Source organism: Janthinobacterium sp. EB271-G4-7A (assembly GCF_020858075.1).
Taxonomy (GTDB): domain Bacteria; phylum Pseudomonadota; class Gammaproteobacteria; order Burkholderiales; family Burkholderiaceae_D; genus Janthinobacterium; species Janthinobacterium lividum.
Genome location: NZ_JACYMI010000003.1, coordinates 167,933 through 281,295, shown reverse-complemented (window position 1 = coordinate 281,295; position 113,363 = coordinate 167,933). Strand labels below are relative to the sequence as shown.

Sequence of the window (113,363 nt, the reverse complement as noted above, 5' to 3'; positions counted from 1 at the left end):
GGCGTCGTCACGCAAGCCGTCATCTACGACCCGGTGCGCAACGACCTGTTCACGGCCACCAAGGGCGCCGGCGCCTACCTGAACGAAAAACGCATCCGCGTCACCAAACTGGACCGCATCTCGAACGCCCTGCTGGGCACCGGCTACGTGGCCGGCAGCGCCCGCGCGCTGGACGAATACCTGAAGATGTACGCGATCATGGGCGAACGCAGCCAGGGCGTACGCCGCGCCGGCTCGGCCGCGTTGGACCTGGCCTACGTCGCCTGCGGCCGCCTGGACGGCTTCTACGAAAAAGGCTTGAAGCCTTGGGATATCGCCGCCGGCGCCCTGATGATCACGGAATCGGGCGGCATCGTCGGTGAATTTTCCGGCGAATCGGACTACCTGTACAAGGGCGACGTCATCGCCGCCAGCCCGAAGATCTTTGGCCAGATGATCACCCTGCTGACGCCATTCGCCTGATTGCCAGGCGCGGTCTGACGTAAAAAAGCTGCCGGAGGCGACTCCGGCAGCTTTTTTTTCGGCCCGGCCAGCCCTCAGCTGCCCCGCATGGCCGGCAGCAGCACGCGGTAAATCTGCAGGAACGCCGGTCCCATCAGCACCACCATCAGCGATGGGAAGATAAAAAAGATCAGCGGAAACAGCAGCTTGAGGGCGATCCTGGCCGCCGTTTCCTCGGCCCGCTGGCGCCGCTTGGTGCGCAGCTGGTCGGATTGCACGCGCAGCGACGCGGCGATGCTCGTGCCGAAGCGCTCGGCCTGGATCAGCAGGGTCACCAGCGCGTCCACATCCTCCACTCCCGTGCGCAAGGCCAGATTGCGCAAGGCCTTGTCCTTGGCGCTGCCGGCGCGCAGCTCCAAGGTCACCAGTTGCAGCTCTTCGGCCAGGACGGCGCTCTTCAGGCCGATTTCCTGCGCCACGCGCGCCAGTGCCGCATCCATCGCCAGCCCCGCTTCGACGCACACCGTCATCAGGTCCAGCGCATCGGGAAAGGTCTCGAACACTTCGCGCTGACGCTGTTTCAGGCAGTGCGACAGCCAGGCATTGGGCAGGTAATAACCGAGGGCGGCCGCCGCGACCAGCCACAACAGCATATTGTGTCCGCCCTGGCGCAGCAGAAAATACGCCAGCAGCGGCAAGCCCACGAACAAGCCTGTCTTGGCCGCATAAAACAGCGCGGGCGCGGCCTGGCTGCGCCAGCCGGCATGGACGAAACGGCTGCGGATGGGCGAACTTTCCCAGCCCTCTTCCGGCAGCGACAGCCTGGCCAGCGGGCGCGTCAGGCTGACGGCGTGCGCTAGCCAGCGCCGCCTGGCATGGCGCCCGCTGTCGCCGCCGGCGCCGGCATCGCCCAGCGCCTGCAGCCGCTCCTGCACGGCACTGCCAGTGAGCAGGCGCAACACCAGCAAGGCCAGCGCGAAGACAATCAGGAACAGCAGGCCCAGCAAAGCCAGCTGCGCCGCACTCATCGTGCTCATCGTGTCTTTTCTTTCATCTTATACCCGGATATTGATAATTTTTCTGATGCAGATCACGCCCAGCATCAGCAAGCCCAGCGATACGCCGACCATCTTGCGCCCGCCCCCATCCGTGTACAGCACGGCAATAAACTGCGGATTCATCAAATGCATCATCAGCGCCGCGCCGAACGGCAGCAAGCCCAGGACCCAGGCCGACATGCGCCCTTCGGCCGACAGCACGCGCACCTGGCCCAGCAATTTCAGGCGGTCGCGGATGATGGCGCTGATGCTGCTCAGCAATTCAGTCAGGTTGCCGCCCGTTTCACGCTGGATCAGCACGGCGATGACGAAATAGCGCAAGTCCGTGCTGGGCACGCGCGCGGCCAGGTTGCCCAGCGCATCGGCCATGGCGACGCCGAAACTGACTTCGTCGAACACGGCGCGGAACTCGTCGGCCAGCGGTCCCGTCATTTCCTCGCCCACCATTTTCAGCGCGGTGGGAAAGGCGTGGCCGGCGCGCATGGCGCGGCTCATCAGGTCGAGCGCGTCCGGCAATTGCTGCTCGATGCGCACCAGCCGCTTGCTCCTGGCGCGGCGCACCAGCAGATACGGCAGTGCGGTGCCGCCCGCGCCCAGCCCCAGGCGCACATACCATGGCAGCGGCAGCGCGCCGGCCAGCAGCAGACCGGCCGTCCCGCCAAGTGCGCAATAGCCCAGAAAAGTGGCCACCAGCCAGCGCATGCCCGCCTGCAGCAGCAGCCGATCGAGGCGCCGCGCGCCGGGCAAGCCTTCCAGCACGCCGTGCAGCAAGGAATGGGCGCTCAGCGGGCGCTGCTTGGTGATCGACAGCGCCTGTTCGCCATCGCTGGCCGTGTACATGCCCTGCAGGCGCCGCGCCACCCGCGCCGCGCCCGCCCCCCGCGCCGCTTGCCACGCCAGCCAGGCGCCAGCCACCAGCAGCAGCACGGCCAGGAAGAGGAACAGATAGACCAGATAGGAAAGCATGATGGATCAGCGCCCCGCCGCAGTGGGTTCGAACAGGGCGGCCGACACGCCGATGCCAAAGCTGTTCAGGCGATCGAGGAAGCGCGGGCGGATGCCGCTGGCCGAGAAATGCCCGACCACCGCGCCGCCCTCGGCCACGCCCGTCTGCCGGAAACTGAAGATTTCCTGCATCGTGATGACCTCCCCTTCCATGCCCGTGATTTCCTGGATCGACGTGACCTTGCGCTTGCCGTCGATCAGGCGCGACACTTGCACCACCACCGACACGGCCGAGCTGATCTGCTGCCGGATGGCCTTGCTGGGCAGGTTGGCGGCCGCCATGCTGATCATGTTTTCCAGCCGCGTGATGGCGTCGCGCGGCGTATTGGCGTGGATGGTTGCCATCGAGCCTTCATGGCCCGTGTTCATCGCGCCCAGCATATCGAGCGCCTCGGCGCCGCGCACCTCGCCCAGGATGATGCGGTCGGGGCGCATGCGCAGCGCATTGCGCACCAGCGCCCGTTGCGTCACTTCGCCCTTGCCTTCGATATTCGCGGGCCGCGTTTCCAGCCGTACCACGTGCGGCTGCTGCAATTGCAGCTCGGCCGCGTCTTCCACCGTGACGATGCGTTCCGTCTGGCCGATAAAGCCGGAAATCACGTTGAGCATGGTGGTCTTGCCGCTGCCCGTGCCGCCGGAAATGAGGATATTCATCTTTGCCTTGCCCAGGCCCTGCAGCACTTCGGCCATCTCGGCCGTCATGCTGTGGTAGGCGACCAGGTCGGCCAGGCGCAGCGGATCGACGGAGAAGCGCCGGATCGACATCACGGGGCCGTCGATGGCCAGCGGCGGGATGATGGCGTTGACGCGCGACCCGTCGGGCAGGCGCGCATCGACCATGGGGCTCGATTCGTCGATGCGCCGTCCCACGCGCGAGACGATCTTGTCGATGATCTTCATCAGGTGGGCGTCATCGTCGAAGCTGACGTCGGTCAGCTCCAGGCGGCCGCCGCGCTCCACATACACCTGCCTGTGGCCATTGACGAGGATGTCCGACACGCTGGCATCCGAGAGCAGCGTTTCGAGCGGCCCGAAGCCCAGCATCTCGTGCTGGATGTCGCGCGTCAGGCTCTTGCGCTCGGCGTCGTTGATGACCACCGCCTCTTCCTCCAGCAAGCGCTCGACCAGGCCGCGCAATTCTTCGCGGATGCGCTCCTGCGACAGGCGCTGCATGCTTTCCAGGTCGACCCGTTCGAGCAGCAGCCCATGGATGCGCAGCTTGAGGTCGCGGTAGCCGTGGTTGTCGATGGCGGCCATGCGTAGCGGCGCGAGCGCGGCGATCTTGGCGCTGCCGAGCCGTTCGCGGATGGACAAGGCGGCGATGGGGGAACTAGCCATGAAATGCTCCTGTTCTGGGATGGGGATCAGCGCGTGGATCAAGCGCGCCGCAGGACGCGGCCAAGCCAGCCCTGGCGCGCCGTGCTGGCCGCGCCGCCGGCCAGGCTGGCGGCGAACTCCTGCAGCGAGCGGGTGATCGGGCTGGCTTTGTCGAGCTGCAGGATAGGCACGCCCTGGTTGACCGAGGCGGCCGCCGAGGCGTAGTGATTCGGCACGGTGCGGTAGACCGCCGTGCCGTACGCCGCTTCCAGGTCGCGCAGGCGGATTTCACCGCCCTTGTCGTGGCGGTTGACGATGATGTGCACCTTCTCCTTCGCGTATTCGAGCGAGCGGAACATGCCCAGCAGGCGCTTGCCATCGCGGATGTACGGCAAGGTCGCCTGCAGGACGGGGAAGATCATGTCGGCGTGGTCCAGCGCGCGCACGCTGACGGCGTCGAGGTTGCGGCCCACGTCGAGCACGATGAAATCGTACTGGCGCCTGGCTTGCCGGATGATGGCGTCGATGTGCTCGGGCGCCACTTCGCTGGCGTGGGCCGGATCCTCGGGCGCGGCCAGCACGCTGTAGTTGGGCGTGATGTGCAGCATGCTCGATGCCAGGAACGAGGCGTCGAGCCGGTGGATGTCGCGCGTGACGTCGGACAGCGTGGCCAGCGGCTTGTTCTCGGACACGAAGAGCGAGGCGTCGCCAAAATGCAGGTTCATGTCGATCAGGGCAACGCGCTGCTGGCCGCCGGCGGCCAGCGCATAACCGAGGTTGCTGGCGATGAAGGTGGCGCCGCTGCCGCCTTTGCAGGAGATGAAGGCCAGCACCTTGCCGTTGCCATGTTCGCGCCGCTCCAGCTTTTCCTCGATGCGTTCGAGCGCCGCATACAGGCTGGCCGGCGCGGCGGGAAACGGCAGCACGTCGCGCACGCCTGCACGCATGGCCTGCAGCAGGAATTCAGGCGCCTGCTGGTGGCACAGCACGATGAAGGCCATGCGCGGATGCTGGTTGCTGAGGCGCTCGATGGCGGCCAGGTCGGCGCCGTCGTTCGACGGGCGGTCGAAGATCAGCACGTCGGGCAGCGATTGCGCCGCCTGCAGCGGTTCCAGCGCTTCGCCGCCCGCGTTGATCTCGTCGAGCCGGTTGCGGCTGCGCAGCAGCAGGCCCAGTTCGGACAGCGTTTTTTGATCAGTGGAATGGATGGCGATTTTCACGATATGCCTTGCTGGTTCTGTGGTGACGATGCCAGGCTCACTGGCGCGCCCCGACGCCAATGGTCAAGGCGGCCCCTTGCGGTGCGGGCGCGGCAAAGCTTTTCTGGTACGCCGCGTAGGCGGCCTGGGCGGCCTTGCCATCCATGCCGGCCACGGGGTCGCGGTTCGCGCCCGCCTGCGGCGACAGCACTTGCCGCAGGCGCAGTTGCTGAACGCTGGCGCCGAACTGGCGGTCCAGGTTCGGCGTGGCGGCGCAGCCGCTGGCGGCCAGGGCGGCCAGCAGCACAGAGAGGGAAAGGGAATGCTGCATGCTGTGCTCCTAGTGAATGTCCGGACTGGCTGGCGGTGTCTGCCTGGCCGCTTCCTGCCGTGGCCGTGGCGCGCTAGCGCCTTCCATTTTTCCTTGCAAGAAGAACTCGCCACGGCTGGGCGCCACATAGGCATCGGTGGGCAACACGATATCGCCGTCAAGCGTGCCGTCGAGCGGCTTGACCAAATGCGGTGTAATGATGAACACCAGTTCCGTGCGGTCGGTCTGGAAATCGCTGCTGCGGAACAGCGCACCCAGCACGGGAATCTCGCCCAGAAAGGGCAATGCCTTGATATTGGTCGTCACATTGTTCTTGATCAAGCCGCCAACGGCAAAACTCTGGCCATCGAACAGCTGCACCGTGGTGGTGGTGCGCCGCGTGGTAAATGCCGGCAGCACGGCATTGGCGGCGGCGCCCCCGCCGGTGGTGATGCCGATGCCTTCGCGGTTCAGCTCCGACACTTCCGGCGCCACCTTCAAGTTGATGCGTCCACCCTCCAGCACGGTGGGCGTGAACTTGACGGCAATGCCGAATTCCTTTTCCTCCAGCGTGATCTTGTTGGTGGTGCTGTCTTGCGCGACCGGAATGAAAATCTTGCCGCCCGCCAGGAAACTAGCTTCCTGGCCACTGATGGCCATGATATTCGGTTCGGCCAGCACCTTGACCAGGCCGTCGCGCTTTTGCGCATCGAGCGTCAGCCCGTTGCCATTCTTGCCGTGCACGGCGCCCAGCTGGCTGGGGTTGCCGCTGAGCAGGTTCGACAGCAGGCCATACGTCCAGTTGCCGCGCGTGCCACTGATGCCCACGCTGGCGCCCAGCTGGTCGACCAGGGTCTTCGACACTTCGGCGATTTTCACTTCCAGCATGACCTGTTGCGGCGCCGCGATCGACAGCATATTGATGACCTTGACGCTGCCGGCCGCACTGGCCGCGCCGTCGGCCGGCGCAGCCGCTTCGCCGGCGCCGCGCTGCGCATAGGCCTGCGCCATCTCCAGGATCTGGCTGGCCTTGACGCTGTCGCTCACCTGCCCCGACAGCACGATGCTGCCGCCGGCCGCGCCGGCCTTGACGGCGCGCTCGCCGGGGAAGACATAGGCCAGCTGCGCCTGCAAGCCTTCGACATCGATCTCGACTTCGATATCGACGATCACGGGGCGCTGCTGCCGGTCCCACAGGATCAGGTTGGTGCTGCCCGGGGCCAGGCCCCAGACGAACAGCTGGCTGGACGAGCCCAGCATCCTGGCGCCGGCCACCCGGGGATCGTTGACGGCGATCTGCGACACCGGCAGGCTCAGCTTGCGCAAGGTGGACTTGCCCACGGCGATGCGCACGGGCGCGCCCAGGCGGGCGATATCGGCGCCCAGCGACATGGCCGGCGCCGCGACGGGCGACATGACGGCTTGCCTGGCCGGCGCCGCCGCGCTGGCGCTGACCGGCCAGGCCATGCCTGCCGCCGCGCTGCCCAGCATCAGGGCCAGGCGCATGCCCGCACCCGCAGCGTGCTTACGAAATTTGTTCATCGATCATCCTTGCTTGCCTGCTGATTTTTTAAAATTGCTGGACGCTCGTATCCATGCCCTTGATGACGGTGATGCTGTCGCGCGCGGGAGCGCGTGCCGGGGCCGCCTGGCGCCGCGGTGCGCGCACCGGCGCGGCCGCCGGCGCCTTCAGTTCCAGCAGCGACTCCTTGGTGGCGCCGCCCGTGGTGACGGGCGCCGGATCGACCTGGTTGCGCAGCACCAGCGACAAGCTGCCCACGCTGCGCGCCAGGTCCAGCTTTTCCACCTGCTCCGGCGTCAGCTCCAGGGTCACGGCATTGACCACCTTGGGCTTGTTGTCGTCGCGGCCGGACTCTTGCGCCACGGCCAGCACCAGGATGCGTTCCAGCACGATCTTGGAAATGGCCAGCGGCCCGCCGCCCGCCGGCCTGGCCCGGTCATCCTGCGTATGCACGAGAATGTCGACGAAATTGCCCGGCAGGGCAAAGCCGGCCACGCCCACCACGTCATTGACGCGCACGGTCATGGCGCGCTTGCCGGCAGCCACGATGGCCGACAGGCCGCCCGTGGCGCCGGGCGGCGCAAGCTTGCTTTCCAGCACAGGCTCGCCCCTGCTGACGGCGGTGCGCGTGATGCGCCCGTCCAGCGCGCCGGCCTCGCCAAACGCCCCCGGCGGCATGGCGCCCGCCGGCCAGTCCATGCCGCGCAGCATGGCCGGCGTCACCTTCGCGCCCACGCCGATATCGACCAGCGCGACCATCACCGTCTGGCTGGCCGGCGCGCCTTGTCCCGACATCCAGCGCGCCGCCGCCAGCACGGCGCCCCCCGCCATCAGCAGCGCCAGCAGCAGCACGATCGCAACGCGGCTATTTCTCATGATTTTTCCTCTTGGTAAAACTTGGGTTTCCGGACGGGCATGTCATGTATGGCCGCCGGCCGCCAGGCCCAGCCAGATGGCGGTGCCGGCGGCAATGGCGATCGCGTACGGCAATTTGCCGCCCGGCACGGCGGGCGCATCGACCCGCGGCACCTCGCCTGCGGCGGCACGCAGCCAGCCTTGCAGCAGCAATTGCCGGGCATTCGCCATCGCCTGGCGCAGCGTGCCCTGGCACAGGGCGACGGCCAGCGCCAGCACGCCGCCAGCGAGCAGGCTGCACAGCACGGCAAACACAGCGGGACCGGGACCAAGAAAAGCCCCCACCATCGCCATCAGCTTGACGTCGCCCGCGCCCAGCGCCTTCATCGCATACATGGGCAGCAGCAAGCCCAGGCCGACGGCCAGACCGCCCAGCGCCAGCCACGGCCCGGCCGGCGTCACCCCGGGCAAGGCCAGGCTGTTGAGCAGCACGCCGAGCAAGGCGCCGGAAAACACCAGCCGGTTGGGAATGCGCCGGCGGCGCACGTCATGCCAAACAGCCGCGGCAAGCAGCCCCCACAAGACCATGGCGGGGCTGAACGTCCAGAAAGAATGAGGGTCCATCGTGTACCTGATGCAAGCCGATGGCATGACGGCATGCGCATCGTTGGGCGGGAAGTCGACAGGCCGGTGCGCAAGGGCAGCCGGCCTGCCGGGGTGCAGCGCGGTGGGCAGGCGCCTTAGATCGCCGCGCCCGTCAGCTTGGTGCCGATCGCCTTGAAGGCGCCATCGAGGCCGGTGGTGAAATAGCCGACGGCCGTGACCAGCGCCGCAGCCACCAGCGCAGCGATCAGCGCATATTCGATGGCAGTCACGCCATCTTCTTCGGCGATAAAGTTTTTAATGAAATTCATATTATTCCCTTTCAGGTCAAGTTTTAAACATGATAAAAACTGAAAATACAGTCTGAAAATAAAAACATTATCCTTGTTTTTATTTTCCATTTTCTGATGCGTGTATTTTATATAAACAAACATTAAATCGAATCAGAGAAAAGTCATTTTATGCCCAGTACAAACCATCTTAATTTTTTGTCTATAATCAGGACATATGTACTGTCATTCCGCATGGACGGGTTCGGCCAGGCGGTTGCGGGTGGCGTACACATATAATTCCAGGCGGTTGGTGACATCGAGCTTGCTGTAGATCGATGTCAGATGATTACGCAAGGTTTGCTCCGAGATAAAAGCGCGCTGGGCTATCGCACGGTTCAGCGCGCCATTTCCTTCCACCATCATGGCCACGATCTTGCGCTCCTTCAGCGTCAGCCTGGCGATCCGCTGCTCTTCCGGGTCGGGCGCCGCTTCCGGCTTGTTCAGCACGCCCAGCATGCTGTCGAGCAGCGCCGGATCCAGGCACAATTCGCCTCGATGCAGGCGGGCGATGGCGTCGATCAGTTGCTTGACGGACGTTTCCTTGCCCAGCACCGCGCGCGCGCCGCTGCGCACGGCCCGCCCGCACTCTGCCTGGTCCTGCGTGCCGCTGAACAGCAGCACCCGCGAGACGCCATTGCCCAGCAGCTGCGGCAGATAATCGATGGCGCAGGCGCCGCCGCAGCCAAGATCGGCGTCGAGCACGATGACGTCGGGACACAGGGTGCGCGCCAGCAGCAGCGCGCTGTCGATCTCGGTGGAGCTCGCCACCACCTGCATCGCGGGCTGGGCGCCGGCGAGCAGCTGCTCCAGGCCCCACAGCCAGGTCTTGTGGTCCGACACCAGCATGACGCGTATGACATTGTTTGTTGACATGCTTTACCTCTTTACTTGTAGCCCACTCCCTTCAAGGGAAGGTGGTTGATCCGAATCGGGTTGCCTGCCTCATCCGCGCGCGCCTTCTGCTGCCGCGCACGGGGGAAAGAAGTCATGGGGGCACGAAGGAAGAGGCCTTGGGCCGGCACGCGCAAACGCGGTGCGTGCCCCACGGCAGCGGTCGCCGCATGCCGGGCGTGTGCCGATGGATGGGCAGCGTGGCCAGGGCGGACGCGCCGCTGGCGCGCCATCGCTGCTGCCACCGCTGCTGTTGCTTACATTGCAGCATTTTTGTTGCATCACCTTGCAAAACAAGTCCTTGCCTGCACGCAGGACAATCCTGACACCAGGCCTGTTTTCATACCCGAGCATATTACTCCCGGCCCTGTAGCGACGGGGCCGGCACGTTTGAAATAACGCAGTTAATTGCGATTATCTTGACCTGTAATAATTTAAATGGCGGACACGCCCTTGAAAATCGATATAGAATAATTGCCAGTCAAATGGCGCAATGCCATCCGCCCGACATTCGTCATCGCGGAACTTAACCGGATTATTCCCATGCGCTTAAAACAGGCCGATTCCCGCATATTCCACAAGCACAGCGGACAGGCTGGCGCCACCCTGGTCGAATTGGCCCTGATAACACCGGTCTTTCTCATGCTGATAATCGGCATCATTGAATTGAGCATGGCTTATTTTGCCAATATGACCATGCAGCATGCGGTCCGCGAAGGGGCGCGCTATGCTGTCACGGGGGCCAAGGACCTCGACCCCGACAGTGCCAACCAGCAGCGCTACCACGCCGTCATGCAAAAGATACGCGACAGTTCCATGGGCATGTATGACAAGGTCAGCCCCGTGATCTCCGTCAACGGCAGCGATGCGGTGGGCGCCGCCATGTTCGGCCAGGCCGGCGATATCGTCGTCATTTCCGTCGATTGCCGCTGGGCGTTTGCCACGCCTATGATCCGTGCCCTGTTCCGCGACGGCCAGGCGCATTTCGTGGTGGCGGCCACCATGCGCAATGAAAGCTTTGGCGGCCTGTGATACGCGCGCCAACCCTCCGTTTTCCGCGCCGCGCCGCGCGTGGCATCGCCGCCATCGAATTTGCCATCGTGCTGCCCTTGCTGGCCTTGCTGCTGTTCATGCTGGCCGACCTGTCGCGCGCCATCCAGGCCAAGACCATCCTGCTCAATATCAGCCGCGAAGGCGCCAACCTGTCCGCGCGCGCCACGTCCGACCTGAGCGGCTCGAGCCAGGGCATCATGAATGCGCTGGCCGCCAGCACGCCGCCGCTGGACATGCACGGGCGCGGCATGATCTACATCACCAAGATCATGGGCTACACGGCGCAGAGCGGCTTGCGCAATATCGTGCTGGAACAGTACCGCTGGGACGCCGGCGCAAAGGCCAGCGGCTACCTGCCCGCCAGCCAGGTGTGGCAATGCGGCAGCTGGCGCGATGGCACGTGCACCGGCATCGCCAAGGATGAATACGCCCCCGCGGTGTCATTGATGCAGAGCCAGCTGGCCGATGGCGAACTGATTTACGCCGTGGAAACTTTCTACAATTTCGACATGCTGTTCGGCACATTGAAATTTGGCAACAGCACGACGCCCGTGCTGGCGCCCAACCTGACTTCGATGACGGTATTCTGATGCGCATTCCACACCAGCGGCAAGGCGGGCAAGTACTGGTCATGGTGGCGCTGTCGGCCGTCGTCCTGATCGCCTCCGTGGGCCTGGCCATCGATTCGGCCCTCGGCTACTTCGTCAAGGCCAAGCTCAATGCGGCCGTCGACGCGGCCAGCCTGGCGGCGGCGCGCGGCGTCACTGCGGGCAACTCGGAAGAAGAACAGCGGACCAGGGCGCGCCAGTCGGCAAGGGATTTTTTTGACGTCAATTATCCGGACCACTTCCTGCTGTCGACGCCGACCCTCCATCCCGTCGATGTCACGTTCGACAAGGGCACCGTCACCATCGACGTCTCCGCCAGCGCCTCGCTGCCCGTCTCGCTGATGGGCGTACTCGGCTTCAAGACCCTGGAGGTGGCAGCCAGCGCGCAAACCATCCGCAAGGACCTGGACATGGTGCTGGTGATGGATACGTCGGGGTCGCTGAAAAACAATGCGGACGCCGTGCGGGCAGCGGGCAAGTCCTTCCTGAACAAGTTCAACGCCACGGTCGACCGGGTCGGCTTGCTGCACTTCGCCTCGGAAGCGCAAATCGACGTCCCGATCAGGCAGATCGAGCGCGGCTTCGACCGCGGCGGCATGACCATGAAAGGTGGAAAGATCGATCAATTCGCCTTTGTCGGCGGCACCAACTCTTCCGCCGGCATGTTCCAGGCGCGCAAACAGCTGAACGACATCGAGCAGGTCAACCGCTCCAGCCTGCGCGTCATCGTGTTTTTCTCCGATGGCTCGCCAGCGGCATTTTCCTCGTACTTTCCCAACAAGGACAACAAATGCAAGGACGCAGGCGGGCTCGCCACCTTTCCGAAACTGCAAAACCCGGCGTTGGCAGGCCTGTACCGGATGAAAGTGAGCGACACGCTCCAGTACGGCGATTGCGCCGCCAATCAGATCACCGCGCTTCCCGCATGGTATAACGCGACGAATGACCCCGCCCACGCCAACGACGCGGCGCTGCGCGAGTTTCCCATCGTCACCAACTCGCCACGCGTCGTGACCGCGTCCACCGCGACGGCGCAGGCACAATGGACGAATGTGCACCGCGCCTCGCGCAACCTGGTCGAAGCGATGGCGGCCAAGGCGCGCCAGGAAGGCATTTTCGTCTTTACCCTGGGCATGGGCGCATCGCTGAAAACCAAGGAAGGGCCGGACAACGAGCTGGGCGAAGACTTGCTGCGCTGCCTGGCCAATACCACCGATGCGAAAGCGGCTTGCCGCAAGCCGGCCGAACCCGTGGGCCTGTATTGCTATGCAGCCAGCGACAGCGACCTGAGTCCCTGTTTCACCCGGCTCGCCTCGGCCATCCTGCGCATTTCCAAATAACGCCTGGCCAGCCGCTAAAAGGCGAAACAGCTGCAGCCCAAAGTGCCCCAGAAACCGGAAAAATCGCTGACCGGCACGGCCGATGCGCGCGCCCGGTCGTGGGCATGCGCATGCACGCCGCAGGCGCCCGCGCACTGGTGCGGCAGCATGGCTTGCGCCTGCGCCGGCCTGGCCACGGGACGGTAGTGTCCCGGCACTGTGCGCACGGGCGACCATTCAGGCAGCACGGGAATCAAGGGCGGCGCAAGATGGGTAAATTCCGCCTGGCCGTAGACGATCTTGCCGCCCACCATGGTCAGCACGGATTCGATGGACTTGATCCCCTCTTCCGGCACGGCGAAATAATCGGCCGACAGCACGCTCAAATCGGCCAGCATGCCCTCGCGGATGCGCCCCTTCTTGCCTTGCTCGCTCGAGAACCAGGAGCTGCCCGCCGTCCACAGTTCCAGCGCCGTATCGCGCGACAATCTGCCCGCCGCATCCGTCAGGGCCAGGCCGCCCACGGTGCGCCCCGATACCAGCCAGTACAGCGCCGTCCACGGGTTGTAGCTGGCCACCCGCGTGGCATCCGTGCCGCCGCCCACGGGCACGCCCGCGTCCAGCATGCGCTGTACGGGCGGCGTGGCCTTGGCTGCATCGGCACCATAGCGCTCGACAAAATATTCGCCCTGGAACGCCATGCGGTGCTGGATGGCCAGGCCGCCGCCCAGCGCCCTGACCCGGTCGATATTACGGGGGCTGATGGTTTCCGCGTGGTCGAACAGCCAGTGCAGGCCGCCGAACGGCGTGTCGCGGTTGACCTTTTCAAACACGTCGAGCATGCGGCTGATCGATTCGTCATAGGTGGCGTGCAGGCGGAACGGCCAGCGCTGCTCGACCAGGTGGCGCACGACCTTTTCCAGCTCGTCTTCCATGCCGGCCGCCAGCTCGGGACGCGGCTCGAGGAAATCCTCGAAGTCGGCGGCGGAAAACACCAGCATTTCGCCGGCACCGTTATGCCGGTAAAAGTCCGTGCCGTCGCCCGGCTTGATCATGCCGGTCCACTTCTGGAAGTCCTGCAATTCCGCGCCCTTGTTTTGCGTAAACAGGTTGTAGGCGATGCGGATGGTCAGTTGCTCTTTTTGCGCCAGTTCGTCGACGACGGCGTAATCCTCGGGATAATTCTGGAAGCCGCCGCCCGCGTCGATGGCGCTTGTCAGGCCGAGGCGATTGAGTTCGCGCATGAACTGGCGCGTGGAATTCACCTGCAATTCGAGCGGCAGCTTCGGGCCTTGCGCCAGCGTCGCATACAGGATCATGGCGTTCGGGCGGGCGATCAGCAAGCCGGTGGGGTTGCCGGCCCCGTCGCGCACGATTTCGCCGCCGGGCGGGTTCGGGGTGTTCCTGTCGTAGCCGACGGCGCGCAGGGCGGCGCGGTTCAGCAGGGCGCGGTCATACAGGTGCAGGATGAAGACGGGCGTGTCCGGCGCGGCCGCGTTGATTTCATCAAGCGTGGGCATGCGCTTTTCCGCGAACTGGAATTCCGTCCAGCCGCCCACCACGCGCACCCATTGCGGGTTCGGCGTGCGCAGCGCCTGTTCTTTCAACATGCGCAAGGCGTCGGCCAGCGAGGGCACGCCTTCCCAGCGCAACTCCAGGTTGTAGTTCAAGCCGCCGCGGATCAGGTGCAGGTGCGAGTCGTTCAGGCCGGGAATCACCGTGCGGCCAGCCAGGTCGATCACCTGCGTGGCGGGGCCGCGATGGCGCATCACGTCTTCAACGTCGCCCACGGCGAGAAATTTGCCATCGGCGATGGCGACGGCGGACGCCAGCGGCTGCGTCCTGTCGACCGTATGGAAACGGCCATTGAGCAAGATCGTGTTTGCGTGCATGGGAACTCCCGAATCAGGTGAAAACACGGTCCCGCCGGCAGGCGGCGGAACCGGGCTCAGTGAATAATCAATGGCCTTCGCTGGCGTTGAACATGGATTTGGCGTAGATCAGGCCCAGGCCATAGCCACCGCCGTGCGCCACGGCTGTCGCCACCGTCTCGTTGTAGGTCTCGCCACGGACCCAGTCGCGCTGCAGTTCCAGCAAGTATTGCACGGACGTCATCGGTTGCGCACCCGCCTGCAGCATGCGCTGCATGGCCATCGCATGCGCTTCGTCGGAGACGTCGCCGCTGGCGTCGGCGATCACGTAGACCTCGAAGCCCTGCTCCAGCGCCGACAGGGCTGGTCCCACGATGCAGACGGAGGTCCACAGGCCGGCCAGCACGATCTTGCCCTTGCCGTAGCCATTCACCTTGTCGGCGATGCGCGCATCTTCCCAGGTATTCATGCTGGTGCGGTCGATCGGCGCCTGTTCCGGGAAGACGGACTGGATTTCGTCAAAAATAGGGCCGGAGAACGATTTGGCTGCCACCGTCGTCAGGATCGTCGGCACCTTGAATTCCGCCGCCGCCTTGGCCACCAGGGCTGCATTGTTACGCAGCAGGGCCAGGTCGATGGAACGGGTGGCGAACGCCATCTGTGACTGGTGGTCGATCATGATCAGGGTATGATCGTTAGGGGCCAGCAGTTTTTGTGCGGCTTGGGCGGTGGCGATAGGCATGATGTTTTCCTTAGTGAAAATAATTGAACATGAAAAAAGATGTCGTTGCATGGTGTTTCTGCTCATGCCCTTGCGTCATGCTGTGTGTGCCGGGCCAGTGCTATGCAGTATGGACGAGATACTTTGAAAACAAAAACGGAAAGAATGCGAAGTTATATTCGATTTTTTCGATGATGAAAAATAACCGCGGCGGCAGCCCGCGCATCCAGGAGAAAACATGGGATTTGAATTCAGGGTCACGGCCAGCCTGACGCCGGAACAGCGCCAGCACATCGCACCGCTGCTGGCGGCGCTGCCGCCGGCGTCAGGCGCCATGCCGGACACGGATGCCCGGCTGACGGACGCCGGCCTGTATATATGCCAGCACCTGCGCCCGGACCCGTGGCACGGCCTGGACGCCCTGCGCGCCTGGCTCGATGCGCAGGGCGTGCGCTACACCGTCGACGAGATCGACGACTAGGCGCCCTTTTCTTTACTTGCGGCATTGCAAAGCTGAAACAAAACAGGCGCGTTTTTGCCAGGCTGTTATACTTCGCGTGTGCGGCACATATGACCAGTCCCCTTGCCGCTGTCTTTCGACCCCTAATCTGATTGCCTGCGACTGGCGCCCCACGATGGCGACAGGCCGATCTCACAATAAAGTTACCATGTCCTTTTCCTCCCTCGGATTGTCCGACGCTATCGTACGTGCCGTTACCGAACACGGCTACACCGTGCCGACCCCGATCCAGTCGCAGGCGATTCCCGCCGTGCTGGCTGGCGGCGACTTGCTGGCCGGTGCACAAACCGGTACCGGCAAGACGGCCGGCTTTACCCTGCCCGTGCTGCACCGCCTGTCGACGGACGCCAATGGCGCGTCCATCACCAGCAACACCTCGACGCGCCCGATCCGCGCCCTGATCCTGGCCCCGACGCGCGAACTCGCCGCGCAGGTCGAGGAAAGCGTGCGCGCCTACAGCAAGTACACCAAATTGAACTCGACCGTGATCTTCGGCGGCGTCGGCATCAACCCGCAAATCAAGCAGCTCAAGCATGGCGTCGACATCCTCGTCGCCACGCCGGGCCGTTTGCTGGACCATATGGGCCAGGGCACCGTCGACCTGTCGAAAGTGGAAATCCTGATCCTGGACGAAGCCGACCGCATGCTGGACATGGGCTTCATCCGCGACATCAAGAAAGTGCTGGCCGTACTGCCGCCAAAACGCCAGAACCTGCTGTTCTCGGCCACGTTCTCGGAAGAGATCAAGGCCCTGGCCGACGGCTTGCTGAACAAGCCGGCCATGATCGAAGTGGCACGCCGCAATTCGACCGTCGAAGTGATCAAGCAAAAGATCCATCCGGTCGACCGCGACAAGAAGCACCCGATGCTGTCCTACCTGATCAAGTCGAACAACTGGACGCAAGTGCTGGTATTTACGCGCACCAAGCATGGCGCCAATAAACTGGTCGAGCAACTGGGCGCGGACGGCATCGGCGCCCTGGCCATCCACGGCAACAAGAGCCAGTCGGCACGCACGCGCGCGCTGTCCGAGTTCAAGGATGGCACCTTGCAAGTGCTGGTCGCCACCGACATCGCCGCGCGCGGCATCGATATCGACCAGTTGCCGCACGTCGTCAACTACGACTTGCCGAACATTCCGGAAGACTATGTGCACCGTATCGGCCGCACGGGCCGTGCCGGCGCCAAGGGCGAAGCCGTGTCGCTGGTCTGCGTGGATGAGCACGAAATGTTGAAAGACATCGAAAAGCTGATCAAGCAAACCCTGCCGCGCGAAGTCATCCCGGGCTTCGAGCCCGACCTGAACGCCCGCGCCCAGCCTGTGCAATTGCGCAGCGGCACCGGCGGCCACCGCAACAACAGCCGCGCGCCAGCCGGCGCCGTCGTGCGTGTGAAAACGGGCGGCAGCGGCGCCAAGCCACGCAGCGCCGGCCCATCGGGCGGCGGTGGCGGTGGCAACCGTTCAGGCAATGCGCCGCGTTCGGCAGCGAACCACCGTTCCGGCGGCCGCGGCCGCTAAAACGCGGCCTGAAAGCTACTGCGCGGGGCGCTATTGCGTTTGCGTTGCTCGCCGTACTCTTGTACGGCTGCGCGACTCGACGCAATATCACTCCCGCTCGCTACGCTTTCGGGCAGCGTTTGTCTTTATCAAAAAGACGATAAAAACCGTTCCAGGACTTGCTTCTGGAACGGTTTTTTTATGCACGCCACCATTTGCCGATTTGGGCTAGGATAGTATCCATCGTCCTCACCTGCGTGCTGCCATGCCGAACTTCGCTGCCAACCTCAGCATGATGTTTACCGAACTGCCCTTCCTCGACCGCTTTGCCGCCGCCAGGGAAGCGGGCTTCGATGCCGTCGAATTCCTGTTCCCCTATGCCGTCGAGGCGCGGCAGATCGCCATGCGGCTGGAACGCCACCAGCTGCAGCTGGCCGTCTTCAACTTCCCGCCCGGCGACTGGGAGCACGGCGAGCGGGGCATTGCCTGCGATCCGCGCCGGGGCGAGGAATTTCGCGGCAACGTGCAACTGGCGCTCAACTATGCGCTGGCGCTCGGGGCAAAACAGTTGCACTGCATGGCCGGCATCGTGCCGCCCGGCATGAGCCTGGAGCGGGCGCGGCAAAGCCTGATCGGCAACCTGCAATTTGCGGCCGACGCCTGCCGTCCGCATGGCATCAACGTGCTGATCGAGCCCATCAACCGCTACGACATGCCCGGTTACTTTCTGAACCATAGCCAGCAGGCGGCCGACATCATCGCCGACTGCCAGCGCAGCAACATCTTCCTGCAATACGACATTTATCACATGCAGCGCATGGAGGGCGAGCTGAGCAACACCATCCGCGCCATGCTGCCCCTGATCCGCCACATCCAGATCGCCGACACGCCGGGCCGCCACGAACCGGGCACGGGCGAGATCAACTACCGCCATCTGTTCAAGCTGCTCGACCAGGTCGGCTACGCAGGCTGGGTCGGCTGCGAATACCGCCCCGCCAGCGATACCGTCGCGGGACTGGGCTGGCGCGAGCAATTGACGGGCACAGCGGGCACGCTGGGCGCCTGATCGCAGCACGCTTGCGCCCGCACAAGGCGGACGGCGCAGGCCGGCACGACAATACCTTTCCATACAGTATTTCCTGTCGAGAGGTGCCGTGTCAAACCTGCCCGCCCGCCATCGCCGCGCCCTTTCCCTGAAGCTGTACCTGAGCCTCTTCCTGGCTGCCGTGCTGTGCGGCTGCACCACTGCGCGCCCCGAGCTGGCGCAAGTGCGCGCCCTGGCCGCCGGCACCGATGCCCTGACCGCCTTCAGCGAGCTGTCGCAGCGCCACGTGGACAGTTACCAGCGCGCCCGCCCCTATCTGTCGCCCGCCGAAGACGCACGCGAACGCCTGCTCGACGTGCAGCGCCGCGCCGCGCAGGCCGATGTCGCGCGCCTGGCGCAGGCCGTGCGCCTGTACCTGCAGGCGCTGGGCCGGCTGGCCAATGCCGATGCGTATGACGTGCAGTCCGAACTGGCTGGCGCCGGCGCCGCCATCCGCGCCTGGCCAGGCAGCGGCATCGACGACCGCCATGTCAGCGCCTATACCTTGCTGCTGCAGCAACTGTCGCGCCTGGGCGGCGCGGCCAGCCAGCAGGCGCACCTGGCGCAAGTGCTGCACGAGGGCGACGCGCCGCTGCAAGCCCTGCTGGCCGCGCTCGACAGCTTGCTGGCGCTGTACGACAAAAGCGGCGATAACGAGCGCGACATGGTGCTCGGCTTGCTCGACGTGGAAATCGCCTATGCGGACACGCCGCAGCAGCGCCTGCTGGCCGTGCTGGCGAAAAACATGCAGCAAAGCAAAACCGAGGAATACCGCCTGGTTGGCCTGCGCCATACCCTGGCGCGCCGGCAACTGGCGGCACTGGGTCGCGAACACGCGCAGCTCGCTGCCACCCTCACCACCACGGAGGCAAGATGGACGGATCGGTAGGCAGCAGCAGCGAACGCCGCGAAGCGGCTCTCAGCAGCGCCATGCGCGTCGAGCAACTGGCCGACAGCCTGTCGCAGGCGGCCGTCACCTTGCACGGCGCCGTCATGCGCGCCATCCGCAAGCGCGCCAGCCAGGGCGCCAATGGCATCAGCCACAGCCAGGCACAAGCCGTCTTCGCCCTGGAAGTGGCCTTGCGCCAGCAAGCCAACCAGCTGTATGCCGATGCCGCAGGACACACCGTGGCGGGCCTGGAAACGGCGCAGCGCCAGCTCAGCGGCCTGCTCGACACGGTGCGCCTGCGCATCGCCCGCAACGACGACGTGCGGCACTGGATCAGCCTGGCGACGAGTTTGTTGCACCTGGGCAGCGCCGTCCTCGCCGGCAATCCCGAGCGCATCCTGGGCTCCCTGGGCAAGGTGCGTGAGCGGCTGCAAGAGATGGCGCCGGACTGATTGAATTTAGCCGGCAAGCGCCTATACTGGGACGTCCCCGCCTGGCAATCGTGCCTGCGGGACGATGACCAGAGGAGACCAACATGCGTATCGAACCGTATTTGCAATTCAATGGCAATTGCGCGCAAGCGCTGGAATACTACCGCCAGCACCTGCATGGCACGGACCTGTGCCTGATGCCGTATCGCGGCTCGCCGGGCCAGGAACAAGTCAAGGAAGACTGGTACGACAAGATCATGCACGGCTCCATACAGCTGGGGGCCACCATGCTGATGGGCTCGGACGGCGGCTGCACCGAAGATGGCGCCAAGGGCATGAGTGGCTGCTCCGTCTGCCTGACCGTCGATACGCCGGAAGAGGCGGAACGGGTCTTCGACGCGCTGGCGCGTGACGGCAACATCCAGATGCCCCTGGAAGAAACGTTCTGGGCCAAACGCTTCGGCATGCTGAAAGACCAGTTCGGCGTGGCCTGGATGGTCAACTGCCTCAAGGAACCAGCATAGAACGGCCGCTGCCAGCCTGCGCCGCGTCAAACGCGGCGCGGGTGGTAGCGCAAGCAGAGCTGCCAATCTTGGACTACCATGAGGGGAGTAACCTCTACCGGGTGATGGCCATGAATGGATTGCCGCAAGACCAGCTGCAGCGCCTGCAGGGCGTGCTGGAGCAACGCAAGCTGGCGTTGCTGGAACAGATCGAGAATGAAACGGCGGAAGCGGATGCGCGCGCCTCGCTGCTCAATGAAATCGAAGCCTCGCCGGCCGACAACGCCAGCGTGCGCACCTTGAACGCCCTCGTCAGCGAAGCGGCCGAACACAACCTGGCGCAGCTGGCCATCATCAAGCACGCGCTGGCCAAGTTTGCCGATGGCAGCTACGGCCTGTGCGACAACTGCGGCGAAGCCATCGGCCTGTCGCGCCTGAACGCGCGCCCCGAAGCGCGCCTGTGCATCGATTGCCAGACGCGGCTGGAAAAAGCCCAGCGCTGAGTAGCGTGACAGTGCCATGACGGCTGCGCCACGACAAAGGGCAAGGCATCGCTGCCCTGCCCCCTGTTTTCCAGCGTGACGACCATGCTGCCAGCCGCCCCCGCCAGCGTCTGTGCGCCGGCTGGATGGACGGGTCTCCTCTACTGCCATTGCCCTGCTTCAAGTCTCCAGCTGCACGCGGGATCAACTCATGTGCTGTCCGCCATTGATGGCGATATTCGCGCCCGTGACGAAGGCCGCCTCGTCGGACGCCAGATAAGCGACCAGGGCCGCCACCTCGTCCGGTTCGCCCAATCGGCCCAGGGGAATCTGCGGCAGGATCTTCGTTTCCAGGATCTCGGCCGGCACGGCCGTCACCATCTGCGTGCGCAGATAGCCGGGCGACACCGTGTTGACGGTGATGCCGTGGCGCGCCACTTCCAGCGCCAGCGCCTTGCTGAAGCCATGCACGCCCGCCTTGGCCGCCGCGTAGTTGCACTGGCCAAACGCGCCCTTCTGGCCATTGACGGACGAGATATTGATGATGCGGCCCCAACGGTTAGCCAGCATCGGCTCGAGCACCTGCTTGCTCATGTTGAACAGGCTGTCGAGATTGGTGCGCATGACCTCGGCCCAGTGCGGCAATTCCATCTTGCGCATGCTCTGGTCGCGCGTGATGCCGGCGTTATTGACCAGCACGTCAATGCGGCCGAACTGCGCCAGCACGCTTGCCACGGCGTCGCTGCAGGCATCGAAATCGCCCACGTCGATGGCCAGCGGATGAAAATAATAACCTTGCCCATGCTGTTCGCCGAGCCAGCTTTCCACGCGGGCATTGCCCGGCGTATGCGACGCCACGACGGCAAAGCCCGCCGCATGCAGGCGGCGGCACAAGGCCGTGCCCAGGCCGCCCATGCCACCCGTGACCAGCGCTACTTTTTGCTCATTCATTGCTGTCTCTCCCGCTTGTTATGGTTGTTCTGCGTGGGATCAAGTGTAAGTGGCACTTTTGAAAGCGGCATTGCGCCATATCAAAGGCTGAGCCCGCATATAGCAGCGTCTGCCTGCGCTGCATCCATGCATGAAAAATTGTCAAAATTATACTCAGCCGTGAGGTGATGGCACCTCGGCAGGCAAGCCGTGCAGACTTTGCTTGAAGGTAAGACTCACATGGAGAACGCGATGGAAATCCAGGACGACACAGAAGCATTGAGGGACTTGTTCAACGACATCAATCCCGGCACGAGCGACGTGGAATCGGTGCATCAGGCGGAGCTCGATCCACAGCATGCGCTGGCCCTGATGGCCAATCCGAAAGCGGCGCTGAAAGCCATGGGCATCCCCGTCAGCGACGCCTCGCAAGTGCAGGTGACGATGAAGAACCGCGCCAGCCGCGCCATGCCGGAGGTGGCGCAAAAGGCGGCGCAATTGCGGCGCATCATCGTCATCGTGATTCACTACCGTAACTGCGACGCCGACATCATCATCATCGCCATGAGCTGAGGCGGCAAGCGCCGGCCGCAGTCGTGCGCGGCCGGCCCCCCGGACTGTGCCAGAATGATCCCTACTGCACAGCGAGAGGACAGGCCATGACATACAAGACCGTATTGCTCCACATCGACGACAGCGCCGGGCGCGCCGCCCGCATCGAGGCGGCGGCCAGCATCGCCCAGGCCTGTGGCGGCCACCTGACGGGCGTGGCGCTGACGGGCGTGTCGCGCCTGCTGTACCAGAACCAGCCCGACCTCGATGCGGATCCGAACCTGAGCTTGCATTTGAATTTCCTGCGGGAACGGGCGACGCGCGCCCTCGACGGTTTCGAGGCGCAGGTGCGCGCGGCCGGCGTCGCCTCGTTCGAGCAGCGCGTGCTCGACGACGAGGCGGCGGGCGGCATCAGCCTGCTGGCCCGCTATGCGGACCTGGTCGTCATCAGCCAATACAATGCCAAGGATAAATCGCCGTCCGTGATGCGCGACTTTCCCGCCTATGTGCTGCTGCATTCGGGCCGTCCCGTGCTGATCGTGCCGTATGCGCCGCCGCTGCCCCTGCTGGCGCCGCCGGCAGCGGCGCGCAATGTGCTCATTTCCTGGAACGCCAGCAAGGAAGCGAGCCGCGCCGTGAGCGCCGCCCTGCCCCTGCTGCAACGCGCCGGACAAGTCCACGTGGCCATCTTCGATGCCCAGGTGCACGCGGCCGAACATGGCGAACAGCCGGGCGCGGAACTGACGCATTACCTGGCGCGACACGGCGTGGAAGCGCGGCTGCATTTGCTCGATGGCGGGGGCGTGCGGCGCGGCGATATCGGCGAAGCGCTGCTGTCGAAGGCGGGGGACCTGTCGGCCGACTTGCTGGTGATGGGGGCGTACGGCCATTCGCGCCTGCGCGAAACCATCCTCGGCGGCGTCACGCGCACGATTCTGCAAAGCATGACGATCCCCGTGCTGATGGCGCACTAGACCTTTGGAAAGACGGCGGGCTAGCCGCCCTGCCATGGCAGGCTGCGGATCTTCGCCACCTGGCGCTGCGCCAGCCACTGCCACAGCTGCAGGGCGTCGCCCTGCGGCAGGGCCGACATGTGGCGCGGACTGGCGAGGGCGATTTCGCAATCGCGGTCCGACCATTCCTCGAAAGTGACTTCGCCTCCGCTAGCGACTTCGACCTGATACATCAAGCCATCGTCGTAGCCAAAGCGCAACAGGACGGCGGCCGGGCTGCCGTCCGGCGCGACGCCGCCACCGCGGTAGACCTCGGCCAGCGCATCGGCCAACTGTGCCGGCGAGGGCGCACAGATGTCGCGCCCATCGGCCCGTGTCAGAATGAACCATGCCTGTGTCATGACGCGACCTCCTATCCATACTCGTTAGCATGCGAGGCAAGTACTAAAGGCAGTCACCTTGGTCCAGTGTCACTTCGGGCGCGCGGAAACTATCCCTGTCGGCATTGTTTACCAATAATTACGAATACTAACAAGGATCATACCTAAATTTCATGCAGCGCGGCATTTATGCATATTGCACGGCTGGCGCGCCGATTCACGCCACCAGCACGGGAATGCTGAGCGGATCGAAATCATGCCAGTCGCCATTGGCGATCGTGCCTTCCGCTTCCTCGATATGCTCGGCGCCGAGCCGGTGCAGCGCCTCGAGCGCCCGTTCGCGCTCGTCGAGGCCGCCCAGTGCCACGGCGATCAGCATGCCCGGATGCCGCGGCTGGCGGCGGTTTTCGCCATTGCTTTCGCCATTCTTTTCGGCTTCGCCCGCGTCTTTCATCTTATTGAAACTGTAGAGCGAACCCACGTGGGCGCCCACCAGCGCCCCCACCACCGGGCCCAGCGGCCCCGTCGCCAGGGTGGTGACCGCGCCGATGCCCGCGCCCACTGCGGCCCCGACAGCCACGCCTTCCACCACGCCCTCCGGCGTTTCCTTCGCCCCCGGCGACATGTCGCGGTCGCCGCCAAGCGCATGCAGATCATGCTGCCCCGGCTGGTTGACAAAAAAGGCGCTGATGCGGCTGTCGGAAAAGCCCGCCTGGTTCAGGGCGGCGCGCGCGACGTCGATCTGCTCCTGCAACTGAAAATGACCTGCGATGATGCGTGACATGATACGGCCCTCCTCGTCGGCTGCTGGCGCACCATGCGCCGCCTCGATAGCGTGCGCCAGACAACGCCAAGTTACCGTTCGCTTACGCACACAGCCGCTTACTCCCATGCCCAATCATATGCTCACTCAAGCAGACGCGCTGAAGGGGCTGCGGATATCAGACAGGAATTGCTGTGCGCGCGCATGTTGCGGCCGCGCAAAGAATTCGCCGGGCGTGGCCCGTTCCAGCACTTGCCCATGGTCCATGAACCAGACCCGGTCCGCCACTTCGCGCGCGAAACCCATCTCGTGCGTCACGCACACCATCGTCATGCCGCCCTGCGCCAGGTCGCGCATCACTTGCAGCACCTCGCCCACCATTTCCGGGTCCAGCGCGCTGGTCGGTTCATCGAACAGCATCAGCGGCGGCTGCATGGCCAGCGCGCGGGCGATGGCCACCCGCTGCTGCTGCCCGCCCGACAGGGCTGACGGCATGGCGCGCGCCTTGTGCGCCAGGCCCACGCGTTCCAGCAGGGCCAGCGCCCGCTCTTCCGCTTCGCGCCGGGTCAGGCCGCGCAAGCGCTGCGGCGCCAGCGCGCAATTGTCCAGCACGGAAAGATGGGGAAACAGGTTGAATTGCTGGAAAACAAATCCGATATGCGAACGGAAGGCATTCACGTCCAGCCCCGGCGCATAAATGTCCTGGCCCGCCACCGTGATGCGGCCCGAAGCGATCGGTTCCAGGCGGTTGATGGTGCGGATCAGGGTCGACTTGCCGGAGCCGGACGGCCCGCACACGACCAGCACCTCGCCCTTGGCGACGTGCTCATTGATGCCGCTCAAGGCGTGATAGTCGCCATAGTATTTGTTGACGTTGTCAAAGGTGATCATGCAGCCGCTTTCAAGAGACGCGCCTGGCGCCGCTCGAGCCAGAAGGCGGCGCGCGACAGGCTGAAACACAAGACAAAATAGGTCATGCCCAGCAAGAAATACACTTGCACGGGTTTCGTCAGCACCAGGCCGTTCACTTGCGAAGCGATGAACGACACTTCGGCCAGGCCGATGATGTATCCCAGCGAGGTTTCCTTGATGGTCGAGACGAACTGGTTGACCAATGACGGCAGCATGTGGCGCAGCGCCTGCGGCAGGACGACCTGGCGCATGCTGTCCAGGTACGTCAAGCCCAGGGAACGGGCCGCCTCCACTTGCCCCTTGGGTACGGCTTGCACGCCGGCGCGCACGATTTCCGCCAGATAAATGCCGTCAAAGATGACGAGGGCCGCCAGCATGGTGCCGAACTGCCCGCTTTCGTGACCCGTGATGCTGGGCAGGAAGAAATACGCCCAGAAGATCACCAGCAGCAAGGGAATGCCCCGCACCACGTGGATCAGCGCGGCGACGGGCCAGCGCAGCAGGCGCCAGGGACTCAGGCGCGCCAGCCCCAGCAGCAAGCCAACGGGCAGGCTGAGTACCAGCGCCAGGCTGGCCAGCAGCACCGTCAGCGCGAGGCCACCCAGCGGCCCTTCGGGATAGCGGCCGACGAGAAAATACAGCCAGTAATCGTGAATGAGTTCCAGCATCAGGACACCTTCTTTTGCAGCAAGGCCGCCAGGCCCGCGATCACCAGCGAAACGGCAAGATACGCCGCGCTGGCGAAGACGAACGCTTCCACGCTGCGGAACGAGGCCGCTTCCACGCGCTGCGTCTGGTACATCAGCTCGGCCACGCCGATGACGGTGGCGATGCTGGTGTTTTGCCACAGGTTCAGGGTTTGCGACAACAGCGGCGGTGCGGCCAGCCGCAGCGCCTGCGGCACGATGCACAGGCGCATGGTGGCGAGAAAACTGAAACCCAGCGCCCTGCCCGCCTCGAATTGCTGGGCGGATATGGCGCGGATGCCGCTGCGGATGTCTTCCGCCATGTAGGCGACCGTGTACAAGGTCAGGGCCGTGACGGCGCTGACGGCTTCGATATTGCCGGCATACAAGCGCTCCTTCCAGGAGTCCGGCAACAATTCGGGCGCGCCGAAATACCAGAACAGGAAGTGGGCCAGCAAGGGCACATTGCGGATCAGCTCGACATACGCGGCGCCCAGCCCGTTGAGCAGGCGCGACGGCGCCAGGCGCAACATGGCCACGCCGCACGCCAGCGGCAGGGAAAAGAGCAAGGTAATGCCCAACAGTTGCAATGACAACAGCAGGCCGGACAGCAACCAGTCGCGATAGTCGCCGGCCAGCAAAAAGTTCAGATCAAACATGCGGAAGAGTCAGGCAAGGTTCAGGCGTCGATCTTGTCCGATTCAATTTTAAATGTGCGTTTCTGGAATTTCACATTGCTCGTCGGGCCATACCATTTGAAAAACAGCTTTTCTGCCTCGCCCGACTTTTCCAGGCCGCGCAGCACCTGGTCGACGGCTGTTTTCACCCCCGTCTCGCCCTTGCGGATGCCGAAGGCAAACACTTCCTGGCTGATGTTTTGCGGCAGCACAATGTAATCCTTTTGCGCGGCGCCCAGCTTGGCGTAGTTATTCAGCAAGGAGACTTCATCGTCGACATAGCCGACGCCCTTGCCCTGCTGCAAGCCCAAATAAGCCTGGCCCGCCGTCTCGAACGTCACCACATCCACACCAGGCACGGCCTTGCGGATATTCGGTTCCTGCGTGCCGCCCTTGACGGTCAGCACTTTCTTGCCGGCCAGGCCAGCAACCGTCGTGATATTGCTGCTTTTTTTGACCAGCACGCGCTGGCCCGTGTAAAACGTCGACAGGGAAAAATCGATCAGCGCCTCGCGTTCCTTATTGTGCGTCAGCGATGCCGTCAGGATATCGATGCGGCCCTGCTGCAATTCGGGAATGCGGGCGGCCACGGCCAGCTGCTTGATCACCGGTTTGACGCCCAGGCCCTGGGCGATGGCGCGGCACAGGTCCACTTCATAGCCGACCAGCTGGCGCGATTTGGCGTCGATAAAACTGTTCGGTTCATCCGTGCCCAGAGTGCCGCAGACCAGCTCTCCCTTCGCCTTGATACTGGCCAGCTGGTCCGCTTGCGCCACCTGGGTGAAGGCGATTGAGGTGAAAAGAAGCGCGGCGAAATGAAGACGGGTCTGCATGGAATTCCTCTGGTGAATAATGAATGCCGCCATTAGACCGCGGCACGCTTATTTCCAAAAAGGAATCTTTTCACCCATGTTTATGCAGAATTCATCTAAGGCATCAGCGAAGACATCAACTAAGGCGCCAGCGCCTTCGTCTCGCCGCCCAAGCGAATGATCGCCGCTTTTGCCCCCACGGCGCCCGGATAGCGGGGGTCGAGCTGCAGCGCCTGGCGATAGGCGGCCACCGCCTGCGGGCGCAAGCCCTGCTCCACATAAAACTCGGCCAGGCTGTCCTGCAGATTCGCGTCGCGCGGATGCAGACTGACGGCCGCCTGCAGCACGGCCATGCCTTGCGCCACGGCGCCGCTACCTTTCAAACGGTAGGCTTCCAGGTTCAGCGCCGCAGGACTGGCCGCGCCCAGCGGGTCGCGGTCCAGCGCCAGGCGCAGGGCGGCGAGGGCAGGCTCCCACTTGCCGGCGCGCAGCAGGGTCAAGCCTTGCAGCACATGCGCACGGTCGCTGAGCGGATACAGCTCCACGGCCAGGCGGCTGGCCGCCAGCGACGTATCCGTCTCGCCGCGCGCGGACGACGCTTGCGCCAGTTCCTGCAGTTCGGGCACGAAATCGGGATAGGCGCGCTGGCCGCGGAAGGCCGCGCGCAGCTGGCTATCCAGGGCGGCGATGGATGCCGAGGCGGGTGCGGCCGGCCAGGCGATGGCGGCCGTGCGGTCCCAGCTGCTCGCCAGGGCCACGATGGCCTGTTCGAAGGCGGGGTCGAAGCGCGGCAAGGCACCGGCCTTTGTACCTTGCGACAACAGGATATAGTCGCGCGCAAATGCCAGCGCGCCGCCGCGCGAGTATTGATTCAGGTCGATGCCCGCCTCGCGCAGCTGCCTGGCCATGCTGGCGCCAGCCGTGAGAAACACGCGGCCGCCTGCGGGATGGCGGGCCGCATCGATATAAGCGCGCGCCGCCTTGGCGTCAGGCGCCAGGGCCTGGCGGTTGATTTGCGTAAATGCCTCGCGCGTGGCGGCCGCATCGGCATATGCTTGATCCGTGCGCTCGGCATGCGCCCTGCCCTCCTCGAACAGGCCTTGGGCCACCCGGTAAGCGCGCTGCGCACCCGCATCGGCGATATACGTGCTCAGCTGCCACGGTTCGCCCGTGACTACTTCGAACAGGCGCTGCACGAAGGCCTCGGGATTGACGCGCTCGAGATTGGCGGCGACGGCGATGGTGAGCTTGCGCGAAGGAAAGCTGTACAGGTAGGTGACGGTTTCCGGCTGCTGGCCGCTGTGGGCGATGGCGTAGCGCCCGCCCGTCGGCAGGATTTCCCAGCCCATGCCGTAATTCGTCAAGCGGCCCGCACGCGTGGCCATCGGCTGCACCATGGCGGCCACGCTGGCCGCCGACAGGATCTTGCCGTCGTGGACGCCCCGGCCGAAGGCCAGCATGTCGGGCACGCTGGCGCGCGTGCCGCCGGCGGAAAAGCGGCTGCTGATGTCGACGAATTCGGAATTCTTCAACTCCTTGCCGGCCAGCCGGTAGCCGCGCACGCGGTGCGCGATCACGGCGTCCGGGTCATCCAGCACGGTGGCGTCCATGCCCAGCGGCCCCCACACGTGGCGCCGCATGTAGCCGCCATAGCTTTCGCCCGAAGCGCCCTCGATGACGGCGCCCAGCAAGTTGTAGCCATAGCTGGTGTAGCGGAAGCGCGTGCCCGGTTCGGCGATCAGGTCGAACTGTTCGAAGACGGCGATGGACTGGCGCGTGTCCTTGTGTTCCTTGAAATGCTGTTCCACTTTGCTGTCGCGGTAGGCGTCGATGCCGCCCAGGTGGCCCAGCAGCTGGCGCACCGTCACGGGAAACGGCTTGACGGGGAAATACGGCACATAGGTTTGCACGGGTACATCCAGGTCGATCTTGCCCTGTTCCACCAGTTGCAAGATGGCCACCGCCGTCATGGGCTTGGTGACGGACGCCAGCCGGTAGCTGGACTGGGCCGTGGCCGGCACGCGGTTTTCCAGGTCGGCATAACCGTAACCCTTCACCCATTCCACGTCGCCCTGGCTGAAACCGACGGTCACGCCCGGAATGCGTTCCGCGCCCATGCGCCGGGCCGCCCAGCCATCGAAATCCGCCAGGCGCGCGGCCAGCCCGGCGGAGGGAGCGGAGGCGGCTTGCGCCATGCCGCAGAACAGCGCCAGCGCGCCGGCGAAACCGTAGTATTTGCTGCTTTGCATAGTCATGATTCCATGGTGAGGGCCGTGTGCACAGCACGGCGCTGATGCATGGTAAATGTCTTTCACACACCGTTGGCGGGCCGTGCACGAAATGCACGCAGCCCGCACGAACGGCACCGGCGTTGATGAAAATGTTGCAAAGGGGTAGCAACGGGGTAGCACATGAGCAGCTACAATGCCCGCCATGCCCTCCCTCTTCCGCTCCCTGCTGCGGTACTGCCTTGCTTGCTGCCTGGCCGTGCCCTCTTTCGCCTGCGCCATGCATCCGCTCTGGCTGGACGAAGGCTGGCGCACCTGCGGCAACACCCCGTCCGCACCCGCCTCGCTGCAGCAGCTGGTCCAACCGGGCCTGTTGCTGTGCGTGGAGCGCGAGGTCACCCTGGCCGCCACGCCGTCGTCGACGCAGTTGCTGGTGCTGTCGGCGCTGGCTTCCAGCGAACTGTGGCTCGATGGCGACTTGATCGGCAGCAATGGCCAGCCGGCCCGCCAGGCCAGCGGGGAACGCGCGGGCGACATCGATTTCGCCATCCACCTGACGCCACAACAATTGGCCATGGGCAAGCACCACCTGCGCCTGCTGCTGTCGACGCAGCACGTGCCGGCCCACCTGGCATCGCCATTTTATGCGCTGTACCTGGTCGACCGGCAAGACTACCGCGCGGGCCTGGCCTGGTACCGGCTGCCGCCACTGCTCCTGGCCGGGGCGCTGGGCGCCGTCACAGCGCTCTTCCTGGCCCTCACGGCGCTGTACCAGCGGCAGCGTCACTGGGCCATGTTTGCCGCGCTGTGCCTGGTGGCGGCGCTGCTGCTGGTGGTGGAACTCTGGCGCAGCTTGACCGGCTACACCTATCCCTGGCACATGCCGCGCCTGTATGCCGTCAGCGCCCTGACGTGGCTGTTTTCCGCCTTGCTGCCCCTGTATTTCTATACGGCTTACCGCCTGCCGCGCTGGCCGCTGGCGGCGGCAGTGCTGCTGGCGGGCATCGCGCTGGCCGGCGCGCTGCACGTGCATTTCGACGCGCGCTGCTGGCTGATGTTTCTGACGGGCCTGGCAGCGAGCTTGGCGCTCAACCTGGGCGCCCTGTGGCGCCGCCTGCCGGGCAGCCGCGGCGGCACCTTGATCGCGCTGGCCTCGTGCGCGCTGTTCCTGCTGACGGGCAGCCAGTTTGCCGAAGGCGGCTTCGCCCTCGTCGTGTGCTTCCTGCTGCTGCCTTTATGCGCGCAATTGCTGGCGCAGCTATTGCGCGAACGCAGCAAGGCGGCGCGTGCCCAGCAGCTGGAAAACCAGCTCCTGCGTAAAAGCATGCAACCGCATTTCCTGATGAATTCCCTCAGCCTGATCAGCGAACTCAACGCACAATCGCCGCAGTCAGCCGAAACCTTCATCGAGGCGCTGGGCGCCGAGCTGCGCATGCTCAACGAATTCGCGCAGCAGCCCAGCATTGCCCTGACGCAGGAACTGGCCCTGTGCGAGAATTACCTGAGCATCATGGGCACGCGGCTGCAACAGCCGTGCAGCCTGCAACTCGATGGCGAGGCGGCGGGCATCACCGTGCCGCCCGCCATCGTGCTGACGGCACTGGAAAATGCGTTCAGCCACAACCGCTACCGCCACGGTGCGGCCTTTGTCCTGCGCATCGCACAACATGCGCAAACGCAGGTGCTTACCCTGCTCCTGCCCGCAGGCGAGCCACGCCCGCATGCGGGCGGCGGCGTGGGCGAACAGTACATCCGCGCCAGCCTGCACGCCGTGTTCGGCGATGCGGCCCGCTATGCGAGCGAACAGCATCAGGCTGGCTGGCGCCTCACCTTTACCTTGCCGGCGGCGCCATGAATGTCTTGATACTGGAAGATGAACCGCTGATCGCGCAGGGCCTCGAACGCGAGGTGCGCGCGCATTTCGGCGCGCGCCTGACGGCGCTGGCGCTGCATGACAATGTGCCGCAAGCCTTGGCCGCCCTGGCGCAAGAGCAGGGGCAGGACCAGATCGACTTGCTGCTGCTGGACTTGAACCTGCATGGCGCGGACGGCTATGACCTGCTGCGCCTGGCCCAAAATGCTTCGTTCCAGACCATCATCGTCTCGGCCCACGCGGAACGCTCGATCACGGCGTTCGAATTTGGCGTGCTCGACTTCGTCGCCAAGCCTTTCAGCCGCGAACGCCTGCACAAGGCGCTGCAACGCTATACGGGAAGGCACACGGAGGCGGCCTCGCTGGCCGTCAAGAAGCGCGGTTCCCTGGAATGGATCGCCATGGCCGACATCGACCACGTGCAAGCCGACGGCCACTACAGCAATATCGTGCTGCGCAACGGCGAACAGTGTTTTCATGACTTGCCTATCGACAAGCTCATGGCCCTGCTGCCGCCCCACTTCCTGCGCGTGCACCGCTCCTACATCGTCAACAGCCTGGGTTTCAAGCGGCTGCAGATCGCGGCAGGCGGCAAGTACGCGCTCGACACGCAGACCAGCACGGGTATCCCCGTGTCGCGCAGCAGCTATCCCGCGCTGAAACAGCGGCTGCTGGGCTGATATTGTTGAGTTAAAGCCAAACTTACCAGTGCGGCGCGTAGTTGGGGAACGGCGGGGCCATGTGCTCGGCTTCCACGGGCGGCGCCATCCAGTCGCGCGGGTCGACCTTGTAGTACTGCAAGAATTGCGCGTACAGCTCCTCGTGGTGCTCGGCCATCTGGTACGGCTTTTCAAAGAAGGTTTCCGTCGCCACGGCAAAGAATTCGGCGGGATTGGTGGCGCCGTAATGGTCCATCACGCTTTGCTGCTGGATCATGGCGTCGTGGCGCAGGTTATCGAAGTCGCGCGACAGCACGGTGGCCCAGCTGCGGTAGCTCGACACGCTCGGCAGGTAGGGCGCGCCATTCGCGGCGCCCGATTCGCTGTCAAGCTGATGCGCAAATTCATGCAGCACGACATTGTGGCCATCGCTCCAGTCGGCAGCGCCCCGCTGCACGTGGTCCCAGGCCAGCACCACGCGGCCATCGCCCCAGGATTCGCCCAGCAAGCCATTCGCCGATGGCGTCACCACGCCGCCCGGCCCCACTTCATCGCGCGTGACGATAAATTCCGTGGGATACACGAGGATGGTGTCGAGTTCCGGATACACCTGCGTCTGGCGGTTCAGCAGCAGCAAGCAAGCCTGGCCGGCAATCGTATAGCGCATCTCGTCCGTGATCTCCAGGCCGCCGCAACCGACGAATTTCTTTTGATACAGGAATTGCACGACGAGACGGCGCAATTGCTCCTGCAGCGGCGCCGGCATATGCCGGTAGACGGGAATATTATTTTCCAGCACAGCCAAGCCTTCTGCCGACAAGGGTTTCGCCAGGGCCCGCTTCAAGCGCCAGCGGGGAAACCACAGCGACAGCACGATGGCGGCCGTGACGAGGGCGATCCACAGCAGCGGATTCATGCGGCGGCCCGTTTCAGGCAAGGCAGGGGCGGACACGGTAACAAGGCGGCGTAGGCAGACAAGGACAAGCTCCTTCGAATGAACCCCGCATCGGGACGGGCGGGCAGTCCAGCCCACATGGGGTTGATTAACATCTTTTCAATCCGCCAAGATCGAAGGGCCGGCTCCAACGCCAAAAGCCGGGTTGCAACCCGGCTTTCGACATGCATATGAGAATCAAAACCACAAGCATTACGCCCGCCAGCCGCCAGACGGCCGTTCAGGCGCAATATTGTTTACTCCGCAGCCTTTTGCTGTGGCGCACCAAACAGGGCGGCAACCAGGGGATCGCGCGTCACGGGACCGCGGTTGACGCGGATGGCGTAATGCGTGTCATCGGCCAGGATGTGGAAGTGACGGCCGCTGCCTGCCATGCTTTGCTCGCGCAGGCCTGGACGGTCCTTGCGCGGTGGCGCGCCTTCGCGTTTTGGCTGAACGATGGCGGCCAGGAAGGCGCGCACGCGCTCAGGATCCGGCGTCAGCTGGTACACTGCCTTGCCCAGGTAGGTGGCGGTGCCTTCGATATAGCGGGCCAGTTCGATCACGCCCGCTTCGCGCAGGTCGCGGATGTATTTGCGGGCGCCCGATGGCGAAAACTTGAGGAACCATGCGATTTCGTCGGCCAGCATCTCGTGCAGCGACAATTCGCCGATCAGCTTTTGCATGTTTTCAATGCGGCGCAGGGTGGCCGACGTCGAACGCACGCGCTCGATCGGTGCCATGGAAATGGGATTCATGCGTTCCGGGGGGATGGGTGCTGCGCGTTCTACCATTTGCGAGCCTTTTTCGGGGCTACGAAGTTCCTGGTGCGCTGCCTTTAATTCGCTCTTCACGTGAGACTGAGTCATTGCATGCATTTGAATACTCCTTTTAAACGATTGCCGGTAGCCCGGATTGTTAAGTTCTTGGCAATTTTTATACCAGAACACCACGAATCCTGAGCGTCTGGACACAGAATGCCTGTGCCGGCGGCTACGGTCTGTGCGTTAACGAACATTAGAAGCAAGAAAGTGAAAAATATTGCCCTACTGAATTCTTTCTCTCATAGCATCTCAAAAAAACATCTAAAAACTCGGCACTCCCGCTCTGTGCTCCCATTCATGGCACAAAGTGAAATAGCGAACAGAAGCGGAAACGCCATTGCAATAAATTCAAGCTTCGCACGCGGCGCCCGCCGCCCGCATCGCGCACCTTCGACTCTTGCAAAGGAAATATCATGAAAATACCTGCCCTGTTGGCCGCCGCCTTGCTTGTCAGCCTGTCCGCCTGTAAAAAACCGGCCGAGCCGCCCCTGCCCGAAACGGCACCCAATCCCGCTTCCACCCCGCAAGTGATGCCGGCACCTGTCATGCCAGCCACGCCGGAGACAGGTCCAGGCAGCACGACGCCGCCTGCGCCGCTGACCGACCCGGCCACCGCGCCCGCGCTGCCGCCCGCCACGGCGCCGAAGTAAAGCCTGAAGACGAGGCCGCCGGACGGCGATCGATCAGGCGCCCGCGCGGCGCCGCCCCTACTCCACGGGGGAGTTACGCGTTGCCAGCCTGTCTGCAACGCGTTTTTTTACGATTGGAGTCGGCTACGCCATGAAGGTTCACCTGCAATGAACCCGCAAGCGGACATCGGACCCGTCCGCCAAAAATGCGGCAATCCGCACAGCCTTTCCCCTCCCCGTGCGGAAAGGCGGAATATCGCCATTTCCCATTTTCAATAGATCCAAATTAAACCTTTATAAACAATCACTTGCAATAAACGTCAAAATGCGCTCCACTGGCACGGAAGATGCTTTTATATTTTCATAACCGCCATCAGAGCGGCAGCCTGACCCACTATATAAAACCATCTACCTTTTGGAGACAACAGCATGGCACGCACCTTCCGCATCGCATCCTTCCTGAACACCAAGGCACTGGCCGTCGCCGTCGCACTGGCCGCGCAATTCCCGCTGGCCGTCCACGCAGCCGATACCGTACGCCTGGGCAACCTGAAATTCGCCCATTACGGCGCCGTCGCCTACATGAAGGAAATCGCGCCGAAATACGACCTGAAAATTGAAGAACGCATCTTCGCCAAGGGCCTCGACATCGTGCCGGCCATGATCGCCGGCGAAATCGACGTGTCCGCCAGCGCGCTGGAAGCGGCCATCACGGGCCGCGCCACCGGCTTGCCCGTGTACCTGGTGGGCGGCTTCGCCAAGGGCGGCGTGCAGATCGTCGGCCGTCCCGACCTGAACATCAAGGGCATCGCCGACCTGAAAGGCAAGAAAGTCGGCGTCACCCGCGGCGGCCCGCAGGAAATCCTGCTGTTTGCCGAACTGACCAAGGCCAAGCTGACCTGGTCCGACAAGCCGGGCAAGGACGTGCAGATCCTGTACATGGGCTACCCTGACTTGAACCAGGCGCTCTTGACCAAGGATATCGACGTCATGAGCCAGTCCGAGCCGTACTCGACCCAGGCGATCCACAAGAAATACGGCGCGGCCATCCTCAAGCCTTACGACACGCCGCTGGGCGAGCCCGTGCGCGCGCTGGTGATGACGGAAAAAATGTACAAGGAAAAGCCGGCCGTGGCCCAGCGCTTCATGGATTGCTTCGTCGCTGCCACGCGCGCCTTCCTGGCCGACCCGAAACTGGCGGAAAAATACGTGCGCGAATCGATGTTCAAGAACCAGATCACCACCGAGGATTACCGCGATGCCATCGACAATGCCATCTTCACGGAAGACATCACGCAAAGCCACGTGCAGCTGACCACCGACTACATGGTGAAATTCGGCGTGGGCCGCATGGCCAAAGCGCCTGTCGCCAAGGATTGGGTCAAGCTGGACCTGCTGGAAAAAGCCAAGAAGTCCCATGTACCACGCTAACCACGACCTCGCCAATCTGAAAGTATCACGATGAATATTCAAATGATGAAACGCTTCGCGCACGGCGCCGCCGTGCCCGTCGCCGTGCTGCTGTTGTGGCAAGCCATGTCGACGTTTGGCTGGATCAACCCGCAGATCCTGCCGTCGCCCGTCGCCGTGGTGGTGAAATGGTATGAATACCTGATCCCCATGGAAGCCTACACGCCCGAAGCGGGCAATTACCTGGTGTGGATGTTCTCCGGCGAACTGCCGCACGACGCCTGGGCCAGCCTGTCGCGCGTGCTGGGCGGCTTTGCCATCGGCGCCGGCCTGGCTTTGCCGCTGGGCCTGCTGATGGGCACCAACAAGGCCATCTATAAACTGTTCGACCCGCTGGTGCAGGTGCTGCGCCCGATTCCGCCGATCGCCTACATTCCGCTGGCGATCCTGTGGTTCGGCCTGGGCAACCCGCCCGCCTTCTTCCTGATCAGCATCGGTTCCTTCTTCCCCGTGCTGATGAATACCATCGCAGGCGTGCGCCAGGTCGACGGCATCTACATCCGTGCCGCGCGCAACCTCGGCGCCAGCCAGATGACCATGTTCCGTCGCGTCATCCTGCCGGCGGCCACGCCGTATATCCTGGCCGGCGCGCGCATCGGCATGGGCACGGCCTTCATCGTCGTGATCGTGGCCGAGATGATCGCCGTGAATAGCGGCCTCGGCTTCCGCATCCTGGAAGCGCGCGAGTACTTCTGGTCCGACAAGATTATCGCCGGCATGTTCACCATCGGCCTGTTCGGCCTGGCCATCGATATCGCCATGAATGCCCTGAATAATCATTTGCTGCAGTGGCACCGCGGCCTGGAACACTGAGAGGAACGGCCATGACCACGATCAATATCAATGCAGTCAATAAAATCTTCACCACGGGCGGCGCGGACGTCATCGCCCTGAAGGATATCAACCTGGAGATCGCCAGCGGCGAGTTCATCTGCCTGCTGGGCCCCTCCGGCTGCGGCAAGTCGACACTGTTGAACGCCATCGCCGGCTTTTCGCAGCCGACCTCGGGCCAGATCCTGGCCGGCGGCAAGCTGATCACCGAACCCGGTCCCGACCGCGGCATGGTGTTCCAGGAATACGCGCTGTTCCCATGGATGACCATCGAGAGCAATATCGCTTTCGGCCTGGAAATCGCCGGCAAGACGCCGGCCGAGATCAAGGAACGGGTCGACATGCTGCTGAGCATGCTGGGCTTGACGGAATTCCGTGCCCGCTACCCGAAAGACTTGTCGGGCGGCATGCGCCAGCGCGTGGCCATCGCCCGCGTGCTGGCGCTCGATTCGCCGATCATGCTGATGGATGAACCGTTCGGCGCGCTGGATGCCTTGACGCGGCGCAACCTGCAAGATGAATTGCTGAAAATCTGGAAAGTCTTCGGCACCACCATCGTGTTCGTCACGCACTCGATCGAGGAATCGATCTACCTGGCCGACCGCACCATCGTCATGACCTACCGTCCCGGCACCATCAAGCGCGACGTGGCCATCGACCTGCCCCGCCCGCGCGACCCGAGCGACCCCGAGTTCAACCGTCTGAAACGCATGCTGGGCGAGATGGTGATGGAAGAGCAGCAAAGGCACCATAACGCCGAGACCATGGCAAGTACTGCAGACTGATAGTATGTCTGATTAGTTAGCACCGGGGCAGTGCCGTCTGGCCTGCCCCATCAACCCGACACACGGAGCACCATGGCATTCGGCAAATGGCCCCTGAGACCCGCGCTCGCCCCCCTGCTGGCCGTGGGCTCGCTGGTCGTGCTGACGTGGGCGTCGTATGCCTGGGTCAAGCAGCGCCAGCTCGATGAATTGCACCGCACCCTCGATTCGCGCGCGGAACTGTATGCGGCGTCCATCGGCGGCGCCCTCAACAAGTACGAATTCCTGCCCCTGGCCGTGGCCCAGAGCGATGCCGTGGCGCAATTGCTGGAACAGCCCAGCGCCGACAAGGTCACGCAGATCAACGCCTACCTGGTCGACATGAACCGCCGCGCGGGCGCCTTTGCCGTCTACGTGCTCGACGACAAGGGCACGACCCTGGCGTCAAGCAACTGGCAAGACCGCAGCTCGTATGTGGGCGTCAACTACGGTTTCCGGCCCTACTTCAAGGATGCGTTCGCGGGCGGCATCGGCCGCTTCTACGGCATCGGCTTTTCCACCTTCGAGGCCGGCTATTTCATTTCGCAGCCCGTGCAGCGCAACGGGCGCATCATCGGCATCGTCGCCGCCAAGGTCAACCTGGACTGGATCGAGCAATCGTGGCGCACGCCCGGCGCGGGCGAACAGATCTGGGTCAAGGATGCGAATGGCGTGCTGATCCTGGCGACCACACCCGCGTTCAAGTTCAAGACCCTGGCCCCGCTGTCGGCGGACGCCAAGAAAGACATCAGCGAACAGCGCCAGTTCCTGCAAGAAAACCTGCCCATCCTGCCGCACCGCGTGCGGCGCCAGTTTGCCGATGGCGCCAGCGTGATGACATTGGAGCGTCCGCAGACGGGCGACACGCCAGCCCTGTCCGGCAGCGCAGACTACCTGGCCGTGAACCGCGCCCTGGGTCCGCTGCAATGGCAGATCACCGTGCTGGCCGAGCTCGACCAGGTCAACGAGGCGGCGCGCAACGCAGCCATCGCCGCCGCGCTGGGCTGGGCCTTGCTGCTGCTGGCCCTGATGTATGCGCGCCAGCGCCGGCGCCGCATCGCCGACAAGCTCAATGCGCAGCAAACCCTGGCGCGCGCCTATGAACAGCTGGAAATCAAGGTCGAGCAGCGCACGGCCGACCTCGTGCATGCGAATGGCCGCCTGCAGGCCGAAGTGGCCGAGCGCGAACGGGCCGAGCAGACCCTGCGCTATGCCCAGGCGGAACTGGTGCAAAGCGGCAAGCTGGCGGCCATCGGCCAGATGGCGGCCGGCGTCACGCACGAGCTGAACCAGCCGCTGGCCGCCCTTCAAACGTTTTCCGACAATGCCAAGGTGTTCCTGGCGCGCGGGCGCATCGACGATGCGCTCGATAACCTGTCGACCATTTCCGACCTCGTCAAGCGTCTCGGCTACGTCACGTCGCAACTGAAAGGCTTTGCGCGGCGCAGCGACGATGCGCGCAAGCCCGTCAGCGTGCGCCAGGCATTTGCGCAAACCATGCTGCAAATCCGCACGCGCAAGCATTCGCAGCGCCTGACCCTGCATGAAAGCTGGCTGGAGGACGACATCATCGTGCTGTGCAACGCCATCGGCCTGGAACAGGTGTTTACCAACCTGATCACGAACGCCATGGATGCCGTGCCGGAAAACGAGCCCGTGCACATCTGGTTCCAGGTGCGCCGCGAAGGCGACCTCGCCGTGCTGCATATCACCGATAATGGTCCCGGCATCCCGCTCGCTTCGCTCGACAAGATCTTCGACCCCTTCTATACCACCAAGGAACACGGGCTGGGCTTGGGATTATCGATCAGCGCAGGCATACTGCGCGCGGCCGGCAGCGCCCTGGCCGTGCGCAACCGCAGCGCGCAGGAAGGGGGCGGCGCACAATTTACCATCACCCTGAGCTGCGCCCCGGGGGAGAATAAGATAGAGACGAAGGAATAGGGAATGCACGAGAATAATTTTGAAGGCATGCAAGTGCTGCTGGTGGAAGACGATGCCGTCGTGCGCAAGGGTGCCCGGCAATCGCTGGAGCTGGCGGGCTTGCAAGTGACGGCCGTCGCCACGGCCGAGGAAGCGCTGCCCTACCTGGTGCCCGAATTTGCCGGCATTTTATTGAGCGATATCAAGCTGCCCGGCATGGATGGCTTGAAACTGCTCGATATCGCCGTGGCGCAGGATGCCAGCCTGCCCGTCATCCTCGTCACGGGCCACGGGGACGTGTCGATGGCCGTGGGCGCCATGCGCCGTGGCGCCTACGATTTCATCGAAAAACCGTTTTCCGCCGACTTGCTGGTGGAAGTATGCCGTCGCGCGCTCGACAAGCGCCACCTGGTGCTGGAAAACATGAACTTGCGCCGCCAGCTCGAGCAGCGCGTGGGCATCGAGGCGCGCATCGTGGGCCGCAGCGCGGCCATGGCCAAGGTGCGCCAGCTGGTGCTGAACCTGGCGCCGAAATCGGCCGACATCATCATCCTCGGCGAAACGGGCACCGGCAAGGAACTGATCGCCCGCTGCCTGCACGACTTCAGCGAACGGCGCGACCATCCGTTCGTCGCCATCAACTGCGGCGCCCTGCCCGAATCGATCTTCGAATCGGAACTGTTCGGCCACGAGGAAGGGGCGTTTACGGGCGCGCAGCGCCAGCGCATCGGCAAGATCGAATATGCGAACGGCGGCACCCTGTTTCTCGATGAAATCGAAAGCATGCCGCTGGCCCTGCAAGTGAAACTGCTGCGCGTGCTGCAGGAGCGGCAAGTCGAGCGGCTCGGTTCCAATAAACTCATTTCCGTCAATTTCCGCGTGATCGCCGCCGCCAAGGAGGATTTGAATGTCCTGGCGGAACAAGGGAAATTCCGTCCCGACCTGTATTACCGCCTGAACGTGGCCAGCCTGACCCTGCCCGCCCTGCGCAACCGGCGCGAGGATATCCCGCTGCTGTTCGAGTTTTTCGTGCTGCAGGCAGCCCTGCGCTACGGCCAGCCGGCCGCCCTCGTCAGCGGCGAACTGATCGCTTCCTTGATGGCGCAGCGCTGGGCCGGCAATGTGCGCGAGCTGCACAATGTGGCGGACCGCTTCGTGCTGGGCTTGCTGGACGACACCCTGAGCCCGGCCGGCTGCCGCGAAGCCTCGCTGGCCGAGCAAGTCGACACGTTCGAGATTTCCATCATCGAAGAAGCCTTGCGCCGCCACAACGGCAACGTCATCGACGCGGCTGCCAGCCTGAATATTCCAAAGAAAACCCTGTACGACAAGCTCAAGCGCTTCGATATCTCGACGGAACAATTCCGATAATCAGTAGCAAGTAGCCGACACAGCCATGAGGCGGCGTCCTACCCGTGCCGCCGGTATCCTGTGTGAGAATGCAAGCTCTTCCTCATTTCTGCACAGGACACTGCCATGAAAACCGCCGCTCTCTTGCTGGCCGCCACCCTGATGACCGTCGGCGGCGCCTGGGTGCAAGCCCAGTCGACGACGAATCTGAACCAGACGGGCAACCACACCAACAATCCCAACGATCCGGGCCAGAAATCGGACCAGTCCGACAAGCTCGATAATAAAGGCAAGCTGGTTCACGACGCCAAGCCCGCCAAGACGCGCACGGACAAGCGCACGCGGCGCGGCAAGCCCGTAGCCACGCCGGACACCCCGGCCGCCAGCGGACCGGCCACCGCGCCGCCAGCGACGCCAGTCGCGCCGGCCCGCTAAGTCTGCCTCCAGCGCTGCGCCACATTGCTCCAAGGCACGTTATGATCGCGCCTTTGCAATATATTCAGGATGACAATGAAAGCAGCATGGTGTGGAATAGTGGCGGCCAGCGTATTCGCGGCCGCGAGCGTGCAGGCGGCGCCCACGGTGGGCGAATGCATGGAGCTGACGACAGGCATCAAGTTCAGCAAGAACAATGGCGATGCGCAAGTCAACGTCGAGGAAACCTTCGAAGGCAAGAAACAGAAAGGCACGCAGCTGATCCTCGACGGCGGCGTCTTGCTGGCCACGTCTTACCAGGACATCCGCGACGGCCAGGTCTTCCTGACGGGCGCCATCCACTACAACGAAGACGGCACCGTGCGCAGCAAGAACGTCTACACGCCGCAGTCCGCCATCCCCGCCAACATGCGCCCCGGCCAGGAAGTGCGCGTGCAGTTCACGGACACGCGAACGGACACCCACTATCCCCTGGCGGGCCTGTCCGATAAGATCACCACCTCCACGCGCACCGACAAACGCGATTTCTCCATCACCTTCCTGGGCTGGGAGCGCCTGGAACTGGGCGGCCGCCGCTTCCCCGATGCCTGCAAGTTCGAACTGCGCGACGTCGGTGGCAAGAGCAAAGGCAAGAGCGGCGAATACGTGTGGTACGCGCAAGGCTACGGTGTGATCATGACGGACAAGCTGGACAAGGATGGCGACGTGCAGCCCGCGTATCGCATCGCGCTGACGAAGATCATCAGTGCGCCGTAAGGCCCCCTTCTTTTCCGCAATGCTTGCGTAAACGCAATTAATCCGCCATCCCGCCCCTCTACACTGGCCTGTCTGGTCAGCATGGAGCGGCGATGGCCTATCCCAAACTTCCCTACACCTGCGGCAAGAACACCGCCCTGCTCCATTGCGGCCGCCTCAGCGACGCCATCGTGCGCATCCGCCCTGAGCTGCCGGGCAACGTCATCGTCATCCATGGCGTCAACGATGTGGGTACGAGTTTCAGTGCCGTGGAAAAAGGACTCTGCCAGGGACTCGATGCGCGCATGTATGGCGGTGGCCACGTGTTCACCCCAGCCACCTACCGCCTGCCGCAGGAGTCCGACAAGCGTGAAACCATAGCCGACCCGGACGACGTGTATTTCAAGCGCAAGCCGGATGACGCGACGTACAGCCCCGTCATCCCGTTTTACTGGGGCTTTCGCGAACGCAGCAACACCAGCAAAATGGTCAACGGCCAGAACACGGACCGCTATGGCAACCGCCTGGATAAGGACATGTCGAAGAACGGCGGCCCGTTCGGCAATGCCACCAATACCCTGCCCGACATGTGGAACAAGGGACTGTTCTCTCCATACGACGTGGGCGGCGACCCCGTGCGTCCGCTGATGACGGCACCGGGCCGCATGTACATGGTGCTGGCCGCCAAGCGCCTGGCCGCGCTCATCGCCATGATCCGCGACTACGACAGCAATGACGTGGTTTCCATCGTCGCGCACAGCCAGGGCTGTCTGATCTCGCTGCTGGCACAGGCCTTTCTGCTCGACGAAGGCAAGCGGCCGGCCGACACGCTGATCCTTACGCATCCGCCCTACAGCCTGGTGGAAGACACGACCATGTTTTTCGGCGCGGCGGAAACCAGCCGCATCTTTGGCGGCGGCCGGGATGCGGCGATGGAAGACCAGTATGACGCCATCAGCAATCGCCAGACCCTGCATGCGCGCCTGCAAACGCTGGTGCAGATCGTGCAGGGCGTGGTGGCAAAAAAGCACGCCACGCCCGCCTTTGCGCAGATCAAGGATCATACCGTCTGCCATGGGATGGCGGGCGCGGCATGGCGCGCGGAAGCGGATCGCGACAACCGGGGCAAGGTCTACCTGTACTTTTGTCCCGAAGACATGACGGTGGCGCTGGATAATATGCAAGGCATCGGCTGGCAGGGGATACCCGACTACATCGACGGCCATGGCCTGTCAAAGACCAGGGGCAAGACGGACAAAAGCATATGGGGCGATGGCCCCACCTATTGGGAAAAGGAATTCCAGCGCCGCCAGCCGCTGGTGGAACTGGGTAAAGGATTTTACCAGCGCGTGTTTACCAACAAGCAACGCCTGGATGCCACTGGCAAGAATAGCGGGGCAGTGCTGGTGGGCCTGCCGCCGCACGACTTCGCCCTGCGCGTGGAAGGCGAGGACGACCATGCCCATGTGGCGGGCGCCAACCGCGGTCATCGGGGCAACCATGCCGAGACACAATGGCCGCCCGTCAAACCCGCAAAATGGAATATCTTTTCAACGGAAGCTGGACGGCGCGAGGGCTTGCGCACGATCAATGGCGAAGCGCTGCGCGTGCCCAGGGCGGCCGTGCTGGACGGCGGAGAGATCCGCCCTGGACAATTCCCCAAGGATTCCGACCAGGCCAAGCTGCCGCGCGACCAGCAAGGACCGTGCGAGGAAGTCGACCCGATCGATGCGGCCATCGCGGTAACCAGCAAACAAGGTTTGCGCATGCGCAGGCAGGAAATCATCGCCGATCCGCGGCCGCTCAAGCATCGCATTCCCGAACACGGCGCCGGCATGTTCGGCGCGGGCGAACGCGATCAGGTGCAAAAGGCCCTGAACCTGGGCAAGGAAGCGGGCGACCAATGCAAGCTCGACCGCGTCTCGCGCCACCCGGGCGGTGGCGACAGGCTGCGCGTGGACCGCGAAGAAACCCCGAACGAGGCGCGCCAGCGCTGGCAGAACGAGGTCAGCCCCAAATCCTTCCACGGCGCCATCATCGGCAATGCGGAAAACCACCGCAACGTGACGGCGTATGACGTGGCTATTGGCGGGGGCAAGGCGAGCAGCGATCCACGGTTTTACCAGTATTTGTGTGCGGTGGCGGATTGGCGGCTACAACGAAATCCACTGATACTTAAGCGACCGTCCATACCCAGATGGGAAGAGTTCTTGACGCAATTTGGCATCTATTGGGCCGCTGAGTCCGCGCAGCGCAAACAGATTATTGAAGGCAATGCTCAATACTATAGCTCGGGAGAGTTACCGGCCTGGCTACCTGCCCGGCAGGCTGGGCTGCCCTCCACCGTTGTATGTGAAATAGTCAACGGCAGGCGTACCGAATCGATCGTTACTCCTGTCGTCCATAAAGCCAGCAACGATATCCCAAGATGAAAAATTTATTCCTCCGCATGCAATATCCGCTGTATGCAGCCGCCATCGTCATGGCACTGCTACTGCTGTGGTCTTTGCTGATCAGCCCATTACCTTTCTTACTGGAGTCCACGATGCGCAGCAATATATGGAAACATCTGCAGTGGCTGTTGCTGGTCCCGCCTATCGTCGCGGCCACATTGCTTGGATCACGCTGGTTACATTCGCCCAAGCCCGTGGCAGTCGCAAAGCAGCATGTGCAGTTGGCGGCGCCCACCGAGCAGGAAAAGCGCGAGTACGTGCTGGAAGTCATCGGCCTTGGTATCACCCTGGACAAGTATCGCCAAGGCAAGCTGTGGGAAGCGCTACAGAATGGAAATGCCTACGCCAGCATCCGCGAGCAGGATACTAAAAAATATCCTTGGGATGCGATGGAACGATCTGGAATGGCTGGTGGCCGCGGCGGCGACGCGCTGGAAAATGGCGCGAGGGATACTCCGATGTATTTTGGCGTGCCCGTTTTTAACGCAGAACCACCGATCATTAATTCACGCATGCGTGACAGGCCCGACGCACCGGTTATAGGCTTGGCCGCTGGCGCAGCACCTTCCGGCATGCATTGGCATCTGTTCGCTGCCGGTCCGCGCCGCTTCAGCGAATACCCGGACCGTATTCTGGAAGATATATTTGCCTTCTTCGATGCCCATCCCGACGTGCCGTACATCGTACTCAACTCAGAGGACAGCATGTCCACGCGCGATCTTTACCGGCCAAATGAATCGCCATCACTCGTCAAGGACGGCTACTACATTCCCGAAATGCCCGACGCCTCGGCCCTGCTCGTGCTGGCCCGGCGCGAACGCATCGATGCCGTGCGAAAGTTCGCCTACGACGATGCGCCGCCCGAGGATAGCGTCGATGACTTGAATACCTACGGCGTGGCGCGGCGCCTGTATCTGGCCTACTATGACTTGATGGGCACCGTGCCCCAGGAGCGTCTGGAAAGCGATCCGGCAGCCACCACCCGGCGCCAGCCCTCAATTGCCGAATGGCTGCCCGTCGCCGCACAATTCGCCCGGCGTGCCGACGTCCGCGGCACGGGCAGCTTCAGCATGCTCGACAAGCTCCAGCACAAGACCTATCACCCACCGAAAGACTGGCAACCCACGCCCTGGTTTCCCTTGCCGTTCAACAAGGAGCAACTGGCGCAGCTGGACCGCCTGCCCACCTTCGGCTTCATCCACAGGCCCACGTTCGTCAGGATGCTCGACAAGGATGGCAAACCGTTGACGCGCAAGGACCAGCGCGAACAGGCATTGCAGGCGGGCTGGCAGGAAGCCTTGCGCAGCTTGCCGGAAGCCGAGCGCCCCGCCGCACCGGCACGCCTGGTCGCCGCCACGGGCGGCAATCAGGCGCAGCTCGTGGCGCTGCACAAGACCTTGCTGAAACATGCGGAAGATGGCGGCACGGAACTCGACAGCGGCAACACGGCGCAGTGGATCGACACGGATCAGCGCCTGGGCAACACGGGCGCGGCCACCCTGTTCGTGCAGATGGCCATCGGCGTGATGGGCAGCTACCGCGATGGGGGGATCAGCGCCGTGGTGAACCTGCGCAATCCGGATGAAGCGACCATCGTGCTGGTCAGCCCGCCATCGGAAGAAAAACGCCGCACGCAAAAGCATCCGCACGGCGGCGATGTTTTGCGGCACTACGTCACGCCAGCCATCGACCCGGCGAATTATCCATCGAACTGATTATTTTCCCTGTGCGGCAAGCTGCGCCAGCGCATTGCCCCGCACCTGGAACGCCACCTGCGCCACCGTCTTGCCGGCGCCGTCGACGAGGGCCAGCGCATGCTTGCCCGGCACGGGGCGCCAGCTGATGCTGTCAAGCGCCGCGCCCATGTCCTTGCCATCGAGCACCCAGCGCAAGGCGTGGCTGCCCTGGGCCTGGAAGAACACGCGCTGCAAGGCGGGCGGGATGTCGGGATCGATGGCGAGGATGCTGTCTTCGGCCGGATATACGATGGCGGGCGGCTTCACGGTGTCGCCCAATACGGCGATGACGGGGCTTTCCGTGCCGGCGATAAACCATTCGCGGCGCGGCGCTTCCAGCGCGGGCTGGTACGCCACCATCTGCTGCAATACGCCGGGCGGCGCTTTCGGGGCATGGCTGGGAACGTTCTTGTGCAGGTAATCCATCACGTCGCGCCACACGGGCGCGGCGCCCGTCACGCCCGACACGTCCCACATGGGCTTGCCGTCGAAGTTGCCCACCCATACGCCCACCGTGTAGCGCGCCGAGTAGCCCATGCACCAGTTGTCGCGCATGTCCTTGCTCGTGCCCGTCTTGACGGCGCTCCAGAAATTCGTCCCCAGCTCGTTGCGCAAGCCAAAGGTCATGCTGCGCGCGGCGCGGTCGGCCAGGATGTCGCCGACGATGAAGGCAGCGCCCGGCTCCATCACGCGGCGCCGGTCCTTGCCCGCCTGGCCCGGCTGCAGGCTGGCCGTGCTGTACAGCCCGCCATTGGCCAGCGCGCGATAGGCGTTGGCCAGTTCCAGCAGGCTTACTTCGGACGAACCCAGCGCCAGCGAAGGACCGTAGTATTCGGCCGGTTCCGTCAGGCTGGACAGGCCCACGTCCTTGAGGCGGTTATAAAAGCCGTCCTGCCCCGTCAGCAACACCGTGCGCACGGCGGGAATGTTGAGGGAACTGGCCAGGCTGGTGCGGGCGCTGACATACCCTTTGAAATTGCGGTCATAGTTTTGCGGCGCATACATGCCGGACGCCGTGGCGACGTCGAGCGGCGAGTCGTCCATGACGGACGCGGCCGTCATCAGCCGGCGCTCGATGGCCAGTTCATACAAGAACGGTTTCAAGGTGGAACCGGCCTGGCGCAGGGCCGCCACGCCATCGACATGGCTGCCGCCCGCATTGCCTACATAGGCGAGAATGTCGCCGCTGCGGTTGTCCAGCACGATGATGGCGCCATCGTTGACATTGCGCTCGCGCAAGGACGCCAGTTGCTGGCGCAGGTTTTCCTGCGCGAAACGCTGCAAGGGGCCGTCCAGGGTGCTGGCGACTTGCGCGCCCGGCTGTTTCAACAGTTGCTGCGCCACTTGCGGCGCCGGCGCCAGCTCCGCATACAGGGCGTTGCGCTGCAAGGCCGTCTGCACGCGCTGGCCGATCAGCTGGCAACTGCTGTCCATGCGCCATTCCTTCGCCAGCGCGCAGGCGCGGCGCGTGACGGCGGCCGGCGGCGCGTTCGGCGCCCGCACGAGGCTGGCCAAAATGATGCCGTCCGTCTGGTTCAGGCCCGACGGCGCCTTGCCGAACAGGCTGTACGAGGCGGACGCGATGCCCTGCAATTCGCCACGGAACGATACGAGGTTCAAATACGCTTCAAAAATCTGCGCCTTGCTCCAGCTATCCTCGATGGCTTGAGCGGCACGCATCTGGTCCCATTTCTGGCGCAGGCTGCGTCCGCCCGAAGACGCCTGCAAGTCCGCGTCCAGCTGGCCTGCCAGCTGCATGGTGATGGTCGAAGCGCCCCGAGGTTTCTTGGAAAACAGATTGTCCCAGGCGGCCGTGGCCAGCGCGGACACATCCACGCCGCCATGGCGCATGAAGCGCTGGTCTTCCGCCAGCAGCACGGCCTGCTGCACAGCGGGAGAGATGTCTGCCAGCGGCACCCACGGCAAGCGGCGCACCTTCATGTCCACGCGCAAGGATTGCAGCGGCACGCCGCTGCGGTCCAGCAGCTGCGCTTCCGAACTGCGGTACGCGGCCTGCACCTGGGCCGGCGTCAATATCGCATCAGCGAAGACCGGGCCGGCCAGCAGGCCGCCCATCAGTAAAACAACCCCTTTCACTGCCCCACCTTCACATTCGCGTTCGGCGACTCACCAAACATCTCGGGCGAATACATGGCTTCGATGCGCGTGGCCGGCAGGCTGAAATCCCCTGCATTGTTCAGGCGCACCGTGTATTCCACGCTCCAGTTACCCTTTGGCACGAAGGCGTAATACGCGCGGAAGGCGTCGAACGCCCGCTCTTCGAACGTGGGCCAGACCCAGCCCGTGGATTTTTCGCCGGCCGTGAGCAGCTGCGAATCGCGCCCCAGGCCATTGCCCAGCACCGTGGCGCTGGCGGGAATCGGGTCGTCGACCACTACCCAGCTCATGTCCGCCTGCGCCGACAAGTCCAGGCGCACGCGGTAGACATCGCCGCGCGACCAGGCGCCTGCCGTCTTCTGTTCCACCGGCGTCACGGTTTTCTTGATCGTGTAGCCGCTGGAGACGGGCGCCTTGAGCGGGATAGCCGCCAGACTTTGCACGGTGGCCCAAGGCTTGCCCGTGCCGCTGTGCGCCAGGCCCAGGGTGTCCGTGCCCTTCGGCCACGCTTGCAGCACGGGGCCGACCTTCGCCGCGCCATTCCACACGAGCGCTTGCGTATCGCTGCCCAGCTTGACGGCGCTGGCGCCCGTCACGGGCGTGGCTTCGAACCTGGCAGAGAACTTATTGATGGCCAGGGTGCCCCAGGCGTTGGCCACCGTCGTATCCCAGCGGCCCTTCTTTTGCCGGCCCATGCTGCCGCGCACCAGACGGCCGATGTCGTCCTTCCACGCCGGATTGTCCATCACGGCCAGCAGCAGCCGGTTGGCGTTGACGTCGCCGGAGACCATCAGCCACCACCAGTTATCCTTGCGCTCGGTGGAAAAGCCCATGGTCGTGCCCTGGAAATTCAGGCGCGAGCGCAAGATCTGCTGCGCCTCGGCCAGCAGGACATCGCGGCGCGCCAGGCTTGGCGTGCGTTGCAGCAACAAGCTCCAGTCGATGACGGCGGACGTCGGCCACAAGTTCGGGCTGATGCTGATGCTCTCCAGGGCATCGGGCGGCACCTTGTTCGAACGCGACAGCGCTTCCAGCGCGGCCAGCTTGCGCACGGCCAGGTCGGTTGTATCCAGCGCGGAACGGCGCACGATGCGCCCCTGCACGAAGGCCGTCAAGGCTGCTTCCATGCGGTTCTTCGTCTGTTCGGGAATCGCATAGCCCGCCTCCCGGGTTGCCGACAGTACGTACGCTGTCAGGCTGTCGCTGCCCTGCTCCATGATGGGGAAGTATTTCAGCAGGCCATCGCTGTCCAGGTAGGCGGGCAGGCTGGCGGCCAGCTTGTTCCACGCATCCTGGTCTTGCAGGGCGATGGCCTTCGACGTGTTTTGCTCGAAGCAGGTGTACGGATAGGCCGCCATGTACTCGCGCACGCCGGGCAGCTCGCCGCCCAGTTTGGCGACAAAGCTCGTCTGGATGCCGCCCCGGCCCGGCAAGGCGCCGGCCGGCATCTGCACGGACATATTGATGGGCTTGTCGATCTGCTGCAAGGTGGCTTGATACGTGCGCACGGGCGTGGCCTGGCCCACCTTTTGCGTGATTTTGAGTTTATCCGTATGGCTGCCCGCCTTGGCGACTATCTCCCACACAATGCTGGTCGCGCCGAGCGGCACCTGGTAATCCCAGCCCGTTTCGCGCGCTTCGCCCGCCGCCAAGGTCAAGCTCTGGCGCGGCAATGCCTTGCCGGCCGCACTGGCGTTGAGGTCCACGCTCAAGGATGCGGCCGAGGTGTTGCGCACGGTAAATCCGGCGCGCAACTGGTCGCCTTCGCGCACGAGGGTCGGCAAGCCCGACATCAAGATCAGGTCTTGCGAGCTGCGGATATCCGTACTGCCCGTGCCAAACAATTCCTTGCCGGCGCTGGCGATGGCGACGATGCGAAACGCCGTCAGCGAGTCGTTCAGCGGCACTTGCACCGTCGCTTCGCCCTTGGCGTCGAGCTTGACGGTGCCCTTCCAGAATAGCAGGGTGTCGAACAGCTCGCGGCTGGCCCCCTTGCCGCCGCCACCGCCGGCCGGGAAGGCCTTGCGGCCGAAGTGGCGCTTGCCGATCACCTGCATCTGCGCCGTCGCCGTTTCCACCTGCAGGCTGCGCTGCGCCATCATGGTGTCGAGCAATTTCCAGCTATCGTTGGGCATCAGCTCCAGCAAGCCCGTGTCGACGGCTGCCAGCGCCACTTCGGCGCCGGCCGGCAGCGGTTTGCCATCGGCGCGGCGCACGCGCACGGACACTTCCGCCTTGTCGCGTGTTTTATATACTTCCTTGTCGGACACCACCATGACGTTCAGTTCATGCGCCTGCCAACCCACGTTCAGCGGTGCAATGCCCATCTTGTAAGCCGGCTTGCCCAGGTCGACCAAGGCCGTCGGCTGCACGCCATCCACCCTGCCCCGCACGACAAACACGGAGACATACACATTCGGTGCATAGTTCGGTTTGACCGGGATGTTCACCACCGGTTCCCGCCCATTGAGCTGGCGTACATAGGTGTCGAGGATGCCTTCGCGCTCGACCGTGATCAGTGCCGTGCCCGAGCGGAACGGCATGCGCACCTGCAAGCTTGCTTCCTGGCCTGGTTCATAGCGTTTCTTTTCCGGCAGCACGTCGATGCGGTCATTGTCGCTGGCGTTGAACCACCAGTCGCCGCTGCCGGCCACCCAGGTTTCGCGGTTGGCGACAGCCGCGTTGCCGGCACTGTCCTGCGTGCTGGCGCGCAAAATCAGATTGCCGCTGGCGGGCGCCTTCACGTCGCACATCAACAGGCCCTTGGCGTCCGTCTTGCCCGCACACGCAGGACCCAGCTTGACCACTTCGCTGCTGTTTTCATATGCATAGAAGCCGCCGATCAGCCGCCGGCGGTGCGAATAGCTGTTGCGCTGGAAAAAGTCGACGGCGACCGGGGCGTTCGCCACCGGCTTGCCATTGGTACCAAGTACGGCCACCGTGAACTTGAAGGCATCCTTGCTCAAGGCCCAGGCGTCAGGCTTGATGCCGATCACGACATTCGATGGCCACAGCGGCACTCTTGTCGCCACGGAAGCCGTCTCGCCATTCGCATCCTGGAAAGCCATTTCCGCCACCAGGTCGCGCGGCGTGGACAGCTGCGGCAGCTGGTCGATGACGATGCGCGCGCCGCCCGCCTTGTCCAGGGTCAAGCTTTGCGTGCGCGCGGCCGTGGCGCCGGGGCCGGCACGCCCGCCATTGCCCTCGTCCTGCCACTCGCCTTCATCGTCGTCGTAACCTGTGCCCTGCTTGACGAGGCCTTCCTTCACGTCGCCATTGCTGAAGCTGTATTCGGGATAGTCGGCAAAGGAAACGCTCTTGTCTTGCAGCACCGTGCGCAGCTTGACGGGCGCATTCGTGGCGGCGCCGCCGGCCAGATACGTGATTTGCGCATCGAGGGCCAGCTGCTTCGCCTGCACGGCGGGCGCCTTCGGTCCCTGCAGCACGGCTTTCATGGTCGGCACGCGGAACGCTTCCACGCGGAAACTGCCGGACGGGCGTCCCGCCATCGTCACGCTGTATTCTCCCTGCTTGGCATCGGCGGGAATGATCCAGTCGCTTTCCGCCGTGCCGCTGGCCGACCAACGCAGGGGCAACTGGTAGTTCTGGTCGCTGCCCTGGTGCGTGATGACGATGGACGTGGCACTGCCGGGGCCGTTGTTCTTGTCGACCAGGCTCATGCCTTCGCCCGTGTGCTTGCGGATGAAATGCTTCATGTGCACGGTTTCGCCGGCGCGCAGCAAGGTGCGGTCGAATACCGTGGCCAGCAAGGTGTTGTCGGCGCGCGTGTCGTCCGTGGGCAAATTGAAACGCCAGGCTTCGATGCCGCCCACCCAGTCCGACAGGGTGAACGTCATGTCGCCGCCGCTGCGCGCACTGATAAAGTAGCGGCCATTGTTCTTGCACGAGGAATTGGCCAGCTCGCCGGGGATGTGCGCCACGCCGTCCGCGCCCGTGGCGCCTTGCCACAGCAGCTTGCCGGCGCAGTCGCGCACGGCCACTTGCGCCTTCGCGACAGGCGCGCCCTTGTCCAGCGACGTCACCCACACGAGCGACGATTGCGCGCCATGCTTGAAGTGGGCCGCCAGATTCGTCACCAGCGCGGCCGTGCGGATATAGGCCGTCGTCGGTTTGCCCAGCAAGGCCTTGCCGAGGATGGGGCTGGCCAGTTCGACCACATAAAAGCCCGGTTTCAGCAAAGGAATGCCGATCACTTCAAAGGTTTTCTTGCCGTCCGGACGAGGCAGGCTGATGGGACGCGTGCCGGCAGCGTCAGCCAGCACGGATTTGCTCATGTTGCCCGCGTACTGGGCGTACGGCTGCCAGTATTCGCCCCCATCACCATTGCCGGCCAGACGCCGCATCCACTCGATGATGAACTTGTCGTCATTGTCGGGCACGCGCAAGGTGGCGCCCGTGGCGGCAGCGGATGGCTGCGCGACTTCCTTGCCCGACAGCACAGGCTCGATATTGCGCACCGTCACAGGCAGCAAACCGTCGCCCTTGGCTTCGATGATGCCGAACGGCGCCGGGAACTTCAGCAGCGGCGGCTGTTCGCCCGTGCGCACCGTCATGGGGAAGCGCGCGCGGTTGAGCAAGGCGCGGCCCGCGTCATCCGTCAGCTTCGGCGGCAGGGCCAGCACGAAACTGGCCTGCACGGGAAACGGGCCATTGAAGGTGGCGCCATACAGGAATTCCGCCTTTTCCTCTTCTTTTGCAATCGTCGGCGCATACGTCTTGCCGCCGCCCTTCAGGGTCATGGCGCGTACCTGCGCCGCGCTCACGGGCGCGGAAAACTGCACGCGCATGGGCAGGAAGGGAATGCACTGTTCCTTCGGATTGCTGCGCTCGCAGCTGAACTTGGCCGTGAAATCGGGACGCGTCTTGAACTGCAGCGTTTGCGCCTTGTCCGTGGCGATGCCGCTGGCGCTGGCGATGCCCTCGCCCCACACGAGCGACACCTTGGCGTTGGCGGGAAAACTGCGCTTGCATTGCAACACGGTCACAGGCAGCGGCGGCGCACCCTTGCTGGCGACGGGCATGCCCACTTTCCACAGCGTGCCCCGCTTCTTGAAATACACGGTCAGGTAGCGGTCGAGAAAGCTCTTGCGCAGGGTCAATACCTGCTCCAGTTCCTTGCCCACAAGCTGCCGCACGGGAATCTTTTCATTGATGCCATCGGCGCGGCAATACGCGTTGGCGGACACGCTGGCCTCGTTCGGCGCGGCGTCCAGGCCCAGCACGAAGATCTGGTTTTCATCGATATACGGCTGGCCGTCATACGGTACGGCCTCGACGATGGCCGGCCCACCCGTGGTGAAACGGTAGGACGCCGTCCCCTGCAAGGGCTTGCCTGCCTGGTCCTTCAGCCCCGCTTTCAAGGTAAAGCTGCACGCCACGCCGGCTGGCAAGTCGCGCTCGAAATCGTAGTTCCAGTTGCGCTCGTCGGCCCAGCGCCCCGCGCCCGCCACGACGGCAGGTTCGGCCTTGCCGCAATCGATGGCGAACGGCGCGGGCAAGCCCATGTCGCCGAACGGCACCATCGGCGTGGAGAACTGGGCCCGTACCTGGCGCACGGCCTTGACCGTGCCGCTCGGTGAAAACAGGGACACGCCGCTATCGGCCCAGGCCGGCATAGCCATGCCCAGCGACAGCAGCACCGCCAGCAGACCCAGCGGGGCCAGTTTGCCGGACAGCGGGGAAGAAACAGCACGGGGGTGGTCAGGCACGGGTAACTCCTTGATGAAAAGTGGCGGAGCTGGCTGCGGCGCACGATAGTTGCCCAAGAGAAGCCCGGAAAAACAACAGAACGCGGCAGGAATACAACATCAATGTAATATTAGTTATCAAGCTCATCATTGTTGCTAATATACAGTGGCATGCTGGTAACAAGTCGTACGATTGCCTCCAGTTACGGCGCCAGGATATGGCCGTGATTTCAAAATTTTCCGGAGGCGAATTAGTTTTTTTCAACACCGAAGTAGTTGTCGTGAATCTGCAACACCATTGATATACAACAATGCTTTGTGCGCTAACGCACCGACCACGTGAACCTGCAACCGTATTCTCTACTCCAACAGCAGTGCATTTATCGCAAGAAAGCGCACCTGGAATTGTTGTCTATCTCTAGCAATAGCATGTCTGGCAGTTGTCGCATTGATGCATTAGAGAAAATCTCTTATCAACGTTGGGAGTTACTTGTGAATAATCTAAAAAAAATCGCCGTTGCCGCCGCAGTACTGTGCTCCGCCCTCGGCGCACAGGCCCAGGAAATCAATCCTTCCTGGTACATTCAACCTAGCCTCAACGCACTCAAGCCAGATTCCGACTTCGCTACGGATAAAACCGGGTATGGCGCAGGCTTGCGTTTCGGTAAACCTGTTTCCCAGGACTGGGATATCCAGCTGGGCACCACGTATGCCCGTTCCAAGGATGGCCAACAGCGCTACCAGCAAAATACGCTGGGCGTAGACGGTCTGTACATGTTCTCGCGTAAAGCCTTCCGCCCCTTCCTGTTGGTCGGTGCCGGCATGCAGCGCGACAAGGACACCAGCTTCGCTTTCGGCGAACGCAAAAAGAGCTCGCCGTACGCCAGCGTCGGTCTGGGCTTCCAGTCCACGATCAACGATCAACTGTCGTTCCAGGCTGACGTGCGCAACGTGCACGGCTTCCTGCGCGGCAATACGTTCGACCCGAGCAGCAAGGCCAACAACTACTACGTCACCGTGGGCCTGAACTTCGCGTTCGACAAACCACCTGCACCGCCGCCACCACCGCCACCGCCGCCAGTGCGTGAAGAAGTCGTCGTGGTCGTGCCGCCACCACCGCCGCCACCGCCAGCACGCTTTGAAAAAGTGACGATGGCAGCAACGGAACTGTTCGCGTTCGACAGCGCCAAGCTGGGCCCGACACAGACCAAGCTTGACGAAATCGCCCGCGTGCTGAACGCAGCGCCGGACGTCAACAACGTCGTCATCAGTGGTTATGCCGACCGCATCGGTTCGGCCAAGTACAACCTGAAACTGTCGCAGCAGCGCGCTGATGCAGTCAAGGAATACCTGGTCGCCCACGGTGTCGCCGCCAACCGCCTGACGGCCGAAGGCAAGGGCTCCACCAATCCTGTCGTCACCTGCGATAACAAGAAGCGTGCCGACCTGATCAAGTGCCTGGAACCAAACCGCCGCGTTGAAGTGGAACAGATCACCATCGAACGCCGCGTGCAGTAAGCTAAACAGTGGTACGCCACTTGTGAATAAAAAAAGGGGCTCGCGCCCCTTTTTTGCATTGAAAGCCACCATGAATATTTCTACCCGCTATCCCAGACTGGCCGGCCTGGCGCCGTTCAGCAAGCAGATGCGCAGTGTCATCGTCTGTTCCGTCACCGAATGGCTGGAACACCGCGCCTCGAGCAAGGGCGCGGCCCTCGCCTATTACACCCTGTTTTCCATCGCCCCCATCCTCGTGCTGGTGATTGCCATCGCCGGCTTTTTCTATGGCCCGGCCGCCGCGCGCGGCGAACTGATGGGGCAATTGCAGGGATTGCTGGGCACGCAGGGCGCCGAAGCCATCCAGCTGGTGCTGGCCGGCGCGAAGAACCATGAGCAGGGACGCATCGCCACCCTCATCGCCAGCGCCCTGCTGCTGTTCGGCGCCACCAGTGTATTTGCCGAACTGAAAGCCAGCCTCGATGAAATCTGGCAAGTACCGCCGCTGAAGGAAGCGGGCGCCTGGGACATGCTGCGCACGCGCTTGCTGTCCTTCGGCCTGGTGCTGGTGCTGGCCTTCCTGCTGATGGTGTCGCTGGTGGTCAATGCGGCCATGGCCATCCTCGCCAACTTCTGGGAAGGCGTGTGGAAGGACACGGCCGTGCTGTTTACCATCCTGTCGAACCTGATCGGCTTTGCCGTGATCGCCAGCCTGTTTGCCGTCATCTATAAAATGCTGCCGCGCGTGCGCCTGTCCTGGCGCGACGTGCTGATCGGCGCCATCGGCACGGCCTTCATGTTTTCACTGGGGAAATATGCCATTGGCGTGTATATCGGCAACAGCGGCGTGGCCAGCAGCTATGGCGCGGCCGGTTCGCTGGTGGCCCTGCTGCTGTGGGTATATTATTCAGCGCAAATCTTCTTTCTGGGCGCCGAATTCACGCGCCAGTTCGCCCTGCAGCTGGGCAGCATGAAGGATATGCCGAAGACGGACGATGGCGATGTGCAAGTCAAGATACTGAAACGCCACCAGTCGTAAGCGATAAGTCTGCATGCAACAACGGCGCCCGCGGGCGCCGTTTTCTTTACGTTGCCGCAAGCTATTCGCCCAGCAGCTCGGCCACCACTTCCATGCCCTGCACGCGCTCGGCCACGACCTTCACGATGACGATGATGGGCACGCCCAGCAGCAAGCCCCAGACGCCCCACAGCCAGCCCCAGAACAGCAGGCTGATGAACACGGCCGTGGGATTCATGCGGGCGATGCGCCCCGTCATCCAGGTGGTGACAAAGGTGCCCACCAGGGTGGCGATGGCCATCGACGTGCCCGTCACCAGCAAGACCATTTCCAGCGATTCGAACTGCAGGAAGGCAACGAGGCCCGTGGCGATGGTGATGAGCAAGGGGCCGAAATACGGCATGATGTGCAGCAAGCCGGCCACGATGGCCCAGGCGCCCGCGTTTTCCAGGCCGATCACGCGCAGGGCGATCCACATCAGGACCGCCAGCAAGCCATTCGTGACGAGCAGCATGAACATATAGTTCTGGATCGACGTATTGATGTCTTCCAGGATGTGCACGGTGACCTTCTTGCGGCTCAGCGACGGCCCCGTCAGCTTGACGAGCTTGCGCTTGAAGGTGTCGCCCGACAGCAGCAGGAAAAACACGAGGAAGATGACCATGGTGGCCTGGCTGAGGAAGCCCACCAGGCCCAGCGAGCCGGCCCAGACCCAGTCCATGATCTTGAAGTTGGGCGCCTCGGCGGCGGCCGCGCGGCGGTTGTTGCGGCGCGCTTCGGCGCCGGCGGCCACTTGCTCGATTTCATTGGCCACGGCCTGCATCTTCTGGAAGGTGCTGTTCTTGCCGCCCGTACTGGCGGCGATCAGGCGCGACAGCTTATGCGTGGCGGCCGGCAATTCTTCAACGATGGATTCGAATTCGCCCTGCACGCGCTCGACCACGACGATGGAGCCGAACAGGATCAGGGCCGTGACGGCCGTGGCGCCGATGGCGCGCGGCAGGCGCAGCTTTTCCAGCCAGGCGACGACGGGATTGAGGGTGTAGGCGATGAAAATGCCGAAGATGACGGGAATGAGGAATTTCTGTGCCCACTGCAGCGCATAAATGAAGCTGACGGTGGCGATGATGCCCAGCGCCATGCCACGCGCATTGACATGCAGCGGCAAACGCAAGGATGAGTCTGGCTGCTCCACGGGCGCGCCGGGAGGTGGCCCGGCAGGCTCGGTGGAGGCAGCCGCCACCGGCTCGGGCGGGGTATCTGTAGGCTGGATATGCATGCGATTCCCGCGACGGTCGGTGGAAGGCCGCAGGGCCAGCCCTGGGGCTGGCCGCTGCGGCAGGTCAGGCCATTACTTGACGCGGATGTCGTTTTTCACGGACTTCACGCCTTTGACGCCACGGGTGATTTCACCCGCTTTGGCGGCATCGGCTGGCTGGGCCACGAAGCCGCTCAGCTGAACCACGCCCTTGAAGGTTTCAACGTTGATTTCCGTCGATTTCAGGGTAGGCTCGTTGAAGATGCTGGCTTTCACTTTGGTGGTGATGGCCGCGTCGTCGATGTACTCGCCCGTGCCTTCCTTGGTTGGAGTCGAAGCGCAACCTGCAACAGCGAACAGGGAAGCGACGAAAAGGCCAGTAGCGATAGATTTGGTGAATTTCATGGTTTTTTCCTTAGGAGTGGTCAATCAATGTGCTCACAATGAGCTTCTTATACCAGTTTGGTGACTGCGCGCCGGAGGGAGCTCAGTAACCGAACTGGGTTTTTGCAGCCTTGATACAGTCATCCTTGGCTGCGCCGGCTAATGCATCGCATTTTTCTGTCGCGACCTTGTACTCGGCTTTTCTTTTTGCTTCACGCGCATCGCTGCGCGCTTCGATGACTTTCTTGTCTGCCTTGGCATCGGCCAGGGCCGCCACCTTGGTGGACTTGGCCAGCTTGACGCAGACATCCTTGTCGTTGCCCGTCAGCGCATTGCAGCGCGTCAGGTCGACGTCGTAATTGGCATCGGCAATCTTGATGCGCGCCTTGGTGTAGGCGCGCAGGGTATTCGTGTATTGCGCCTGGGCCACAGCTTCATCGTAGGTGCGCACGGCCTTTGCTTCGGCGATGCAGACATCCTTCGGGTTGCCCGTGATTTTTTCGCATTCGGCATGGGCCAGCTTGTAATTCAGGCCCGCCTGTTCATTGGCCGCCTTGTAGGCTGCTTTTGCTTCCGGCGTGGCAGCCACGGCCTGGCCGCCCCAGGCGGCGCACGCCAGGCTGACAACGATGGCGGTGAAAAGCTTATTCTTGTTCATGTATTTCTCCCTGGTAGTGACAAGCATGTCTGCTTGGCATGACTACCGTTTTACGTGGATCGCCGCCTCTCTTCTGTACGCTGCCGTACACAAGTAATTTATTTTGAAAGCGGAAGGCAGACAGGGATAAATAACAACGTTTTGCTGGATCGTCCCGGTAAAAAATACCATTTTCGGCACCAAATAAGTACGTGCGGCAGCGTACAGACCGGAAACAGGGGCATGACTAAGATGGCACTACACCCTCACCTCGTCAGGAGAATAAAATGAAAACCAACGCCACCTTGGCTGCACTGATGCTCGCCGCCACCGCCGCACTGAGCGGTTGCGCCACCGGTCCTTCCCAGTCACAACAATATTACCCGGCCAACCAGCCTGAATCCGCCATGTACGGCACCGTCGACTCCATCCAGATCGTGCAGGGCGGCGGACAAACCAGCGGCGCGGGCGCCGTGGTCGGCGGCATCGCCGGCGCACTGCTGGGCAATACCATCGGCTCGGGCGGCGGACGCACGGCCGCCACCGTGGCGGGCGCCGTCGCCGGCGGCGTCGTGGGCAACCAGGTGGAAGGCCGCAGGCAGCAAGCGCAGGCCTACCAGATCAGCGTACGCCTCGACAACGGCGAATACCGCACCGTGGTGCAGGACAACGCGAATGATCTGCGCCCGGGCAACCGCGTGCGCGTCGTTGACGGCCGCGTCTACCGCTATTAATTTTCGGCGGAGCTTGCCAACAGGCAGCCGCCATCCCGCATGAGTCGTACGATAACAAGGAGTTGCCATGGGCACCATCATTCTGATCATCTTGATCCTGGCCCTGGTCGGCGTCCTGCCTACCTGGCCGCATAGCCGCAACTGGGGTTACGGCCCCAGCGGCATCGCCGGCCTGGTCGTAGTGATACTGATCCTGCTATTACTGACGGGCAGGTTGTAAAAAAAGGCGCTGCGGCGCCTTTTTTATTTCAAGGAGGAACTATCATGACTATCCACAACACACTCTTGGCCACCCTGTTCGCCTGCAGCCTGGCGCCACTGGTACTGGCCCAGACGGCCACGCCGCAACCGGGCGACCCGCAACGCTGGTACCAGGAAGACAGCACGGTGCAAGCCCAGCTGCGCACCCTGCGCAAGGAAATCGCCGCCGCCCTGGCCGAGGCCAAAAAAGCCTGCCGTTCGGAACCATCCGCCGCGCGCGCCACCTGCCTGAAGGATGCGCAGGACACGTATCGGCAAGACATGGCCAACGCGGAAAAACTGCGTGTAGCGGCCCATCCGCAGTAGTGAAGCGTACTCTTGCGACTCGGCCTGATCAGGCGGCGTCGCGCTCGTAAGGCGGCAGTTCGTGCACCACGAGTGGCGTATCTTCCGTGACAAAGGCCAGCCAGCCGGCCGCCTTGATCGCGCGCAAGCCATCCTGGTAGCCCTGCTCCCAGCGCCACTCGATGGAGCCCCGGGAAAAATTGATATCCTTGGCCGCCATGTGCCAGTCGCGCCCCGCATACGGCAGGCGTACGATGTGCATGGTGCTGTCGCAACCGAGCGCCACCAGCTCTTCCGTCTGCTGACGGTTGTGCTTTGTATCGGGCAGGCCGGCGTACAGTTCGCGCAATTTGCGCTGCAAGGTATGCGTATTGACGTAATCGGCGATATGCCGCTTCGAGCGCGACGCGAAGGTCACGTCCTTTTGCCGCGTCTGCACTTCGTCGAGGGTGGTCGGTTCAGGTCCTTCCGAGCTCCACAGATCGACCATGAAGACCAGGGTGTCGACGTGGGGCGTATCGTCAAGCACGGTTTCCAGCGGCGTGTTCGAGTACAGGCCGCCGTCCCAATATAAATCGCCATCGACGCGCACGCCGGCAAAACCGGGCGGCAAGGCGCCGCTGGCGCGGATATGGTCCGCCGTCAGGGGCTGCTGCTGGCTGTCGAAACTGGTGAGGCTGCCGCATTTGACGCGCAGGGCGTTGACGGTCAGGCGCATGCCGCCGGGCTGGTTCAGGTAATCGAAATCGACCAGATCCTCGAGGGTGCCGGCCAGTTCGCTGGTGTCATAGAAGCTGGCCTCTTCCGGCTTGACGGCGATTCCGGCGGGAAACAGGCTGAAGGCGCGCGGCTTGAAGAAGCCGGGCACGCCGCGCAGCAGCGTATCGAGCGTGGCCAGCCAGATGTTCGAGCGGCGCTGCTGGTCCGATACCAGGTTCATGTCGATGCTGTCGCGGTGCGCCACGCGCTGCCAGAATTCCTTCAGACGCACGAGCCGGTCTTCGTGCTTGTTACCCGCCAGAATGGCGGCATTGATGGCGCCGATCGAGGTGCCCACCACCCAGTCGGGCGCCAGGCCATGTTCATGCAGCGCGTGGTAGACGCCGGCCTGGTAGGCGCCCAGTGCGCCGCCGCCTTGCAGCACCAGCACGATGCGCAGGCGCGAGGGATTTAACTGATTGATCGGTGTCTTTGAATTCGTCATCGAGATGGCCCTCTGTCCGCCGCGCGGGTGCGGCGTGAATCATTGTAAGGGATTGCGCCTGCACGTGCCGGACGTTGGGTGCGGGCAAAAAAAACGCCGTCAATGACGGCGTTCCTGTGCAACACGGCGGGCGTTCAGCGCTTGCGGCGCAGCCAGCTGGCGGCGACGGCGGCCACGGCCACGAGGACCAGGGCCGGCTTGACCAGCTTCTTGCGCCCGATAAACGATAGCGCCGTCAGCACATAGGGCATGGCGCCTTGCAGACGCATGCCGCCCGGCGCCAGCAGGGATTCGACGCGGTGGCCGGCAAAGCCGACCGCCGTTTCGACCACGCCCTGCAGCATCGATTCCGGGCGCAGCGCATAGCCTACGTTGGCGCGCGCATGCACGATGCCCACGCGGTACATTTCGCCCTGGGCGATCAGCAGGCGCTTGCGGGCGGCTTGCGCCGCCAGTTTGTCGTTGTCCGACATGAATTCTCCTCGTAATGCAGCTTACATCAGCATGTCGCGGTCAGCCTTCAATTCCGCCATGGTGGCCGGCATGGACAGCTTTCCTTGACGCAGCATGGCGCGCGCATACATGACCAGGGCGATGGCCAGCAGTACGAACACGACCGTCATGATCGCCAGGATCTTCCAGCCCAGGCTATCCCAGGCCAGAAAGACGATCAGCACGCTGCCGTAAGCGATGGCAAACAAGCCCGCCACGGTCGCCAGCGCGAAAATGACAATCAGCTGCAGCATGTGATTGCGCACTTCCGACAGTTCGATGGTGGCCAGTTCCAGCCGCGACAACATCAGTCCGACGGCGTTTTTGGCCAGGCCGGCGACCGAGCCGATCAATCCCGGCCCCTGGTGAGACGAAGCAGACTTGTCCATATCGCTCCTGACAGTGGATTACTTGCGGCCCAGGATGAAGCCGACCAGTACGCCGACGCCAGCGGCGACGGCCACCGTGCGCCATGGGTTTTCCTTGACATAGCCGTCAGCCTGGGAGGCGAGCTGCTTGGTGGCAACGATGGCCGACGCTTGCGCTTCATGCGCCTTGGCCAGGGCGGCATCCAGGGTTTTCATGCCCTTGACGCGCACTTCATCGGCTTTTTCGCCGGTCAGGGCGGCAGCGGCGCTGAACAGGGCTTGCGCATCCTTGACCAGGGTTTTGACATCGTTATTGACGGTGGTGATATTGTTTTCCAACATGGTTTAGCTCCTTAGCTGTGGATGAATGTAGTTACTATACCTACTTTACTCAAAAACACTATTCCATTAGATCGCGCATATCATCGGCGTGCTCTTCCTCGACAGCCATGATCTTGATCAACAAATGGCGTGTGGTCGGGTCTTTGTCGCCGATTTTCACGATCATCTGGCGATACGACTCGATCGCTACCCGTTCCGCGATCAGATTGGCACGCACCATGCTCTGCACGTCTTCGGAGTCATCATACTCGGCATGGCTACGCGCAAGCAATGTTGCAGGATTAAAATCTGGCTTGCCATTCAATTGCACGATGCGTTCAGCCAGCCAGTCGGCGTGCTCCTGTTCCTGCTGCGCATGCTCAAGGAACTCGGCCTTGATGGTGCCGTTGTCGCGTCCGCTCACCGTGTAGTAATGGCGCTTGTAGCGCGCAATACACACCAGTTCGGTGGCCAGCGCCCCATTCAACAGGGTAATCAACTCCTGGCGGTCGCCCTGGTAGCCGGCCGTCACGGCGCCATCGTCCAGGTTTTTGGCGGCAGCGCGGATGGCCGCCGTATCGATGCCAGCTGGAATCTCAACAGATGTTTGGGTCATGATGTTTCCTTTCAAGTCTTGCATGGGTATCCACCGGCCAAGCTTTGGCCGGTGCTGCCTTTCTACTTCCGCGTCAGGCGGCGCGGCTTAGCGGCGGGCGGGAATCGCCGTATTGTCCTCGGACAAGACGATTTCCACCCGGCGATTCAGCTGGCGGTTCGACGCCGTGTCGTTGCCGGCGGCCGGATAGGCGGCGCCATAGCCTTTCGTGGCGATGCGGTCACGGCTGATGCCTTGCTCCAGCAGCGCATTGCGCACGGATTCCGCGCGGCGTTGCGACAATTCCAGGTTGTGCGAGGAGCCGCCCGTGCTATCCGTAAAGCCTTCGATCAGCACGGTGCGCTGCGGGTTGTTTTTCAGCACATCGGCCAGCTTGCGCGCCGTATTTGCACCATCGGCCGTCAGGTTCGCCTTGTCCGTGCCAAACAGCACGTCACCCAGGGTGATCACCATGCCGCGTTCGGTTTTCTTGGCGGCCAGGTCGGCCAGCTGCGCTTCGAGTCCGGCGGCGCGCGCTTGCGCATCGCGGGCCGACGCTTCGGCCGCTTGCGCCTGGGCCTTGGCCGCTTCCGCATCCGCCTGCGCCGACTGGGCGCGGGCCGTGGCCTGGTCAGCCTGCTGCGTGCGCGCATCGAGGCGCAACTGGTCGCGCTGCTTGCCGGCGTTGGCGATATCGGCTTCAGCGGCCTTCTGCTTGGCGACTTCTTGCGCCGTGGCTATCTTTTGCTTGGCCAGGTAGGCCAGCTTGTCGACTTTTTCGCTATCTTCCTGGCGCGTGGCGGCCGCGTTTGCCGCTTCCAGCGCGGCGCTCGCTTCGCGGAATTCGCGTGGCGCATAGGTCGACACGATCGGGTTCGATTGCGCCGCCATGTAGTCGCCGCGGGTCTGGTCGAGCAGGCTGGTGGTGGTCGGTGCGGAGCTGCAGGCGGCAACCAGAGCGGCCATGGCCAGCAGGCCGGGAATGGTAGTGTAGGTAGCTTTTTTCATGATGGGGTCCTGTTATTAGTTATTGTTGTTGCTTATTGTTTTGGGGCTTGCTGATTGGCACGGTCGAGCTCTTCGCGCATGACGCGGATGTTCTCGTTGATTTCATCAGCGGCGCTGGTGGCCTTGGCCGAATTGGCCTTGCTTTGCGCCAGCTTGGCATCGGCTTGCGCCTGGTCCGCCAGATCGCGCGCCGTCTTGTAGTCGCGGTCTTTCAAGGCCTGGTTAGCCATGCGCATTTTTTCGCGGGCCGAACGCATTTCATCTGGCGCCAGGTCGGCGGCGCCAGCGCTGGCGGCGTTATCGACGGCGGCGCGCGACACGGCGACATCGGCCGTGGCAGGCGTTTTCAGGCTGGAGCAGCCCGTCATCAGGACGACGGCGGTGGCGCAGGCGGCCAAGGCGGCCAGTGGGGACATCTTGAAATCTCGGTTTGTCATTTTTCTTCTCCTGGAGAATGTTAAGCAATAGGGTTCATACGTCGGTGCATCTGGAATCAGGAACTGCGTTTGATGTATGACGTTATAGGCTCCGGCTCCCCGCATATCCGTTCGGTGCCGCACATAGGGTAAGAAATCGACAATACTTGCATGGGCAACGTGCGCCAGCGCACGTGCCCGCCAGCAAAACTTTAAACAGGCCCGGCTTTGAAGCGATTCCTGTAGCATCGCAACTACTTGTCCAGAAAGAATCAGCTTATGCCGCTCTCCCGCCGTCAGAAAATCGCCCTCGCCAGCACCGCCGTGCTCATCGCCCTGCCCGTCACGGCTTCCATCATCGTGCTGAACATGGACTGGAACCGCGCCAAGCCCTGGCTCAATGCGCGCGTCAGCGATGCGCTGGGAAGGCCGTTTGCCATCGAGGGCGACCTGGCGCTGACGTGGCAGCAGCCAACGGCTGGCGGGCAAAAAAGCTGGCGCGACTATCTGCCGTGGCCGCACCTGCAGGCAAAGGACGTGCGCCTGGGCAACCCGAGCGCCATGACGGACACGGACGGCCAGGCGCAGCTGGCCAGCGTCAGCCAGCTGGCGTTCTCGCTCAATCCGCTGGCCCTGCTCGACAAGAAAATCATCATCCCGCAATTGCGCTTCGACACGCCGCAGGTGCGCTTGCTGCGCAGCAAGGATGGCAAGAACAACTGGACCTTCGACAAGCAGGACCAGCCATCGCCTTGGCAGCTGGAATTGCAAAGCGTGGTCTTCAGCAAGGGCACCGTGTACCTGGACGATGGCGTCAGCAAAACGGCGATGCGCGCCGATGTCGACACCATCGCGGACGATGCGCGCTACGGCATCGCCTGGACGCTGTCCGGCAAATACCATGGCGAAAGCATCAAGGGTGGCGGCAAGGCCGGCGGCGTACTGTCGCTGCAGCAGCAAGGCACGCCCTTCCCCATCCAGGCCGACATGCGCGCGGGCGGCAGCAGCGTGGCCATCGAAGGCACCCTGACGCGCCCGGCCAACCTGGCCGCGCTGGACGTGCGCCTGAAGCTATCCGGACCCAGCATGGCCCGGCTGTATCCATTGACGGGCGTGCTGCTGCCGGAGACGCCGCACTTCAGCACGGAAGGCCATTTGACGGCGACCCTGGCGCCCCGCGGCGGCGAGTGGGTGTACGACAAGTTCAGCGGCAAGGTGGGCTCCAGCGACGTCCAAGGCAAGCTGGCCTTTTCCGCCAGCACGCCGCGCAAGCGCCTGACGGGGGAAGTCCACTCGCGCCTGCTGCAATTTTCCGATTTGGGTCCGCTGGTGGGCGCCGATTCCAGCGCCAGCAAGAAGGAACGGGGCGTGCCGTCGACGCAGCCGGCCGGCCGGGTCTTGCCGGTGGAAACCTTCAAGACGGAGCGCTGGACCAGCCTGGACGCCGACGTGCGCTACACGGCCGACAAGATCACGCGCGATGCCGAACTGCCGATCAGCAAGCTCGACACGCATGTGGTGCTGACGGACGGCGTGCTGTCCTTGACGCCGCTCAACTTCAATGTGGCGGGCGGCACCCTGACGTCGCAAATCAAGCTCGACGGCAGCGGCAAGGTCATCGCCAATGGCATCGCGGCAGAGCTCAAGGCCAGCGCCCGCCATCTGCACATCCAGCAGCTGTTTCCCCGCCTGCCGGCCCTGCAGGCGAGCGTGGGCGAAATCAATGGCGACGCCTCGCTGTCGGCGACGGGCAATTCCGTCGCCACCCTGCTGGGCAGCTCGAACGGCGAAGTGCGCGCGCTGATCAACCGTGGCAGCATCAGCAAGCTGCTGCTGGAAGAAATGGGCTTGAATATCGGCAGTGTCGTGCTGGCCAAACTGTCCGGCGACAAGCAGGTCAGGCTGAACTGCATGGCCGCCGATTTCGCCGTCACCAAGGGGCTGATGCGCACGCGCCAGTTCATCGTCGACACGGATGACGCCGTCCTGAATATCGACGGCACGGTAAACCTGGCCGATGAACGGCTGGACCTGACCCTGCGGCCGGACAGCAAGGGCTTGCGCATCTTTTCGCTGCGCTCGCCCCTGTATGTGCACGGCACGTTCAGCAAGCCCGACGTGAGCGTCGACAAGGGCGTGCTGGCCCTGCGCGCCGGCGGCGCACTGGCGCTGGCCGTGGTCGCGCCCGTGGCGGCGCTGCTGCCGCTGGTCAATACCGGCCCCGTCGAGGATAGCGAATGCGCGGCACTGCTGGCCCAGGCGCGCGTGAAACCGGTGGCACCGAAACCGGGCAAGGCGCCGCGCAAAAGCCGGTAAGTCGCCCGTAGCCGTGCACGATTACAATTGTTACACCCCTATGTGCGTTGCCGAACAGACCCTGCCTTGCCACAATCCTATTCTCTAATCGTGCCTGAAACACCCAAGACGTGGCGATACGAAGTCCCTCCGGCCCATACCATGCCGGCGCCACGAGGTCCGAATTCATAGGAGAACTATCATGCAAATCATTAAAAAAATCGCCGCTACCACTTCCGTTGCCGCCCTGCTGCTGAGCTTGACCGCTTGCGCAAACATGTCCGGCCAGGATAAAAACACCGCCATCGGCGCTGGTGTCGGCGCCGTTGCCGGCTCCGTGCTGACGGGCGGCAGCGCCGTCGGCGCAGTCGGCGGCGCCGCAGTCGGCGGCGTGATCGGCAACCAGGTCAAGCCGAAGTAATTATTGATCGAGAAAGCGGGGTGGGTGCGCAGGCGCCCGCCCCGCTTTTTTGCGTCTGCGGCAGAAGGATGAACGCCAGCAGGAAGAATCAGACGAAGACGTTGGCCATGCCGATGGCGCCGCTATCCTTGACCAGCTCGTAGCAGCGGCAGGACACGGCTTCCAGCCCCGCCGAATCGAGGATCTCGATATTGCCGCGGCTGTAGGTGATGAGTTTTTGCTGTTGCAGCGCGCTGGCCGCCTTGGTCACGCCGACCCGCCGCACGCCCAAGGTATGGGCGAGGAATTCATGCGTGAGGTGAAATTTTTCCGACTGCAGGCGGTCGCGCGTGATCAGCAGCGAACGAGCCAGGCGCGCCTCGAGCACGTGGAAGCGGCTGCACACGGCAATCTGAATGGCTTGCGCCAGCAGGGTGTCCGTGTAGCGGTACAGCAAACGCTGCAGGGACTCGAGCTGGGCGAACTCGGCGCAGAACTCGGCCCGCCCGATGCGGCTGGCCGTACCGGAACGCTGCACCACGGCACGCACTTGCGCCAGGTCATGACCCAGCGCGACGGACGCGCCCAGGACGCCTTCGCGGCCGACGGAGCCCACTTCCAAGGTCATCCGGCCTTCCGCCACGGCCAGCAGCGAGATCAGGCAATCGCCAGGGAAATAGATGTGGCCGATAGGCTGGCCCGGTTCGTACAGCACCTCGCCCACCTCGACCGTGACGGTATCGAACAGCGCCGTCAGGTGCCGCAAGTCGTGCTCGGGCAGGCTGGCCAGCAGGCGGTTGCCGGCGTCAAGCGCGCCCACGGGCGAACCCAGGCCGGATCGGCCTGCATCGCGGGACAGGGTCATGCTGGCAGTCGTTGATGGCATTGCTTTTCCTTGGTGTCGTTACAACTCGACATAATTTTTACTTAGCCTACGGTGCAGTACCGGCCCTGTATGTACGGTGACGCACGGAAGCGGAGCAAGCGGCACAGCACACTGGCACCACACACGAATAAACAGCAGAACACGCATTACCCTTTTTATTATTTTAAAAAAACCAAGGAGCTCTCCATGACTACCACCACCAAATCCCTTCATCCGCTGGTGCTTGCCGCCGCCGTCGCCGTCCTGCTGTTTTGCGGCGTCGGCACGGCTGCCCTGATGGGCTGGCTGCCTTCGTCCCAAGGCGACAGCCAGCCACTGGCGGCCAGCACCTCGGCCGAGCAAATGGCCAACCTGCAGGCAAACCAGCCCCAAGCGAATTTGCAACCGGCCGGCGCGCAGCCGCTGGCCGCCCTGCCGCCACAGCAGCAACAGCAGCAGCAGCAGCCAGTGCGCCAGCCGCAACCACAGCCACAATACGCGGCAGCCCCGGCGCCGCAGGTGTGCGCTAATTGCGGCGTGATCGAAGCGATCCATGAAGTCAATACGCGCGCCGAAGGCAGCGGCGTGGGCGCGGCTGGCGGCGCCGTCGTCGGCGGCTTGCTGGGCAACCAGGTGGGCGGCGGCCACGGCAAGCAACTGGCCACCGTGCTGGGCGCCGTCGGCGGCGCCGTGGCCGGCAACCAGATCGAAGGCAGCGTGCGCGCCACGCGCAGCTACAACATCGTCGTGCGCCTCGATAACGGCAAGACGCGCACCGTGCACCAGAGCGCCGCGCCACACTGGCGCCAGGGCGACCGCGTGCGCGTCGTCAACGGCGGCTTGCGCGCCATCGGCTAAGGCATAGGCCGCAGCGCTGCCGCCGCTGCAATAAGTTGCAAATTCAACACACGCCCGGCCTGTCCGGGCGTTTTCTTTTTAACAATGTTCGTTGGCGTACAGATGAGCTTGCCGTCCCGCGAGATGATGCATTCAGGAAAGTTCAACGCAACGTCATCAAGGAGTAGCCATGCAAGACGACAAGGCAGGCAGCAACAGGATCTGGCTGGGCTTTATTGGCGGCGGCCTGCTGGCCACCGCGCTGGGCTTCTGCGCGCTGGACCTGGCGCCCGAAGCGGGCAGCCCCGTGTTCGGCGTCATGCTGCTGCTGACCGGCGGCATGGTCAGCTGCCTGGCGGGCGCCGTCGGCATGGCCGGCATGCTGGCATGGGTGCCGGGCATGGCCGATGAACACGCCGACCGCTCACGATAGTTGAGACTTGTGTACGACAGCGTACAGAACGCAAGGGAAACAAAGTAGACACTTAGTCATGGCATCAGCGTTGCGACCCGGTCGCCGCGCAATGACAAGAACCGATGACGGCGCCACGCGCCAGTGCCTGCAAGGGCAAGGCAGTCGCCGTCATCCACACATTACTCTCGGAGGACACATCATGCTGTATACAATCGCCGTCGTACTCATCATTCTTTGGCTGCTGGGCCTGGTAACTTCCTATACCATTGGCGGCTTCATCCACATACTGCTGGTGGTCGCCGTGATCATGGTGCTGCTGCGCCTGATCAGCGGGCGCGGTTTATAGAGGCCAATTTAGTGGCCAGACGGGGCGGCGCGCGTGCGAACGGGCGCCGCCCTTTTGCCTGTAGTGCGCGCACACTGGCACGCCGCGCCATTTTGCAGTAACGTGTGCAGGTAATTCCTGGGTATGTCCCAATAACAAAACAAGGAGAAAATCCATGAAAGAAGCATTCAAAAAAGGCCCTGGCGCCAAATCCCTGATCGGCATGCTGGTGATCGCATTGGCCGCCAGTGGCTGCGCGGACATGTCCGCCACGCAGCGTGGCACGGCCACGGGCGCCGGCGTCGGCGCGGGCCTGGGCGCCTTGATCGGTGGCACCACCGGTGGCGGCAGCAGCGGCCGCACGGCCGGCGGCGCCCTGATCGGCGCGGCGGCAGGCGCCGTGATCGGCAATATCTGGTCGAACCGCATGGAAAACCAGAAGCGCGCGATGGAACAAGCGACACAGGGTACTGGTGTGCAAGTGACGCAAACGGCCGATAACCGCCTGAAAATGGAAATCCCCAGCGATATTTCCTTCGACACCAACCGCGCCGACATCAAGGGCAATTTCCGCCCCATCCTCGACCGCTTTGCCGCCACCCTGAACGAAAACCCGAACACCACGGTCAGCATCATCGGCCATACGGACAGCACGGGCAGCGCTTCCATCAACGAACCGCTGTCGGTGGAACGCGCGGCCCACACGCGCGACTACCTGTCCATGCGCGGCGTCTCGCCGACCCGCGTCGTCACGGAAGGCCGCGGCGCCCGCGAGCCGATCGCCTCGAATGCGGATGCATCGGGACGCGCACGCAATCGCCGCGTGGAAATCTACGTAGCAGAGCTCGCTCCCCGCTAAGGCCGGGAAATCGCCATAAAAAAAGCCCGCTGGCAAATAACTTGCCAGCGGGCTTTTTTATTTAAAACAGCTTACTTCGACGTCGTTGCCTTGGCGCCGCTTTCACCCTCTTTCGCCACCTTGGCAAAGTCGCCCGCCGTCACGATCGACACGGCCGATGGCTTCAGGTACTCGCGCAGGCCCTGGTTCACTTGCGCCAGGGTCAAGGTGGCCACTTTCGCTTCCAGGTCCTTGTCGTAAGCCATGGTACGCTCTTCGGCAAGGTAGCCGGCCAGTTCGCGCGCCAGGCCGCTGTCCTGCGTGCGGCCCACTTCCTGCGATTGCAGCCAGCCTTTCTTCGCTTCGGCCAATTCCTCTTGCGTGAAGCCATCGGCCAGGGCCTTGGCGATTTCCTCGCGCAGGGCCGCTTCCACCTTGACCGTGTTTTGCGGTGCGCTGATGGCATATGCCATCCAGTAGCCGGCCGGTTCGCGCGACGGGATGCTCACTTGCGAACCGACGCCGTACGACAGGCCTTCCTTCTGGCGGATGCGGTCGGCCAAACGGCTGCGCAAGGCGCCGCCACCGAGCATATGATTGGCGATCAGCAAGGCGGGATAGTTGGCGGCGTCATCCTTGAGGGGAATCGGCTGGATGGCGAACAGCACGCTGTTCGCCTTGTCCGGCGTTTCCAGGGTGACTTTTTCGCCGCTGACAGGCTTGACGGCATCAAGTATACGCGCGTACGGCTGCTGCGCTTTCCAGCTGCCGTACAGACTGGCCACTTGCGCCTTCAGCGCGGCCGGGTCGAAGTCGCCCACGGCAGCGAAAGTCGCGTTCGCCGCGCCATAGTAGGCGCCATGGAAGGATTTCACATCGGCTACCTTGATGGCTTTCCATTGCACCAGTTCGGCCGGCAAGGTGGCCACGTGGCGCACATGGCCTTCCGGCGTGGCGTCGAGCAGGCGGCGGAAGGCGTTCACGGCCAGCGGCTGCGGCTCAGGCAACTCCTGCTCCGCGCGGCCGACGCGCTCGCGCTGCAATTCCAGGAATTCCGTCTCGTTCAAGGCCGGCTTTTGCAGCACTTGCGCCAGCAGGTCCATGGCGGCCGGCAAGTTCTCGCGCTTGCCCGTCAGCATGGCGGTGACGCCCTCGGCGCCGCCCGTGATGGCGACCTGCATGCCCAGCTGGTCGAACTTGTCCTTCACTTCCTGGCGCGACAGGCTATCCGTGCCGCGCGACAGCAGATTGGCCGTGTAGACGCCCACTTGCGCCTTGCCGCGCAAGCTCTCTTCGCTGCCGATCTGCAATTTCAACACGATGCTGACCGTGCTGCCCTTGGTTTTCTTCGGCAGCAAGGCGCCCTTCAAGCCATTCGGCAAGGTGAAACGCTGGGTGCGCGCTTCGATATTGTCGGGGCTCGGGTCGAACGCTTCGCCCTGCGCCACCACGGCGCGGCCCGTGTAGCCGGCCAGTTGCGGCGCCACGTCGGCATAGGCCGGCACGACGGTGCGGTCCGGCGCATCGGTAGGAATGAAGCGGCCCAGGGTGCGGTTCGAGCTCTTCAGGTATTTCTCGGCCGCCGCCTGCACCTGCGCCGTCGTCAGCTTGTCGAGCTGGTCGCGCTGCAGGAAGAACAGACGCCAGTCGCCGGCCGCCAGGGACTCCGTCAGGGCGATCGTCATGCGCGCCGTGTTCGAGGTGATCAGTTCCACCTGCTTGTTCAGCTGCTGTTTCACGCGCGCCACTTCCGCATCCGTGATGGGCTGCGATTTCAAGTCTTCCAGCACTTTCAGCATGGCCGTCTGCGCCGCATCGAGGTTGCCATCGAGCGGCACCAGCGCGCCGAACAGGTTGTAGCCCGGCTCCAGGTTGCTCACGGAGTTGTATTCGATCTTGCTGGCCAGCTTGGTTTCCACCAGCGCCTTGTGCAGGCGGCCGGCCGGCGCGTCCGTCAGCACGTGACCGAGCACCTCGATGGCGACGGCGTCCGGGTTGCCGGACGGCGCCACGTGGTAGCCGGCGCCGACGAACTGCGTGCCGCCGCTGCGGCGCACCGTCACGGCGCGCTCGCCATCCTGCACGGGTTCGGCCGTGTAGGTCGGCTCGATCACGCGCGTGGGTTTCGGAATCTTGCCGAACAGATCATTGATCTGTTTCAAGACTTTGGCTTCGTCGAAGCGGCCCGCCACCATCAGCACGGCATTATCGGGCTGATAATATTTATGGTAAAACGCGCGCAGACGGGGAATGTTCACCTGCTCGATGTCGGAACGGGCGCCGATGGTCGACTTGCCATAGTTGTGCCAGTCGTAGGCGATGGCCTGGATGCGCTCGCTGGTCACGCCGATCGGGTCGCTCTCGCCCATCTCGAACTCGTTGCGCACGACGGTCATTTCGCCCTTCTGCGTCTTCGGGTTCCACAGATCATTCTGGTCGATGGCCGCGTTGACCATGCGGTCCGCTTCCATGGCCAGCATCTGGCGCAGGTTGTCGTCGTTGGCGGGGAAGGTGGCGTAGTAATTGGTGCGGTCGTACCACGTGGTGCCGTTGAAATCAGCGCCCGTCGAGTTCAGTATCTCGACGGGGGTCTTGCTGCCCTTCTTGATGCCGAAGTTGGCGCTGGGCTTGAACAGCAAATGCTCGAGCAAGTGGGCCATGCCCGTTTCGCCATAGTTTTCATGGCGCGAACCGACCAGGTAGACGATGTTGGTGGTCAGGGTCGGCTTGCTGGCGTCCGGGAACAGCAGCACGCGCAAGCCATTGGCCAGGCGGTATTCGGTGATGCCTTCGACGGACGTGACTTTGACGGCGGCGGTACGGCTGGGTGCAGCCTTGCCGGCTTTCTGGGTCGGCGCCGCTTCCACGGGGGTGGCGGCAAGGATGAACGATGGCGAGAGGATGCCGGCGGCAAGCAGGAGGGCGGTAATGGGTTTCAAGGCAGAGTCCTGGTAACACTACGTTATAGACGTGCGCAAGCAAACGGCGCAGGCGCAATGTGATACGAACGCAAGAATAGTCACGGGGCCCGCGCTGCGTCTTCGCCGCCACGTGAAATTATTGCTATTTCGTAATTTACGGCATACGTATCACTATTGCAAGCCTCTGTCATCAGGCTGCCATACAGGCGTGTTATACTCGACCGTTCCAGAACTATCTGCCTGTATATGAGACGAGCTCTCGTCCTGCTCTGCCTTTTTGTTTTCATCGCGTTACCCCAGGCGTTTGCCAGCATGGCTTACGCCAGCCCTTCCCCATTCCAGCATGCAATCGCGGCCGGCGCTAGCGCCACGCCCGCCTTCAGCATCGATTGTGCCGATGCCAGCCTCCATGCGGGCCTGCCTGGCGACAGCTGCGATAGCTGCAGTAGCGAAGAATGCGACAACGACCCCATCACGCTGTACCCGAGCTCGCGCCAGGCCGTGCCGTTTTACGCCATCATTTGGCAAGCGGGACCGGGCGCACTTGCCGAAGCGGACGTGCGGCTGGCCACCCGGCCGCCGCGCGTCCGCCCCTGAAGACATGCATGCAACACCCACGCGCCCGGGGCTTTAGCCGCCAGGCACGCTTTACACTGATCGACTTTACAAGGTTACACACATGGAATGGTTATTTGACCCGACAATCTGGGTCGGCCTGCTGACGCTGGTCGTACTGGAAATCGTACTGGGTATCGACAACCTGATTTTCATCGCCATCCTGGCCGAGAAACTGCCGCCGCACCAGCGCGACAAGGCTAGAGTGCTGGGCCTGACCCTGGCCCTCGTCATGCGCCTGGGCCTGCTTTCCCTGATTTCCTGGCTGGTCACCCTGACCACGCCATTGTTTTCCATATGGACATTCTCGTTTTCAGGGCGTGACCTGATCCTGCTCCTCGGCGGCCTGTTCCTGCTGTTCAAGGCAACCAGCGAGCTGCACGAGCGCCTCGAAGGCATCACGCACGCCCAGACGGGCCCGAAGGTCTATGCCGGCTTCGGCCTGGTGGTGGCGCAGATCGTCGTGCTCGACGCCGTCTTTTCGCTCGACGCCGTCATCACGGCCGTCGGCATGGTGGAAAACCTGTATGTGATGATGGCCGCCGTCGTCATTTCCATCGTCGTCATGATGCTGGCGTCGAAGGTGCTGACGCGCTTCGTCAACGCCCACCCCACCGTCGTGGTGCTGTGCCTGAGCTTCCTGCTGATGATCGGCCTCTCCCTGGTGGCCGAGGGCCTGGGCTTCCACATTCCGAAAGGATATCTGTACGCCGCTATCGGTTTCTCGATCGTCATCGAATTCTTCAATCAATTGGCGCGCCGCAACTTCCTCAAGCTGCAGTCGAATGCCCCCCTGCGCGACCGCACGGCGCAAGCCGTGCTGAGCCTGCTGGGCGGACGCAAGGGCCGCGAAGCCGTGGAAGAGCACGAAGTCAAGGAAATGCCCGATGTCTCCGCCTTCGGCGTGGAAGAGCGCAACATGGTCAGCGGCGTGCTGACCCTGGCCGAACGCTCGATCCGCTCCGTCATGACGCCGCGCGGCGACGTGTCGTGGGTCAACCTGAACGACAGCAGCGAGAAGATGCTGCAACTGCTGCGCGACACGCCGCACAGCATGATTCCTGTCTGCAATGATGACCTCGACAATGTGGTCGGCATCGCGCGCAGCAAGGACCTCATTGAGGATCTGGTCTCGCGCGGCAAGATCGACCCGGACAGCATGCGCGAAGCCGTCGTCGTGCCGGAAGCGGCCGGCGTGCTGAAAGCCATGGAAACGTTAAAGCGCTCGCGCGGCCAGCTGGTGCTGGTGGTCGACGAGTTCGGCACCGTGCAAGGCGTGCTGACGCCGATCGACATCCTGGAAGCCATCGCCGGCGAATTCCCCGACGAGGACGAGCAGCCCGACGTGGAAGTGCTGGGCCCCGGCCACTGGCGCATCGACGGCGCGACGGACCTGCATTATCTGGAGCAAGTGTTCGAAACGGAAACCCTGGTCAGCGAAGACGGCGAATACAACTCGCTGGCCGGCTTCCTGCTGGCGCATTTCGAAAACATGCCAGCCGTGGGCGAAGTACTGGAGCTCGATGACTTGCGCTATGAAATCATCGAGGCCGACGAGCGCCGCATCGCCTGCGTGGACGTGCGCCGCATCGAGCCCGATCACAGTTTGTAACACAATGGCAAGCGTGCCCCGCTTGCCATGCCGTATGCTGGGGTCTGCCCATACCGGAGACCCCACGATGAAAAAATCCCTGCTACGCCTGACCCTGCTGGCTTGCGCCGCCCTCGGCGCCCACGCCAATGCCATGGCCGCCTCGCAGTCCGCCACCATCAAGCCGGGCCTGTGGCAAGTCGACAGCAAGATGGCGTCGCCGGACGCCGCCACCGACAACGCCATGTCCATGGTGCTGCAGCAACTGGGCAACCTTCCTCCCGATCAACGCAAGCAGCTGGAAAGCATGGCGGCCAGCCGCGGCATGGCCATGCCCACCGTGGGCGCCGATGGCGCCGTGCGCGTGACGGCATGCGTGACGCCGGACATGGCGGCGCGCAAGCAGATTCCCACGGGCCAGCCCGGTGACTGCAAATCGAAAAACACGGATATCGCGGGCGGCATGAATGTCTCGTTCACTTGCGCCAATCCGAAATCGAGCGGCGAAGGCAAGGTACTGTTTACGGGCGACCAGGCGTTCAGCATGCAACTGGCGGTGACCACCAGCGCGCGCGGCACGCCGGAACAGGTGAATGTGACGAGCAACGGCAAATGGCTGGGCGCAAGCTGCCCTGCCCCATCGGCGACCGCGGCTCAGAAACCGTGACGGAAGCCGAGATTAAACGCCGCATCGCCACGCCCCGAATCGCTGGCATTGCCCACCGTGTAGCGGGCGCCGTTCTTGTTGTGGATCTTCGCGTAGGACGCATAGAAATCGCTGCGCTTTGACAGCGAGTACGTGAGGCCGACGGCCATCTGGCTGGCGTCGCGGTTGGCCAGGTCGCGGTCATCCTTGCGCACGTACGAGGCCAGCAGCTTGAAGCCGCCTGCGGGCACCGATACGCCCAGCAAGGTGTCGCGGCTGTCCGAGGACGACATCGACAGGGCCAGCGCGCTGTAGGCATTGTTCGGGTCCCATGGCGAGCTGCCATAGCCCTTGTTGATGCCCACGGCGGCAAAGGCGGTGGCCACTTTCAGGTCGATATTCGCCGCGATCAAGGTGTTGCGGGCAGACATGTCGATGGCGGGCAAGGTGCCGGAAGCGAGGATGAGGTTATTCTTGCGCTGGTGCGACACGCTGACATTCACGGCGCCGGCCGAATAGCCGAGAGTGGCGCCATACGCGCGGTTGTTGGCGTTGCTGTACGGCGACTCGCCAAAGCTGTAGATGGCGCTGGCAGTCACGCCGCGCAAGGCGGGCGTCACGTATTTGACGGTATTGTCATAGCGTTTCACGCTGTAGCCGGCCAGGTTGCTGGCGCTGCCGGCCATGCCGCCCTTGAACGGGTCGGCCACATCGGTCAGGGTCAGGTATTGCAGGTTGTACTGGCGCCCCAGGGTCAGCGCGCCCAGGCGGCTGTCGAGGCCCACGTAGGCCTGGCGGCCGAACAGGCGGCCCTCTTCCGACTGGCCCGTGTCGTTCTGGATGCCCGCTTCCAGGGTAAACACGGCCGTGACATCATTACCCAGCGCCTCGCGGCCCTGCACGCCCAGACGCGAACCGGACGCGACGCCGCCCGACACCTTGGCGCCGGCGCAATTGGCGGTACAGCCCCGCTCGGCCACCATACCCGCGTCGAGCACGCCGTACACGGCAACGTTACTGGATGCGGCACTGCCTGCGCCATCGGCAGCCTGGGCCGTCGCGCCCAGCGCGAAAGGCCCCATCCCTATCACAGCAAGCGCAAAATACGAGGTCTTCATGATAAATATCTCGGTAACGTGAATTGAAACTTCCCGGTATTGATCAGGACATGCGCTGTGTGTCTGATCTCAGTGTTACCTTATCCCCGCTTTTTGTCCAGCGTCCGTGCGTTGTACAACAGAAACTTCAGCTTAGCCCAGGAAAAGAGTCGCACACTGACAACACGCAATATTGACCATGATTCAGCTAATTTGCGGCAAAATGGCGTTAAATGCAGGCCCTGCCGTAAAGCAATGTTCGGTGGCGAACGTTGCGCGATTTGACGCAGGCGGTACACTACTGGTTTTACCGACAGCGGCTCGCCCGTTTTTTCTGCATGCTAGCTATCCTCGAACGCATTGACCCCAACTCCAGCAATATCGATTTGCTGGTGGAATTATTCAACTCACTGCGTCCCAAGCGCTCCCACGACAGCGCGACCGCGATTGCCAACGTGCGCACCCTGCGCCAGCTTCTCAAAGGTAACCCCGCGCAAGCGCGCGCCCTGCACGAATACGTGCTGCGCGTGCTGGCCGCGCGCCGTCACGCCAGCCTGTACACCGACATCGGCGTGCTGTCGAACAGCGGTTTCTTCACGGAATTGAAACGCCGCATCGCCTACCGCATGCTGCCACCCGCCCTCGGCGACGAGTACCTGAACGACGCGCTCGACCAGGTGCTGTACCTGAAAACCGATTATTTGTGGATCAGCAATGTGCCCGCCACGGACTGGCTGGAACTGTTCGACGTGCTGACCAGCGACGAGATCGAACTGGCCGTCGGCGATGGCAATATCATGCTGCCAGGCATGCTCGACGCCATCCGCACCCTGTCCTACCGGGTCTGCGCCATGGGCCTGGAGCCGGAACTGACGCGTTTCCACAGCGAAATCGAAGTGTTCCAGTCGCCATTCATGGTGCAGAACACGGAAGTGAACGCCTACCTGGACGCCTACACGAATCTGCTGCACGGCAACATCGAGCACATCGAAGACGCGCGCCACCTGCTGGTGATGCTGGACCAGTGCGACGCCGTCATCGCCAAGATCCGCAAGAAGGCGCTGTACCAGGGCACCAGCATTCCCCTCACGTATTTATTGGTGGCCTTGGCGCAAAGCATCGAGCGCTTGCGCAAGCTGCTGTTCCTCGTCGACACGAGCGGCGAGCTGCCTGCCTCCAACAACGTGGACATCGCCGCCATCACGGTCGATGCCACGCAAGACTTGCTGTACCCGCAGCCCGTCAGCCGCCGCCGCGCGGGCGCTGTCGGATTGGCGCTGGAACTGATACGCGCGCACAACCACAAGTACAAGGTCAGCGACCTGTTTTCCGACAATATCAACTTGTTGGCGCGCAATGTGACGGAAAACGCCAGCCGCACGGGCGAGCACTACATCGCGGAAAACCGCCGCGAAATGGGCGCCATGTTCCTCTCGTCCGCGGGCGCGGGCGTGATCATCGGCTTCATGGCCCTGTTCAAGATATTGATGTCCTACCTGCGCTCGGCGCCGCTGGTCGAAGCCTTCATGTTCAGCATGAATTACTCGATCGGCTTCATGTTCATCCACTTGCTGCATTTCACGGTGGCCACCAAGCAGCCGGCCATGACGGCGTCGCGCATCGCCGCCGGCCTGCACAGCAAGGATGGCAGGAATATCGACCTCGACAGCATGGCGGAACTGATCAACAAGGTCTTCCGCACGCAAAACATGGCCGTGCTGGGCAACCTGGCCACCGCCATCCCCACGGCGTGGCTGATCGCGCTCGGCTACAAGGCGATTACGGGACACAACCTGGTGACGCCCGAGAAGGCCATGCATTTGCTGCACGATATCGACCCCATCGGCAGCCCCGCCATCTTCTACGCCATGATCGCCGGCGTATGCCTGTTCGTGGCCGGCCTGATTTCCGGCTACTATGACAACCAGGCCCTGTACACGCGCTGGGCGCAGCGCATCGCGCAATTGCGCGGCCTGGGCCGCGTGATTGGCCAGGAACGCTTGCAGCGGCTGGGCATGTACCTGGAAAACAACCTGGGCGGGCTGATGGGTAACTTCTATTTCGGTATCCTGCTCGGTTCCATCGGCACCCTGGGCTTTTTGATCGGCTTGCCTATCGACATCCGCCACATCACCTTCTCGGCCGCCAACTTCGCCACGGCCCTCGTGGGCCTGGACCACAACATGAGCTGGCAACTGGCCGTCAAGTCGCTGTCGGGCATCTTCGCCATCGGCACGGCCAACCTGCTGGTCAGCTTCGGCCTGGCCCTGTGGGTGGCTCTGCGTTCGCGCCAGGTACGCTTCAAGCACGGCATGCAGTTGTTGAAGATACTGGGCAAGCGCTTCCTGAGGTCGCCCATCGTCTTCTTCTTCGGTTCAAAAAACCCGCCGCCACTGGCACTGGCCGATGATTCGGCAAACCTGTCACCCACCACCAAGGCTCAAAAATGACCGCTCGGCGCATGCAACCCTGCCTCACCGCCCTACTGCTGTGCTGGACCCTGGCTGCATGCGCCTCGCTGCCCAATGTCAAGAACCTCAACACCACCCTGGAGCCGGTGGCCAAGCCCAAGGTGATCACGGGCAAGGGCGCCGTGCTGAACGTCAACAGCCGCGCCGCCCTGCTCAACAAGCGCTGGGCCAAGTCCGGCATGGACTTGAAAACCCAGGCGGCGCTGGAAGAGGCGGCTACGGGCGTGCCTTTGATCAAGGGCAACAAGGTGACCCTGCTGTTTGACGGCCCGCAAACCATGGCCGCCATGTTTCAGGCCATCAGCGAAGCGAAAAACAGCATCAACCTGGAAACGTATATCTTCGACCAGGATCCGCTGGGCCTCAAATTTGCCGACATGCTGATCGAAAAGCAGCAATCGGGCGTGACGGTCAACGTCATCTACGACAGCGTGGGCACCCTCGGCGTGCCGCAAGCGTTCTTTGACCGCATGCGCGCGGCCGGCGTGCACCTGGTGGCCTTCAACCCCGTCAATCCCGCCAAGCTCAAGGGCGACGACTGGAAGATCAATAACCGCGACCACCGCAAGGTGCTGATCGTCGACGGCAAGATGGCATTTACGGGCGGCATCAATATCAGCGATACCTATGCGAAAAGCTCGCTGTTCCGCTCGAAATCGAAACCCACCGACAAGAAGGACGTGGGCTGGCGCGATACCCATGTGAAGGTCGAAGGCCCGGCCGTGGCCGCCTTCCAGTGGCTGTTCATCCGCACCTGGGCTCAGCAAGACCAGGCCGACTTGCCGGACGCCAATTATTTCCCGACCTTGTCGGAAGTGGGCGACAAGCTGGTGCGCGTGGTGGCCAGCGAGCCGGAGGGCGGCTTCGAGATCTACAAGGCGTATATCCTGGCCATCCAGGAAGCCAAGAAATCCATCCACATCACGTCCGCCTATTTCGTGCCCGACCAGCAGACGGTCGACGCCCTGATCGCGGCCGCGAAACGGGGCGTGGACGTCACCGTCGTGCTACCGGGCGTGTCCGACAGCGGCCTCGTATTCCATGCGGGACACGCGCTGTACGACCAGCTGCTGGCCGGCGGCATCCGCATCTTCCACTTGAAACTGGCCGTGCTGCACGCCAAGACGGCCGTCATCGACGGCGCCTGGTCGACAGTGGGCTCGACCAACATCGACATGCGCAGCTTCCTGCATAACAGCGAGCTGAACGTGATCGTGCTGGGCGACAGCTTCGGCAGGGAGATGGAAAACGCCTTCCAGGAAGACTTGCGCGACTCGGAAGAAATCACCAGAGCGAAATGGGAAACGCGGCCGATTGCCGACCGCATGAAGGAGTGGGCGGCCCGCTTCATGAACTACTGGCTGTAGCGGAGTAGCCATCAAAAAGTCCAGGGCGTTGTTGCATTGCCTCGCCGTACTATTCGTACTGTCTTCGGCAACGCGCCTAGCCCTGGCCATTTTGCCGGCCACTCGACGACAGGTGCAGGTCGGCGTAGGTCGGATTAGCGCAGCGTAATCCGACATCACCACAGCTATTACCAAAGCCAACAATAGCGTCCGATTACGCGGGGCCTTGCCCCGCTCATCCGACCTACAGCGGCCGCAAGCTGGCCCACACCCCGCCCTGGCGCTCGAACGCTTCCGTGCTGACCTTTTCAAAGTCGGCGCTGTCCTCATTCCAGCTGTAGCGCTCGACGCGAATACAACTATTTTCCACGCGCAGCACGTTGAAGGAGTTCGACTCGCCCCGGCCCCGCGTGGACGTGGCCGTGCCCGCCTGCACCATCAGGGCAGCGTAGCCGGCGATCTTGTAGCGCTCAGCCGTGTTGCCCGCCACACTGGCGTGCAAGTGCCCGGCCAGCAGCAAATCCACGCCGCATTCGGAAAACATTTGCAGCGCCTGCGGGGCGCGGTCCACCAGATCATCCTCGTCGAAGTGCTCGGGCAAGTCAAATGGATGGTGCGTGACGATGATGCGCGTCAAACCGGGCGGCAAACTGCCCAGGCGTTCACGCAGGAAATCGATCTGCTCGTGGCTGATGCGGCCATCCTTGAACGTCATCGAGCGGGCCGTATTGATGCCCAGCACGGCGATTTCCTCATCCACATATTCGGGCGACAAATCGTCCGTCACATGGCGCCGGTACTTCACCAGCGGCGTCAGGAAGCGGGAAACGACGTTGTAGAGTGGCACGTCATGGTTGCCCGGCACGACGATCTGCGGCCCCGGCAAGCTGTCGAGAAAATGCCGTGCTTCCTGGAACTGGGCGCTGCGGGCGCGCTGCGTGAGGTCGCCCGAGACCACCACCACGTCCGGTTCCAGGCGCTCGACGAGCGCGCGCAGGGGCGCCAGCAGGTCAGCATCGACCCTGCCAAAATGCAAGTCGGACAAATGCACGATGGTACGCATGGCGTTCTCCTAGCTGGCTGCGGGTACGGGCGCCGGCACGATCACATCGAGCGCGGCCGTGCGGATGCGGTAATGCAGCGGCGTATTCATGACGGTCACTTCGCCATCGGTGGCCACGCGCAGGCGGCGGTGTTGCGTGGCAATCTCCAGGTCAGTGGCCGTCAACACGTCGAAATCCTTGGCTTGCGACAACTTGCCAAACAGCGCGTGCAAGGCCAGCTTCAGCAAGCCCAGGCGGCCCGGACGCTGCGCCACGTACAAGCTCAGCTGGCCGCCATCGAGCCGTTCGCGCTCGCCGATATTCAAGCCTTCCATCAGGTATTCATTATTGCCGATGAAGACGAAAGGCGTGCGCCGCGCATGCACGGCGTCGTTGAGTTTCAATTGCACGCTGAGGAATGGGTAGCGGCGCAGCGCGGCCACCAGCGCCCAGCTGAAGGCCAGCCACTTGCCCCGTCCCAGCCGGCGCTGCTGCTTTTCGCGGTCGCGCACGATATCGGGATACAGGCCCAGGCTGGAATTGTTCAGGAAGATGCGGCCATTGACTTCGCCCACGTCGACCTGGTGCCGCACGCCCTGCGCTACATTGGCAATGGCCGCATCAAGGTCGAGCGGGATATTCAAATCCTTGGCGAAATGGTTCAGCGTGCCCAGCGGCAAGACACCAAACGGCGTGCCGCTGCCGACAACGACGGATGCGACGGCATTGATGGTGCCGTCGCCGCCACCGGCCACGACGATGGGCGCGCCATCGCGCAGGGCTTGCTCGGCCGTGGCGATCATGTCGGCGCCGCTTTGCGCCAGGGTGATGGCGGCGTCGAGTCCCACGGCGGCAAAAGCCGCTTCGAGCTGCTGCGCCCAGTCGGGCGCATAGCCGCAACCGGCGCCCGCATTGATGATGACTGCAATCTTGCTCAGGATCGTACCCCTTATTTGGTTTGCCGGATATGCCGGCGGCGGCGCAGGGTCGACACGCCGGCGATGCAGATGGCCAGCCAGCCATAGCTTTCCGCCATGGCCGCCAGCACATCGCTCAGGTAATGCGCGCCCAGGTAAATGCGGCTGAAGCCCACGAGTGACGCCATCAGGAAAGCACCCAGCGCAATGGCGATGCGCTTGCCCCACGCGCCCGGTGCCGTCTGGCAAATCAGGTAGGCGGCCAGCAAGCCGTACAGGGCTGTCGAGGTGGCCGTATGGCCACTGGGAAAGCTGTACGTGCTCAGGGCCGTCTGCAAGATGGGCTCGTCAAAGCTGGGCCGCGCGCGGACAAAAATGTACTTTAGCAGCAGGTTCAAAAACATGACGCCCGGCATGGTGATGACCAGGGTAAACAGCCAGTAATCGGCGCCCTTGCGGTGCAGATACCATCCCAGCAAGACGGCCAGGGTGATGGCGCCGATCACGCCATGCATGTGCGTGACGACCAGCAGGCAGCTGGTGATCCACGGCACGGCATGCTGGTTGAACCAGTGCGCCACCTGCAAGTCGATCACCGTGATCCGGGCCATGCCCATAACGGCTTCGGCGATTTCGTGAAACACCACGATGGCCACCAGCATCAACGCCACGCCCACCGTCATATGCAGGCCCAGCTCGCCTTCGGGCGACAGGCGCGCCTCGACGAAGCGGCGCAGTTTCGTGGTCCAGCCCGTGGTCATGCCCATGTCATTTTTCTCTTGCAAACTCATCTCTCTTTCATGTTCCTGGTGCTGATCAAAAAAACCACACCAGTAAAAAAATACTGTTTATTCATACAGTAGCTGTGTATTCATACAGTACTTATGCTATTCTGATGACTCGTTCAACACATCTCCCTCAAAGGAATTGTCATGGCAACATTGAATAGCGGTTTTGGCTCACGGTTCGGCCTGGAATACGCCCCAAGCTCTTTCCTCGTCCGCATGGGCAAGCGCGAAATCCTCGTCTGCCGCGACTTCCGCAAGCGCTACTACACCGTCAATCCCTTGATCGAGTGCGGTACGGGCATCGAGCCGGGCTATGTTGAAGTGCTGCTGATGCGCCGTTGGCTCCTCATTTTATCCAAGGCACATTAAGAATGACTTTAAAACAAGGTGTTCGCACCCTGTTATCAAGTCAGCTCCGTCCGGCCACGCCGGGAACGCCTCAGTACCGGCCAGCGGCACGCTGACCGACCCCTCACTACTGTGTGCGTTCCGGCGCGGCCGGGCTGGCAGGTGTTTCGGCAGCTGTACCGGCCAGTGCGTCGGCACCTGCGTCGGCAGCTATGCTGGAAGGCATGTTGGCAGGCGGTACGTTGTCAGTCGCATTCGCTTCGTACCACAGTGTAACGAACAGCACCATCACGACGGGACCGATGAACAGGCCCACGAGACCCAGGGTTTCCACGCCGCCCAGGATGCCGAACAGCACGGCCAGGAAGGGCAAGCGGGTAGCGTTGCCGATCATGCCGGGGCGCACGAAGTGGTCGGCCACAAACAGCACGATGGTGCCCCACACGGCCACGCCGATGGCGGCGCCCACATTGCCCTGGAAGACCAGCAAGGCGGCCGCGCACAGGTAAGCGAGCGGCGCGCCGAACGGGATGATGGCCAGGATGCCCGTGGCAAAAGCCCACAGGGCAGGCGACGGCAAGCCGGCAACCGCATAGGCGATGCCGATCAGCACGCCTTCGGCCAGGCCCACCAGTACCAGGCCGTTGACGGTGGCGCGGATGGCCGTGGGGATCTTTTGCGCATACCGGCCCCACCGTTCGGGACGCAAAAAATGGCTGCCGACGGCCGTGATCTGGCGCGTCAGCGCTTCGCCATCCTTGTAAAAGAAAAACAGGCATAAAAACGCCAGGCCGAAGTCGACCAGGCGATGGAACACGTCCGCCCCCAGCACCTTGAGCATGTCGCGCGCGGAATGAAAGCCGCCCACGGCGCTGCCCGCAAAGAAGTGGCCCAGGCCGTGCGGCTGGCTCAGGGTGGCCAGCCACCAGTCGCCGATGGCGCTGCCGGCCAGCGGAATATGCGCCACCCAGTGCGGCACGGGCAAGCCGTCGGCATTCGCATGCACGATGAAATTGGCCAGCACGGGCACTTCGCGCGCCGCCTGCGCCACGCCGAACAGCACGGGAATGATGAAGATGCAGGCGAACGCCAGGGTCAGCACGGCTGCCGCGACGATGGTGCGCTGGCCCAGCGCCGCGCGCACGCGCAGGTACAAGGGCCAGGTAGCCACGCACAGGATGCCGGCCCACACGAGCGGCAAAAAGAAACGCTGCATGACGAAGGCCGTCACGGCGATCAAGGCCAGGGAAAAGCCTGCGCTGACAATATCGCGCTGGGTATCGTTCATGCCACTCCATTCGTGCCCGGCGCCACAAGCCGCCGGTTTCGCTACGCGCCAGTTGCGCAGGCGTAGCGTAACACGGTGGCATTCCCATTTACACGAGCCCCAGCTCCGCCGGTTTCACGCCGGCAAACACGTGATCGAGCTGCGCCGAGGTCAAGCCGAACGTGCGGCGCAGCAAGCCGCCCAGCACGGCCCGGTATTCATTCAGCACGGGCATGTCGCGGTTCTGGAACAACGTCGCCTGCGCAATCGCCACTTGCTCGCCCGCCACCTGCTTGCCTTTGATGCCGCCGCCCAGCACCCAGAACACGCTGCCGTGGCCATGGTCCGTGCCGCGGTTGCCGTTTTCGCGGAAGGTGCGGCCAAATTCGCTGACCACCACCACCACGGTATGGCGCCAAGCGCTGCCCATTTCCTGCGAAAACGCTGACAGCCCCCGTCCCAGCTCATCGAAGCGCCCCGCCAGGTAGCCGCTGGCGCCGCCCTGCCCCACGTGCGTATCCCAGCCGCCCACATCGACGAAGCCGATGTTGTATTTATCCTTCATCAAACGGGCGATGCGCTGCGCCTCCAGTTCAAAGCCCTTGGTACTGATGGCGTTGCGGTTGGCCGCCTGCATCTCCCCCGTCAACTCCTTCGTCACGTCGTCGCGCACGACAAAGCCCGCGCTGACGGGTTGCTGCAGGGGCGTACCCCGGTACATGGCGGCGATGATCTGGCTTTGACGCGCATCAATGCCGGACTTGCCCACCGAGCGCAGCGCCATGTTCGGCACTTGCACGCCGCCCTGGAAGATCAGCGGCAGCTGGTCCGTGAAGGCGATGGCGGGATTGAGCGGATTGGCCTTGCTGCCATTCAAGGTCTGTACCAGGCGGTTCAGGAAACCCGAACGGAAGTCGCGGCGCGTGTTGATCTCTTGCCCCAGCTCGATCGTGTCCTGCGTTTCAAAATGGCTGCGCGTCAAATCCGTCGTGCCCGCAAACGGGATGAAGGCCGCCTCGCCGCCCGTGAACATGGGGTAGATGGTCTCGCGCAAGGCTGGATGCAAGGCCCAGTCAGCGTTCAAGGCCAGCGCGCCGTTTTCCTCACCCGGTTTCGCAATGGCGATATTCGGCCGCGCCGCATAGTAAAAATCGCTGCCGACCGGCACCAGCAAGTTGTTCGCATCATAGCCGCCGCGCAAAAAGACGAACAGCAGCTTCGCATCCGTGGCCGGTGCTGCCAGCAGACTGCCCGCATGGGTCAGCAAGGGTGCGGCGGCCAGGGCTTTTAACAAGTCACGACGATTCATGGCAATCCTCCGGTTTCAACTTAGCGGTGCATCATTTCGGGTGACGAGAGCAGGAAGGTATTCCACTCCTGCGGCGAGGCGGCCTGTTCCAGGGCCAGCCGCGTGGCCGGACTCAGGGCTGGCTGCAGCGACTGGTAATACAGGGCGCTGGCCAGTTGCGGGAAGGCCACTTTTTCCTGCGGCTGCGGGCCATCCGTCTTGAACAGGCCGGCGCTGCCCGAGCCGATGGTGCGGGCGATATCGAAACGCGTCGTCATCTGGCCGGGGCTGGCCCAGGAGGCGTCCGCCAGCGGATAGCCGTCCGGCGTCTGGCGTCCGTACAGGGGCTGGCCCATGCGCGAGAGCCAGCTCAGCATGGGGCCCGCGTTCAGGATGGGCTTGTCGTCATAGCTGAGGCGCACGGCCGACACCACATAATGCATGGGGTCCTTGAATTTCTTGCCCAGCGACTGCTTGAACTCCGGGCTGCTGAACATGGTTTGCAACACGTCGGCGATCATGCCATCGCCCTGCTGGAAGGTGGCGGCCATGCGCGCCACCAGCGGTGCGGGCGGATTGTCGCCGACGAAATACTGGGCCAGCTTGCCGCTGATGAAATGCGCGGTGGCCGGACTGCGGCTGAGGCGGTCCAGCGCTTCATCGAGCTCGGCCAATCCCCTTCCCTTCACCGTTTGCCCCAGGAATTGCTTATCGCCGTAATCGTGGCGGTTCGGATTGAATTCAAACAAGCCCCGGCGCACGTATTGCGATTGCAGCGCCGGTTTCACCTTCGGCGTGTCCGCGCCCAAATTCACGCCAACGCCCGTCAGGATGCGCGCCAGTTCCTGCACATCCGCTTGGCTGTAGCCGCCGTTGACGCCCAGGGTGTGCAGCTCCATCAGCTCGCGCGCATAGTTTTCATTGATGCGCTTGGCGGCGTTGGCTTCATTGTCCAGGTAGCGCAGCATGGCCGGATGGTGGACGGTGGCGCCCAGCAAGTCGCGAAATTTCCCCAGCGCGTGCGGCGCGATGGCGTTCGCCTCGTAATCGCCGACCATGGCGCGCAAGTTGTGCTTGCCCTGGTGCACACTGAAATGGTTGAGCCAAAACCAGCTCAGTTGCTGCTGCAGCTGGTTCGGTGAATACACATCGAGCAACAGCGAACGCGTGGCCGCCTCGCGCGCCAGGCGGTTCAGTTCCTGCTGGTACTCCTTTTGCGCCTGCTGCTTCGCCATGTCGTCCATGACACCGGCCGACTCCTTGCGCTTTTGCTCCATAGAAAGCACCAATTGATCGAGCGGCACCTGGCTGATGGTCATGGCGTCGATTTGCGCGGCGATGGCCGGCGGCAAGGCCGCTTTTCCTGGATGCAACTGCGCCTGCAAATAAGCGTTCCAGCCTTGCGCCTGCACCTGGCGCACGCTGCCCCCGTTCACGCCCCAGCTGATCCGTTCCAGCATGGCGATGTCCTGCGTGGAACTGGTTTGCGCGCGATGACCGGCCGGGACGGCAGGTTCGGTTGCGGCGCAGCCGGCCAGCAACAGCAGGGAAATCAAGGTCGTCGGCAATAATCGGTGTGGGGTCATGGCGGTCCTTCAAGCGGTTTCATGCAGAATGCTTGAGGGTACGCCCAGGTTGACCTGCGCATGATTGCCATTTGCAACGAGTTGTAATCAAGCAGGATTACTCATTAACCAACTTCTCGCGGGTACGGGTACATGAGCAGTGAATAATCTCGGATAAAATATTATCGGGAGAATGGCGTATTGCAATGGCAGCTGCGTATTTTCTCTTGAACCAGACATTATCCATACAAAAGTCATATTGAAAATAGATGAAAATATTGTTTATCGCTGCATTCGGAATGTTATCGCTGATTCAAACACCATCCTCCTTCGGGGAAAATCTCAACGGGAAAACGCTGTATGTGCAGAGATGCGCCGTGTGCCATGGAGCAGAGATCAAGGGAACCGGGCCATTGGCGAATAAAAGCAATCCTCCCACGCCGGACCTGACCACCGCCGCTTTCAAAAAACGCCTGAAAGATTATCCGGGCGTGATTGTATCGTCGGTCATACTGCGTCCGAATGGCGATTTGATTCCAAAGACCTTGAAAGAGAATGGCGTCAAGATCGCGCCATATGCCTGGCGGGTGAAGGATTTTCGCGATTTGAATCAATACATGAGTGACGTGATTCTAAAAAATCGATGAAATCAGGCTGAGCGGCGGGAACATCGCAAATGAGCAATCCACCGTCAATCATGCTGTTTCAATAGCTCAGCACATTGGTCGCGCAGGAAATCGCGCAGCTGCAGCACCAGCGGCGTCACCTGCGCCCGGTGCGTGCAGACCAAGTGCAAGGGCGTGGCTTCGCCCGCCACGCCGGGCAACAGCGCTTGCAGACGGCCGGCGGCCAGGTCGCCCGCCACGTCGAGCCGTGATTTGTAGGCGATGCCCAGCCCCGCCACGGCCCAGCGCCGCACTAGGTCGGCGTCGTCGGCGCTGCGGTTGCCGCTCACGGACACCGTCACTTGCTCGCGCTGGGGCAGGCGGTAAAAGGTCCAGCGGTCGTGCAAGCCGTCTTCCAGCGCAAAGCGCAGGCAATTACGTTGCGACAAATCTTCCAGCGCCAGCAGGGGGCCATGTTCGCGCAGGTAGGCGGGCGACGCCACCAGCACCCGGTCGTTGGCGGGCGCGATCGGCATGGCGACCATGCTCGAATCGTCTTGCTGGCCATAGCGGATGGCCACGTCGACTTGCTGGCGCACCATGTCGGCCACCCGGTCGCTGACGCTGAGCTGATAGTGCAGTTTCGGATGGCGCGACTGGAATTCGTCCAGCCAGCCCAGCATCAGGTTGCGGCCCAGGTCGGAGGGCATGGCAATTTTCAAGGTTCCGCCGAAACTGTCCTTGCCGGCCAGCAGCGCATCGTGGCCTGCGCGCAGCAGGCGCAAGGCTTCCCGCGCGTGTTCCAGGTATTGCGTGCCTTCCGCCGTCAGGCTCAGCGAACGCGTCGTGCGGGCCAGCAAACGCAAGCCCAGCTCCCCTTCCAGGCGCTTGACGGCGGCGCTGGCCAGCGCGGGCGAAATGCCGATCTCGCGCGCGGCCGCCGACAAACTGCCCCGGTCGGCCGTGCGCACAAACACCTGCAAGTCATCGAGTCGCAGCAATTTTCAGCATTCCTTTGAAAGTGTTTCGGTACGTACCCTCTTTTTCCCTGGCGAGAAAATGGCCATGATACGTCATCAAGCCTGTATGGCGTAGGTCGGATTAGGTCCGAAGGACCGTAATCCGACAACATTGTTGGCGTGGCCGATGGTGGTGTCGGATTACGCGCGGTACAGCCGCGCTAATCCGACCTACCCGACTCCATCACTGTTTTACCAAAGGAAGAATATGAAAGCCATCGCCTACCACCACAGCCTGCCCATCACGGATGTCGACGCCCTGCTCGACATCGAGCTGCCCGTGCCCGTCGCCACGGGGCGCGACCTGCTCGTCGCAGTCAAGGCCATTTCCGTCAATCCCGTCGACACCAAGGTGCGCAAGAACCGCGCGCCGAAAGAGGGCCAGCCGGAAGTGCTGGGCTGGGATGCAGCCGGCGTCGTCACGGCCGTCGGCCCAGACGTGACCCTGTTCCAGGTGGGAGATAAAGTCTGGTACGCGGGCGCCATCAACCGCCCCGGCAGCAACAGCGAATTCCAGCTGGTCGACGAGCGCATCGTCGGCCACATGCCCGCCAGCCTCGATTTCGCTCCGGCCGCCGCCCTGCCCTTGACCGCCATTACGGCCTGGGAACTGCTGTTCGACCGCCTGCAGCTCAGCCGCGACAGGAATCTGACAGGCAAGTCCCTGCTGGTGATCGGCGCGGCCGGCGGCGTCGGCTCCGTGCTGGTGCAGCTGGCGCGGCAGTTGACAGGAGTCACCATCATCGGCACGGCCTCCCGCGCGGAAACGGCGGACTGGGTGATGGAATTGGGCGCCCACCACGTGATCGACCACAGCCTGCCGCTGGCACAGGAGATCACACGCCTGGGCTTGCCGCCCGTCGATTATGTGATCAGCCTGAACCAGACCGACAAGCATTTCGAGCAGATCGTGGAACTGATCGCGCCGCAGGGCAAGTTCGCCCTGATCGACGACCCCGAGCACATCGACGTGCGCAAGTTCAAGGGCAAGAGCGTGTCCCTGCACTGGGAACTGATGTTTACCCGATCGCTGTTCCAGACGGCCGACATGGTCAAGCAGCATGATCTACTGGAAGAGCTGGCGCAGCTGGTCGATGCCGGCACCATCAAGACGACTCTGGCCGAACGCTTCGGCACGATCAACGCGGCGAATTTGAAGCGCGCGCATGCCCTGCTGGAAAGCAATACGGCAAAAGGGAAGATTGTGCTGGAAGGTTTCCAGTAATCAGGTAATCAGGTAATCAGGTAATCAGGTAATCAGGATAGCCCGGAAATCATTGACGTTCGTCAATGTCGGGCCCGTGATCACGGCGTCTCCCAGCGCCTGGAAGAAGCCGTGGCCATCGTTGTTGTCGAGGCTGTCGCGTGGCTTGATGCCCAGCGCCCAGGCGCGCCGCAGGGTGTCGGGCGCCAGATACGCGCCAGCGATGTCTTCCTGGCCATCGACGCCATCCGTGTCGCCGGCCAGCGCGTGAATGCCCTCGTGGCCATCGAGCGCGATGCCCAGCGCCAGCAGGAATTCCACATTGCGCCCGCCGCGGCCGTTGCCGCGCACGGTGACCGTCGTTTCGCCGCCCGACAACAGCACGCACGGAGCGGGAAACGGCTGGCCCCGCACGGCCGTTTGCAGCGCGATGCCGGCCATGACTTTCCCCACGTCGCGCGCCTCGCCTTCCAGGCTGTCGCCCAATATATACGGCGTGACGCCGGCCGCGCGCGCCACGCTAGCGGCCGCTTCGAGCGCCATCTGCGGCGTGGCGACCAGGGTCGTGTGCGTGCGCGCCAGGCGTGGATCGTCGGGTTTCACGGATTCGCCGCGCCCGCTTTCCAGCGTTTTGCGTATGCTTTCCGGCAAGTCCATGCCATAGCGGCGCACGATGGCCAGCGCGTCCTCGCACGTAGTGGCGTCGCCCACCGTGGGGCCGGAAGCGATGTCGCCCAGCTTGTCGCCAGGCACGTCGGAAATGGCCAACGTCACCACTTGGGCCGGATGGCAGGCGGCCGCCAAGCGACCGCCCTTGATGGCGGACAAGTGCCGGCGCACGCAATTCATTTCGCCGATGGTGGCGCCCGACGCCAGCAGCGCGCGGTTCAGCGCCTGCTTGTCTTCCAGGCTGATGCCATCCAAAGGCAGTGCCAGCAGGGACGAGCCGCCGCCCGAGATCAGGCACAGCACCGTGTCATCAAGCTGCAAATTGGCGACCAGCGCGAGCATGCGCCGCGCCGCGTCCATGCCGGGCGCATCCGGCACGGGGTGCGACGCTTCGACGATCTCGATGCGCTCGCACGGCACGGCATAGCCATAGCGCGTGACGACGAGGCCCGACAGCGGCCCCGGCCAGTGCCGCTCCACGGCTTGCGCCATGGCGGCCGACGCCTTGCCGGCGCCAATGACGATCAAACGCCCCTTGGGCGCCGGCGGTAGATGGGGCGGTATGCAGTGCGATGGCTGGGCCGCTTCGATGGCGGCCTGGAACATGGCTTGCAGCAAGGCGCGTGGCACTGGGGTGGTCGTCATTTTGTTTCCTCCGGGATCCGGTCCCGATCATAGCAGGGCCGGCGACCTGGCAGCTACAATGGCTGCTCGACGGTAAAAACAGGAATGCAATGAACGAGGCAATTGAATGGACTGGACTGGCCCGCACCTTCGGGCTGTTTACCGTCACGGCCGTGGCCGAACTGCTGGGCTGCTACCTGCCCATGCTATGGCTGAGCAACAAGGGCAGCGCCTGGCTGCTGTTGCCGGCCGCCGTCAGCCTGCTGATCTTCGTCTGGCTGCTGACCTTGCACCCGGCCGCCAGCGGCAGGGTGTATGCCACGTATGGCGCCATCTATATCGCCACGGCCCTGGGATGGCTGTGGCTGGTGGACGGCGTCACGCCGGCCTGGACGGACATCGCCGGCGTGGGCCTGGCCCTGGCCGGCGCCGCCGTCATTGCGATGGGACACAAGTCGGCTTGATGTGCATCAGGCGGCATGCGCGCGGAAGTTCGTTTCCGCCGACCATGCCGCGCTGGCGCGGGCCAGCAAGACGGCTTCGCCATCGGCCAGCCAGTCGTCCGCATCGGCGATCTTCCACATGGCTTGCAACAGCTTGCGGCGCAAGTCCGGGTCATCGATTTCATCGAGCAGGCTGTCGATCACGCCATTGGCCAGCTGCACGGCGCCATGCACGGTCGACGTCAGCATGTCGTCGCACAAGTCTTGCAGCAGTTGCTGGAAGGCGGCCGGCGCCAGGTCGATATGCTCGAGGATCTTGCTGCGGTGCATGGCTTGCAGCTCGGCGCTGGCCAGGTTGCCGTCGACCACCATCATCAGGGCCAGGATACGTCCCGCTGCCTGGGGACTGTTTACTTCATACGTACGCATAATCTCTTTTCCATTGTGAGGTTAAAAAGCGCGCCACCGCCGTGCGGGGCGCGCCGTACAGCATTTACTTCTTGTCGCTGCGGGTGATGAACACGCTGGCCACGCAGCTCGACACGATCAGGACTGCCACCACCAGCAACGATGCTTCCACCGGCACGTGGTACCACGGCATGATCAGCATCTTTGCGCCGATGAACACCAGCACCATCGCCAGGCCGTACTTGAGCATGTGGAAGCGGTCAGCCACGTCCACCAGCAGGAAGTACAGGGCCCGCAATCCCATGATGGCGAACAGGTTCGACGTGAAGACGATGAACGGGTCCGTCGTGATGGCGAAGATCGCCGGGATCGAGTCAACCGCGAATACCAGGTCCGTCACCTCGATCAGGATCAGCACCAGGAACAGCGGCGTGACATAACGCAAGCCACCCTTTGCCACGAAGAAGCGCTCGCCGTGGTCGCCGTCGGCCACCCGCAAGTGGCGGCGGGCAAAACGCAGCACGGGGTTGTTCGCCACGTCCGGCTCCGCGTCGGCCGCCACCAGCATGCGCATGCCGGTAATCAACAGGAAGGCGCCGAACAGGTACAGCACCCAACTGAACTCGCTCACCACCCACGCGCCGGCCATGATCATCACGGCGCGCATGACGATCGCGCCCAGCACACCATAGATCAACACGCGGCGCTGGTACTGGATCGGCACCTGGAAGGCGCTGAAGATCAGCAGGAAGACGAACACGTTATCGACCGACAGCGCTTTCTCGATCAGGTAGCCGGAGAAAAATTCCAGCGCCTTCTGGTTGGCGATCTCGGGACCGGCCGTGCCGTTCAGATACCACCACAGGCCGCCGTTGAACAGCAGGGCCAGGCTGACCCACACGAGCGACCATGTCGCCGCTTCCTTGACACTGACCTTGTGCGCCTTGTTGCCGCCAAAGACGAACAAGTCCAGCGCCAGCATCACCAGGACAAAGGCGATGAAGCCGGCCCACATGGGTGCCGTAGCAATACTTTCCAGGCCGTTCATCGGCGGCCTCCGCGATGCTCTGTTTGTATCCTGAAGTCCATGGCACTCTCCTTGCATGAATTGAGCAGCCATCATAGTCCGAATATAAACATCGAACAAATCGAATATAATTTAAGAATACATCGAAAAATTCGATGTATTAATCTGCCGGGGAATACCATGTCGACACTCAACTTCAAGCACTTGCGCTATTTCTGGATGGTGGCCAAGACGGGCAGCATCGCCCGCGCGGCCGAGCAGCTGCACCTGACGCCGCAATCGATTTCCGGCCAGCTCAGCGAGTTTGCCGACACCCTGGGCGTGGAACTGTTCCGCCGCAGCGGGCGCCAGCTGGAATTGACGGACACGGGCCGGCGCATCCTCAGCCATGCCGAAAGCATCTTCAGCACGGGCGATGAATTGCTGGAAATCGTGCGCGACCAGTCGCGCACCACGACGACGACCTTCCGCGTCGGCTGCGCCGATTCCGTCTCAAAACTGATCGCCTGCCGCCTCGTCGCGCCGGCGCTGGGACTGGCCGAACCGCTGCGCATCATTTGCCGCGAAGGCCGGCTGGCCAGCCTGCTGGCGGACCTGGCCGTGCACCGGCTCGACCTGATCATGGCGGACCGTCCCATGCCGGCCCACTTGAGCGTGCGCGGCTTTAACCATTTGCTGGGCGAAAGCGGCATGACCCTGTTCGGCACGCCAGCGCTGGCCGCCACCCTGACGGGGAGCTTCCCGCAATGCCTCGATGGCGCGCCGCTGCTGCTGCCCGGAGAAGACTTCGCCATTTACGGACGCTTGCTGCAGTGGCTGGGCGACAACAACCTGCACCCGCGCATCGTCGGCGAGTTCGACGACAGCGCCATGATGAAGGCCTTCGGCCAGTCCGGCGCCGGCCTGTTCTTTGCGCCCACCGTGATCGCGCCCCAGGTCTGCGAACAGTACGCCGTGGTGGCGCTGGGCCGGGTCGACAGCCTCGTCGAGCAAGTCTACGCGATCACCACGGAACGGCGCCTGAGCCACCCGGCCACCATCGCCATCAGCCAGAGCGCGCGGCACGAGCTGTTCGTGTAAGCCAGATTCAATCGCTGACGACGATCTTGCCCGGCTGCCCGCCCCGCTCCAGCAACGCATGCGCGCGCAACACGGTGGCGGCATCCATCGGCGACAGGCGCTGCTGCAGCGTATGGCGCAGCACGCCCTCATCCAGCAACCGCGCCACCCGCTGCAAAATCCGGTGTTGCTCGATCATGTTGGCCGAATTTTCCCAACGGCACCCTGCCATCGCCCTCGAGCTGGATTTTTCCGATGCGCTGGCCGACGTCGTCGGCGATGGCTTCGACGCCGTCATCCGCATCGGTAAGCCCCGCGATTCGCGCCTGGCCGCGCGCAAGCTGGGGCAGTTCCGCTCCTGCCTCGTGGCCTCGCCCGCCTATCTGGCGCGCCACGGCACGCCCAGCCGTCCTCTTGATCTGCAACACCATCCCTGCCTGCACTACCGCTTCCGCCACAGCGGCAAGGTCGAACAATGGCAACTGCACCAGGAAGCCGAGGCGCCGCTACCGGACTTGCCTTTGTCGATGGTGTGCAACAACGTGGAAGCACGCCTGCACTTCGCCCGACAAGGCCTGGGCATCGCCTGGCTGCCCGACTTTCATGTGCGCAGCGCCATCGATGACGGCAGCCTGGTCGAAGTGCTGAGGGACTACGCGATCGCCGGCCATCCAGCCCACAGTTGCTGGCTGCTGTGGCCGTCCGGGCCGCACCTGGCGCCGAAAGTACGGGCTCTCGTCGATTTCCTGGCCGAGGCGCAGCTGTTGTCGCCTCTTGCCCACAAATAAGGCACAGGAAATACATTTGAACAAATACATCTATATAATGGCAAGTCTCCCCGACGCCCTGCGCGCCCCTTCCTGGACTTGCCGCAATGAAGCACTTGCACGATATTCCCTCTGCCTTCAAGCATGAATTTGCCAACCCGCGCCTATGGTGGTCGCGCGCCGTCGTTGTCGGCATGGCCGCCATCGCGGGCCTCGTCGTCGTGGGCTTTACGTGGCTGGCGGAGGAAGCGCTGGACCTGTTTCTGTTCTTTAACGGCAAGGCCTGGTGGTTCGCCCTGTTGTGGACGCCGGCCTGCGCCGCCCTGCTGGTCTGGCTGACGCGCCGCTACGCGATGGGCGCGGCCGGTTCCGGCATCCCGCAGGTGATGGCGACCCTGGACCCTGCCGTGGCGCCGGAACAGCGCTCCTTGTTTGTCTCGTTGAAACTCAGTGCCGCGAAAATCTGCCTGACGGCCGGCGGCTTGCTGGGGGGATTGTCCCTGGGGCGCGAAGGGCCGTCCGTGCAGATCGCCGCCGGAGTGATGCTGGCCGCGCGCCGGGCGCTGCCCCGCCACTCGCAGGTGAGCGCCCATTCCCTGCTGGTGGCCGGTGGCGCGGCCGGCATCGCGGCCGCCTTCAACACGCCGCTGGCCGGCGTCATGTTTGCCATCGAGGAGCTGTCACGCTCGCCGGAACAGCGCAACAGCGGCCTCATCGTCGCCGGCATCGTGCTGGCCGGCATGATGGCCGTGTCGATCCACGGCAACGCCACCCACTTCGGCATCATCCACCCCGGCCCCATCGGCCTGGCGCTGGCCTTGCCGGGCTTGCTCGTGACCCTGGTCGCGGGCGTGGCGGGCGGCCTGTTCGCCCGGCTGCTGCTGGCCTCCGCCCGGGGCAATCCACTGGGAAAATTGTCTGCGTGGAGAACAGGCCGTCCCGTGCTGTTCGCCGCCGTCTGCGGCGTGCTGGTGGCGGCCATCGGCATCGCCAGCCACGGCGCCACGTTCGGCAGCGGCACCGTGGCCACGCGCGCCATGCTGGAAGGCGCCAGTGATGCCTCCCCCGCCTTTGTTGCCTTCAAGTATGTGGCGACGTGGCTGACCGTCTGGTCGGGCGTGCCTGCCGGCATCTTCGCACCGTCCCTGGCCATCGGCGCCGGCATTGGCCACGATATCGCCGTGCTGCTGCACTACCCGCACGCGCCAGCCCTGATCGCGCTGGGCATGGTGGGCTTCCTGGCCGCCGCCACGCAGGCGCCACTGACAGCCTTCATCATTGTCATGGAAATGGTCGACGGCCACGGCATGGTGCTGAGCCTGATGGCCTGCGCCGTCGTCGCCAGCACGGTGTCGCGCGTGCTCAGCGAACCACTGTACGGGGCGCTGGCGCAGCTGCAATTGCAACGCTTGCCAGCGGCAGCAAGCTAGAAACTGCGGCAGGCACGCAGCAAGCGGCCATCCTGCCACTCGCAGATGGTGCGCGTGCCGTCGCCGGCCCAGGCCCGTTCCAGGCCCTGCTTGCGCCCGTGCACGTAATCCACGGCATGGCGGGGCGAGCCGTCCGCATGCCACTCCCGCCACGCGCCATGCGGCACGTCATCATGGTAGGAAGCGAGCCGGGCAAGCTTGCCGTTCGCATGCCATTGCCTGTCCTCGCCCTGCGCGCGGCCCTGCTCATCCTGCTGGCGCTGGCGCAGCGGCGTGCCATCGTCGCGCCAGCTTTGCGTGCTCAGCATGACGCCATCCTCGAGCAGGTTTTTCTGGTCCAGCTGGCCATTCGCGAAATACAGCAGCGACCAGCCTTGCGGCTTGCCATGCAGGAAATTGAGGCGCGACATTTCACGGCCGTCCGGCCACCAGGCCTGGTGCAGGCCGTTGCGCTGGCCGTCCAGATACGGTCCCCGCTCAGCCAGCCTGCCATCCGGATGAAACGCCGTCACTTCACCGGTCAGCACGCCATCGACGAAATGCGCGCGGTTGCTGACCTGGCCATGCTCGTCAAAGCTCAGGAATTCGCCATCGGCGGGCTGGCCCGCGTGATACAGCAATGCATGCCTCAGCTGGCCATTCGCATGATAGTGGCTATGCAAGCCTTCGTACTCGCCTGCGCGGTAAGCCTTGCGGCTTTTCACCGTGCCGTCCGCATAGTATTCCACGTTCACGCCATCGAAGTCTCCCTCCCCATTGCGCTCTTCCAGCAAGCCCAGCTGGCCATCGGCGAAATACACGCTGCGCTGGTAGACGTAACCGGGCGACGCCAGGTCCGTGCTGCGCAGCCAGGCATCCATGTGCAGCTTGCCTGGCGGCTGCGCGAAATGCAGCTGCCAATGCCAGGCCTGGCGGGCCGCATCGTGGCGCAACGGTGCGCGCTGCTCGTACATGGCCGCAGCGGGCGCAGCGGGCTGGTAATCCGCGTCGAAATAGAGGGAGGCCGGCGATTGCCCGGAAAGCAAAGCCGGGATGGCCAACTCATTGGCCATGCAAATGGTGGAAGAACCGGCCAGGACGGTGGCCAGCAAAACGGAAGTAAATATCTTCAATGCGTGCTTTCATCAACGGTGCGACAGCGCCGATGATAATGGCAAGCGCGGCGGTCCAGCCACACGCTTGCCAGTGATTACATGGTGAACGGAAACGGTTGCATGCCCGCCTGCCTGTCATCGGGAGCGACGACGGCCAGCAAGGCGCTCAAGCCCTGGTTCAGGTGCGCCAGGCTGTCTACATCGAGCTGGCTCAGCGCGCTGGGCAGCAAGCCGCGCGCCGGCTGCGGCGCGCCGGCGATCACTGCCTGCCCTTCCGCCGTCAGGGTCAGGGTCACCACGCGCTGGTCGGGCTGGTCGCGCGCCTTGCGCACATAGGCTTTTTTGACCAGCGCCTCAACCAGGTTGCTGGCCGTCGTCTGGTGGATCGACATCTTGCTGGCCAGCTCGCCCATGCGCAGGCCCGGCCGCTCCAGCAATTCCTGCATCACCCACAATTGCGCGCCCGATACGCCGCATTGCTTCTCGATCTGCGCCGAGTGGCGCTGCGCCGCGCGCATCACGACGCGCATGTTTTGCAAGGCCATGCCTTGCGCCCTGGCCATCGCCGATACTTCCGCTTCCACCACCATTGCCTCCAGTTATCCCGCCGGCTTCACGCCTGCTGGCGGGCCGGAATCCCTGCATGATACCTGCAAAGGCGGACGACTCCTAGCGCATGGAAACTGGCTCTCCGGCTTGCCACGCCTGCTCCAGCACCAGCTTGCCGGCCTTGTCCCAGTGGCGCTCGATGCCGTGCTTCTTGCCGTGTTCGTACGGCACGATCTGGCGCAGGCTGCCGTCGTCGTACCACGTCTGCAGCAAGCCGTGGCGCTGGCCTTCGACAAACGGGGTCACGCTGGCGCGCGCGCCGTTGGCATGCCAATCCGTCGTGTCGCCGTGGTCGCGCCCCTGCGCGTCTTTTTGCCAGGCAAACACGGGCCGGCCATTCGGGGCCCACGTTTGCAAGCTGAGCACGGCACCCTTCTGGTACAGCGTCTTGTTCGACACGACGCCATTGCCATGGCTTTCAAACGACCAGCCGTCGGGTTGGCCGTGCACCCAGACGGTCCGGGCCAGCACCTTGCCATCCTGCGCGTACATGACGAACTCGCCCTCGCGCTGGCCATCGACGTACCGCCCCTTCCGGAACAGCTTGCCATCGGCATAAAACGATTCCTCCACACCATCCATCTGGCCATGGCGTCGATACGAGCGGTTGCTGACGGCCCCGTTCGCGCCATACGACACTTGCTCGCCATCGGCCATCTCGTCGCCGTGATACAGCGTGCGGCTCATCAGCTGGCCATTCTGGTGATACCTTTCCGATATGCTGTCGCGCCCATTCGGCAAGGCGGTCACCCGCTGCTGGACCTGCCCACTCTCGAAGTACACACTGCCGCCGAGCAGCTCCTCGCCCTGGGCATTGAAATAGGTTTCACGCAGCAGCTGGCCATTCTCGTAGTAATACTTGCGAAAACGCACAAATCTGACCTGGCTCAGGTCCAGGTCCGTGGCATAGGTTTCAAAGGCGAGCACGCCCGGCGTGTCGGGAAATTCAAGCCGTACATGCCAGGCGCCCAGCGCCTCGTCGCGCACGGGCGGCGTGCGCAGCGCATACACGGCGCGGCGCTGCTTGCTTGGCATGAAATTTTCATCCAGATACATGGTCTTGTCCTCTTCTTGCGCGTGATCGGAAGCCGTTGCCGGCAACGGCGCATCTTCCTGTGCCGCCAGCGGCAAGGCCGTACTCATACCCAGCGCGGCGGCCAGCAGCCAGCGCATTGTCTGTTGATTCTTCATGTTGCTCCATTGTTCATGTTGCTTTGCGGCTGCCATCATAAAGGCAAGCGCCGGTCGCCGCAGGCACGATTGCCGCCCCATGAAAAAAGGCCGGGACGGACCTGCTGGTCCGGCTCCGGCCTGGCGCATGGGCAGGCGCAGGATGGGCCAGGCGTCAGCCCAGGGCATCCTTGACGGGCGACAACTGGCTCGCATGCAGGCGCGCATACGCGCCGCCCTGCTGCAGCAAGTCCGCATGGCTGCCCGATTCCACCAGGCGCCCGCCCTGCATGACGACGATGCGGTCGGCGCTTTCGATGGTCGACAGCCTGTGGGCGATGACGATGGTGGTGCGGTTGCGCATCAGCACTTCCAGCGCGGCCTGCACGGAGCGCTCCGACTCCGTGTCCAGCGCGCTGGTCGCTTCGTCGAGCAGCAAAATCGGCGCATCCTTGTACAGGGCGCGGGCGATGGCCAGGCGCTGGCGTTGTCCGCCCGACAGGCGCGAACCGTTCTGCCCCGCCTGGGTGTCGTAGCCTTGCGGCAACTGCATAATGAAGTCGTGGGCATACGCGGCACGCGCCGATGCTTCGATGCGGTCCTGGTCCGGGGCCGGGTCGCCATACGCGATATTCGCCGCCATCGTGTCGTTGAACAGGATCACATCCTGGCTGACGAGGGCAAACTGGCGCCGCAGGGCCAGCAAGGCGTAGTCGCGCACGTCGACGCCGTCGAGCAGGATCTGGCCGCCGCTGACGTCATAGAAGCGCGGCAGCAAGCCCAGCAAGGTTGTCTTGCCGCCGCCGGAACCGCCCACCAGGGCCACCGTCTCACCGGCGCGGATGTCGAGCGTGATATTGCTCAAGGCCGTGGGTGCATCGGGATCGTCGCTGTTGTAGCGGAAATGGACGTTCTGCAGGGACAAATTGCCCTGCACCGCGGCCGGGGCCACTGTGCCCGGGTCCGGTTCCAGCGGCGTGTCGATCAAACCAAAAACGGACTCGGCCGCAGCCAGGCCACGCTGCAGCGGCTCATTGATCTTCGTCAAATTCTTGATCGGCGACTGCATGGCCATCAGCGCGCCCATGAAGGCGACGAAGGCGCCCGGCGTGATGGCGCCGCTTTGCGCGCGCAGCATGGCGAAGTAAATCACGGATGACAGGGTAATGCCGACGAGCATCATGATGAAGCCGGAATTCATGGCCGAGGTAGCCGCGTGCTTGACGGCCAGCTGGCGGTTGCGCTTGACCACGTCGACGAAGCGCGCCTGTTCATAATCCTGGCCGCCAAAGATTTTCACGACGCGCTGGCCGGCTATGCTTTCGTCCAGCACGGACGTCAGCTCGCCCACGGCTTGCTGCGAACTCTTGCTCAGGTGGCGCATGCGGCGTCCCGCCAGGGTCACGACGATGGCGACGATGGGCATCGAGGCCATGCAGAACAGGGCCAGTTTCACGTCGATGCTGAACAATAAAATCAAGTAGCCGACGGTGGCGACGGAATCGCGCACCATCACGTTGAGCACGTTCAAGCCCGCCTGCGACACCTGGCTGGCGTCGAAGGCCACGCGCGACTGCGTCAAGCTGGTGGTGGTGGTATCGAAAAAGCGGCTGGGCAGCCGCATGATGGTGGCGAACATCTTTTCGCGCAGGTCGGCCTGTACCCGGCTCGATAGCCAGACGGAACCATAATCGCCGGCAAAGCTCGACACCATGCGCAGCACGGCCAGGCCCAGGATAGTGGCGGGAATCACCCACAGGTCCACCTGCCCCGCCTGTGCCGGCAAGAAACGGTCGACCCAGCCCTGCAACATGCCCATCACGCCGGACACGGGCGCGACCTGCGTGCTGGCCGTCGCGCGCATGGCGTCGACGACGTTTTGCAACTGGCGGATTAACAACACATCGGTGGCGGACGCCACGCCCACGGCCAGCAAGGTGGCGGCAACGATGGCGCCATAGCGGCGAAACTGGCCGGCCAGGCGGAAAAACAGGAGGCGACTTTGCTGCATGCAGGTGAGAAAAGTGAGGGTAAAGCGTGATTCTAACCGCTGCAACACTTACTTATGAGAAAGTCGCACCTTGCCGGTGCAGAACCGGCAAGGGAAATGCACGGGCAATCAGCTCTTCGCCACTTTCCACGCGGCCGTGCCGGCCTTGCAGACCTTCAGCTTGAGGGTCTGTTCCTGGCCCTTGGCGTTCAAGGCAACCTGCACCTTGCGGCATGTTTGCGCATCCGTCTTTTCCGTGTCGCTGGCCGTGATCTCGGCCGCGATGCGCACGGAATTGCGCAAGCCTTCATTGCTCCATTGCACGGTTTCGCCATCCTTCTTGTCATTGAGCACGTCGGTGACGGCCTTCACGAAGACGGGCTTGTCGTTCTTGTTCAGGTAAGCCATGGGCGTATCGGCCAGGAAACCCAGGCCGACGGCGGAGGCGGAAGCGCTGAAGACGACGCTGCCGAAGATCAGGGCGGACAGCAATGTGGCGGGACGAATACGCATGGAAAACTCCTTTAAAGTAAAAATAGGGACCGCCGGGACGGCCCTCAGCCGGGATCCGCCGGCGAAATACCCACGGCCAGCAAGGCATCGATGCTGGGCACAAAATAGATCGCCGACGACAGCGCCGTGGAAAAATCCAGCAGCCGGTCCGTCTTGGTGACGCCATCATAGCCTACGCCGTACATTTGCCGCAGCATGCCCATGGTCACCGTGATGTCCTTGCAGAAACCGACAAACATGACGCCCGCCTCGCTGGCATTGGCGTAATTGGCATTGCGGCGCACGATATCGACTTCCTCGCCATCGCGGATGAACTGGTTACGGCCCACATGGGAATCGACGGGCAGCGGCGACAATTCATGGCTGCCGGCCTTGGTGCGGCCCCACACCTGCTCCGCCGCGTGCACGGGCAAGGCGCGCAGGCGTTCCACATCCATGCGCCATTTCTGCAGCAGCACGGTGGAGCCGCCCGCGCCCGCTTCACCATCCGGAATGATGGCCACGCCGTTGGCGCGAAACGGATTCGGGTTGGCGACGCCGTCGGCAAAGCCGTCAAACGTCACGTTATTGTGATACGGAAAACACACCTGCTCGCTGGCCAGCTCGGCGAAAGGACTCAGCAAAGTGAGCGTCGTGCACATGCTGTCGTACAGGGTGGCCGCGTTCGACTGCGTGATCCAGACCCAGAAATCGTGCTGGGTGGCCGGCGCTGTCTTGCCGTTGGCGCCCACCAGGTCTTGCCCGAACGACGCCATATTGTCCGGCACGCAACCCGGGCAAGCGGCGCGCCACAGCTCGGGCTTGAATCCCAGTACCACGTTGGCCGTGCCGCCCGTCAACTGATGGTGGCGATTCAGGGTGGGATCCAGAATGCCCGTGACCTCGGACTCCCACAGCTTGCCCAGCACCCTGAACAGCTGCCGCATGTCAACGCCGGCCTTCACATTGAACTGCAAATGCACTTCGTCGCGCGCGACGACGGACAGCATGCTTTGTGGAATTGCCATGACCAATATTCCTTTTTTCGTTTTCTATGTGGATGGTAAACCAGAAGTATGGGATGACAGTTTCATTTCGACAACATGCGTTCATTGCAAGCATACCTCGCTCATGAATTGGAAGATAATGCAATGACGTAGAGCAAGAATCAAAGAATGGATACCATTGCATGAAATTGTATGAAAAGCTCGTCAGCGACATCGAGCAACTGGTGGCCAAGGGCGTGCTCTTGCCAGGCGAACGCATTCCCTCCGTGCGCCAGACCAGCCAGCAGCACAAGCTGAGCATCACCACGGTGCTGCGCGCCTACGTCAAGCTGGAAAGCATGGGCGTGATAGAAAGCCGGCCCCAGTCCGGCTACTTCGTGCGCCCGCGCGCCAGCGACACGGCCGCGCCCGCCATGTGCATGCAGGCGTCGCATCCCAGCCCCGTGCCGGCGGAAGTGCACGTCAGCCGCCTGGTGCTGTCGACCCTGCGCTCGATCGGCTTGCACGACGCCATCCCGCTGGGCTCGCCCTACCCCGACCCTTCGCTGTTTCCCTGGGAACGCATCAACCAGTATGCGGGCGCCGTGGCGCGCCGCAACCGCGCGTGGAACGTGACGGACGACCTGCCGCCGGGTAATCCGCAGCTGATCCGCGAAATCGCCCGCCGCTACATGGAGAACGGCCTGGCCGTCGATCCCGACGAAATCATCGTCACCGTGGGCGCCACGGAAGCCATCAACCTGTGCCTGCAAGCCGTGGCCAAGCCGGGCGACACCATCGCCGTCGAGTCGCCCACCTTCTATGCCATGCTGATGGCCGTCGAACGGCTGGGCATGAAGGTGGTGGAAGTGTCCACCGATCCGTACGACGGCATCAGCATCGAGGCGCTGGCCGACATCATGGCCCGGCAGCCCATCGCCGCCGTCATGGTGATGCCGAACTTCCAGAATCCGCTGGGCTTTCAGATGTCCGACCAGCGCAAGCGTGCCCTGGTCCAGCTGCTGGAGCAGCACGACGTGCCCGCCATCGAAAACGGCGTCTACAACGAACTGTATTACGGCGACGCCCATCCGTCCTCGCTCAAATCGTACGACCGCAAGGGCCTGGTGCTGCACTGCTCCTCGTTTTCCAAGAGCCTCAGTTCCGCGCAGCGCGTGGGCTGGGCCCTGGCCGGACGCTACCGGGGCAAGGTGGAAGAACTCAAATTCCTCAACACCCTGGCCACCTCCTCGTTTCCGCAGCTGGCCATCGCCGAATACCTGCAGAACGATGGCTACGAACAGCATCTGCGCCGCACCCGCAAGGCTTATGCCCAGCAGGCGCGCATCATGGCGGCCGCCGTGCTGCGCTTCTTTCCTGCTGGCACGAAAATCTCGCACCCGCAGGGCGGCTACGTGCTGTGGGTGGAGCTGCCGGGCGACATAGACTCCATGCAGCTGTACCGGCGCGCGCTGGAATGCAAGATCACGGTGGGCCCAGGGCGTATGTTTTCCGTCAGCCAAGCGTACAAGCATTGCATCCGCCTCAACTACAGCTATCCGTGGAGCGTGGGCGTGGAACAGGCGATCATTCTGCTGGGCAAACTCATCACCGAATTCCTCTAGGCGCAACCTTCACCCACCCACCAGCGACATGCGCACGGTGGGATACTGCTTGCGCCCGCCAAGCTGGGCCAGTGCGCCGCGCACTTCCGAGTAGCGGTCGCCACGGCGCTGCCAGTGCTGGCGCAACAGGTTTTCCAGCCCTTGCTCGGAGTCAAGCCGGGGCCGCAGGTCGAGGCCGTCGTGGGCGAACAGGCAGGTAAACAGCTTGCCGTCCGACGACACGCGCACGCGGCTGCAGTCGCCGCAGAACGGTTGCGACACGCTGGAAATGAAACCCACTTCGCCGCCGCCATCAAGATAACTGTAGCGGCTGGCCGTCTCGTGCAAGACAGGCTTGCCTTCGGCCAGCGGCACGAGGGGGAATTCGGCCGCGATCAGCGCGCGCGCCGCCTCGGACGTGACGACATGCGTGCGCGACCAGGCGCCGATGCCGCCCACGTCCATGAATTCGATCAGGCGCAGAATCACGCCCGTATGGCGGAAATGGCGCGCCAGCGGCACGATCTGGCTATCGTTGACGCCTTTCTGCACGACCATGTTGACCTTCACGGGGTTCAATCCCACGGCTTGCGCTACCTCAATCCCATGCAGCACTTTCTCGACGGGAAAGTCGACGCCATTCATGCGCTGGAAAATACCGTTGTCAAAACTGTCGAGGCTGACGGTGACCCGCTCCAGGCCCGCATCCTTCAGCGAGCGCGCCTTGGCCGCCAGCAAGCTGCCATTCGTCGTCAGCGCAATGCTCACGGCGCGCCCGTCCGGCGTGGTGAGGCGCGCCAGGCGCTCGATCAACTGTTCCAGGTTCTTGCGCAGCAACGGCTCGCCGCCCGTGATGCGGATTTTATCGACGCCGAGGCGCACGAAGGCGCGCGCCATCGTTTCGATCTGCGCGAAGGACAGGCGCTCGCTGGAGGGAAGAAACGGGTAATCGCTGGGGTACAGTTCGGCCGGCATGCAATAGGTGCAGCGGAAATTGCACTGGTCGATGACGGAAATGCGCAAGTCCGTCAGGGGGCGGCCCAGCATGTCCACGCATGGCTCACTATAGTCTGGCTGCCAGAGCGCTGGCTGCGGATACATGATGGTGTTCATTGTGCTTCCCCCTTGATGTGCATTCGTCTGTGTCCAGCATAGGACGAATGGGAGCAGGCAAAGAGGTACAGTCCGGCGCCAGCCGATAGAGTACAGACGCGATCTATTCCGCTGGCGGTGCAGTAAAGACGCTGGCGCACAGTTCCGCGCCCGCCGCGCTGAGTAGCGCGCTGCCGCCGCCGCTCTCCGCCGTGGTCACCAGCACCAGTCCCGCGCTGGACAGCGCATTGAGCTGGCGCAGCAAAGTGCTCATCTGTACTCCTGCCCGCTTGGCCAGCTTGGCCAGCGACCATGGTCTCACCGGCGCCTCCTGGCGCGCTTCCCACAGCAGCGCCAGCAGCGCGATCAGCGCCGCATCGATTCCTTCTTCCTTTTGCATGTTCTTTTCTCCTTGTCCACATCATAGATCACGGCCGGCGCCGGCGCGACCGGCATCGTCGTCTTGCCATCTGTACTCTGTTTTTTTACCCGGAACTGTGCGCCTAAGGGGCAGTCCGCCGCCCCTACCATGTGATTGTCCCATCGCACATCACCAGGAGAGTCATCATGAGCAAGCCAAAGTCCGACGCGCGCATCGCGCCCTACACCCATGCCGCGGCCGGTTGGGGTGCCCTCAAGTATGTGGCCATCAATCTGTTCAAGGAAAAAGTCAGCGCGGGCAATTACCGCTCCCTGTTCGAGCAAAACCAGCCCGACGGTTTCGACTGCCCCGGCTGCGCCTGGCCCGACCGCGAACACGCGTCGACGTTTGAATTCTGCGAAAACGGCGTCAAGGCCGTGGCCGCCGAATCGACGAGCAAGCGCGTGCGCCCGGAATTTTTCGAAGAGCACACGGTCACCGCATTGATGGAACAGTCGGACTATGATCTGGAACAACATGGCCGCCTGACGGACCCCATGGTGTACGACGCCGCCAGCGACAAATACCAGGCCATTGCCTGGGACGACGCATTCGCCCTCGTGGCGCACCACCTGCATGCGCTGGACGACCCGAACCAGGCCGCCTTCTACACGTCGGGCCGCGCCAGCAACGAAGCGGCCTTCCTGTATCAACTGTTCGTGCGCGCCTACGGCACCAACAATTTTCCCGATTGCTCCAACCTGTGCCACGAAGCAACGAGCCGTGGCTTGCCGGAAACGGTCGGCATCGGCAAGGGCACGGTGCTGCTCGACGACTTCGAGCACGCGGACACCCTGTTGCTGTTCGGCCAGAATCCGGCTACCAACCACCCGCGCATGCTGGGCGAATTGCGCGAAGCATCGCGCCGCGGCGCCACCATCGTTTCCATCAACCCATTGCACGAACGGGGCCTGGAGCGCTTCACCAGCCCGCAGCATCCGCTGGAAATGCTGACGGGCGGCAGCACGAACATCTGCTCGCTGTTCATCTGCCCCACCCTGGGCGGCGACTTCGCGCTGATCAAGGCCATGGCCAAGCGCGTCGTCGAACTCGATGACGACGCCATCGCCCACGGCCAGGAGCGCGTGCTCGACTGCGCCTTCATCGCCGAACACACGACGGGCTTCGAGGCCTTCGCGGCCGACCTGCGCGCGGAAAGCTGGGACTTGCTGCTGGCCGAATCGGGCGTGGCGCGCGACAAGATCGAAGAGCTCACGCAAATCTATGTGAAGGGCAAGGCCGTCATCTCTACCTGGGGCATGGGCGTGACGCAGCACAAGAATTCGCTGGCCACCGTGCAAATCCTGTCGAACTTGATGATGATGCGAGGCAATATCGGCAAGCGCGGCGCGGGCCTGTGCCCCGTGCGCGGCCACTCGAACGTGCAGGGCGACCGCACCATGGGCATCGAGGAACAGCCGACCAAGGAATTCCTCGACCGCCTGGGCCTGGTCTTCAACTTCGAGCCGCCGCGCCACCACGGCTATGACGCCGTCGGCACCATAGCAGCCATGCTGGAAAAAAAGGTCAAAGTGTTTGTCGCGCTCGGCGGCAATTTCTCGATGGCCACGCCGGACACGCCGCGCACCTGGGATGCGCTGCGCTCGTGCGACCTGACCGTGCACATCGCCACCAAGCTCAACCGCAGCCACCTGGTGCACGGCAAGGATGCGCTGATCCTGCCCACCCTGGGACGCACGGAAATCGACGTGCAGGCGGGCGTGGCGCAAGGCGTGACGGTGGAAGACTCGATGAGCATGGTGCACATCTCGTTCGGCATGAACCAGCCCGCCTCGCCCAATTTGCGTTCGGAAATCGCCATCGTGGCCGGCATGGCGCAGGCGACCCTGGGCAGCGAAAAGATCGACTGGCTGCGCTTTTCCGGCAACTATGCGTTGCTGCGCGATTCCATCGAACAAGTGTTCGACGACTTTTTCGACTACAACTTGCGCGTGGCCAAGCCGGGCGGTTTCCACTTGGAAATCGCCTCGCGCGAACGCGTGTGGAAGACGCAAAGCGGCAAGGCGCAATTCCTCGTCAACGCCATCGAACTCGACACACCGATCCACCGCGCGCGCCAGCAATATGGCGAGCGTCTGATGGTGCTGATGACCACGCGTTCGCACGACCAGTACAACACGACGATCTACGCCATGGACGACCGCTACCGCGGCGTGTTCGGCCAGCGCCGGGTCGTCTTCATCAACAAGGACGACCTGGCCATGCTGGGCTTTGCGGCCGGCGACTGGGTCGACCTGATCGGCGTGTGGCATGACGGCATAGCCCGCCGCGCCGACCGCTTCCTGCTGGTCGAGTACGACATTCCGCGCGGCTGCATCGGCGCCTACTACCCGGAAACCAATCCGCTGGTGCCGCTGGACAGCGTGGGCGAAGGCTCGCGCACGCCGACCTTCAAATCCATCCCCGTGCTGCTGGCGCCTTCGGCCGCCCTCAGTTGATCAGGAGAACGCCATGTTCGGTTTCGATACCCTGGACCTGTCGCGCGCGCAATTTGCGATGACAGCCATCTTCCACATCCTGTGGCCCATATTGACGATCAGCCTGTCGCTGTTCCTGTTCGTTGTCGAGGCGCTGTGGCTGCGCACCAGCGACCCCGTCTACTACCGCCACGCGCGCTTCTGGAGCAAGCTGCTGGTACTGAACTTTGCCGTCGGCGTCGTCAGCGGGATTCCCCTGGAATTCCAGTTCGGCACCAACTGGGCGCCGTTTTCGCACCATTCCGGCCAGTTCATCGGCAACATCCTCGGCTTCGAGGGCGCCATGGCCTTCATGCTGGAAGCGGGCTTCATCGGCATCATGATGTTCGGCTGGGGCCGCGTACCGAAGGGCGTGCATCTGTTTGCCACCGGCATGGTGGCGCTCGGGTCAAGCATTTCCTCGTTCTGGATCATGGTCGCCAATTCCTGGATGCAGACGCCGGCCGGCGTGCGCGTGGTGGACGGCAAGATCATCGTCACCGATTACGTGGCTGCCATCTTCAATCCCGACATGGCCTGGGCCGTGGGCCACATGTGGGTGGCCGCCGTGGAAACGGGCTTGTTCGTCATCGCCGGCATTTCCGCCTGGTATATGTTCAAGCGCCGCGAACCGGCCTTCTTCGCCCGCTCGTTCAAGCTGGCGCTGATGTTGCTGTTGGTGATTGCGCCGTTGCAAGTCTGGCTCGGCGATTCGAGCGGCGTCGACGTCTTCAAGACCCAGCCAGCCAAGGGCGCGGCCATCGAAGGCCACTGGCACACGAATCCTGATGGCGAAGGGGCGGCCTGGTCCCTGCTGGCCTGGCCTAACCAGGCGGAGCAAAAGAATGACTGGTCCATCGAAGTGCCCGGCATGCTCAGCGTGATCGCCACGCATAGCGCCACGGGCAAGATCACGGGCCTGGCCGACATCGCCCGTGAAGACCAGCCGCCCATGCTGCCGTTGCTGTACTACGCCTTCCGCGCCATGGCCGGCATCGGCATGTGGTTCGTGCTGCTGTCGTTCTGGACCTTCGTGGCCTGGCGCAAGGTGGGGGGGCGGGTGGAAGAGTTCGTGCGCAACCGCAAGCTGCTGCTGGCCTGGGTGCTGACGATACCGCTGCCGTATATCGCCGTTGAGTGCGGCTGGATCGTGCGCGAAGTCGGTCGCCAGCCGTGGGTCGTGTACGGCTTGCTGCGTACGCGCGACGCCGTCTCCGACGTGGCGGCCCACGCCGTGGCCGGCAGCATGCTGATGTTCTTCGTGTTTTACATCGTGCTGTTCGTCACCTTCTTTGTGTTTGCCAAGAAATGGCTGCAACAAGGCCCGGACGTGGCGCTGCCGCTGCCGGACGCCGCCCATGCTGCGGGGTATTGAAATGCGCCGCTATCTGACGAGGAGTGTGTAATGGATATGAATTCGCATGCCATGCTGGGCAATGCCTGGTTCGGCCTGATCGGCCTGATGCTGATCTTTTACGTGGTCACGGACGGTTTCGACCTGGGCGTGGGCATCCTCAGCCTGTTCACCCGCCGCGAGCAGGAACGCAACCTGATCTTCCAATCGATCGCCCACGTGTGGGACGCCAACGAAACCTGGCTGGTGGTGGTGGGCGGCGCCCTGTTCGGCGCCTTTCCCAGCGCCTATGCCACCTTGCTGGAACAGCTGTACATTCCCATCATGCTGCTGATCGCCAGCCTGATCATGCGCGGCGCCTCGATCGAGTTCCGCCATGCGGCCGGCAACAAGCGCCTGTGGGACGTGGTCTTCGGCGTGGGCAGCCTGCTGGCCGCCGTGGCGCAAGGCGTGGTGCTGGGCGAGGTCATCACGGGCTTGCAGCCGGGCTGGCTGAGCGGTATTTTCACGGCTTGCACGGCGCTGGGCGTGGTGGCCGGCTATTGCCTCCTGGGCAGCACTTACCTGATCAAGAAGACGGGCGGCCAGCTGGAAGCGGCGGCGCGCCGCTATGCCACGGCCAGCGTGCTGGCGACTGTCGCGGCCGCCATCGTGCTGTCGGCCGGCACCATGGTCTTCAGCGCCATCGGCCACGACCGCTGGGCGCAGCCGGGCGTGTTCGGCGTGCTGCTGGCCCTGGCCGCCATCGCCGCCAGCGCCTTCATCTACATCCTGTGGGCCGTGCATGTGAACGGCGTGCGCGGACCGTTCCGCGGCGCCATCGTGCTATTCCTGGCCTCGTTCGCGGGCCTGGCCATCAGCTTTTTCCCCGACCTCGTGCCGGGCAAGCTGAGCATCGCGGCGGCCGCATCGGATGAACCGACCTTGATCTTCATGCTGATCGGCATGGGTTCCATGCTGCCGATCATGATCGGCTACAACCTGTTCCAATACTACGTCTTCGAGGGCAAAGTCGTGCCCCGGAAACATTAACCGGCATCACGGCATGCGCATTCCATCATGATTATCCGCCCCACCACCAACTGGTTTCGCATGCTGTTCGTCTGGGATGGCTCGGTGCTGCAAGCCATCATCCCGCAATTGCTGCTGATGCTGGTCGTCAGTTCGCTGGCCCTGCTGACGGATGGCCGCATCTTCGGCGTCAAGATTCCGCTCGATACGGCGCCGTTTCCCATGGTCGGCATCAGCCTGGCGATCTTTCTCGGCTTTCGCAATAACGCCAGCTATGCGCGCTTTGTCGAGGCGCGGCATATCTGGGGGCAATTGCTGATCGCCGCGCGGGCCCTGGCCTCGCAGGCGCTCACGTATCTGCCACGGGAGACGAGCGGGCTCGACCATGAGTTGCTGATGAACCGGCTGATCGCCTTCGTCTACGCGCTCAAGCACCAGTTGCGCCAGACGGACCCGCAGGAAGACCTGGCGCGCTACCTGCCGGCCGAAGAAGTGCAGCGCTTGCAGGGACTGAACTTCAAGCCCGTCGCCGTGCTGCACACGGTGCGGGCCATGCTGCATGACGCCGTGCAGCGCCAGCCGGGCCAGGCGCAGCTGCTGTGGATGCTAGACACCCAGCTCAACGACCTGGCCGCCACCGTGGCCGGTTGCGAGCGCATCAAGAACACGCCGATACCGTATCCGTACGGCGTGCTGGTGCACCGCACCGTCTACATGTACTGTTTTTTACTGCCGCTGGGCCTGGTGGACGCCATCGGCGTGGCCACGCCCCTCATTTCCGTCTTTGTCGCCTACACCCTGTTTGCGCTGGAAGCCATCGCGCAGCAGATCGCCGAACCGTTCGGCCTGGCACCCAACTGCCTGGCCCTGAACGCCATGACGCGGGAAACGGAACGCTCACTGCTGGAATTGCATGGCGACCCGCTGCCACCGTCGATACGGCCCTGCCCACGCTATCAGATCGATTAACCGGAGGAAAAATCATGGAATGCGATATCGGCATCACCACCATCGAACGCGACGGCTACCTGGACGTTCCCATGGTGCGCCACCAGGGGGGCGTGGTCACGGCGGGCCGCGACATGGTGGCCGAGGAGTATCCCGTGGCCCTCGTCTACAACGGCATCGCCCACGCCGTGATGATGGCCACGCCGCGCGACCTGGAGGAATTCGCCGTCGGCTTTACCTTGACCGAAGGTATCGTCGGCAGCGTGCGCGACATCTACGACCTCGATGTGTGTTGCGGCGAGGATAGCGCGGAAGTGCGGCTGACCATTGCGCAGCCGGATTTGATCAAGCTCAAGGCCCGCCGCCGCGCGCTGACAGGGCGCACCGGTTGCGGCGTGTGCGGCATCGAAAGCCTGGCCCTGCTGGACCTGGTGCCGGAAAAGATCACGCGGCCCCTTCCGCCGCTGGTCGCCAGCAGCGCCATCCTCGGCCGCGCCGCGCGCGAACTGCTGCCGTACCAGGAATTGATGCACAAGACGGGCGGCGTGCATGCGGCCGCCTGGTGCACGGCCGAAGGCGCCATCGTGAAGGTGTTCGAGGATGTGGGCCGGCACAATG

At 63.3% G+C, this 113,363-nt stretch carries 110 protein-coding genes (2 of these 110 running past the window's edge); 54 read left to right on the top strand and 56 right to left on the bottom strand.

Features of this window, described 5'->3' with window-relative positions:
- Positions 1-462: the 3' portion of an inositol monophosphatase family protein gene (locus IGS58_RS21740; protein WP_034758799.1), read on the top strand. The gene continues 321 nt to the left of window position 1, outside the view; only the last 462 of its 783 coding nucleotides appear in the window; the start codon falls outside the window, past its left edge; it ends in the stop codon at positions 460-462.
- Positions 463-536: 74 nt separating this feature from the next.
- On the opposite strand, the gene IGS58_RS21735 is transcribed toward IGS58_RS21740, so the two are convergent.
- From IGS58_RS21735 to IGS58_RS21690, 10 genes are all read right to left on the bottom strand, one after another.
- Positions 537-1,469 (bottom strand): type II secretion system F family protein, encoded by a 933-nt coding sequence (locus tag IGS58_RS21735; protein WP_230522782.1) that lies wholly within the window; start codon positions 1,467-1,469, stop codon positions 537-539.
- A 27-nt stretch (positions 1,470-1,496) separates the two neighbouring features.
- On the bottom strand, positions 1,497-2,465 hold the full coding sequence (locus IGS58_RS21730) for a type II secretion system F family protein (RefSeq protein WP_230522674.1): 969 nt from the start codon (positions 2,463-2,465) through the stop codon (positions 1,497-1,499).
- A 6-nt stretch (positions 2,466-2,471) separates the two neighbouring features.
- Positions 2,472-3,818, bottom strand: a complete 1,347-nt coding sequence (locus tag IGS58_RS21725) for a CpaF family protein (protein WP_442908379.1) — start codon at positions 3,816-3,818, stop codon at positions 2,472-2,474.
- A gap of 62 nt (positions 3,819-3,880) precedes the next feature.
- Positions 3,881-5,041 carry an AAA family ATPase gene (locus IGS58_RS21720; RefSeq protein WP_230522673.1) on the bottom strand — a complete coding sequence of 387 codons (1,161 nt, stop codon included), beginning with the start codon at positions 5,039-5,041 and terminating at the stop codon, positions 3,881-3,883.
- 37 nt (positions 5,042-5,078) lie between these two features.
- Positions 5,079-5,351, bottom strand: a complete 273-nt coding sequence (locus IGS58_RS21715; RefSeq protein WP_211547017.1) for a pilus assembly protein — start codon at positions 5,349-5,351, stop codon at positions 5,079-5,081.
- Between the two features lie 9 nt (positions 5,352-5,360).
- The gene (locus IGS58_RS21710) at positions 5,361-6,872 is read right to left on the bottom strand and encodes a type II and III secretion system protein family protein (RefSeq protein ID WP_230522672.1); all 1,512 of its coding nucleotides are present in this window, start codon (positions 6,870-6,872) and stop codon (positions 5,361-5,363) included.
- 28 nt (positions 6,873-6,900) lie between these two features.
- Positions 6,901-7,728, bottom strand: a complete 828-nt coding sequence (cpaB, locus tag IGS58_RS21705; protein ID WP_230522671.1) for a Flp pilus assembly protein CpaB — start codon at positions 7,726-7,728, stop codon at positions 6,901-6,903.
- 42 nt (positions 7,729-7,770) lie between these two features.
- Complete coding sequence (locus IGS58_RS21700; protein ID WP_230522670.1) at positions 7,771-8,331, bottom strand: A24 family peptidase; 561 nt, start codon at positions 8,329-8,331, stop codon at positions 7,771-7,773.
- A 116-nt stretch (positions 8,332-8,447) separates the two neighbouring features.
- Entirely contained in the window at positions 8,448-8,621 is a 174-nt protein-coding gene (locus IGS58_RS21695) for a Flp family type IVb pilin (RefSeq protein ID WP_071650303.1), read from the bottom strand.
- 204 nt (positions 8,622-8,825) lie between these two features.
- Positions 8,826-9,515, bottom strand: a complete 690-nt coding sequence (locus tag IGS58_RS21690) for a LuxR C-terminal-related transcriptional regulator (protein WP_070278647.1) — start codon at positions 9,513-9,515, stop codon at positions 8,826-8,828.
- A 561-nt stretch (positions 9,516-10,076) separates the two neighbouring features.
- On the opposite strand from IGS58_RS21690, the gene IGS58_RS21685 reads away from it, so the two are divergent.
- Genes IGS58_RS21685 through IGS58_RS21675 form a run of 3 tightly spaced genes read left to right on the top strand, consistent with a single transcriptional unit; the run spans position 10,077 to position 12,534 of the window.
- Entirely contained in the window at positions 10,077-10,565 is a 489-nt protein-coding gene (locus IGS58_RS21685; protein WP_070255288.1) for a TadE family protein, read from the top strand.
- A complete protein-coding gene (locus tag IGS58_RS21680; protein ID WP_230522669.1) occupies positions 10,562-11,176 on the top strand; it encodes a TadE/TadG family type IV pilus assembly protein in 615 nt (204 codons plus the stop codon). The genes IGS58_RS21685 and IGS58_RS21680 overlap by 4 nt, the downstream gene beginning before the upstream one ends.
- Positions 11,176-12,534, top strand: coding sequence for a vWA domain-containing protein (locus tag IGS58_RS21675; RefSeq protein WP_230522668.1), 1,359 nt, complete (start codon positions 11,176-11,178; stop codon positions 12,532-12,534). The genes IGS58_RS21680 and IGS58_RS21675 overlap by 1 nt, the downstream gene beginning before the upstream one ends.
- 14 nt (positions 12,535-12,548) lie before the next feature.
- Here the strand turns inward: IGS58_RS21675 and IGS58_RS21670 are convergent, their stop codons facing one another.
- Positions 12,549-14,405, bottom strand: a complete 1,857-nt coding sequence (locus IGS58_RS21670) for an amidohydrolase (RefSeq protein WP_230522667.1) — start codon at positions 14,403-14,405, stop codon at positions 12,549-12,551.
- Between the two features lie 67 nt (positions 14,406-14,472).
- Positions 14,473-15,126, bottom strand: coding sequence for a hydrolase (locus IGS58_RS21665; protein WP_230522666.1), 654 nt, complete (start codon positions 15,124-15,126; stop codon positions 14,473-14,475).
- 217 nt (positions 15,127-15,343) lie between these two features.
- Between IGS58_RS21665 and IGS58_RS21660 the strand changes: the two genes are divergently transcribed.
- The 7 genes from IGS58_RS21660 to IGS58_RS21630 all read left to right on the top strand — a co-directional run bounded on the left by IGS58_RS21660 (position 15,344) and on the right by IGS58_RS21630 (position 20,533).
- Positions 15,344-15,586, top strand: coding sequence for a hypothetical protein (locus tag IGS58_RS21660; protein WP_230522665.1), 243 nt, complete (start codon positions 15,344-15,346; stop codon positions 15,584-15,586).
- 187 nt (positions 15,587-15,773) lie between these two features.
- Positions 15,774-17,144, top strand: coding sequence for a DEAD/DEAH box helicase (locus IGS58_RS21655; RefSeq protein WP_034786262.1), 1,371 nt, complete (start codon positions 15,774-15,776; stop codon positions 17,142-17,144).
- A 244-nt stretch (positions 17,145-17,388) separates the two neighbouring features.
- Positions 17,389-18,189: a 2-oxo-tetronate isomerase gene (gene otnI / locus IGS58_RS21650; protein WP_230522664.1), complete on the top strand. Its 801-nt coding sequence runs from the start codon at positions 17,389-17,391 to the stop codon at positions 18,187-18,189.
- Between the two features lie 88 nt (positions 18,190-18,277).
- Entirely contained in the window at positions 18,278-19,096 is an 819-nt protein-coding gene (locus IGS58_RS21645; RefSeq protein WP_230522663.1) for a hypothetical protein, read from the top strand.
- Positions 19,081-19,548 carry a hypothetical protein gene (locus IGS58_RS21640; protein ID WP_230522662.1) on the top strand — a complete coding sequence of 156 codons (468 nt, stop codon included), beginning with the start codon at positions 19,081-19,083 and terminating at the stop codon, positions 19,546-19,548. Before IGS58_RS21645 ends, IGS58_RS21640 begins: the two co-directional genes overlap by 16 nt.
- A gap of 83 nt (positions 19,549-19,631) precedes the next feature.
- The gene (locus tag IGS58_RS21635) at positions 19,632-20,051 is read left to right on the top strand and encodes a VOC family protein (RefSeq protein WP_230522661.1); all 420 of its coding nucleotides are present in this window, start codon (positions 19,632-19,634) and stop codon (positions 20,049-20,051) included.
- A gap of 110 nt (positions 20,052-20,161) precedes the next feature.
- Entirely contained in the window at positions 20,162-20,533 is a 372-nt protein-coding gene (locus IGS58_RS21630; protein WP_034786267.1) for a TraR/DksA family transcriptional regulator, read from the top strand.
- A 183-nt stretch (positions 20,534-20,716) separates the two neighbouring features.
- On the opposite strand, the gene phbB is transcribed toward IGS58_RS21630, so the two are convergent.
- Positions 20,717-21,463, bottom strand: a complete 747-nt coding sequence (gene phbB, locus IGS58_RS21625; protein ID WP_230522660.1) for an acetoacetyl-CoA reductase — start codon at positions 21,461-21,463, stop codon at positions 20,717-20,719.
- A 219-nt stretch (positions 21,464-21,682) separates the two neighbouring features.
- Between phbB and IGS58_RS21620 the strand changes: the two genes are divergently transcribed.
- Together IGS58_RS21620 and IGS58_RS21615 are read left to right on the top strand one after the other, a co-directional pair.
- On the top strand, positions 21,683-22,015 hold the full coding sequence (locus tag IGS58_RS21620; RefSeq protein ID WP_230522659.1) for a hypothetical protein: 333 nt from the start codon (positions 21,683-21,685) through the stop codon (positions 22,013-22,015).
- Positions 22,016-22,101: 86 nt separating this feature from the next.
- A complete protein-coding gene (locus IGS58_RS21615; RefSeq protein WP_230522658.1) occupies positions 22,102-22,968 on the top strand; it encodes a universal stress protein in 867 nt (288 codons plus the stop codon).
- A 20-nt stretch (positions 22,969-22,988) separates the two neighbouring features.
- Here the strand turns inward: IGS58_RS21615 and IGS58_RS21610 are convergent, their stop codons facing one another.
- The 7 genes from IGS58_RS21610 to IGS58_RS21580 form a co-directional block, all read right to left on the bottom strand.
- The gene (locus IGS58_RS21610) at positions 22,989-23,348 is read right to left on the bottom strand and encodes a hypothetical protein (RefSeq protein ID WP_034786275.1); all 360 of its coding nucleotides are present in this window, start codon (positions 23,346-23,348) and stop codon (positions 22,989-22,991) included.
- A 196-nt stretch (positions 23,349-23,544) separates the two neighbouring features.
- Positions 23,545-24,111, bottom strand: coding sequence for a glycine zipper domain-containing protein (locus tag IGS58_RS21605; RefSeq protein WP_070278622.1), 567 nt, complete (start codon positions 24,109-24,111; stop codon positions 23,545-23,547).
- A gap of 126 nt (positions 24,112-24,237) precedes the next feature.
- Positions 24,238-24,981: an amino acid ABC transporter ATP-binding protein gene (locus IGS58_RS21600; protein ID WP_230522657.1), complete on the bottom strand. Its 744-nt coding sequence runs from the start codon at positions 24,979-24,981 to the stop codon at positions 24,238-24,240.
- A complete protein-coding gene (locus IGS58_RS21595) occupies positions 24,978-25,670 on the bottom strand; it encodes an amino acid ABC transporter permease (RefSeq protein ID WP_230522656.1) in 693 nt (230 codons plus the stop codon). The genes IGS58_RS21600 and IGS58_RS21595 overlap by 4 nt, the downstream gene beginning before the upstream one ends.
- On the bottom strand, positions 25,670-26,347 hold the full coding sequence (locus IGS58_RS21590; protein WP_230522655.1) for an amino acid ABC transporter permease: 678 nt from the start codon (positions 26,345-26,347) through the stop codon (positions 25,670-25,672). The genes IGS58_RS21595 and IGS58_RS21590 overlap by 1 nt, the downstream gene beginning before the upstream one ends.
- Positions 26,348-26,367: 20 nt before the next feature.
- Entirely contained in the window at positions 26,368-27,198 is an 831-nt protein-coding gene (locus IGS58_RS21585) for a transporter substrate-binding domain-containing protein (protein ID WP_034786287.1), read from the bottom strand.
- Between the two features lie 119 nt (positions 27,199-27,317).
- Positions 27,318-29,426 carry a serine hydrolase domain-containing protein gene (locus tag IGS58_RS21580; RefSeq protein ID WP_230522654.1) on the bottom strand — a complete coding sequence of 703 codons (2,109 nt, stop codon included), beginning with the start codon at positions 29,424-29,426 and terminating at the stop codon, positions 27,318-27,320.
- 259 nt (positions 29,427-29,685) lie between these two features.
- Here IGS58_RS21580 and IGS58_RS21575 point away from each other — a divergent pair, with 259 nt between their 5' ends.
- Both IGS58_RS21575 and IGS58_RS21570 read left to right on the top strand, forming a co-directional pair.
- Positions 29,686-31,260, top strand: a complete 1,575-nt coding sequence (locus IGS58_RS21575) for a histidine kinase (protein ID WP_230522653.1) — start codon at positions 29,686-29,688, stop codon at positions 31,258-31,260.
- Complete coding sequence (locus tag IGS58_RS21570) at positions 31,257-31,958, top strand: LytR/AlgR family response regulator transcription factor (protein WP_230522652.1); 702 nt, start codon at positions 31,257-31,259, stop codon at positions 31,956-31,958. The genes IGS58_RS21575 and IGS58_RS21570 overlap by 4 nt, the downstream gene beginning before the upstream one ends.
- Before the next feature lie 22 nt (positions 31,959-31,980).
- Here the strand turns inward: IGS58_RS21570 and IGS58_RS21565 are convergent, their stop codons facing one another.
- Together IGS58_RS21565 and IGS58_RS21560 are read right to left on the bottom strand one after the other, a co-directional pair.
- A complete protein-coding gene (locus IGS58_RS21565; protein ID WP_230522780.1) occupies positions 31,981-32,853 on the bottom strand; it encodes a zinc-dependent peptidase in 873 nt (290 codons plus the stop codon).
- 275 nt (positions 32,854-33,128) lie between these two features.
- Positions 33,129-33,629 carry a winged helix-turn-helix domain-containing protein gene (locus IGS58_RS21560; protein ID WP_010396453.1) on the bottom strand — a complete coding sequence of 167 codons (501 nt, stop codon included), beginning with the start codon at positions 33,627-33,629 and terminating at the stop codon, positions 33,129-33,131.
- A gap of 479 nt (positions 33,630-34,108) precedes the next feature.
- Between IGS58_RS21560 and IGS58_RS29090 the strand changes: the two genes are divergently transcribed.
- From IGS58_RS29090 to IGS58_RS21510, 10 genes are all read left to right on the top strand, one after another.
- Positions 34,109-34,345: a hypothetical protein gene (locus IGS58_RS29090; protein ID WP_070255060.1), complete on the top strand. Its 237-nt coding sequence runs from the start codon at positions 34,109-34,111 to the stop codon at positions 34,343-34,345.
- Between the two features lie 408 nt (positions 34,346-34,753).
- Positions 34,754-35,755 carry an ABC transporter substrate-binding protein gene (locus IGS58_RS21550; RefSeq protein WP_230522651.1) on the top strand — a complete coding sequence of 334 codons (1,002 nt, stop codon included), beginning with the start codon at positions 34,754-34,756 and terminating at the stop codon, positions 35,753-35,755.
- 42 nt (positions 35,756-35,797) lie between these two features.
- Positions 35,798-36,607, top strand: a complete 810-nt coding sequence (locus IGS58_RS21545; RefSeq protein WP_442908377.1) for an ABC transporter permease — start codon at positions 35,798-35,800, stop codon at positions 36,605-36,607.
- An 11-nt stretch (positions 36,608-36,618) separates the two neighbouring features.
- Positions 36,619-37,410: an ABC transporter ATP-binding protein gene (locus IGS58_RS21540; RefSeq protein WP_034786306.1), complete on the top strand. Its 792-nt coding sequence runs from the start codon at positions 36,619-36,621 to the stop codon at positions 37,408-37,410.
- A gap of 72 nt (positions 37,411-37,482) precedes the next feature.
- Positions 37,483-39,372: a sensor histidine kinase gene (locus IGS58_RS21535; protein ID WP_230522649.1), complete on the top strand. Its 1,890-nt coding sequence runs from the start codon at positions 37,483-37,485 to the stop codon at positions 39,370-39,372.
- 3 nt (positions 39,373-39,375) lie between these two features.
- Entirely contained in the window at positions 39,376-40,722 is a 1,347-nt protein-coding gene (locus IGS58_RS21530) for a sigma-54-dependent transcriptional regulator (protein WP_034758888.1), read from the top strand.
- A 105-nt stretch (positions 40,723-40,827) separates the two neighbouring features.
- Positions 40,828-41,136, top strand: coding sequence for a hypothetical protein (locus IGS58_RS21525; protein WP_070255072.1), 309 nt, complete (start codon positions 40,828-40,830; stop codon positions 41,134-41,136).
- Positions 41,137-41,211: 75 nt separating this feature from the next.
- A complete protein-coding gene (locus IGS58_RS21520; RefSeq protein WP_143450913.1) occupies positions 41,212-41,892 on the top strand; it encodes a hypothetical protein in 681 nt (226 codons plus the stop codon).
- A 92-nt stretch (positions 41,893-41,984) separates the two neighbouring features.
- Positions 41,985-44,303 (top strand): T6SS effector phospholipase Tle3 domain-containing protein, encoded by a 2,319-nt coding sequence (locus IGS58_RS21515; protein ID WP_230522648.1) that lies wholly within the window; start codon positions 41,985-41,987, stop codon positions 44,301-44,303.
- Between the two features lie 215 nt (positions 44,304-44,518).
- On the top strand, positions 44,519-46,039 hold the full coding sequence (locus IGS58_RS21510; RefSeq protein WP_230522647.1) for a type VI lipase adapter Tla3 domain-containing protein: 1,521 nt from the start codon (positions 44,519-44,521) through the stop codon (positions 46,037-46,039).
- Here IGS58_RS21510 and pbpC read toward each other — a convergent pair whose 3' ends face one another.
- Positions 46,040-48,136 carry a penicillin-binding protein 1C gene (gene pbpC, locus IGS58_RS21505; RefSeq protein ID WP_230522779.1) on the bottom strand — a complete coding sequence of 699 codons (2,097 nt, stop codon included), beginning with the start codon at positions 48,134-48,136 and terminating at the stop codon, positions 46,040-46,042. It lies immediately after the preceding gene.
- A gap of 17 nt (positions 48,137-48,153) precedes the next feature.
- Positions 48,154-53,907: an alpha-2-macroglobulin family protein gene (locus IGS58_RS21500; RefSeq protein ID WP_230522646.1), complete on the bottom strand. Its 5,754-nt coding sequence runs from the start codon at positions 53,905-53,907 to the stop codon at positions 48,154-48,156.
- A gap of 471 nt (positions 53,908-54,378) precedes the next feature.
- On the opposite strand from IGS58_RS21500, the gene IGS58_RS21495 reads away from it, so the two are divergent.
- Together IGS58_RS21495 and IGS58_RS21490 are read left to right on the top strand one after the other, a co-directional pair.
- Positions 54,379-55,404, top strand: a complete 1,026-nt coding sequence (locus IGS58_RS21495; RefSeq protein WP_034786319.1) for an OmpA family protein — start codon at positions 54,379-54,381, stop codon at positions 55,402-55,404.
- Positions 55,405-55,474: 70 nt separating this feature from the next.
- A complete protein-coding gene (locus IGS58_RS21490; RefSeq protein ID WP_070255091.1) occupies positions 55,475-56,422 on the top strand; it encodes a YihY/virulence factor BrkB family protein in 948 nt (315 codons plus the stop codon).
- Positions 56,423-56,483: 61 nt separating this feature from the next.
- On the opposite strand, the gene IGS58_RS21485 is transcribed toward IGS58_RS21490, so the two are convergent.
- The 3 genes from IGS58_RS21485 to IGS58_RS21475 all read right to left on the bottom strand — a co-directional run bounded on the left by IGS58_RS21485 (position 56,484) and on the right by IGS58_RS21475 (position 58,701).
- A complete protein-coding gene (locus IGS58_RS21485; RefSeq protein WP_070255094.1) occupies positions 56,484-57,575 on the bottom strand; it encodes an AI-2E family transporter in 1,092 nt (363 codons plus the stop codon).
- A 177-nt stretch (positions 57,576-57,752) separates the two neighbouring features.
- Entirely contained in the window at positions 57,753-58,064 is a 312-nt protein-coding gene (locus tag IGS58_RS21480) for a BON domain-containing protein (protein ID WP_034786324.1), read from the bottom strand.
- An 82-nt stretch (positions 58,065-58,146) separates the two neighbouring features.
- Entirely contained in the window at positions 58,147-58,701 is a 555-nt protein-coding gene (locus IGS58_RS21475; protein ID WP_034786326.1) for a hypothetical protein, read from the bottom strand.
- 266 nt (positions 58,702-58,967) lie between these two features.
- Here IGS58_RS21475 and IGS58_RS21470 point away from each other — a divergent pair, with 266 nt between their 5' ends.
- From IGS58_RS21470 to IGS58_RS21460, 3 genes are all read left to right on the top strand, one after another.
- Positions 58,968-59,414 (top strand): glycine zipper 2TM domain-containing protein, encoded by a 447-nt coding sequence (locus tag IGS58_RS21470; protein WP_034786328.1) that lies wholly within the window; start codon positions 58,968-58,970, stop codon positions 59,412-59,414.
- Positions 59,415-59,481: 67 nt separating this feature from the next.
- A complete protein-coding gene (locus IGS58_RS21465; RefSeq protein ID WP_010396415.1) occupies positions 59,482-59,634 on the top strand; it encodes a DUF3309 family protein in 153 nt (50 codons plus the stop codon).
- Between the two features lie 44 nt (positions 59,635-59,678).
- Complete coding sequence (locus tag IGS58_RS21460) at positions 59,679-59,981, top strand: hypothetical protein (protein ID WP_230522645.1); 303 nt, start codon at positions 59,679-59,681, stop codon at positions 59,979-59,981.
- 28 nt (positions 59,982-60,009) lie between these two features.
- On the opposite strand, the gene IGS58_RS21455 is transcribed toward IGS58_RS21460, so the two are convergent.
- From IGS58_RS21455 to IGS58_RS21425, 7 genes are all read right to left on the bottom strand, one after another.
- Entirely contained in the window at positions 60,010-61,164 is a 1,155-nt protein-coding gene (locus tag IGS58_RS21455) for a patatin-like phospholipase family protein (RefSeq protein WP_230522644.1), read from the bottom strand.
- A gap of 134 nt (positions 61,165-61,298) precedes the next feature.
- Positions 61,299-61,637: a hypothetical protein gene (locus IGS58_RS21450; protein ID WP_034786335.1), complete on the bottom strand. Its 339-nt coding sequence runs from the start codon at positions 61,635-61,637 to the stop codon at positions 61,299-61,301.
- A gap of 21 nt (positions 61,638-61,658) precedes the next feature.
- Complete coding sequence (locus IGS58_RS21445; protein WP_034758936.1) at positions 61,659-62,045, bottom strand: phage holin family protein; 387 nt, start codon at positions 62,043-62,045, stop codon at positions 61,659-61,661.
- A gap of 18 nt (positions 62,046-62,063) precedes the next feature.
- Complete coding sequence (locus tag IGS58_RS21440) at positions 62,064-62,366, bottom strand: DUF883 family protein (protein ID WP_034786336.1); 303 nt, start codon at positions 62,364-62,366, stop codon at positions 62,064-62,066.
- Between the two features lie 58 nt (positions 62,367-62,424).
- Positions 62,425-62,985 carry a ferritin-like domain-containing protein gene (locus IGS58_RS21435; RefSeq protein ID WP_369812244.1) on the bottom strand — a complete coding sequence of 187 codons (561 nt, stop codon included), beginning with the start codon at positions 62,983-62,985 and terminating at the stop codon, positions 62,425-62,427.
- 63 nt (positions 62,986-63,048) lie between these two features.
- The gene (locus tag IGS58_RS21430; RefSeq protein WP_070255102.1) at positions 63,049-63,948 is read right to left on the bottom strand and encodes an OmpA family protein; all 900 of its coding nucleotides are present in this window, start codon (positions 63,946-63,948) and stop codon (positions 63,049-63,051) included.
- Between the two features lie 32 nt (positions 63,949-63,980).
- Positions 63,981-64,385, bottom strand: coding sequence for a DUF4398 domain-containing protein (locus tag IGS58_RS21425; protein ID WP_051992010.1), 405 nt, complete (start codon positions 64,383-64,385; stop codon positions 63,981-63,983).
- A 258-nt stretch (positions 64,386-64,643) separates the two neighbouring features.
- Here IGS58_RS21425 and IGS58_RS21420 point away from each other — a divergent pair, with 258 nt between their 5' ends.
- Positions 64,644-66,680: an AsmA family protein gene (locus IGS58_RS21420; RefSeq protein ID WP_230522643.1), complete on the top strand. Its 2,037-nt coding sequence runs from the start codon at positions 64,644-64,646 to the stop codon at positions 66,678-66,680.
- A gap of 181 nt (positions 66,681-66,861) precedes the next feature.
- Positions 66,862-67,080, top strand: coding sequence for a glycine zipper 2TM domain-containing protein (locus IGS58_RS21415; RefSeq protein WP_034758955.1), 219 nt, complete (start codon positions 66,862-66,864; stop codon positions 67,078-67,080).
- An 88-nt stretch (positions 67,081-67,168) separates the two neighbouring features.
- Here the strand turns inward: IGS58_RS21415 and IGS58_RS21410 are convergent, their stop codons facing one another.
- The gene (locus tag IGS58_RS21410) at positions 67,169-67,945 is read right to left on the bottom strand and encodes a Crp/Fnr family transcriptional regulator (protein ID WP_230522642.1); all 777 of its coding nucleotides are present in this window, start codon (positions 67,943-67,945) and stop codon (positions 67,169-67,171) included.
- A 186-nt stretch (positions 67,946-68,131) separates the two neighbouring features.
- Here IGS58_RS21410 and IGS58_RS21405 point away from each other — a divergent pair, with 186 nt between their 5' ends.
- The 4 genes from IGS58_RS21405 to IGS58_RS21390 all read left to right on the top strand — a co-directional run bounded on the left by IGS58_RS21405 (position 68,132) and on the right by IGS58_RS21390 (position 70,360).
- Positions 68,132-68,782: a glycine zipper 2TM domain-containing protein gene (locus IGS58_RS21405; protein ID WP_230522641.1), complete on the top strand. Its 651-nt coding sequence runs from the start codon at positions 68,132-68,134 to the stop codon at positions 68,780-68,782.
- Positions 68,783-68,951: 169 nt separating this feature from the next.
- On the top strand, positions 68,952-69,194 hold the full coding sequence (locus IGS58_RS21400; RefSeq protein WP_070255109.1) for a hypothetical protein: 243 nt from the start codon (positions 68,952-68,954) through the stop codon (positions 69,192-69,194).
- Between the two features lie 181 nt (positions 69,195-69,375).
- Positions 69,376-69,522: a lmo0937 family membrane protein gene (locus IGS58_RS21395; protein ID WP_010396376.1), complete on the top strand. Its 147-nt coding sequence runs from the start codon at positions 69,376-69,378 to the stop codon at positions 69,520-69,522.
- Between the two features lie 202 nt (positions 69,523-69,724).
- Positions 69,725-70,360 carry an OmpA family protein gene (locus tag IGS58_RS21390; RefSeq protein ID WP_034786394.1) on the top strand — a complete coding sequence of 212 codons (636 nt, stop codon included), beginning with the start codon at positions 69,725-69,727 and terminating at the stop codon, positions 70,358-70,360.
- 71 nt (positions 70,361-70,431) lie between these two features.
- On the opposite strand, the gene IGS58_RS21385 is transcribed toward IGS58_RS21390, so the two are convergent.
- The gene (locus IGS58_RS21385; RefSeq protein ID WP_230522640.1) at positions 70,432-73,278 is read right to left on the bottom strand and encodes a M16 family metallopeptidase; all 2,847 of its coding nucleotides are present in this window, start codon (positions 73,276-73,278) and stop codon (positions 70,432-70,434) included.
- A 294-nt stretch (positions 73,279-73,572) separates the two neighbouring features.
- Here IGS58_RS21385 and IGS58_RS21380 point away from each other — a divergent pair, with 294 nt between their 5' ends.
- From IGS58_RS21380 to IGS58_RS21370, 3 genes are all read left to right on the top strand, one after another.
- Positions 73,573-73,857, top strand: coding sequence for a hypothetical protein (locus IGS58_RS21380; RefSeq protein ID WP_070278575.1), 285 nt, complete (start codon positions 73,573-73,575; stop codon positions 73,855-73,857).
- A gap of 82 nt (positions 73,858-73,939) precedes the next feature.
- Entirely contained in the window at positions 73,940-75,487 is a 1,548-nt protein-coding gene (locus IGS58_RS21375) for a TerC family protein (RefSeq protein ID WP_034786355.1), read from the top strand.
- A 67-nt stretch (positions 75,488-75,554) separates the two neighbouring features.
- Positions 75,555-76,133: a DUF3617 domain-containing protein gene (locus tag IGS58_RS21370; RefSeq protein ID WP_034786358.1), complete on the top strand. Its 579-nt coding sequence runs from the start codon at positions 75,555-75,557 to the stop codon at positions 76,131-76,133.
- Here the strand turns inward: IGS58_RS21370 and IGS58_RS21365 are convergent.
- Positions 76,121-77,230, bottom strand: a complete 1,110-nt coding sequence (locus IGS58_RS21365; protein WP_230522639.1) for a porin — start codon at positions 77,228-77,230, stop codon at positions 76,121-76,123. The two genes, IGS58_RS21370 and IGS58_RS21365, sit on opposite strands and share 13 nt — an antisense overlap.
- Before the next feature lie 317 nt (positions 77,231-77,547).
- On the opposite strand from IGS58_RS21365, the gene IGS58_RS21360 reads away from it, so the two are divergent.
- Positions 77,548-79,659: a site-specific recombinase gene (locus tag IGS58_RS21360; RefSeq protein ID WP_230522638.1), complete on the top strand. Its 2,112-nt coding sequence runs from the start codon at positions 77,548-77,550 to the stop codon at positions 79,657-79,659.
- Between the two features lie 11 nt (positions 79,660-79,670).
- Positions 79,671-81,047 (top strand): cardiolipin synthase, encoded by a 1,377-nt coding sequence (gene cls / locus IGS58_RS21355; RefSeq protein ID WP_370385374.1) that lies wholly within the window; start codon positions 79,671-79,673, stop codon positions 81,045-81,047.
- A gap of 223 nt (positions 81,048-81,270) precedes the next feature.
- On the opposite strand, the gene IGS58_RS21350 is transcribed toward cls, so the two are convergent.
- From IGS58_RS21350 to IGS58_RS21340, 3 genes are read right to left on the bottom strand one after another with little or no spacing between them, the layout of a single operon-like run.
- Positions 81,271-82,089, bottom strand: coding sequence for a metallophosphoesterase family protein (locus IGS58_RS21350; protein ID WP_034786361.1), 819 nt, complete (start codon positions 82,087-82,089; stop codon positions 81,271-81,273).
- A gap of 9 nt (positions 82,090-82,098) precedes the next feature.
- Entirely contained in the window at positions 82,099-83,007 is a 909-nt protein-coding gene (locus IGS58_RS21345; protein ID WP_092612656.1) for a diacylglycerol/lipid kinase family protein, read from the bottom strand.
- 11 nt (positions 83,008-83,018) lie between these two features.
- On the bottom strand, positions 83,019-83,777 hold the full coding sequence (locus tag IGS58_RS21340) for a phosphatase PAP2 family protein (protein WP_230522637.1): 759 nt from the start codon (positions 83,775-83,777) through the stop codon (positions 83,019-83,021).
- Positions 83,778-83,918: 141 nt separating this feature from the next.
- Between IGS58_RS21340 and IGS58_RS21335 the strand changes: the two genes are divergently transcribed.
- On the top strand, positions 83,919-84,143 hold the full coding sequence (locus IGS58_RS21335) for a hypothetical protein (protein ID WP_010396348.1): 225 nt from the start codon (positions 83,919-83,921) through the stop codon (positions 84,141-84,143).
- Positions 84,144-84,249: 106 nt separating this feature from the next.
- Here the strand turns inward: IGS58_RS21335 and IGS58_RS21330 are convergent, their stop codons facing one another.
- The 3 genes from IGS58_RS21330 to IGS58_RS21320 all read right to left on the bottom strand — a co-directional run bounded on the left by IGS58_RS21330 (position 84,250) and on the right by IGS58_RS21320 (position 88,263).
- Positions 84,250-85,410: an AI-2E family transporter gene (locus IGS58_RS21330; RefSeq protein WP_230522636.1), complete on the bottom strand. Its 1,161-nt coding sequence runs from the start codon at positions 85,408-85,410 to the stop codon at positions 84,250-84,252.
- Between the two features lie 88 nt (positions 85,411-85,498).
- On the bottom strand, positions 85,499-86,698 hold the full coding sequence (locus IGS58_RS21325) for a DUF1501 domain-containing protein (RefSeq protein ID WP_230522635.1): 1,200 nt from the start codon (positions 86,696-86,698) through the stop codon (positions 85,499-85,501).
- A gap of 20 nt (positions 86,699-86,718) precedes the next feature.
- Entirely contained in the window at positions 86,719-88,263 is a 1,545-nt protein-coding gene (locus IGS58_RS21320; RefSeq protein ID WP_230522634.1) for a DUF1800 domain-containing protein, read from the bottom strand.
- Between the two features lie 248 nt (positions 88,264-88,511).
- Here IGS58_RS21320 and IGS58_RS21315 point away from each other — a divergent pair, with 248 nt between their 5' ends.
- Complete coding sequence (locus tag IGS58_RS21315; RefSeq protein ID WP_034786364.1) at positions 88,512-88,889, top strand: c-type cytochrome; 378 nt, start codon at positions 88,512-88,514, stop codon at positions 88,887-88,889.
- A 44-nt stretch (positions 88,890-88,933) separates the two neighbouring features.
- Here IGS58_RS21315 and IGS58_RS21310 read toward each other — a convergent pair whose 3' ends face one another.
- A complete protein-coding gene (locus tag IGS58_RS21310) occupies positions 88,934-89,848 on the bottom strand; it encodes a LysR family transcriptional regulator (protein WP_034786365.1) in 915 nt (304 codons plus the stop codon).
- A gap of 226 nt (positions 89,849-90,074) precedes the next feature.
- Between IGS58_RS21310 and IGS58_RS21305 the strand changes: the two genes are divergently transcribed.
- Complete coding sequence (locus IGS58_RS21305) at positions 90,075-91,091, top strand: zinc-binding alcohol dehydrogenase family protein (protein WP_230522633.1); 1,017 nt, start codon at positions 90,075-90,077, stop codon at positions 91,089-91,091.
- Between the two features lie 24 nt (positions 91,092-91,115).
- On the opposite strand, the gene IGS58_RS21300 is transcribed toward IGS58_RS21305, so the two are convergent.
- Positions 91,116-92,384 carry a glycerate kinase type-2 family protein gene (locus IGS58_RS21300; RefSeq protein WP_230522632.1) on the bottom strand — a complete coding sequence of 423 codons (1,269 nt, stop codon included), beginning with the start codon at positions 92,382-92,384 and terminating at the stop codon, positions 91,116-91,118.
- Between the two features lie 89 nt (positions 92,385-92,473).
- On the opposite strand from IGS58_RS21300, the gene IGS58_RS21295 reads away from it, so the two are divergent.
- Positions 92,474-92,827: a YnfA family protein gene (locus tag IGS58_RS21295; RefSeq protein WP_230522631.1), complete on the top strand. Its 354-nt coding sequence runs from the start codon at positions 92,474-92,476 to the stop codon at positions 92,825-92,827.
- A gap of 6 nt (positions 92,828-92,833) precedes the next feature.
- On the opposite strand, the gene IGS58_RS21290 is transcribed toward IGS58_RS21295, so the two are convergent.
- Together IGS58_RS21290 and IGS58_RS21285 are read right to left on the bottom strand one after the other, a co-directional pair.
- Positions 92,834-93,235: a tellurite resistance TerB family protein gene (locus IGS58_RS21290; protein ID WP_034786369.1), complete on the bottom strand. Its 402-nt coding sequence runs from the start codon at positions 93,233-93,235 to the stop codon at positions 92,834-92,836.
- A gap of 64 nt (positions 93,236-93,299) precedes the next feature.
- On the bottom strand, positions 93,300-94,262 hold the full coding sequence (locus IGS58_RS21285) for a TerC family protein (RefSeq protein WP_035826186.1): 963 nt from the start codon (positions 94,260-94,262) through the stop codon (positions 93,300-93,302).
- Positions 94,263-94,421: 159 nt separating this feature from the next.
- Here IGS58_RS21285 and nhaR point away from each other — a divergent pair, with 159 nt between their 5' ends.
- Positions 94,422-95,321, top strand: a complete 900-nt coding sequence (gene nhaR, locus IGS58_RS21280; RefSeq protein WP_034786371.1) for a transcriptional activator NhaR — start codon at positions 94,422-94,424, stop codon at positions 95,319-95,321.
- A gap of 7 nt (positions 95,322-95,328) precedes the next feature.
- Here the strand turns inward: nhaR and IGS58_RS21275 are convergent, their stop codons facing one another.
- Complete coding sequence (locus IGS58_RS21275) at positions 95,329-95,499, bottom strand: zinc-binding dehydrogenase (RefSeq protein ID WP_329958016.1); 171 nt, start codon at positions 95,497-95,499, stop codon at positions 95,329-95,331.
- On the opposite strand from IGS58_RS21275, the gene IGS58_RS21270 reads away from it, so the two are divergent.
- Both IGS58_RS21270 and IGS58_RS21265 read left to right on the top strand, forming a co-directional pair.
- The gene (locus tag IGS58_RS21270) at positions 95,498-96,088 is read left to right on the top strand and encodes a LysR substrate-binding domain-containing protein (RefSeq protein ID WP_230522629.1); all 591 of its coding nucleotides are present in this window, start codon (positions 95,498-95,500) and stop codon (positions 96,086-96,088) included. The genes IGS58_RS21275 and IGS58_RS21270 overlap by 2 nt on opposite strands.
- An 86-nt stretch (positions 96,089-96,174) precedes the next feature.
- Positions 96,175-97,497: a chloride channel protein gene (locus IGS58_RS21265; protein ID WP_230522628.1), complete on the top strand. Its 1,323-nt coding sequence runs from the start codon at positions 96,175-96,177 to the stop codon at positions 97,495-97,497.
- Here IGS58_RS21265 and IGS58_RS21260 read toward each other — a convergent pair.
- From IGS58_RS21260 to IGS58_RS21235, 6 genes are all read right to left on the bottom strand, one after another.
- A complete protein-coding gene (locus tag IGS58_RS21260) occupies positions 97,494-98,609 on the bottom strand; it encodes a toxin-antitoxin system YwqK family antitoxin (protein WP_230522627.1) in 1,116 nt (371 codons plus the stop codon). The genes IGS58_RS21265 and IGS58_RS21260 overlap by 4 nt on opposite strands.
- A gap of 77 nt (positions 98,610-98,686) precedes the next feature.
- Complete coding sequence (locus IGS58_RS21255) at positions 98,687-99,181, bottom strand: MarR family winged helix-turn-helix transcriptional regulator (RefSeq protein WP_230522626.1); 495 nt, start codon at positions 99,179-99,181, stop codon at positions 98,687-98,689.
- A gap of 79 nt (positions 99,182-99,260) precedes the next feature.
- Positions 99,261-100,391: a toxin-antitoxin system YwqK family antitoxin gene (locus IGS58_RS21250; RefSeq protein ID WP_230522625.1), complete on the bottom strand. Its 1,131-nt coding sequence runs from the start codon at positions 100,389-100,391 to the stop codon at positions 99,261-99,263.
- A gap of 154 nt (positions 100,392-100,545) precedes the next feature.
- Complete coding sequence (gene msbA / locus IGS58_RS21245) at positions 100,546-102,381, bottom strand: lipid A export permease/ATP-binding protein MsbA (protein ID WP_034786660.1); 1,836 nt, start codon at positions 102,379-102,381, stop codon at positions 100,546-100,548.
- 108 nt (positions 102,382-102,489) lie between these two features.
- Positions 102,490-102,873 (bottom strand): hypothetical protein, encoded by a 384-nt coding sequence (locus IGS58_RS21240; protein WP_070255181.1) that lies wholly within the window; start codon positions 102,871-102,873, stop codon positions 102,490-102,492.
- 44 nt (positions 102,874-102,917) lie between these two features.
- Positions 102,918-103,880: a Dyp-type peroxidase gene (locus tag IGS58_RS21235; RefSeq protein ID WP_230522624.1), complete on the bottom strand. Its 963-nt coding sequence runs from the start codon at positions 103,878-103,880 to the stop codon at positions 102,918-102,920.
- A gap of 161 nt (positions 103,881-104,041) precedes the next feature.
- On the opposite strand from IGS58_RS21235, the gene IGS58_RS21230 reads away from it, so the two are divergent.
- Positions 104,042-105,463: an aminotransferase-like domain-containing protein gene (locus IGS58_RS21230; RefSeq protein ID WP_230522623.1), complete on the top strand. Its 1,422-nt coding sequence runs from the start codon at positions 104,042-104,044 to the stop codon at positions 105,461-105,463.
- A gap of 9 nt (positions 105,464-105,472) precedes the next feature.
- Here IGS58_RS21230 and moaA read toward each other — a convergent pair whose 3' ends face one another.
- On the bottom strand, positions 105,473-106,543 hold the full coding sequence (moaA, locus tag IGS58_RS21225) for a GTP 3',8-cyclase MoaA (protein WP_230522778.1): 1,071 nt from the start codon (positions 106,541-106,543) through the stop codon (positions 105,473-105,475).
- Positions 106,544-106,658: 115 nt separating this feature from the next.
- A complete protein-coding gene (locus IGS58_RS21220; RefSeq protein ID WP_070255187.1) occupies positions 106,659-106,934 on the bottom strand; it encodes an Rrf2 family transcriptional regulator in 276 nt (91 codons plus the stop codon).
- Between the two features lie 167 nt (positions 106,935-107,101).
- Between IGS58_RS21220 and IGS58_RS21215 the strand changes: the two genes are divergently transcribed.
- The 5 genes in view from IGS58_RS21215 to fdhD are tightly spaced (at most 30 nt apart) and all read left to right on the top strand, a layout consistent with a single transcriptional unit that may run on beyond the window.
- Positions 107,102-109,414: an FdhF/YdeP family oxidoreductase gene (locus tag IGS58_RS21215; RefSeq protein ID WP_230522622.1), complete on the top strand. Its 2,313-nt coding sequence runs from the start codon at positions 107,102-107,104 to the stop codon at positions 109,412-109,414.
- Between the two features lie 13 nt (positions 109,415-109,427).
- Complete coding sequence (locus IGS58_RS21210; protein ID WP_230522621.1) at positions 109,428-110,807, top strand: cytochrome ubiquinol oxidase subunit I; 1,380 nt, start codon at positions 109,428-109,430, stop codon at positions 110,805-110,807.
- 30 nt (positions 110,808-110,837) lie between these two features.
- Positions 110,838-111,818: a cytochrome d ubiquinol oxidase subunit II gene (locus tag IGS58_RS21205; RefSeq protein ID WP_151093570.1), complete on the top strand. Its 981-nt coding sequence runs from the start codon at positions 110,838-110,840 to the stop codon at positions 111,816-111,818.
- A gap of 27 nt (positions 111,819-111,845) precedes the next feature.
- The gene (locus IGS58_RS21200; protein WP_230522620.1) at positions 111,846-112,766 is read left to right on the top strand and encodes a bestrophin family protein; all 921 of its coding nucleotides are present in this window, start codon (positions 111,846-111,848) and stop codon (positions 112,764-112,766) included.
- 14 nt (positions 112,767-112,780) lie between these two features.
- Positions 112,781-113,363 carry the 5' portion of a formate dehydrogenase accessory sulfurtransferase FdhD gene (gene fdhD / locus IGS58_RS21195; RefSeq protein ID WP_230522619.1) on the top strand. It continues 269 nt past the right edge of the window, so only the first 583 of its 852 coding nucleotides appear in the window; it begins with the start codon at positions 112,781-112,783; the stop codon falls past the right edge of the window.

Excerpts from the sequence above, each read along its gene's own strand:
- IGS58_RS21735 (WP_230522782.1), bottom strand. The coding sequence starts at position 1,469 with ATGAGTGCGGCGCAGCTGGCTTTGCTGGGCCTGCTGTTCCTGATTGTC.
- IGS58_RS21730 (WP_230522674.1), bottom strand. The coding sequence starts at position 2,465 with ATGCTTTCCTATCTGGTCTATCTGTTCCTCTTCCTGGCCGTGCTGCTG.
- IGS58_RS21715 (WP_211547017.1), bottom strand. The coding sequence starts at position 5,351 with ATGCAGCATTCCCTTTCCCTCTCTGTGCTGCTGGCCGCCCTGGCCGCC.
- IGS58_RS21710 (WP_230522672.1), bottom strand. The coding sequence starts at position 6,872 with ATGAACAAATTTCGTAAGCACGCTGCGGGTGCGGGCATGCGCCTGGCC.
- cpaB (WP_230522671.1), bottom strand. The coding sequence starts at position 7,728 with ATGAGAAATAGCCGCGTTGCGATCGTGCTGCTGCTGGCGCTGCTGATG.
- IGS58_RS21700 (WP_230522670.1), bottom strand. The coding sequence starts at position 8,331 with ATGGACCCTCATTCTTTCTGGACGTTCAGCCCCGCCATGGTCTTGTGG.
- IGS58_RS21695 (WP_071650303.1), bottom strand. The coding sequence starts at position 8,621 with ATGAATTTCATTAAAAACTTTATCGCCGAAGAAGATGGCGTGACTGCC.
- IGS58_RS21690 (WP_070278647.1), bottom strand. The coding sequence starts at position 9,515 with ATGTCAACAAACAATGTCATACGCGTCATGCTGGTGTCGGACCACAAG.
- IGS58_RS21685 (WP_070255288.1), top strand. The coding sequence starts at position 10,077 with ATGCGCTTAAAACAGGCCGATTCCCGCATATTCCACAAGCACAGCGGA.
- IGS58_RS21675 (WP_230522668.1), top strand. The coding sequence starts at position 11,176 with ATGCGCATTCCACACCAGCGGCAAGGCGGGCAAGTACTGGTCATGGTG.
- IGS58_RS21670 (WP_230522667.1), bottom strand. The coding sequence starts at position 14,405 with ATGCACGCAAACACGATCTTGCTCAATGGCCGTTTCCATACGGTCGAC.
- IGS58_RS21665 (WP_230522666.1), bottom strand. The coding sequence starts at position 15,126 with ATGCCTATCGCCACCGCCCAAGCCGCACAAAAACTGCTGGCCCCTAAC.
- IGS58_RS21660 (WP_230522665.1), top strand. The coding sequence starts at position 15,344 with ATGGGATTTGAATTCAGGGTCACGGCCAGCCTGACGCCGGAACAGCGC.
- IGS58_RS21655 (WP_034786262.1), top strand. The coding sequence starts at position 15,774 with ATGTCCTTTTCCTCCCTCGGATTGTCCGACGCTATCGTACGTGCCGTT.
- otnI (WP_230522664.1), top strand. The coding sequence starts at position 17,389 with ATGCCGAACTTCGCTGCCAACCTCAGCATGATGTTTACCGAACTGCCC.
- IGS58_RS21640 (WP_230522662.1), top strand. The coding sequence starts at position 19,081 with ATGGACGGATCGGTAGGCAGCAGCAGCGAACGCCGCGAAGCGGCTCTC.
- IGS58_RS21635 (WP_230522661.1), top strand. The coding sequence starts at position 19,632 with ATGCGTATCGAACCGTATTTGCAATTCAATGGCAATTGCGCGCAAGCG.
- IGS58_RS21630 (WP_034786267.1), top strand. The coding sequence starts at position 20,162 with ATGAATGGATTGCCGCAAGACCAGCTGCAGCGCCTGCAGGGCGTGCTG.
- phbB (WP_230522660.1), bottom strand. The coding sequence starts at position 21,463 with ATGAATGAGCAAAAAGTAGCGCTGGTCACGGGTGGCATGGGCGGCCTG.
- IGS58_RS21620 (WP_230522659.1), top strand. The coding sequence starts at position 21,683 with ATGGAGAACGCGATGGAAATCCAGGACGACACAGAAGCATTGAGGGAC.
- IGS58_RS21615 (WP_230522658.1), top strand. The coding sequence starts at position 22,102 with ATGACATACAAGACCGTATTGCTCCACATCGACGACAGCGCCGGGCGC.
- IGS58_RS21610 (WP_034786275.1), bottom strand. The coding sequence starts at position 23,348 with ATGACACAGGCATGGTTCATTCTGACACGGGCCGATGGGCGCGACATC.
- IGS58_RS21605 (WP_070278622.1), bottom strand. The coding sequence starts at position 24,111 with ATGTCACGCATCATCGCAGGTCATTTTCAGTTGCAGGAGCAGATCGAC.
- IGS58_RS21600 (WP_230522657.1), bottom strand. The coding sequence starts at position 24,981 with ATGATCACCTTTGACAACGTCAACAAATACTATGGCGACTATCACGCC.
- IGS58_RS21595 (WP_230522656.1), bottom strand. The coding sequence starts at position 25,670 with ATGCTGGAACTCATTCACGATTACTGGCTGTATTTTCTCGTCGGCCGC.
- IGS58_RS21590 (WP_230522655.1), bottom strand. The coding sequence starts at position 26,347 with ATGTTTGATCTGAACTTTTTGCTGGCCGGCGACTATCGCGACTGGTTG.
- IGS58_RS21585 (WP_034786287.1), bottom strand. The coding sequence starts at position 27,198 with ATGCAGACCCGTCTTCATTTCGCCGCGCTTCTTTTCACCTCAATCGCC.
- IGS58_RS21580 (WP_230522654.1), bottom strand. The coding sequence starts at position 29,426 with ATGCAAAGCAGCAAATACTACGGTTTCGCCGGCGCGCTGGCGCTGTTC.
- IGS58_RS21575 (WP_230522653.1), top strand. The coding sequence starts at position 29,686 with ATGCATCCGCTCTGGCTGGACGAAGGCTGGCGCACCTGCGGCAACACC.
- IGS58_RS21570 (WP_230522652.1), top strand. The coding sequence starts at position 31,257 with ATGAATGTCTTGATACTGGAAGATGAACCGCTGATCGCGCAGGGCCTC.
- IGS58_RS21565 (WP_230522780.1), bottom strand. The coding sequence starts at position 32,853 with ATGAATCCGCTGCTGTGGATCGCCCTCGTCACGGCCGCCATCGTGCTG.
- IGS58_RS21560 (WP_010396453.1), bottom strand. The coding sequence starts at position 33,629 with ATGAATCCCATTTCCATGGCACCGATCGAGCGCGTGCGTTCGACGTCG.
- IGS58_RS29090 (WP_070255060.1), top strand. The coding sequence starts at position 34,109 with ATGAAAATACCTGCCCTGTTGGCCGCCGCCTTGCTTGTCAGCCTGTCC.
- IGS58_RS21550 (WP_230522651.1), top strand. The coding sequence starts at position 34,754 with ATGGCACGCACCTTCCGCATCGCATCCTTCCTGAACACCAAGGCACTG.
- IGS58_RS21545 (WP_442908377.1), top strand. The coding sequence starts at position 35,798 with ATGATGAAACGCTTCGCGCACGGCGCCGCCGTGCCCGTCGCCGTGCTG.
- IGS58_RS21540 (WP_034786306.1), top strand. The coding sequence starts at position 36,619 with ATGACCACGATCAATATCAATGCAGTCAATAAAATCTTCACCACGGGC.
- IGS58_RS21535 (WP_230522649.1), top strand. The coding sequence starts at position 37,483 with ATGGCATTCGGCAAATGGCCCCTGAGACCCGCGCTCGCCCCCCTGCTG.
- IGS58_RS21530 (WP_034758888.1), top strand. The coding sequence starts at position 39,376 with ATGCACGAGAATAATTTTGAAGGCATGCAAGTGCTGCTGGTGGAAGAC.
- IGS58_RS21525 (WP_070255072.1), top strand. The coding sequence starts at position 40,828 with ATGAAAACCGCCGCTCTCTTGCTGGCCGCCACCCTGATGACCGTCGGC.
- IGS58_RS21520 (WP_143450913.1), top strand. The coding sequence starts at position 41,212 with ATGAAAGCAGCATGGTGTGGAATAGTGGCGGCCAGCGTATTCGCGGCC.
- IGS58_RS21515 (WP_230522648.1), top strand. The coding sequence starts at position 41,985 with ATGGCCTATCCCAAACTTCCCTACACCTGCGGCAAGAACACCGCCCTG.
- pbpC (WP_230522779.1), bottom strand. The coding sequence starts at position 48,136 with ATGGGCGGCCTGCTGGCCGGCCCGGTCTTCGCTGATGCGATATTGACG.
- IGS58_RS21490 (WP_070255091.1), top strand. The coding sequence starts at position 55,475 with ATGAATATTTCTACCCGCTATCCCAGACTGGCCGGCCTGGCGCCGTTC.
- IGS58_RS21480 (WP_034786324.1), bottom strand. The coding sequence starts at position 58,064 with ATGAAATTCACCAAATCTATCGCTACTGGCCTTTTCGTCGCTTCCCTG.
- IGS58_RS21475 (WP_034786326.1), bottom strand. The coding sequence starts at position 58,701 with ATGAACAAGAATAAGCTTTTCACCGCCATCGTTGTCAGCCTGGCGTGC.
- IGS58_RS21470 (WP_034786328.1), top strand. The coding sequence starts at position 58,968 with ATGAAAACCAACGCCACCTTGGCTGCACTGATGCTCGCCGCCACCGCC.
- IGS58_RS21465 (WP_010396415.1), top strand. The coding sequence starts at position 59,482 with ATGGGCACCATCATTCTGATCATCTTGATCCTGGCCCTGGTCGGCGTC.
- IGS58_RS21460 (WP_230522645.1), top strand. The coding sequence starts at position 59,679 with ATGACTATCCACAACACACTCTTGGCCACCCTGTTCGCCTGCAGCCTG.
- IGS58_RS21455 (WP_230522644.1), bottom strand. The coding sequence starts at position 61,164 with ATGACGAATTCAAAGACACCGATCAATCAGTTAAATCCCTCGCGCCTG.
- IGS58_RS21450 (WP_034786335.1), bottom strand. The coding sequence starts at position 61,637 with ATGTCGGACAACGACAAACTGGCGGCGCAAGCCGCCCGCAAGCGCCTG.
- IGS58_RS21445 (WP_034758936.1), bottom strand. The coding sequence starts at position 62,045 with ATGGACAAGTCTGCTTCGTCTCACCAGGGGCCGGGATTGATCGGCTCG.
- IGS58_RS21440 (WP_034786336.1), bottom strand. The coding sequence starts at position 62,366 with ATGTTGGAAAACAATATCACCACCGTCAATAACGATGTCAAAACCCTG.
- IGS58_RS21435 (WP_369812244.1), bottom strand. The coding sequence starts at position 62,985 with ATGCAAGACTTGAAAGGAAACATCATGACCCAAACATCTGTTGAGATT.
- IGS58_RS21430 (WP_070255102.1), bottom strand. The coding sequence starts at position 63,948 with ATGAAAAAAGCTACCTACACTACCATTCCCGGCCTGCTGGCCATGGCC.
- IGS58_RS21425 (WP_051992010.1), bottom strand. The coding sequence starts at position 64,385 with ATGACAAACCGAGATTTCAAGATGTCCCCACTGGCCGCCTTGGCCGCC.
- IGS58_RS21420 (WP_230522643.1), top strand. The coding sequence starts at position 64,644 with ATGCCGCTCTCCCGCCGTCAGAAAATCGCCCTCGCCAGCACCGCCGTG.
- IGS58_RS21415 (WP_034758955.1), top strand. The coding sequence starts at position 66,862 with ATGCAAATCATTAAAAAAATCGCCGCTACCACTTCCGTTGCCGCCCTG.
- IGS58_RS21410 (WP_230522642.1), bottom strand. The coding sequence starts at position 67,945 with ATGCCATCAACGACTGCCAGCATGACCCTGTCCCGCGATGCAGGCCGA.
- IGS58_RS21405 (WP_230522641.1), top strand. The coding sequence starts at position 68,132 with ATGACTACCACCACCAAATCCCTTCATCCGCTGGTGCTTGCCGCCGCC.
- IGS58_RS21400 (WP_070255109.1), top strand. The coding sequence starts at position 68,952 with ATGCAAGACGACAAGGCAGGCAGCAACAGGATCTGGCTGGGCTTTATT.
- IGS58_RS21395 (WP_010396376.1), top strand. The coding sequence starts at position 69,376 with ATGCTGTATACAATCGCCGTCGTACTCATCATTCTTTGGCTGCTGGGC.
- IGS58_RS21390 (WP_034786394.1), top strand. The coding sequence starts at position 69,725 with ATGCTGGTGATCGCATTGGCCGCCAGTGGCTGCGCGGACATGTCCGCC.
- IGS58_RS21380 (WP_070278575.1), top strand. The coding sequence starts at position 73,573 with ATGGCTTACGCCAGCCCTTCCCCATTCCAGCATGCAATCGCGGCCGGC.
- IGS58_RS21375 (WP_034786355.1), top strand. The coding sequence starts at position 73,940 with ATGGAATGGTTATTTGACCCGACAATCTGGGTCGGCCTGCTGACGCTG.
- IGS58_RS21370 (WP_034786358.1), top strand. The coding sequence starts at position 75,555 with ATGAAAAAATCCCTGCTACGCCTGACCCTGCTGGCTTGCGCCGCCCTC.
- IGS58_RS21365 (WP_230522639.1), bottom strand. The coding sequence starts at position 77,230 with ATGAAGACCTCGTATTTTGCGCTTGCTGTGATAGGGATGGGGCCTTTC.
- IGS58_RS21360 (WP_230522638.1), top strand. The coding sequence starts at position 77,548 with ATGCTAGCTATCCTCGAACGCATTGACCCCAACTCCAGCAATATCGAT.
- cls (WP_370385374.1), top strand. The coding sequence starts at position 79,671 with ATGCAACCCTGCCTCACCGCCCTACTGCTGTGCTGGACCCTGGCTGCA.
- IGS58_RS21350 (WP_034786361.1), bottom strand. The coding sequence starts at position 82,089 with ATGCGTACCATCGTGCATTTGTCCGACTTGCATTTTGGCAGGGTCGAT.
- IGS58_RS21340 (WP_230522637.1), bottom strand. The coding sequence starts at position 83,777 with ATGAGTTTGCAAGAGAAAAATGACATGGGCATGACCACGGGCTGGACC.
- IGS58_RS21335 (WP_010396348.1), top strand. The coding sequence starts at position 83,919 with ATGGCAACATTGAATAGCGGTTTTGGCTCACGGTTCGGCCTGGAATAC.
- IGS58_RS21330 (WP_230522636.1), bottom strand. The coding sequence starts at position 85,410 with ATGAACGATACCCAGCGCGATATTGTCAGCGCAGGCTTTTCCCTGGCC.
- IGS58_RS21325 (WP_230522635.1), bottom strand. The coding sequence starts at position 86,698 with ATGAATCGTCGTGACTTGTTAAAAGCCCTGGCCGCCGCACCCTTGCTG.
- IGS58_RS21320 (WP_230522634.1), bottom strand. The coding sequence starts at position 88,263 with ATGACCCCACACCGATTATTGCCGACGACCTTGATTTCCCTGCTGTTG.
- IGS58_RS21315 (WP_034786364.1), top strand. The coding sequence starts at position 88,512 with ATGAAAATATTGTTTATCGCTGCATTCGGAATGTTATCGCTGATTCAA.
- IGS58_RS21305 (WP_230522633.1), top strand. The coding sequence starts at position 90,075 with ATGAAAGCCATCGCCTACCACCACAGCCTGCCCATCACGGATGTCGAC.
- IGS58_RS21300 (WP_230522632.1), bottom strand. The coding sequence starts at position 92,384 with ATGACGACCACCCCAGTGCCACGCGCCTTGCTGCAAGCCATGTTCCAG.
- IGS58_RS21295 (WP_230522631.1), top strand. The coding sequence starts at position 92,474 with ATGAACGAGGCAATTGAATGGACTGGACTGGCCCGCACCTTCGGGCTG.
- IGS58_RS21290 (WP_034786369.1), bottom strand. The coding sequence starts at position 93,235 with ATGCGTACGTATGAAGTAAACAGTCCCCAGGCAGCGGGACGTATCCTG.
- IGS58_RS21285 (WP_035826186.1), bottom strand. The coding sequence starts at position 94,262 with ATGAACGGCCTGGAAAGTATTGCTACGGCACCCATGTGGGCCGGCTTC.
- nhaR (WP_034786371.1), top strand. The coding sequence starts at position 94,422 with ATGTCGACACTCAACTTCAAGCACTTGCGCTATTTCTGGATGGTGGCC.
- IGS58_RS21270 (WP_230522629.1), top strand. The coding sequence starts at position 95,498 with ATGTTGGCCGAATTTTCCCAACGGCACCCTGCCATCGCCCTCGAGCTG.
- IGS58_RS21275 (WP_329958016.1), bottom strand. The coding sequence starts at position 95,499 with ATGATCGAGCAACACCGGATTTTGCAGCGGGTGGCGCGGTTGCTGGAT.
- IGS58_RS21265 (WP_230522628.1), top strand. The coding sequence starts at position 96,175 with ATGAAGCACTTGCACGATATTCCCTCTGCCTTCAAGCATGAATTTGCC.
- IGS58_RS21255 (WP_230522626.1), bottom strand. The coding sequence starts at position 99,181 with ATGGTGGTGGAAGCGGAAGTATCGGCGATGGCCAGGGCGCAAGGCATG.
- IGS58_RS21250 (WP_230522625.1), bottom strand. The coding sequence starts at position 100,391 with ATGAAGAATCAACAGACAATGCGCTGGCTGCTGGCCGCCGCGCTGGGT.
- msbA (WP_034786660.1), bottom strand. The coding sequence starts at position 102,381 with ATGCAGCAAAGTCGCCTCCTGTTTTTCCGCCTGGCCGGCCAGTTTCGC.
- IGS58_RS21240 (WP_070255181.1), bottom strand. The coding sequence starts at position 102,873 with ATGCGTATTCGTCCCGCCACATTGCTGTCCGCCCTGATCTTCGGCAGC.
- IGS58_RS21235 (WP_230522624.1), bottom strand. The coding sequence starts at position 103,880 with ATGGCAATTCCACAAAGCATGCTGTCCGTCGTCGCGCGCGACGAAGTG.
- IGS58_RS21230 (WP_230522623.1), top strand. The coding sequence starts at position 104,042 with ATGAAATTGTATGAAAAGCTCGTCAGCGACATCGAGCAACTGGTGGCC.
- moaA (WP_230522778.1), bottom strand. The coding sequence starts at position 106,543 with ATGTATCCGCAGCCAGCGCTCTGGCAGCCAGACTATAGTGAGCCATGC.
- IGS58_RS21220 (WP_070255187.1), bottom strand. The coding sequence starts at position 106,934 with ATGCAAAAGGAAGAAGGAATCGATGCGGCGCTGATCGCGCTGCTGGCG.
- IGS58_RS21215 (WP_230522622.1), top strand. The coding sequence starts at position 107,102 with ATGAGCAAGCCAAAGTCCGACGCGCGCATCGCGCCCTACACCCATGCC.
- IGS58_RS21210 (WP_230522621.1), top strand. The coding sequence starts at position 109,428 with ATGTTCGGTTTCGATACCCTGGACCTGTCGCGCGCGCAATTTGCGATG.
- IGS58_RS21205 (WP_151093570.1), top strand. The coding sequence starts at position 110,838 with ATGGATATGAATTCGCATGCCATGCTGGGCAATGCCTGGTTCGGCCTG.
- IGS58_RS21200 (WP_230522620.1), top strand. The coding sequence starts at position 111,846 with ATGATTATCCGCCCCACCACCAACTGGTTTCGCATGCTGTTCGTCTGG.